Raw genomic sequence first — 115,343 nt, forward strand, 5'->3', positions numbered from 1 at the left:
TCGACGAAGGCTCCAACGGCAACGTCATCACTAGCAGCATGCTGCAAACGACCGACGTCGACCACACTAACAGCCAACTCGTTTATACCGTCACCGCAGTGCCCACCAACGGAACTTTGCGCCTTGACGGCTTGGCGAGAAACATTGGCGACACCTTCACCCAAGCCGACATCGACGCTGGCCTGGTCACTTACGACCATGACGATTCACAAACGGCGACCGACAGCTTCGACTTCACCGTCGACGATGGTAGCGGCGTGGCCTCATCGGGCACCTTCAACTTCACGATTACCAACGTCAATGACGCGCCGATTCTGGACAACACGGGCACGATGACGTTGACTGCGATCACCGAAGATGAGATCAATAATAGCGGCAACACGGTTGCCCAGATCATCGCCAGTGCAGGCGGCAATCGAATCACGGACGTTGACCCAGGTGCGTTACAAGGGATCGCCATCACGTCGCTCTCAAGTGGCAATGGCAACTGGCAGTATTCGCTCGATGGCGGTACCACGTGGATGGCAGTGGGAACCGTCGCCGATGACAATGCCCTGCTGTTGCGCGACACAGATCTCATTCGCTTCGTGCCCAACGGTGAAAACGGTACGACAGCCAGCTTTACGTTCCGCGCATGGGATCAGACCAGCGGCTCAGCGGGCGACAAAGCCGACGCGTCAGTCCATGGTGGCACGACGGCGTTTAGCACCGCGACGGAAGAGGCGTCGATCCAGGTCAATTTCGTGAACGATGCGCCGACCGTAGTTGCGACGATGTTCTCCATGGGTACCACCGATGAAGACACGACTTCGACTCCAGTGACCGCCAACTCGCTATTGACCAGTGCCAACTACAACGACGTCGATTTCGGCGCGGCGCCGGGTGTGGCAATCACAGCGGTGACCGGTGGCGGCACGTGGCAGTACTCGCTCGATGGAACGACCTGGACCAGTTTCGGAGCGGTCAGCGCGACCAATGCACTGCTGCTTGATGGCACCGACTTGATCCGCTATGTCCCTAACGGAGTTAACGGCGAAACAGCCACGTTGTCTTTCCGCGCCTGGGATCAGTTATCGGGTACAGCCTCCAACCCAGGCGCACCTCAGTATGCCGATCCGGGTGTCGGCGGCGGCACGACTTCGTTCAGCGTCGAGTCGGCGACAGTTCAGTTGACCGTCACCGATGTCAACGATGCTCCGATTGCGAATCCTGACGCGGCCATCGCCGTCGAAGCGGGCGGGATCGGCAATGGAAACGCAGGAACGAATCCGACAGGCAATGTCTTGACCAACGACACCGACGTCGACACCGGCGATACCAAGACTGTCATCGGTGTCGCCGTTGGGTCCCAACCTGACGCTTTGGGCTTTGTTGATGAGGCCCTCTCAGGTGCCTACGGTTCGATCACCATCGCCGCCGATGGAACCTACACCTACATCGTCGACAACAACAATGCGGACGTACAAGCGCTCCGGACCACGGCCAATACACTGTCCGACGTCTTTACCTACACGATGCGTGATACCGATGGGCTAACCAGCACCACTCAAATCACCATCACCATTCAAGGGGCCAACGATGCGCCGCACGATATCACTTCGGGTTCACTAACCGTCGAAGAGAATGCATCCAACGGAACCATCATTGGCTCGGTCGCGGGCGTTGACGTCGATGCAGGTGAGACATTCACGTACACCTTGGTCAGCAATCCCGACGATCGTTTTGCGATCGGAACATCGACTGGACAGATCACCGTGGCCGACGGTAGTTTACTGGACTACGAAGCGGCGACTGAGCATACGATTCGCGTACGAGTGACCGATGCGGGCGGGCTTTGGTATGAAAAAGATTTTGTTATTCAACTGATCGATGTGAACGAGTTCAGCGTCAGTACGCCAACCGACTTAAATCTATCCGACAATGAGATCGACGAGAACGTCGCGATCGGCACCGCTGTAGGCATCACCGCCAATGCATTCGATCTCGACGCGACCAACAACTCGATTACCTATAGTCTGACCAGTAATCCAGCCGGACTGTTCCAGATTGATCCGACCACCGGTGTTGTTACTACCGCAGCGGCTATCGATCGTGAAGCTCACGGCGCTACGCGCAGCATCACGGTTCAAGCGACTTCCAGCGACGGATCGACGGCAACACAAGTCTTCGAGATCACGATCAATGATCTCGATGAGTTTGATGTTGGACCCGTCACCGATACCAACTCCGGGGCTAACTCGGTAGCCGAAGACGCTGCCATCGGCACGGCGGTTGGCATCACTGCGTTCGCTCAAGATCTCGATGCTACCAACAACTCGATCACTTATACGCTCGACAACGACGCCGGCGGGCTCTTCGACATTCACGCCACCAGTGGTGTCGTTACCGTTGCCGCGGGACTCGACTATGAAACAGCAACTTCGCATCAAATCACGGTGCGAGCCACCAGTGCCGACGGATCGTTCTCGACGGAAGTCTTCACGATCTACGTTACCGACGTCAACGAATCCGCCGTCTCGCCAATCTCTGATAGCAATGTGGATGCGGACTTTGTGCTGGAGAACAGCGCGATTGGATCCGAAGTGGGCATTACGGCCTTCGCAACTGACGACGATGGAACCGACACCGTAAGCTACTCATTGGACCTCGATGCCGATGGACGATTCGCGATTGATCCAACAACCGGCGTGGTTACCGTTGCCGGAGCCATCGATCGCGAAGCGGCCGCTAGCTACAACATTACGGTTCGAGCGACTTCCACCGACGGATCGTTCACCACTCGTATCTTCACGATCGCGATTGGTGATGTCGATGAGTTCGATGTCTCGACGCCAACCGACACGGACATTGCGCCGAACCAAGTCGACGAGAACGTAGCGATCGGAACCGCCGTGGGCATCACCGCCAATGCGTTTGATCTCGACGCGACCAACAACACGATTACCTATAGTTTGACCAGTAATCCAGGCGGACTGTTCCAAATCCATCCGACCACCGGTGTTGTTACTACTGCTGCGGCAATCGATCGTGAAGCTCACGGTGCTACGCGCAGTATCACTGTCCAAGCGACCTCTAGCGACGGTTCCACTGCAACGCAAACATTCACCATCACGATCAATGACGTCAATGAGTTCGGTGTCACCGCGCCGGTCGACATCCATCCAACGCCTAATGCAGTACAAGAGAACGCCGCCAATGGGACATTCGTTGGGCTTACCGTGTCCGCAGTCGATGCAGATGCGACCAACAATAGCGTCACCTATTCGCTGGTCCAAAGTGCAAATGGACGATTCGCGATCGATAGCTTGACGGGTGTAGTAACCGTTGCCAATGGATCGCTCCTAGATTTTGAAACTGCAGCTTCGCACGAGATCATCGTGCAAGCGTCCAGCCAAGATGGATCGACGGCGACGCAAAGCTTTATAATCCAAGTGCTCGATGTCAACGAAGCTCCTACGGCAAGGGCCGAGTCCTTTGTGACCAATTCGATTACGCCGATCAATCTAGCGGCTCCAGGTCTGCTGGCTAACGATACCGATCCCGAGAATGATGCGTTGCAAGTGGTGCTTACACGGGGTCCATCGCGTGGCTCGTTGGTCATCAATAGCATTGGTGAAATGATTTATACGCCTGCGGCTGGTTTTGCAGGGACAGTCAGCTTTGATTACTACGTAACGGATGGCTTCTTGCAATCGGCGGTAGTTACCAGCACGATCCAGATTAATATCTTGGCCAACTCGGGATCGCCAACTTCAAGTTCATCGTCCAGTGGTTCCGGCACCAGCAGTTCTTCGTCGACCAGTTCGTCTGGAGCGAACTCAGGCAGTTCTTCGGGCACCAGCAACACAAGTTCGTCTAGTTCCAGCAGTCGAAGTGCGAGTGCGAAAGAGGCCGAGGGTAGTTCGGCTAGCGGGACGCCAAGCGGTGTTGATCCTGAAGCAGCCGCAAACGGCAACGGTACAGGTTCTGCCAATCGTGATACTGCTCGTCAAACGGTGGGAGCGAATGTGATGCAGGACGAGTCGAAGTTGCAAGCGGGCGAGATGCAAAAGCGATCCGATAGCGAACCAATTCGACTCTCCGGCAACGCCTCGCGGGAGTTCAGCCGATTAACCAACGTCGTTGGTAACTTTAACACCGACACGCTGCGGGTTTGGAAGCAAGATTCGTTCAACAGTTCTATTTCCGTGCGTAGCATCGAGCGATACTCAACGGATTTGCAACATGCAATTATGGCAACGCCAACCGAAGTGAAAGCATATTCGTTTGATATCGAGAACGTGATGTTAACGACGGTATTGAGTACGGGTGTGGTGATCTGGGTTGTGCAAGGAGCTCAGTTTGTTGCGACGGTGATGTCAACCGCTCCGATTTGGACGCAGTTGGACCCGCTGATTGTCATCTCGCAAGAACGAATGCGGGTAGGCAAGAATGAGGAAGAAGAGAAATCGATGGCGATGTTTGACGCCAATCGCAAAAGGACCTAGCGAACCTCGCAGGATTCTACATGCACGCCGGTCCACTAAGCAGTCATATCTAATGCACATTTGCATACCGTCGTTACATTCGTAATAGCCTCTGCAATTGGACTTCGTGTTGTCATCGTCCAAGTACAACCGCAATTGAGAATCTGTGTAAGCAGTCGACCTTGCCTAATCGCTAGACGTAACCGACCCTTCCACTGGGGAATAGGATTTCCAGTTGACGATCGAATCTATGAAACGTCTCACAAAAATAAGTGACCAGAAAGCTGAAAGCTGGAATGCGCGGATAAACCTGCTGCGTGGCTACATCCATCAATATATTTTTGGCACGAAGCGTCCAAACCAAGTCGACGCGGTGGTGATCGAACCACGAATTCTATTTAGTGGTACCCCATTTCCCATCGAGGATATGGCTTACGATCCTGCCCTGGAAGATTATGCAGCGGTGCAGCAAACGTTCAGTTTAGATGTCTCGGAATCGGAACTTCTCGCCAACACAAGTTATGCAGAGGAGTCGGTTGACGCTGACGTATACCATGAATTGCTTCCCCACGAACCGTTGCAGATTGACCCAGCGTTCGACCATCTGGACACGTTGGTTGCCCAGATCGAAGCAGAGGCGGAGCATGAAACAGGCGAGGTCCAAGACGCTAGCGTATTGACGACGCTGTGGCAGGACGACGGCCCTGCACTGGCGGATTTGAATCATCCAACCGTGGGGCTGACCGAGCCGATTGCGGTAGTGTTCATTGACTCGGGTTTAGAGAATTATGAACAAGTACTGTTTGATCTGCAGGACAAGAGCAATTCCGGACTGTGGCGGATTGTCGTCATTGATGCGCAGAGCGATGGGCTTACGCAAATCACAGCGGCTTTGGATGAGATTTCGACGCCCGTCAGTGCGATTCACTTCTTAAGTCACGGTACCGATCGCGCATTGAAATTGGGGAGTACTTGGATTGATTCCAGTGTTCTCGCTGCCCGACAATCGGAGATTGCGCAGTGGGGAGCAGTCTTGCAAGAAGATGCCGATTTGATGTTCTACGCGTGCGACCTTGCCAGCACATCTCAGGGCCAAGCTCTCTTGCAGACGATTTCGGATCTAACGGGAGCGGATGTCGCGGCGAGCATCGATTCGACGGGGCTTGCAGAGTTTGGCGGCAATTGGATCTTAGAGTATCAGATTGGTGAAGTCAGTTCGGAGATTGTCGTCAGCGCCAGCCTGCAGTCGGCTTGGCGTGGCCTGATGGCGACCTTTACTGTGACCAATACCAACGATAGCGGTGCAGGTTCATTGCGGCAAGCGATCCTGGATGCCAACGCGCTGGCCGGACACGATACGATCAATTTCAATATTACCGGTAGCGGTGTCCACTCCATCCTTGTGTCTAGCAGGTTGAATATTTCGGATACCGTCACCATCAACGCAACGACGGAATCAGATTTCGCTGGCATGCCTCTGATCGTGATCAGTGGTACTGACTCAGTTGCCAACGGTTTTACTCTTATTTTGGGTAGTTCTGGCAGCACGATTCGTGGATTCAACATAAGCGATTTCACCAGTGCAGGAATTGAAATCTATTCCAGCAATAACGCGATCGTCGGAAACTTCATCGGTACCGACCATGCGGGTAACGCAGATTGTGGCACTGGCAATCACCTTGGCATCAACATCTACAATGGTGCAAATGATGTCATTGGCGGTACAACAACACTAGATCGGAATATCATTTCCGGCAACGACAATATTAGAATGCGATCGAATGAAGTAGACGCTGCATGTATAGAACTAAGTATCCTCTCCAGTGGCACTCCATTACCCATCGAAGACGTAGGATATCAAGATGCAACTTTTGACTTTATGTATGAACTTGTTTCTCAAATCCATACTGAATCGAAACATGAAGAGGTCGATGGCACAATCCAAGCTGAATCATCGAGCCAATGGCTGGACCAGGGAGCAATTCATGATTCGCGAACGATTGCTGAATCGCATCGCACTGAAATCGTTTTTATAGACGCCGACCTAAATGACGTTGAGCAAATTATTGCCGATTTGCAAGGCCGGAATACCATTGGGGCATCGATACATATCGCATTCATCAACTCCGACCAAGACGGATTGGGCCAAATTGTGGACTACCTGTCGACGATTGGACAGCCGATCGATGCTATTCATATCTTTACGCACGGATCCAATGGTGCAATCCAGTTGGGGAATACATGGCTCACTAATGATATTCTTGACGATCATCATGCGACCTTTGCGAACATTGGGAACGCGCTGAGTGAGAACGGGGACATTTTAATTTATGGCTGCAACGTTGCATCGACTGACGCTGGCAAATCTCTTCTGCATTCTCTTTCCGAACTAACAGGAGCTGATATCGCGGCGAGTATTAATTTAACAGGGCATGCGCAGCAATCCGGCGACTGGGAGCTTGAGTATCAAATTGGATTGATTGACACCGCCGTGGTGTTTGGAAGCGATCTGCAAGCGAGTTGGCAACACGTTCTCGCGAATATAACCGTAACCACGACCAATGATGAGAACAACGGGACGACCTCCAGCATTGCAAACCTTCAATCCAACCCGGGCGGCAGTGGGATATCGTTACGGGAAGCGATTATTGCGGCTAATAACACTGCGGGATCGGACACGATCTACCTTGGCGCGGGCACATACAACTTAACCATTGCAAACGTCGCGGAAGATTTGGCCGCACAGGGGGACCTAGACATCCTCACGAATATTACCATCATCGGTTTGTCTCCGACTCAAACAATTATCAACGCTTCGTCGTTGGGAGATCGTGTATTTCACGTCTTTGCTGGAGGTACACTCACGTTAAGTTCGCTGACGATTACCGGAGGTAGCGGGGGAAATTATGCAGGCGGCGCTGTTTACAATGTTGGCACGCTTAATGTAACGGATGTGGTGTTTCACTCTAACACTGCAGCTAACACAGAAGGCGGCGCCATATATTCGAGCGGAACGACTTCGCTAAGCCGTGTAAGTTTCGTCAATAGTAGCGCCAATTCTGGCGGGGCGATTAATATTGCAGGTGGAACGACCACCATCGTGAATGCGACGTTTACCGGCAATACTTCGGCCTATGACGGTGGTGCAGTACGAATTACCGGAGGCACGGCGAATATTTCGTTCACAAGTATCGCTGACAATGATGCAACATCTGGAAACGGCGGTGGCATTTTCCGTTCGGCAGGAACGTTGAACCTCAGCAGTTCCATTATCGCGGACAATACCAGTCAATGGGGTGGGAAGGACGTCCACGGAGCCATTACCTCCAATGGTTATAATGTAATTGAGAACTATTCAGGATTTACATTAGCGGGTAACGACGTTTCGTTGAACGTGGATTATCCCACAGTGACCCTGGACACGGCGTCAGGTCAATATTACTACTCCATCTCCGTAGGTGGACTGGCGCAAAATAACGGTAATCCATTGGGGGCTCCTACAACGGATATACGTGGCATAGCACGCGACGGATCTCCTGACATCGGATCGTTCGAGTTGAGCAGCGCTCCAGTCTTAGACGCTTCGAAAAGTCCGACGTTAGTGTCACAGAACGAGGATTCAGGCGCGCCCTCCGGAGGGGTCGGGTCGCTGATTTCCAATTTGGTCGACCTCGCGACTCCAGCAGGACAACTTGACAATGTCACCTATTCGTCAAATTCGGCAATCGGAGTCGCGATAACTGCCGCTGACACGACAAATGGTATTTGGTGGTACAGTATCAATGGCGGGACGAATTGGTTTGCGCTCGGAGCTGTGAGCAATGCGAATGCTAGGCTTTTGTTCGCCGATGCAAACACAAGGCTATATTTTCAGCCCAACGCAAACTACAACGGTACGATTTCCAATGCGATCACATTTCGTGCATGGGATCGTACGTCGGGTAGCAATGGCGGTCTAGCAAACACAACCACAAACGGAGGCAATACGGCATTCTCAGCGGCCACAGACACTGCTAGTCTGGTGATTAATGCCGTAAACGACGCGCCGGTGAACACATTGCCCGCCTCGTGGACTGTCGCAGAAGACGGCACGCTGGTCCTAACCGGAATCAGTATCTCTGATGTTGATGGCGGCAGTGGAACATTCCTGATGACCATAAGGGTTGGCTCTGGAGTTCTTAACGCGGCGTCTGGCGGTGGTGTCACAGTAACAGGTTCTGGAACTAGGACAATTTTGCTTTCGGGCACGATGTCCAATCTCAACGCATACTTGGCTAGCGCTTCTACACCGACGTTTACACCTGAACCGGACAATAACGGAGCAGTCCAGTTAGAAGTGGTCACGTCCGATGGTGGCAACACTGGATCTGGCGGAGTGTTAACGGACACCGATTCTCGGAATATCTATATTACAGCGGCGACAGACGCATTCAATGACAGCGTCAGCACCAACGAAGACACTGCAACGACCATTACAGTGTTCAGTAACGATACATTTACTAGCTCTGGCAAGATCATAACCGCAGTAAACGGCAATGCTATAACGGCTGGCGGAGCAGCGGTGATTATAACCGGAGGTCAAGTCTCGCTAAATCATGCCGGTCAACTTCTGTTCACGCCAAATGCAAATTACAACGGTGCCCCTTCTTTTACTTATACGGTTCAAACCTTTGCAACGGGAGCACTAAACTATCAATTTTTTGATGGTGCACCTGCGGGAATGACGGTCGACAATATCCCAACTTCCGGTGGAACAGTCGGTGTTGACGCAAACTTCGAGGTCTCTGCAATCGCATTGGCGCTTACAGGCAGTGATGATACGTTTTCGTTGCGATACACTGGCGTCATAAAGATTGACACCGGCGGCACTTATACATTCTTTACCGGATCAGACGACGGCTCGGCGCTTTATATTAATGGCACCAAGATTGTCAACAACGATGGCACCCATGCGTTTGCAGAACAAAGCGGCGCGGTTGCTCTCGCCGCAGGTGAGCATACGATCGAAATCCGTTTTTTCGAGAACACAGGGTCCGAAAGTCTCACTGCGAGCTATAGTGGCCCTGATACTTCAATGGTCAAGACGTCGCTGATGCAGTCTGGGGCCGTGGGAAGATACGTCACAGAAACGGCAACTGTTACGGTAACGGTTCACGCAGTTAACGATGCACCGGTACTAACGCCCTACGGGCCGCAATATAACACCACCGAAGATGCAGCACCCTTTAGCGCTACCGTAGCTACGCTGATTTCATCCAGCGTAACGGATGTCGATGCTGGGGCTGTGCAAGGTATCGCAATTTACAGCATAACTGGCTCGGGAGGGGCACTGCAGTATAGCATCAATGGCGGCTCAACTTGGTTAAACGTTGGTGCCGTCGCAGGCAATAGCGCACTTTTGTTGCGGTCAACAGACTTAGTACGATTTGCGCCCGATGGCCAAAATGGGGGGACGCTGCTGATAACGTATCGCGCTTGGGATCAGACTAGCGGTACTTTTGGTACCAAGGTCGATGCCAGTGTGACAGGCGCGACCACCGCATTCAGCACAGCCAGCGACGTGGTCACAATTAACGTCACATCGATTAATGATGCGCCAGTGCTGGACAATTCGGGCACGATGACGCTGACGACGATCACTGAAGATCAAATCAATAACAATGGTCAATCGGTCGCATCCGTGATTGCATCCGCGGGCGGTGATCGCATTACGGACGTCGATAGTGGCGCCGTGAAAGGGATTGCCATTACATCAACATCGAATGGAAACGGTACGTGGCAATACTCTACCAATGGCGGCACGAATTGGACAAATGTGGGTGTCGTCTCCAACACGTCAGCTCTTCTGTTGCGAGCCACCGATTTGATTCGTTTCGTTCCGGACGGTGCCAACGCCACTACCGGCGAGATTACCTTTCGCGCTTGGGATCAGACTTCCGGAACTGTGGGGACCAAAGTCTCAACAGCCAGCAACGGTGGAACCACCGCGTTCAGTACTGCGACGGAAACCGCGTCCATCCTTGTCACCGATGTCAATGATGCCCCGGTCCTTGATCCTTCACGCACGCCAGTATTAGTATCGATCAACGAAGACGCGGGCTTGCCAGTTGGAGCAGTCGGAACACTGGTCTCATCACTGGTTGATTTCCAACTGCCCGGTGGACAAGTCGACAATGTGGCGGATGACGATATCGGTGCACTGCTAGGTATCGCCATTACCGGAACCAACTCGACCAATGGTACGTGGTACTATTCGACCGATAACGGAGCGAACTGGGAAGTAATGGGCAGCGTCAGCGATGCCAGCGCGCGACTGCTGGCTGCCGATGCGAATACACGTATCTACTTCGCACCTTCCGCAGACTACAACGGCACAATCAACGATGCGATTACGTTTCGCGCTTGGGATCAGACCAGCGGTAGTAACGGTGTTTTGGCAGACACGACAACCAATGGTGGTACAACAGCCTTCTCCATAGCTACCGATACGGCTGGACTTACGATCGTAGCGGTCAACGATGCGCCAATCGCAAATCCTGACACCGCCATCGCCGTTGAAGCGGGCGGAGTTGCAAATGGTACTGCAGGAAGCAACCCAACCGGTAATGTCCTGACGAATGATACGGATGTCGACACGGGCGACACCAAGGAAGTGATCGGTGTCGTCGCCGGAATCGAGACGAACGCAAACGGTTCAGTCAATGCGTCTGTATCGGGCACCTACGGTAGTATCACCATCGCCGCGGATGGAACCTACACCTACACCGTTGATAACACTAACCCGGCCGTTCAAGCACTCAACGTCGGTCAGACACTGAGCGATACCTTCACCTACACGATGCAAGATAGCGGCGGTCTGGCCAGCACCACGCAAATCACCATCACGATTGAAGGAGCTAACGACGAACAAGTAATCGCCACCAACACCGGCTCCACCGTCGACGAAGGTTCCGTCGGCAACGTGATCACTAGCAGCATGCTGCAAACGACCGACGTCGACAACACCAATAGCCAACTCGTTTACACCATCTCTGCACTGCCCACGAACGGAACTCTGCGTCTAAGCGGAGTGGCGTTATCCGCCGGTTCCACCTTCACCCAAGCCGACATCGACGCTGGTCTGGTCACTTACGACCATGACGACTCGCAAACGGCGACCGACAGCTTTGAATTCACCGTCGACGATGGCAGCGGCGTGGCCTCATCGGGCACCTTCAACTTCGCTATCACCAACGTCAATGACGCGCCGGTCGCTGCGAACATCGAATCCGCTCCGCTGAGCTACACCGAAAACGACGGGCCAGTCGCGATCACATCGACGATCAGCTTCAGTGACGTTGATGATACTCATATCGAATCGGCAACGGTCCAGTTCACTTCCGGATACAATGCCGACGAAGATACGTTGTCGTTCACCAACCAAAACGGTATCACAGGAAGCTACAACTCCACAACTGGCACCTGGACACTCACTGGTTCCGCCACGCTGGCTCAGTACGAAGCCGCCATTCGTAGCATTACGTACTCGAACTCGAGCGAGCATCCCGATACGACGACGCGCACGATCAGCTTCACTGTCAACGACGGCGAGGCCGACAGCAACATACTCACACGCGACATAATCATCACTCGCGTCAACGATGCGCCAATCGCAAATCCTGACACCGCCATCGCCGTTGAAGCGGGCGGAGTTGCAAATGGTACTGCAGGAAGCAACCCAACCGGTAACGTCCTGACGAATGATACGGATGTCGACACGGGCGACACCAAGGAAGTGATCGGTGTCGTCGCCGGAATCGAGACGAACGCAAACGGTTCAGTCAATGCGTCTGTATCGGGCACCTACGGTAGTATCACCATCGCCGCGGATGGAACCTACACCTACACCGTTGATAACACTAACCCGGCCGTTCAAGCACTCAACGTCGGTCAGACACTGAGCGATACCTTCACCTACACGATGCAAGATAGCGGCGGTCTGGCCAGCACCACGCAAATCACCATCACGATTGAAGGAGCTAACGACGAACAAGTAATCGCCACCAACACCGGCTCCACCGTCGACGAAGGTTCCGTCGGCAACGTGATCACTAGCAGCATGCTGCAAACGACCGACGTCGACAACACCAATAGCCAACTCGTTTACACCATCACTGCACTGCCCACGAACGGAACTCTGCGTCTAAGCGGAGTGGCGTTATCCGCCGGTTCCACCTTCACCCAAGCCGACATCGACGCTGGTCTGGTCACTTACGACCATGACGACTCGCAAACGGCGACCGACAGCTTCGAATTCACCGTCGACGATGGCAGCGGCGTGGCCTCATCGGGCACCTTCAACTTCACGATTACCAACGTCAATGACGCGCCGATTCTGGACAACACGGGCACGATGACGTTGACTGCGATCACCGAAGATGAGATCAATAATAGCGGCAACACGGTTGCCCAGATCATCGCCAGTGCAGGCGGCAATCGAATCACGGACGTTGACCCAGGTGCGTTACAAGGGATCGCCATCACGTCGCTCTCAAGTGGCAATGGCAACTGGCAGTATTCGCTCGATGGCGGTGCTACCTGGCTGGCCGTTGGAGTCGTCGCTGGGGACAACGCACTACTTCTGCGCGACACAGATCTCATTCGCTTCGTGCCCAACAGTGAAAACGGCACGACAGCTAGCTTTACGTTCCGCGCATGGGATCAGACCAGCGGCGCTGCGGGCGACAAAGCTGATGCGTCCGCCAACGGTGGCACAACCGCGTTTAGTACGGCTGTCGAAGAAGCATCGATCAGTGTTAGTTTCGTGAACGATGCGCCGACGATCACGGCCAACACGTTCTCGATAGGAGCCACCAATGAGGATACCGCTTCGACGCCCGTGACCGCCAGCTCGCTGCTTTCCAGTGCTAACTACAACGATGTTGATTTCGGTGCGGCACCCGGAGTGGCCATCACTGCGGTGACCGGCAATGGAACTTGGCAATACTCGCTCAATGGGACTACTTGGACCAACTTTGGCCCGGTTAGCGCGGCCAACGCACTGTTGCTCGATGGCACCGACTTGATTCGTTACCTTCCCAATGGAATCACAGGAGAGACCGCTTCGCTTTCGTTCCGTGCTTGGGACCAGCTAACGGGCGTTGCGTCGAGTTCTGGTGTGCCGCAGTATGCTAACCCCGGTGTTGGCGGCGGAACAAGTTCCTTCAGCGCCGATGTCGCAACAGCCCAGTTGACAGTCACCGATGTTAATGATGCACCGGTGTTAGACAACTCGAGTCCCTTCGTGATGAACAGCATCACCGAAGACGAAATCAATAATCCAGGTCAAACCGTCGCCTCGATCCTGGCCTCGCTAGGCAATGACCGATTGACTGATCCCGATGGTGCTGGTTCCTTAGAAGGTATCGCCATTCGTACCCTGAGCGGCAACGGAACTTGGCAATATTCGCTCAATGGCGGAAGCAGTTGGCTCAACGTCGGCGTGGTTTCCAATACACAAGCTCTCCTGCTGCGAGACACGGACCTCGTTCGCTTTGTCCCAGACGGGCAAAACGGAACATCCGCCAGCTTTACCTTCCGCGCTTGGGATCAAACGAGCGGAACAGTTGGGACGAAAGTCAATGTCAGCGGTGGCTTCAATGGCGGGACCACTGCGATAAGCAATGCGATTGGCACCGTCAACTTAACGGTCACCGATGTCAACGATGCTCCGATTGCGAATCCTGACGCGGCCATCGCCGTCGAAGCGGGCGGGATCGGCAATGGAAACTCGGGAACGAATCCGACAGGCAATGTCTTGACCAACGACACCGACGTCGACACCGGCGATACCAAGACGGTCATCGGTGTCGCCGTTGGGTCCCAACCTGACGCTTTGGGCTTTGTTGGTGAGGCCCTCTCAGGTGCCTACGGTTCGATCACCATCGCCGCCGATGGAACCTACACCTACATCGTCGACAACAACAATGCGGACGTACAAGCGCTCCGGACCACGGCCAATACACTGTCCGACGTCTTTACCTACACGATGCGTGATACCGATGGGCTAACCAGCACCACTCAAATCACCATCACCATTCAAGGGGCCAACGATGCGCCGCACGATATCACTTCGGGTTCACTAACCGTCGAAGAGAATGCATCCAACGGAACCATCATTGGCTCGGTCGCGGGCGTTGACGTCGATGCAGGTGAGACATTCACGTACACCTTGGTCAGCAATCCCGACGATCGTTTTGCGATCGGAACATCGACTGGACAGATCACCGTGGCCGACGGTAGTTTACTGGACTACGAAGCGGCGACTGAGCATACGATTCGCGTACGAGTGACCGATGCGGGCGGGCTTTGGTATGAAAAAGATTTTGTTATTCAACTGATCGATGTGAACGAGTTCAGTGTCAGTACGCCAACCGACTTAAATCTATCCGACAATGAGATCGACGAGAACGTGGCAATCGGCACCGCCGTTGGGATCACCGCCAATGCATTCGATCTCGACGCGACCAACAACACGATTACCTATAGTCTGACCAGTAATCCAGGCGGACTGTTCCAAATCAATCCGACCACGGGTGTTGTGACCACTGCCGCTGCGATTGATCGTGAAGTTCACGGTGCAACGCGCAGCATCACGGTCCAAGCGACCTCCAGTGATGGATCGACGGCAACACAAGTCTTCGAGATCACGATCAACGACGTCGATGAGTTTGATGTAAGCGTACCAACCGATGAGGATGCGTCGCCGAACCAAGTCGACGAGAACGTCGCGATCGGCACCGCCGTCGGCATCACCGCCAATGCATTCGATCTCGACGCGACCAACAATACGATCACCTACAGTTTGACCAGTAATCCAGGCGGACTGTTCCAGATTGATCCAACCACGGGTGTTGTGACCACTGCCGCTGCGATTGATCGTGAAGCTCACGGTGCAACACGCAGCATCACGGTTCAAGCGACTTCCAGCGACGGATCGACGGCAACACAAGTCTTCGAGATCACCATCAACGATCTCGATGAGTTTGACGTAAGCGTACCAACCGATGAGGATGCGGCACCTAACCAAGTCGACGAGAATGTGGCGATCGGCACCGTCGTCGGTATTACCGCCAATGCGTTTGATCTCGATGCGACGAACAACACGATCACTTATAGTCTGACAAGTAATCCAGGCGGACTGTTCCAAATCAATCCAACCACGGGTGTGGTTACTACCGCGGCGACGATTGATCGTGAAGCTCACGGTGCAACGCGCAGTATCACGGTCCAAGCGACTTCCAGTGATGGATCGACGGCAACACAAGTCTTCGAGATCACCATCAACGATCTCGATGAGTTTGATGTAAGCGTACCAACCGATGAGGATGCGGCACCGAACCAAGTCGACGAGAACGTAGCCATCGGAACCGCCGTTGGGATCACTGCGAATGCATTCGATCTCGACGCGACCAACAACACGATTACCTATAGTCTGACAAGTAATCCAGGCGGTTTGTTCCAAATCAATCCAACCACGGGTGTGGTCACAACCGCGGCTGCGATTGATCGTGAAGTTCACGGTGCAACGCGCAGCATCACGGTCCAAGCGACCTCCAGTGATGGATCGACGGCAACACAAGTCTTCGAGATCACGATCAACGATCTCGATGAGTTTGACGTTGGACCCGTCACCGATACCAACTCCGGGGCTAACTCGGTAGCCGAAGACGCTGCCATCGGCACGGCGGTTGGCATCACTGCGTTCGCGCAAGATCTCGATGCTACCAACAACTTGATCACTTATACGCTCGACAACGACGCCGGCGGGCTCTTCAACATTCACGCCACCAGTGGTGTCGTTACCGTTGCCGCAGAACTCGACTATGAAACAGCAACTTCGCATCAAATCACGGTGCGAGCCACCAGTGCCGACGGATCGTTCTCGACGGAAGTCTTCACGATCTACGTTACCGACGTCAACGAATCCGCCGTCTCGCCAATCTCTGATAGCAATGTGGATGCGGACTTTGTGCTGGAGAACAGCGCGATTGGATCCGAAGTGGGCATTACGGCCTTCGCAACTGACGACGATGGAACCGACACCGTAAGCTACTCATTGGACCTCGATGCCGATGGACGATTCGCGATTGATCCAACAACCGGCGTGGTTACCGTTGCCGGAGCCATCGATCGCGAAGCGGCCGCTAGCTACAACATTACGGTTCGAGCGACTTCCACCGACGGATCGTTCACCACTCGCATCTTCACGATCGCGATTGGTGACGTCGATGAGTTTGATGTCACGACTCCAACCGACGTGGACAATGCGCCGAACCAAGTCGACGAGAACGTCGCTATCGGAACCGCCGTTGGTATTACTGCGAATGCGTTTGATCTCGACGCGACCAACAACACGATTACCTATAGTTTGACCAGTAATCCAGGCGGACTGTTCCAAATCCATCCGACCACCGGTGTTGTTACTACTGCTGCGGCAATCGATCGTGAAGCTCACGGTGCTACGCGCAGCATCACGGTTCAAGCGACCTCCAGTGATGGATCGACAGCAACACAAGTCTTCGAGATCACGATCAACGATCTCGATGAGTTTGACGTAAGCGTACCAACCGATGAGGATGCGGCGCCGAACCAAGTCGACGAGAACGTAGCGATCGGCACCGCCGTTGGTATTACTGCGAATGCATTCGATCTCGACGCGACCAACAACACGATTACCTACAGTTTGACCAGTAATCCAGGCGGACTGTTCCAAATCAATCCGACCACCGGCGTTGTCACAACCGCGGCTGCGATTGATCGTGAAGTTCACGGTGCAACGCGCAGCATCACGGTTCAAGCGACTTCCAGCGACGGATCGACGGCAACACAAGTATTCGAGATCACCATCAACGATCTCGATGAGTTTGATGTAAGCGTACCAACCGATGAGGATGCGTCGCCGAACCAAGTCGACGAGAACGTGGCCATTGGAACCACCGTGGGCATCACTGCCAATGCATTTGATCTCGACGCGACCAACAACACGATCACCTACAGTCTGACCAGCAATCCAGGCAGCCTGTTCCAAATCAATCCAACAACGGGTGTGGTTACTACTGCTGCGGCTATCGATCGTGAAGCTCACGGTGCTACGCGCAGCATCACGGTCCAAGCGACTTCCAGTGACGGTTCCACCGCAACGCAGACATTCAACATCACGATCAATGATCTCGATGAGTTCGATGTCACGACGCCAACCGACTTTGACATTGCGCCGAACCAAGTCGACGAGAACGTAGCGATCGGAACCACCGTGGGCATCACTGCCAATGCATTTGATCTCGACGCGACCAACAACACGATCACTTATAGTCTGACCAGTAATCCAGAAGGCCTGTTCCAGATTGATCCTAACACCGGTGTTGTTACAACCGCGGCGGCTATCGATCGTGAAGCTCACGGTGCAACGCGCAGCATCACGGTTCAAGCGACCTCCAGCGATGGTTCCACCGCAACGCAGACATTCAACATCACGATCAATGATCTCGATGAGTTCGATGTCTCGACGCCAACCGACTTGGACAATGCGCCTAACCAAGTCGACGAGAACGTCGCTATCGGAACCGCCGTTGGTATTACTGCGAATGCGTTCGATCTCGACGCGACCAACAACACGATCACCTACAGTCTGACCAGCAATCCAGGCGGACTGTTCCAAATCAATCCGACCACCGGCGTTGTCACAACCGCGGCGGCTATCGATCGAGAAGCTCACGGTGCTACGCGCAGTATCACTGTCCAAGCGACCTCCAGTGACGGATCGACGACCTCGCAAACATTCACCATCACGATCAATGACGTCAATGAGTTCGGTGTCACCGCGCCGGTCGACATCCAACCAACGCCTAATGCAGTACAAGAGAACGCCGCCAATGGGACATTCGTTGGGCTTACCGTGTCCGCAGTCGATGCAGATGCGACCAACAATAGCGTCACCTATTCGCTGGTCCAAAGTGCAAATGGACGATTCGCGATCGATAGCTTGACGGGTGTGGTGACCGTTGCCAATGGATCGCTCCTAGATTTTGAAACTGCAGCTTCGCACGAGATCATCGTGCAAGCGTCCAGCCAAGATGGATCGACGGCGACGCAAAGCTTTATAATCCAAGTGCTCGATGTCAACGAAGCTCCTACGGCAAGGGCCGAGTCCTTTGTGACCAATTCGATTACGCCGATCAATCTAGCGGCTCCAGGTCTGCTGGCTAACGATACCGATCCCGAGAATGATGCGTTGCAAGTGGTGCTTACACGGGGTCCATCGCGTGGCTCGTTGGTCATCAATAACAATGGTGAAATGATTTATACGCCTGCGGCTGGTTTTGCAGGGACAGTCAGCTTTGATTACTACGTAACGGATGGCTTCTTGCAATCGGCGGTAGTTACCAGCACGATCCAGATCAATATCTTGGCCAACTCGGGATCGCCAACTTCAAGTTCATCGTCCAGTGGTTCCGGCACCAGCAGTTCTTCGTCGACCAGTTCGTCTGGAGCGAACTCTGGCAGTTCTTCGGGCACCAGCAACACAAGTTCGTCTAGTTCCAGCAGTCGAAGTGCGAGTGCGAAAGAGGCCGAGGGTAGTTCGGCTAGCGGGACGCCAAGCGGTGTTGATCCTGAAGCAGCCGCAAACGGCAACGGTACAGGTTCTGCCAATCGTGATACTGCTCGTCAAACGGTGGGAGCGAATGTGATGCAGGACGAGTCGAAGTTGCAAGCGGGCGAGATGCAAAAGCGATCCGATAGCGAACCAATTCGACTCTCCGGCAACGCCTCGCGGGAGTTCAGCCGATTAACCAACGTCGTTGGTAACTTTAACACCGACACGCTGCGGGTTTGGAAGCAAGATTCGTTCAACAGTTCTATTTCGGTGCGTACCGTTGAGCGATACTCGCCCGACACTGCAGAGCGGTATGAGTCGAGAGATTTAGAAGTTGACAAGAACGCATTCAATATCGAGAACGTGATGTTAACGACGGTGTTGAGTACGGGTGTGGTGATCTGGGTTGTGCAAGGGGCCCAGTTTGTGGCGACGGTAATGTCGACCGCTCCTGTTTGGACGCAATTGGACCCGCTGATTGTCATCTCGCAGGAACGTGCTAGAGTTGGTAAAAATGAAGAGGAAGAAAAGTCCTTGAGTATTTTCGACGTCGATCGAAAAAGAACGAATCCACAATGAGTGACGAAAGCGTCCCAAGCACAATGATTGTAGATGAATAGCACTGAAGTTTCGCCTGGAAAGCGATGGGCGGTCATAGGCGGTGGAATTCTGGGGCTAGCAGCAGCACTGGAGTTGCGGAAACGTGGCCAAGAGGTCACGATCTTTGAAGCGGCACCTGGGTTGGGCGGGCTAGCAAGTGCATGGCAAATCGACAACGCCACGTGGGATCGCTACTACCACGTGATTCTGCTCTCGGATTCCGTCTTGCGGGGGCTGCTGAATGAGTTGAAGCTGGACCAAGAGATTCAATGGGTACAGACGCGGACAGGTTTTTACGCTGACGGAAAGCTACACTCGTTGTCGACGTCGATCGATTTCCTGAAGTTTCGGGTACTGAATCTCTACCAAAAATTCCGGCTCGGCAGCACGATATTCTACGCTTCCAAGATCAAGAACTGGAAAGCGCTGGAGTCGATGACGGTCGAGCAGTGGCTGCGGCGTTGCAGTGGTAATTCGACGTTTGAAAAGGTATGGCTGCCGCTTCTGCGCGCCAAACTGGGAGACGCTTACCGTCGAACATCCGCGGCCTTTATTTGGGCTTATATCGACCGCATGTATAAAGCCCGACGCAGTGGCATGAAGCGTGAGATGTTTGGCTATGTTCCTGGCGGATATGCTCGCATCTTGGACGCGATGCAGCAGCGACTTCATGCCGCCGGTATAACCATCCAGTTGAACGCGCCGGTGCAGCGTGTAAGCTACGACGCCAACAGCCAACAGCTTCAGGTGCTTGGCGGCCATGATCAAGCGATGTCCGACAGCTTCGATCGCGTTTTAGTGACATCACCAACCAATGCCGCAGCGCGAATATGCGAAACGCTTACCGATTCCGAACGTAAACGCCTGGAACAAGTCGAATACCTCGGAGTGATCTGCACGTCTTTCTTATTGAAAGAGCCGCTGGGGGGCTATTACGTGACCAACATCCTGGATGATTGGGTGCCGTTGACGGGCATCATTGAAATGGGATCGATCTTACCACCCGAAAAGCTGGGCGGACACTATCTTGTTTACTTGCCGCAATACATGCTCAGTGATGATGCGCGATTTCATGAAGATGACTCCGTGATCCATGAACGCTGCTTGACGACTTTGGAGCGGATGTATCCAGCTTTCCATCGAGACCAAGTGACGGCGATTCAAACGGCTCGAGCAAGATCGGTGATGGCAATTCCGACTCTCAATTACTCGCAGAATCTGCCGCCGGTGTTAACAGAAACACCAGGGCTGTACCTTTTGAACTCTGCACGTATCGTTAAGGGCACGTTGAATGTCAACGAAACGCTGGAGCTCATGCATGAAGAGCTGGATGCAATCGTGTGGCCCCACCACAGGCAGTTGAAGTAAGCTTTGTTGTTAGGCTAGCGGCATTTAAAAGTCTGCCAGTATTATTTGTACCACGGGCTTCCAGCCCGTTGACCACGGTCCACGACGGACTGGAAGTCCCTCGTACGCACGCTTTAATGGGGTCCGGCCACAGGAAAACATAACAAATATCACTAACCATGCGACGCGATCAACTGACCACGAAGAATCGATAGGTGGATGTTTCTCGGAACGTTTCGCCTGGACGCAATAGGGACGAAGGAAACTCTGGCTTGTTGGGGCTATCGGGAAAATGCTGAGCTTCCAAACAGAATGCTTCATGGGACCGAAGTCCTGCCGTGCGGTCATTTCCGCCTAAATGGTTGCCGGTGTAGAGCTGAATGCCGGGCTGAGTCGTTTGGACCTCAAGACCTCGTTTCGATTGGGGATCGATTGCCGTCGCTGCAGGACGCAACGTGCCGATCTCGCCGTCGATGACTAAGCAATGATCGTAACCTCTTGTTGCCTTCATCTCATCGATGTGCAAGCCGATCGCTTTCGGTTTCGTGAAATCCAATGCAGTTCCTGCCACTGGCAAAATCTTGCCGGTGGGAATCAAGTGCTGGTCCACTTCCAAATAGTTGCTGCAGTGCAATTGCAATTCATGCTGAGTGATACTGCCACTGCCAATGCCACCAAGGTTCAAGTAGGCGTGGTTGGTTAAGTTCAAGTGGGTATCGCGGTCGGTCGTCGCTTCGAAGTGGATTGAGAGGCGACTGTCGTTGTCCCAAGCGTAGGTAACATAGACATGCAAGTTGCCGGGATAGCCTTCGTCGCCATCAGGGCTAAACAGTTCGAATCGAATCGCAGAAGCGTTTGCATCCTCGACCTCCGTCGCTCGCCATACCTTTTTGTCAAAGCCGATTTTGCCGCCATGGATATGATTGGGCCCGCTGTTGACCGCCAGCGAATACTCATCGTCGCCAATCGAGAATTTTCCTTTGGCAATACGGTTTGCGAATCGCCCAATGGTTGACCCGAACATGGGGTGGCCTTTGAGGTAATCTTCCAGATTGTCAAAACCGGCACTAACATTCGCCAGTTTGCCATCCGCATCGGGCACATTTACGGAAACGAGTATCGCGCCGTAATTGGTGAGCTGGATGCTGGCCCCACGATCATTCGTAAGTGTGAAGAGCGAAGTGGCGATGCCCTGTGTGGTTCGCCCGAAGTCTTTGCGATCGATAGTCATGAGGTTTTCTTGTGAGAGGTCGTTGGCGTTGTCTAGCTAGATTATCATGGATAGCGTCCATTGCTTCAAGCAGGCAAAGCATAATGATCCCGCTTACGCCTGCAGCAGACGGTTAGACGCAGATTGCGTTCAATGCTTGTTCGTAGTACCGGCTTCAGCCGGCCGCGAGCATGGGGAAAACTCAAACGAATTCCGCCTAAAGGCGGTACTACAAACAACCGTGCGCCGCGTACGCCTGCGGCTGACGGTTAAACGAAGATTGCGACTTTGTTCCGGCCTACGAAGCACCTACAAACGAAAAGAACCGCTCATGAGAGCGGTTCTTTAAATTGATAATGACCGTTGGCCAACACTTCAGCGAGGCCAAACGGATGGTCAAGCTGCCGTTATTCGGATGGTCCGATCAGCGGACCGTCGCTGCCCAATCCACCCTTGAGTTCGGTGGCCTTGTTGGCTTCCACCTTAGCGGCTTCCGCCTTGGCTGCAGCACCTTCTTGCTCTTCGGTCCAATCGACGCGGCGACGCGAAAGGCCAATCTTGCGTTCGTCACTATCCACTCGCAAGACTTTGACTTCGATCTCATCGCCAACCTTGACGATGGTCTCTGGGTTTTCAATCTTGTCGTCCGATAGTTCCGAAATGTGCAACAGCCCTTCCAAGCCATCTTCCAAACCGACGAAGACGCCGAAGTTCGTGATCTTGGTCACTTTGCCCTTCACAATTTGACCTTGAGCGTACTTCGCAGGGATGCTGGTATGCCATGGATCATCGTCCAATTGCTTGAGTCCCAGAGCAATACGACGTCGGCTTTGGTCCACACTTAAAATACGGCATTGCAACGTTTGGCCTTTTTCCAAAACTTCGCTTGGATGGCTGACCTTGCGAGTCCAAGACATGTCGGACACATGCAACAAGCCGTCGATGCCTTCTTCTAGTTCGATGAACGCACCGTAGTTGGTCAAGTTGCGGACCTTGCCAGACACCAGACTGTTCTCTGGGTACTTCGCGATAACTTCGTCCCATGGGTTGGCCAAAGTTTGCTTGATACCAAGTGACAATTGTTGACCTTGAGCGTCGACGCCCAAAATCTTGACATCGACCTTGTCGCCAATCTGAACCATATCGGTTGGATGATTGATACGTCGAGTCCAGGACATTTCGCTGATGTGGACCAAGCCTTCGATGCCTGGTTCCAGTTTGATGAACGCACCGTAGCTCATGACGTTGACAACTTCGCCATTGATGACCGTACCGACAGGGTACTTGGCTTCGATGTTTTCCCAAGGGTTCTTGAGCTTTTGCTTGAGTCCCAAAGCGATCTTTTGCTTCTCGCGATCGATCTGCAGAATCTTGACTTCGATTTCTTGATCGATGCTGACCATTTCGCTTGGATGACCGATGCGTTCCCAAGACATATCGGTGATGTGCAACAAGCCATCGATGCCGCCCAAGTCGACGAACGCGCCGAAATCGGCGATGTTTTTAACCACACCTTTGCGCAGTTGGCCAACTTCCAGTTCCGCCATCAAGTGTTCGCGATCTTCCTCGCGTTGGCGTTCGATCAAGCTGCGGCGGCTGACAACGATGTTACGTCGGATGTCGTCGATCTTAAGCACTTCGCATTGCACGAAACGACCGATGAAGTCACCGATATCGTTCGGGCGGCGAATGTCGACTTGGCTCGCTGGCAAGAAGACGTTGACGCCGATGTCGACCAACAAACCGCCTTTGATCTTGCGAACAACCGTACCGGTGACCACTTGGCCCTCGGCAACTTGGGACATCATGCGTTCCCATTCCAGAATCTTCTCAGCCTTGCGCTTGCTGAGGCTGATCATGTTGCGTTGATCTTCGGGCAATCCGAATTGGTCTTCGACTTCTTCAATCAAGACCTTGACTGTTTGGCCTGCGGCTGGCGGTGGCTCGTCCGGGTCCCATTCGTTGCGGTGAATCGCCCCTTCGCTCTTGAATCCGACGTCGACAACAACGAATTCGTCGTTGACTTCTACAATTTTTCCTTCGACGATCTGATTTACGTCAAACTGCTTGTTAGCATCTTCTAAACTTTCCAGCAGCAGTTCTTCACCGTCTGCATCCTCCATCATTTGGTCGAGCAGCGCGACTATGGAGTCATCTTCGAGAGAACGAATAAGATTACGATTTACCATGCGAGTAAAGGACTTTCAAACTCGGCAGCTTCCATGATCACATTTCCATCGACAACTACAGACAGTCCTTTCGGGAAACAGAGAGTGTTAAACCGGAGAGGCTGGGTAAAGCGAGAAGTCGAAACGGGGAAAACGAGGGTCTTCGCGTTGCGACGGATTTGTGGTTGGCACCGACGAGGGGTTAACGGTCTGCCGCTCAAACACCAAAGAACCTTTCAATTGGATACAATCTGAGCCTGCGGGCCGTGCAATTTACCAAGCATTTGATTTCGTATCAACGGACATTTGACAGGATTCCCCTGATTCATGCTATTAGAAACCTCAAAACGGCTGTTCGACCAACTGCTGCTAGCCAAAACTTCGATCGTCTTCTGCGAAAGCTGCACTGCGGGGCTGGCTGCCGCGTCGCTGGGCCGGTTTCCAGGGGTCTCCAAAGTGCTCGCTGGCTCGCTGGTCGTCTATCAGACCACGACCAAGCACGACTGGCTGCAGATTCCCAGCGACTTGCTAGACGATCCGCAATTGGGGCCGGTCAGCGAGCCCGTGACGCAAGCGCTGGCTGCGGCAACACTAGCACGGACTCCAAGTGCTGGTATCGCAGTGGCCATCACCGGTCATTTGGGCCCGACTGCTAGCATCGCGGACTACGATTCGCAGCGGTTGACCAAGCTGGCGGGATCAAGAAGCGATACGGAAAACCCGATCGGTGATGGGACGGTCTTTGTCGCAATCGCTCGGCGCGGCCATCAAGAAGTGGTCTGTCAGCGATTTGCATTGCAAGCTCCTTCGCCACGCTCGACCGACGATCACGACGCACGCGGCGTGCGACAGATCGAAGCGACCTTGCTAGCGTACAATATGGTGGCAGGCACTCTCCGAGTGCCGTAGCAGAACAATCTTGTTACGGCACACGGAGTGTGCCTACTACCTTGCTCCACGCCTTCTCAACTCTGACGCGTCAACAAAGGGAACGCTTCCTTCCACGATTCGGGGACCGGAGCGGTCAGCGTCATTTGCTTGGCTGACTTCGGATGCCGAAACGTAAGCTCTGCGGCATGCAGCCCAAACAATGTCGGCTGCAATGCGTCGTTGCCATCGGACTCAAATGACGAGCCACCGTACAACTTGTCGCCAACAATTGGAAAGCCACGCGCTGCTAGCTGCAACCGAATTTGGTGCATGCGGCCCGTTTCGAGCTGGATTTTCAACAACGATTGCTGACCGTTACTGGCCACTCGTTGCCAATGCAGGATCGCTTGCTTGGCATTTTCGGCTTCTGGTTCACAAAGCTCCGCTTGCGCTACCTCATCGATCTTTCGCATCCAATCCACAGCGGTTGATTGAGCGTCCGGAATGCCGTCTACGACTGCCAAATAAGTCTTGGAGGGTGTTCGCGCTCGGAACTGCTCATTCATTTGCCGGACCGCACTGGCCGTTCGACCGTACAACAGTACGCCGCTGGTGGGCCGGTCCAAGCGATGAATGATCCCGACAAACGGTTTGTCAGCGCCACCGTCGCGTGCCCACAGCCAGGCGATCAAGTCCTCTTGCAGATTGGGGACACCATAAGCCGCCTGAGTGAACCGACCACTAGGCTTATTGATCGCTATGATCCAACTGTCTTCATACAGAATCGATTTGTGAGTCAAAGTTTGCATGAAAATCAGCGCATAAAAAAACGAGAAGTCTCGGCCACGTGAAGCAAACGACTGAAGCAGCAGGTCGTAAAACTTCGAATAAGACTTCTCGTTTGCAATGTTCTATACTTGAGTCAAACTTGGTCAAGAGGGTTTTATACTGGAAGCAACTATTTTTGCAACATCACTAGGATGGTAATGAACTATGAACGAGAGCTTTGCACAGCGTTGTCAACACAAACACATTCTGTTTGTTACCGGCAAGCTTGCGCAATCTTCGGTGCGTGAAATCGTCGCCGACTTGGCAGCGCGTTACCAGTTCACTTACCAAATCGCGGTGCTGCCCATTACAGTTGCCGCTTTGATGACCGCCAAATGGTTGCGACGTCACTTGGAAGTGGAAAACAACTGCAACTTCGTGATCGTTCCTGGCTATTTGCAAGACGATCGTGCAGAACTTCAGTCTATGACTTCGGCGGAAGTGATCATCGGCCCCAAAGATGTTCGCGACCTGGGCACGCTGTTTGGACAAACGCCTAAGCATGCGGACTATGGCGATTACAGTATCGAAATCATTGCCGAAGTGAACTATGCGGGGCGTTTCGATTCAGATGCACTGGTCGACGAAGCGTTGCGTCTAAAGGCTTGCGGAGCGGACCTCATCGACCTGGGATGCGATCCCGGCAAACGTTGGAATGAGGTTGGTGCAGCGGTGAAAAAACTTCGCGAAAAAGATATCCGCTGTTCGATCGATTCGTTCGACACTTGGGAGGTCGATCAAGCAGTCGCAAACGGCGCCGAACTAGTACTCTCGGTCAACGAGACGAACTGCCAAGCGGCCAAGGATTGGAATGCTGAAGTGGTCGTCATTCCATCGCCGAACTCCGATTGGCTTTCTTCAATTTCTGCGACCATTAATGAGCTCCAGCGGTATGGCATTCGCTACCGGATTGATCCGATCCTCGATCCCATTGGATGTGGGTTTCTGAATTCGCTGGGCCGATATCAACAAGCTCGCAAGGAGTTTCCGCAAGCGAACATGATGATGGGCATCGGCAATATCACGGAACTGACGGATGTGGATTCGGCGGGCTTGAATGTGATGTTGCTGGCGATCTGCGAAGAGCTGCAAGTCAACTCCATTTTAACGACCCAGGTCATCAATTGGGCTCGGAGCAGCGTAGCCGAATGCGACGTCGCAAGGCGGCTAGTTCATTTTGCTCAGAAGAACTCTCTGCCACCCAAACGTGTCGATCCACGCTTGGTAATGTTGCGTGATCCTCGTTTAAAGTTCTTTTCCGAATCGAGTATTCAGGATCTTGCCAGCAGTATCAAAGACAACAACTATCGAATCATTGTTGATGCCACGCAGATTCATATCCTGGCGGCCAATGTGCATATTCGTGGCAGTGATCCTTTTTTGATGATGGATCAGTTGATGCAGTTACCAGAATCTCGCAATATTGATGCGTCACATGCGTTCTATCTGGGTTTCGAGTTATCCAAAGCGGCGACGGCGTTGCAGTTGGGCAAGCAGTATGATCAAGATGTTGAGCTGAAATGGGGGATGTTGACTCAGGAGGAGAAGGTTCATCGCTTGCGGCGAGGCAAGCGATCGTCGTGATGTGATTTGTGCTGGCCCTTCGGGCCAGAGGAGTTTTGCGCGGGCATTGAACCGGGGCGGAACCCGCCCCGGCAGTAATTGTATTAGCCCTTCGGGCCAGCAGACGCTGCCGCTATGCCAGATGTCACAAGTGACTTAGGCCTGAAAGGCCTCTACAATTAATGCCGGGGCCGTTAGGCCCCGGTTCGGAACATAACTAATCTTAAGGCCCGGAGGGCCGTAACAAACGCGACTAGAGGGCTCGTGCTGTGACCACACACCAACAACTTCTTTACCATATCGTCTTCAGTACCAAGAACCGTAAGCGTTATCTGGCCGACGGCTTTAGAGAGAAAGTATTTGCGTACATGGCGGGCACTTGTGCCAATCTCGATTGCAAGGCCTTGATTGTGGGAGGTTATCTTGATCACGTCCATCTGCTCATGCGAATTCCTACGAGGTTGGCTGTTGCAGATGTCATCGGGCAACTCAAATCAACGACAAGCGCTCACATTAATTCCACCAGCGGACTGCTGCTTAAGTTCGGCTGGCAGGACGGATATGGCGCATTCACCGTAAGCACGTCAGTACGCGACAATGTCTATCGGTATATCGCAAATCAAGTCCAACGACATAAGAAAATTTCGTTTGAGTCGGAATATGTTGATTTGCTGGACAAGCATGAAGTTGAATATGATTCCAAGTATGTATTCGACTGATTTGTGCTGGCCCTTCGGGCCAGAGGAGTTTTGCGCGGGCATTGAACCGGGGCGGAACCCGCCCCGGCAGTAATTGTATTAGCCCTTCGGGCCAGCAGACGCTGCCGCTATGCCAGATGTCACAAGTGGCTTGGGCCTGAAAGGCCTCTACAATTAATGCCGGAGCCGGTAGGCCCCGGTTCGCAGTACAACCACCATGGACCGGGGCGGAACCCGCCCCGGCAATAATTGTATTAGCCCTTCGGGCCAGTAGACGCTACCGCTATGCCAGATGTCACAAGTGGCATGGGCCTGAAGGGCACCTACAATTAATGCCGGCGCCGGTAGGTCCCGGTTCGGAGTACAACCAACAATCTTCGGCCTGAAAGGCCGCTAGGCGAGCGTGCCAGTTGAATCGCTGAAACGATCCGCCGGAATCCCCATCCGCTGAGCTATCGATAGTAACAAATTCGACATCGGCGGATGACTAACTGCATCGAACGCTCGATGCTGCCCATGCTGCAGTCCATAGCGTTGCCCCCCGGCAAGCAACAACGGCAAATTCTTCGGCGAATGCTCGCCTCCTTCGCCACTGTTCATGCCCGAACCATACATGACTAAAGTATGGTCCAGCATGTTGCTTTCGCCATCGCTGGTTCGCTTCAAGAAATCAAGAAATCGTCCCAGTCGTGACAGATGAAATCGATCGATGGCCGCCAGCTTCTTCAGCATGTCGGGATCTCCGCCGTGGTGCGACAGTTCATGATGATTCTCGCCGCCTCCGCCAAATCCGCCCGCCTCTCGTGACCATTCAAACGTGATGACGCGCGTCGTGTCGGTCAAAAACGCGAGATAACATAACTCCAGCATCACATCAATCCACATCGGTCGATCGTGCGCGTTGCCGGGCTGACTGCCAAGCTGCAAGAATTGCGAGTCTACGTTGGGTTTGGCGATGTCAATCCAAGACTCCAAACGTTCGACGCGAATCTCCGTCTCTCGCACACTGCCGAGGTATTGATCAAGCTTTTGCTGATCGCTGGAATTCAATCGGCCGCGCAGTCGATTGGCATCCGCCAGCACGCTATCGAGTACCGATTTCTTTTCCGCATACCTTTTTAAGGTAGCGGCCCGATCGCTGGCCGAATCTGGAACAAACAATCGTTCAAATAATCGTTGAGGCGAATTTTCTGCTGGCAGCGGCGTACCGCTTTGGTTGAACGACAGCGTGTGCGAGTGGCCAGCCGACCCCGTTCCACTTGCATCCGCTAATTGGATGGAAGGAAATCGTGTTGCCGTACCAAGTTGACCTGCAATCACTTGATCGATGGAAATGCTGTTGCTGTAGTCGCTGCCAGGGACCGCGGTCAGATCGGCACCGGTCAACCAAGTATCAGCTCCGCTGTGCCCGCCCTGAGAGGCCGGATGCCCCAAGCCTGTGAAGACTGTAAAATCATTTTGAAAACCAGCTAACGTTTCAAGCGTTGGTGAAAGTTGGTATTGCCCGCCCGCTTGGCTTGGCATCCACTGCATCATGTTGACGCCGTTGGGGACATAGCAGAAGATCGCTCGGGGCTGCACACCCACCGATCGCTCAAGAGGTTCGAATTTCGATGGAGCTGCCGATGCAGAACTGGTAACGCCGGGGAGCATCGCGTCGAGCAAAGGCAAACTCAGCGCGGTACCAAGCCCGCGTAGGATAGTGCGACGTGGGAGGTGGTTCATGGCTATCGCTTTGTAAATAGGTCACTGGTTACGATCGAATGAATGATAGTCCGCAACGATCTGTCCGACGTCTTCATCGACTGGACGGTTTCTCGCAACGTGGTTTGATCCGACAGAGCAAGTTCACGGCCTAAGGCATAACTGTATAGCTTGCCAGCCAAACAATTGAGAAAGAGATCTTCTTTGGCCAAAAGCACTCGCTGCAAACTTTCGACGCCATCGATCTGCGTACCATCTGGCAGTCGACTCGTCGCATCGATCACGGGATCATCGTCGTTGATCCGGCCTTTATAGCCGAAGCCCTCTTGTCGACGATACATGCCTGAAGCATCAAAGTTCTCCAGCGCAAATCCCAGCGGATCGATCTTGTCATGACAACGAGCGCATTGCGGCAGCTCGCGATGAATCTCCAACCGCTGACGTACGGTCGCTTTGTCGATGCCCGGTACCTTCGGAGCGATTTCGCCAGCGTTAGCAACGGGCAATCCTGGATCGGTGCCAAGGATGTTCTTCAGTATCCATGTACCTCGTTTGACGGGCGAAGTCCTTGTACCATTCGAAGTTATCGTCAACACCGATGCTTGCGTCATCACACCACCGCGTGCGACGTCAGCGGGCAGACTGACTTTTCGAAAATGATCGCCACGGACATCCGTCAGACCATAAAAGCGTGCGAGCCTTTCGTTGATCACGACAAAGTCGGAATCAATAAAGTTCATCACACTGAGTTCGCTGTGCAAAATCTCACGGAAGAACGCATGCGATTCAGCGACAATCGACGCTTCGAGATGGCGATCGTAGTGGCGATACAAGTCTTCCGCTGGCGGGTTCGCTCCGACTTGACGCAAGCCCAGCCATTGTCCAGCAAAGTTCTGCACCAGCGCATCACTGCGAGGATCTTTCAACATGCGATCGACCTGTTGGAGCAACGTTACGCGGTCTTGCAATCTTCGCTGAAACGCCAAACTCAACAATTCCTTATCGGGCATACTGCTCCACAAGAAGAATGACAAGCGGCTTGCCAATTCAAAATCATTCAAAGGCTCACCCACCGCCGAGGTCTCGGTCAAAAACAAAAAATGAGGTGATATCAAGATACTCTTCAGCGGCACTTGGATCGCTTCTTGGAAGGTGTGCGATTCCTTTGCCGCTTGTCGATACAAATCGAGCTTCTCTGCAACTTCGTCGTCGCTAACGTTTCGTCGATAAGCGTACTGCATGAAGTTGCGAATAATCTTGCGGGCATGTGGCTGGTCATCCAGATCATGAGGTTGGTCATCCAGCAAGACTTGTTGATGGCTGGCAGGCGGCCAGCTTTCGTAGATCGGTCCCTCTAATTCAATCCAGTCGATCCAGGCTTCAGGCCTAGCGAAATCATCGCCAGTTTGAAACCAAAAATTTTCGAGCTCTTTGGGAATGCTGTACGCATACTCAATAGTGATGCCCGCTTTCTGGGTGCTGAAGTACGTTGGAATGACGTAGTCTTGCAGGTTGCGAAAGTCCGCATCGATATCCAATTCCGCGATGACTTCCGGCTGACCGCCCAAGTCGCGTGTCACTTTAATGCGGGCTGGACCGTAGTCGTACATCCGATCGGTCTTGAAGTGTTCCAGCGTTCGCTCATAATCGCGCTGCGCATGCTGCGCTCGTTTTGGGTTCTTGGCGATTTCATCTTCCAATCGTCGCTTCAAGTATTGGTCCGCCGCTTGAACCACTTGCTCGCGAGTTGGCACTCGTGATCCAGCATGAATGCGGATCAAGTACTTGCCTGCGTCTTTCAAGCGAAAGTCACGAGCGTTGATCTTGCGATCCCAGTTCTCATGGTGCAGCACAACGCAGTGATCTTTGACTTCGTTTTTACCGCCATTGACGATAGGACGTTGGCCTAGAAAACTGACGCGGTTGCTGTCGCTGTTGCCGGACTCCGGTTCGATCCTCCAAAGGATTTTTTCTGGCTGAGGGCCTGTGACCAGAGCGTTATTCAAAATGGCAGATGCCGCATCGTAGTACAATTCCAACTGCATTGGTGACAGATTCAGCGCGCCGCCGTTGTTGTCGAATCCGCCAGCGGCTGGATCTTCTGGAAAGGCCCGGGTATCGAAATCGATGCCGACTAAATCACGGATAACGTTCCGATATTCTGATCGATTCAAGCGGCGCATCACGACCGTAGAATCGCGGCGATGCATTTCAGCCGCGGTCGCTTGAGCCACAATCCAATCGACCAGCCCAGCGGTCTGCGCCGGCGACGGTTGCGGTTGGTCGCGAGGTGGCATCTCATGGCTGTTGAGTACATTGACGACTTCGTTCCACTTGGATTTGGTAACGACACTCGTAAAGTTTGCGGACAAGTCGCGATCGATGCGAAATTCGCCTTGTTGGTCTTCGGGACCGTGGCATTGAATGCAGTACTGTTTGAGAAACGGCATAGCTTGGGTTTCGAAGCCCGCTTGGTCAGCAGCATAGGTATTTTCCGCAGCGCTGGTATTGCTGACCAATAGTCCAATGAGTAGGTGACCGAGAACTAGATCGCGAAAAACGTGCAGCATGGAGAGGATTCAGCTTGCGGAGGGTGGGGCGACGGGTGGGAATCGATCGAACGATGGTTGGTTTGCTGTAAAAGATTATAGCCGCAACAAGACCCGCCTTGAACGATATTTTCCGACGAAGTCCTCAAGCGGTTCGCCGAGCCGTGCATTTCATGAACCTAAGCTGCGGCCGTGGGTAGGTGTTCGTAGTCCGGCCTAAAGGCGGGACTACGAACAAAAGGCGGGGCGATTTTCTAGGGCGCGACCATGAAAAAAATTTCTAGAAATCGCTATTGACCCTGAGGTTTCCTTTATGCGATAAACCTCGGCCGTGTTAAGGATGACCCCTTGTGCAAATTCGCGAGTTCCCGCAGACCTCCGATTTTGGTCAAGGACTGGAATGACCCTCCAGAAATCAATGGCATAGTTTTCTGAATACGCTACATTGATCGAGCTGCCCTATTACTAAATTTGGGCCTATCGAAATAAGCGTTTAGGAACAACTGCCAGGAGTTGCCGTGGCTTTCGTCGTTGACAACGAGATCAAAGATCGCGTCCGATTATCTGTCGACATCGTTGACTTGATCGGCAGCTATATCTCATTGCGTCGTCAAGGTGCTAACTTTGTCGGCCTGTGCCCTTTTCACGAAGACCGTCGGCCATCAATGCAGGTCAACGTCGCGCGGCAGATCTGGAAATGCTGGGTTTGCGACGTCGGCGGTGATGTATTTAGCTTCTTGATGCAAAAAGAGCAATTGAGCTTTCCTGAAGCTCTGGCGATGCTGGCTGAACGAGCGGGCATTGAATTGCCCAAGCAGGGTTCAGGCAAAATTCTCTCGCCGGACAACAAACGCCAGTTGTTTGAGACGATGAATTGGGTCGCTCAGCAATACCAGCGTTGTTTAACCGAACCGATTGCCGAAGTCGCTCGAGGTTATCTGGCTGACCGAGGTTTGAACGAAGAAAGCATACAACGCTTCAAGATCGGTTTTGCGCCTGACCAGTGGAGCTATCTGTGCGATCGATTTACTGCGCTCGGAAAGCCGCTGACGTTGTTAGATCAGGTTGGCGTACTGAGCAAGAACGAGCGAGGTTCGCAGTACGATCGTTTTCGTGGCCGAGTGATCTTCCCTATCGCGGACGCTCAAGGTCGCCCGGTTTCGCTTGGTGGTCGCGTGTTGCCTGGCGCGGACGCGGGCCAAGCGAAATATGTTAACTGCAGCGAAACGCGGTTGTACCACAAGAATCAAACTTTATATGGCCTGGATGTCGCTCGCGATGCGATTTCGAAATCACGTACGGCCATCGTCATGGAAGGCTACACGGATGTGATCATGGCCAGCCAGTATGGTATCCCCAACGTGGTGGCCGTATGTGGTACCGCTTTGGGTGAAGGCCATCTCAGGATTTTGCAGCGCTACTGCGATCAAGTCGTGTTGCTGCTGGATGGTGATGAAGCGGGACGTCGACGGGCTGCTGAGATATTGGACTTGTTCCTAGGACATCCGATTGATTTGCGTGTCGTTACGCTGCCGGATGAATTGGACCCTTGCGACTATTTGATCAAGTCCGGTGCCGATGCGCTGCGCAACGAGATCAGCAATGCGGTGGATGCTTTAGAGTACATGATCGCTAGTTTGCTGGGGGACATTGATCCCTTTGTCGACACGCACCGAGCAAACGCTGCGTTGGAACAAACACTCGCTTTACTTGCGAAATCTGCAGGAAAATCATCACTTCCGGCCGATGCAGCTCGATTGCGTCAGGAGCAAATGTTGTTGCGAGTCTCACGCCGATTCGCGGTGGATTTGCAACAACTGCGATCGCGGATGAACACGATTCGCGAGCGTGACAGCCAGCGTCAAAAAGCGCGCGAAACGTTTCGCAAGCCGAACCAAGCTGGGCAGCAACCTGTCCGCACTGGCAATCCAATACGGCCTGAATTGAAGTCAACGCAGCCACGCTTGCCCAGCCAAAGCAACAAGCAGAAATCGACATCGGCCAACGATGCACTTAGCGATGCGTATTTCGAATCCGCATCGGCTGATGCCGGCAGTATGGACTTTGATTTTGGATTTGGTTCCCAGGCTAATGGTGACCAACAGGCAAGCGTCAACGACAACACTGCGAACTATGGTACAGCGCGTTCCGATGGCAGACTTTCGTTTCGTGAGCTAACGGCGCTAGAACGTGAATTGTTTGAAATCATTGTGCAGCGCGAGGATCTAGTTCCCCTCGCACTCGAACGCTTTGACGCCACCGTCTTGGAGAGTGCGACTGCGAAAGCGTTGCTGCAAGTCTATGTGGAATGTGACCTGCGTGGAATCGACTTGAATTTTGATTCGGTGATGGCAGCCGTGGAAGATTCTCAAATCAAGTCATTGCTGGTGAGCATTGAAACGGTCGCAACTGCAAAAAATGAGAAGTTGCCTATAGACGCCCGTGATAGATTACTTATGTTATGTGACTCACTGGCAAACGTAGATGCGGCTGCAGAACAAACGCGACGTTTGCAACGATTACAGTCTTCTGATTTGGATGATTCGCAGCAGTTAGAATTGCTGCAGGAAGTACTGCGATCGGCCCGTGAGAATCGAATCTTAAAAATTCCCGAGTTCTAATTCGTAACTTTTGTGCAAGGAGGCCCAAAACGTTGACCGCGACTGCGCACGGAAGTGTCGTAGTCTTCTTTCCAGAACAGTTGCCCATCACTTGATGCTAGCAAGTTCGACTTTGAAGATCAAAGTCACCCGCAAACTTGTTACATCGTTTTCCAAACTTTCGTACCTAAAGGAATTCGTACGTGGAACGCACAAAATTCGGACTGACCCAACTGATCGAATTGGCCAAAGAGCAAGGCTACCTAACCTTTCAACAAATTGACGGCTTTTTGCCCGACGAAGCTAACGATGCCGATCGCCTTGATCGAATCGTGACCGTGGTCGAGCAAATGCGAATCCCCATTATCGATGCCAGCGAAGCTGAACATCGTCAGCACAAGAAATCGGACATCATCAATTTTGATGAAGCCCTCGCTCAACACAAACAACTTGCCGAAGGCAGCACGCCCAGCGAACGCAGCCGCTTGACGAACGATCCAATTCGTTTGTACCTCTCGCAAATGTGCGAGATCCCTTTGCTGACTCGTCACGAAGAGATCTTGTTTGCCAAGAAAATTGAGATCACTCGCCGCCAATGGCGACGCGCCGTTCTTGGAAACGATTTCGCTCTGCGTAACACCGTCGAGATTCTCAAGAAGGTGCACCAAGGCGTCCTGCCCTTCGATCGCACGATCAAGGTTTCGTTGACCGAACGACTTACCAAAGAACAAATCACTGCTCGTATGCCTCACAACCTGCGAACCCTTGACCGTTTGATCGAAGAGAACCGAAAACTGTTCTGTCGCATCGTCTCCAAGACCACTGCCATCGGCGATAAAAATGCCGCCATGAAGCAGTATCAACGCCGACGTCTAAAGTGTATCAAGTTGGTGGAAGAGCTTTCGCTGCGTTCACGCCGCGTGGTTCCGATGATGAAGTTCTTGGAAGAAAAATGCCACCGCATGGAATGGCTGAACGGTCGCATCGAAATGCTCGAACGCACCGGCGGCTCGCGCCTAGAAATCAAACGCTTGAAAGACGAGTATCGCCAACTGGTACTGATGGTTCAGGAAGGACCCTCAGCACTGAAGCAACGAGTCGCTCGCTTCAAAGCAGCTTACAAGCAATACGAAGTGGTCAAACGCGAACTGTCCAGCGGAAACCTTCGCTTGGTCGTTTCGATTGCCAAGAAGTACCGCAATCGCGGTATGAGCTTTTTGGATCTAATCCAAGAAGGTAACACGGGCCTGATGCGAGCGGTTGACAAGTACGAATATCGTCGAGGCTTTAAGTTTTCAACCTATGCGACTTGGTGGATTCGCCAAGCGATTACGCGGGCGATTGCTGATCAAGCTCGCACGATCCGAATTCCAGTTCACATGATCGATGTGCTGAGCAAACTGCGCAATATCCAAAAACGATTGAATCAAGAGTTGGAACGCGAACCATCGATCGAGGAAATTGCAGCCGCAGCCGAAATTCCGGTTGAAGAAGCGCAACGTGTGATGGACATCGGCCGTCATCCAAGCTCGTTGGATCGTCCTGTCGGTGATGGGGAAGACAACGCATTTGGCGAGTTTATCGAAGGTCCTGAGAGCGAGAACCCAACCCGCACCGCAGCGAACTCGCTATTGCGAGATCGCATCGAGTCGTTGTTGAAATCGTTGACCTATCGCGAACGAGAAATTATTCGCTTGCGATATGGTTTAACCGACGGTTACTCGTATACGCTAGAGGAAGTCGGCCGCATTTTCAAAGTGACACGCGAACGTGTGCGTCAGATTGAAGCTAAAGCGGTTGCCAAGCTGCAAAGCCCAACACGCTCCGCTCGCCTAGAACCGTTCTTGAATGTCGCTTAACAAGCGAACGGTTGCGGAATGACATTAGCTTGCCCCTCGTTTTCGGGGGGCATTTGTCATTCTACGCTCTTTGTTCGTTGCCCGCCTTTGGGCGGAAGGGTTCTTTTACATTAGCGTCCGCCTGAAGGCGGGACTACGAACTAAGAGTTCCGCCTGAAGGCGGGACTACGAACTGGGGGTTCCGCTTTATTGGAAGGTAATGCGGTTAATCGATAATCGCTCTTCAACTTTCCATCATCGCAGCGATTTGTTCAATCTGCTGCTGACGGAACGGCACGGGCGCTTCTAGCAATCGATCGTCAAACCCAAGCTCGCTTAACATGCGATCAACCATCGTCTCGACACCATAGCGAGTGACCGCACTGATGTCGATCGCTACATTTGGCATCGGCAGCGAAGAAACAGCACCGCCAAGCAAGTCTGCTTTCGTTCTTACCAACATGGACTTGCTGGCATGATCCGCGTAGATGCTCTCGTGCATTGTAGTCCATCCCACCGTACCATCGATCAACAACAAGATCAAACTCGCGTCGTTGGCGATCATCCTCGCTCGCTCAATGCCCTCAAGCTCAATGTCGTCAATCGTTTGCCGAAGACCAGCGGTATCCAGCATGAACAGCGGCCAGCCATTTAAGCTAATCGATTCGCGTAGGATATCGCGAGTTGTACCCGGCGCTGCATCCACGATCGCACGGTCCCAGCCTAACAGACAATTCAGCAGCGTGCTCTTGCCGGCATTGGGCGGGCCTAAGATCGCAACCTGCGGCGGGGCCAGCAAACGAAGTCCCACTTGTCCGTTCTGCAACAAAACCTCGTACGCTCGACGCTTCGCTTCCTGCGAGCTCCAAGCAGTTGATTGCAGTTCCGCAACCGCGCCCGTCAGTGCGCCGTGCGCTTGATGCAGCAAGACTTGTAACGCTTTTGGAGTCGTCGCAAACTTGAGGTCCGACCATGCCTCGCGAGCATATTGGTCTTCGTTGCGTCGGTAAAGATATTCGTCCGGTGTGGCCATCGAAATGCCGTGCATCGCAAGATCGCTCAGGATACGAGCGGCCGGAATTGGACCGCCGTGGCATTGGATCTCGACAGCATCTTCATCCACGCGGCAAATGACGACATCTTCGCCGACGGCAACTTCATCGCTGTCGCTGCTAGTCACCCGTTTATGAACACCCAACCACACACCATAGTAGATCTGATCGCGTTTTAATTGATGACAGCCTGAAGCGGATTGCCAGTTAGCGAGGATAGCTTCCAGCGCGCTGGAGCCCCATACCACGACGACGGCCACAGCGGCTGGAGCGTTTGACGTTAGCTTGGTTGCAAACGTGCTGGATAGAGTGCCAGATTGCATGGATTACGACTGTTCAAGATCGACCAGGAATTGAGCGTTACGAAGTTGATCGTCCATGATCTCCAGTTGCAAGAGCCCTTGGCTGCGTAGCGTTTGGACCATCGCGCGATGCTCCGAAGCGATCCTTTCCGCCACCCTGGCTACACGTCGACGGCTCAGCAGTAGCGTCATCGTCAACATGCAATAAATCATGACAGGCAAGATCGACAAGACGACGGCGGTAAACATGACCGACGCCGAGGGGGCAGGAAAAACATGCATGACGGGCTCGTTGGTTGAGAGCGCTTTCCAACTGGCCACCAAATAATCGCGATAAATCCCAACGATCGGACCCGAGAACAGTGCCCAGAAAATCGCTGTCCCCAGCAAACCGCTGGCTATCGACGCCATCGACGAGATGCGGAAACTCTCCAGTACGCTTGAAAAGATTTCCGCCGAGCGAAACTGCAGTTGTTCAACGCCGCTCAACCGCATGCGTGTTGGCGAATCGTCAGTGGTCTCCGCTTGGATGCGTTGGCCGCTAGCGCTGATCGCTCGCAAGCTGTGTTGAAACTGTTCATGGATCGGGCGCAGCAGCAGTAAGACTTGCGATTCAATCCGCTCTTGCAAGCCTGCCTTCATTTCGGACTGAAACTGGCGATTGGTCGCCACGTTCCGAGATAGCGCAGCAAAACTTCCAAACAACGAAGGCAGCGAACCGCTCAAGGCCAACACGACGCGATCCCAAGCGCCATGCGTCAGAGCAAGCAGCGAGAGGACCGTCCGATAGGGAAAAAAGATCGCAGGTGTCTCTGCGACCCATTGCGAACGGAGTTGATTGCGAACCGCGACCAGCAACTGAGTACGGCTGCCCATGATCGCTTCGATCGCTTGTTCTGGAATGCGCTGTGCGTTTCGATGAAGTTCAACTACGGCACCGGCCAAGCTGGGCACTTGGCGGACAAGGACTTGGCCAATATCGTCTTTGAGTTGCTGAGCAATCGCATTGAGCCGGCGGTCCTGCGTCTTGGCGATCGCATGCAACTCGACGCCTTTGAGCCGACCTTTCAGCGCCGATTGAAATCGCTGCACCGTCTCCGCCTCGTTGCCAGACTCTTCGAAGTCTTCGAGATAGATCGGTTCCAGCCAAGTGCTACCAGCGGCCGCTTGTTGCATCGTCGCGAGCCAACGGCCAACTTGTGATTGCAGCGATGGCTTGGCGGTCAGTTCCGACGCGGGGTGTTCCTGATTCTTCGGCGCATCGGTTTGTTCTGCACCCACCGCTGTAATCACTGGGACGACGATGGAGCCTTCTGCTCGGTGGGCAAGCGTCGCAAGTGCCGCACTACTCATTTGGTCATAACGCGACACGAGCAGGACCAGCGGCGCGATCGACGTCGCGCTAGCGGCCAACGCAGCCGCTTTCTCGTCGGCGTCGGTCGATCCGGGTGTGTCTAACAAAACATACGGCAAGCCGATATCCACCAGATCGGTGGGGCCAGCATGCAGATAGATCTCGTGCTGGTTGTCCAAGCGACTGGGCGGCGTCGATCCGATCCAACAAAGCTTGGTCGTCGCTTCCCGAGAAAGCACGCCGCTGGGTATTCGAGCCCGTGTGTTGGCATCCAGCACGAGGCTGCGTGCACACCACGATTTGCCTTGGCCCTTGAGCCCCAAGATCGCGACTAACGGCAATTCAATGTTTCGTGCCGAGGCGGTATTATCGCTGCGTGCCGAAGCGTCATCGCACAGCGTCAGAATTTCATGCCGAGCGGTATGATCGCCCAGCAATTGGACCGACGCCTGCTGGATACGCTGGATAAGGGCTTCTAAGGACTGGCGTTCCAGTTGGTCGTATTTGAGCATTTCAATCAGCAAAGGGGGCGGCAAGCGGGCACTAATGGAGTCCGCTATATCTTACCACCAAATTTCTAACTTGCGATTCGCTGAGGATTCGGCGGAGCGATGAATTGATTCAATTGATCCGGAATCGTCCTGATATGCAGGTCGCGCTGTGGGAACGCCAGCTTGATATTCTGCTCAGAAAACCGTTGGTGAATTGCGCTCAACAGGTCATGCCGCGTCTGCAATCGAGCATCTAAGGATTGCAAAAAGAATCGCAGAGTCAGTTGCAAACTGGTTTCATTGATCGCTTCAAAGAATGCCGTGGATGGCGGATCGTTCAGTACGTTGGGATGCTCGCGGCACACATCCATCATGATATTGCATGCCTTTTGAGTATCTGAGCCGTATGCGATTCCGATATTCAGCACCATCCGAGTGGTCGAATCAGATAACGTCCAATTGAGCAAACGACCAGTGATCAAATCCTTGTTGGGAACGACTAACTCCTGACGGTCCCAGTTGGTAATCGTGGTTGCACGCATGCGAATCTTGGCGACCGCTCCACTGGTATCGCCAATCGTAATCACATCGCCGACACGGATCGGCTGTTCAAACAGCAGGATCAAACCAGAAATAAAGTTGGCGAAGATCTCTTGCAAACCAAAACCCAAGCCCACGCCCAACGCAGCCACCAACCACTGGATGCTGGACCAGCGTACCCCCATGTAGTTAAACGTCATGGCGATCCCGATCATTAGCAGGGCATACCGCGAGACCGTGGTGATCGCATAGCGTACAGCGTTTTCAATCGGCAGATGTTGCAGCAGCGCAATCTCCAAAAGCCCAGGAATATTCCGCGCGGCAAAGACTGTGAGCACACCGATCGGTATCGCAAATAACAGGTCAGACAAGGTAATCCAAACTTTCGGACGCAGTTCAGCGTTAGGTGCCGTCGTAGAACCACTCGACGTCAATGCTCCAACCAGCCCACCGGTCGAAGGAGGTGCATTCACTGCCGCTCCGCCTTCGATTTGCCACAGTTGAATGGAATCTAAAGCGTTGACGGCGGGCAATACATCGGACCAAATCCAAATGACCGAAACCAGCGCAGCCACGACAGCACACGCCGAAACCAAACTCATCGTTTGCGCGTTGATGGCCGCTAGATCGAGCGCTTTTTGCTCATTGCGAATTTCATTGCGAAACTCCGTGCTGCGAACGTCATTGGGTATACTGGAACCAGTGGCAGCGATGGCCGATTCACGCTGCGCTTCTTCCAAACGAGCTCGAGCCTGTACGATTGCCAAGCGACGGCGGCTAAGCAACAGCCAACGCGTAGCCAGTCCATACAATATGAAGATGCCGACCAGCGTCATCGCAGTTCGATAAACCAACAATGCCAACCGCACCGCGGTGTAGTGGTATCCAAACAGCGAAGCGACCGCCAGTAGAATCGGGATCGCGACTAAACTGGCAAACCAAACGTATCGCAGGCGTTCGACCCAACCACCCTGATGATGATTGATGTATTCCGACATGACACCTTTTTTCGGATGCAGCAAGCCGGTCACGGCCGTGGACACCAAAACCAGTAAGATTACAAACGCGAAGCGCCCCAGGCTGTTCTCCCATAATTCATCGCCGCCATCAAAGACCATAGCGACCACCGCTACTAGCGGCGTTGCAATATCCAAGAACCATCGCAGGTGACGGCGGAACTGAAAGTTCGCTCCGGCAGGCCAACGCAAATGTTGCTCGGCAAGCCCACCGCTGCGGCACACCTGACGTAGTAGTTCAATCGCAAAGAAGAATCGAGCGGCGTACGCTATCCCAAACCCAAACTGCTGCACAAAAGGTTGGACGCCCGTCTCGGCATACAACCGCAAACCAAAATAGGCCATCAAGGCAGGCCACGGTGCACTGACGAGAACTGTGAGCACGACAACTTTTGCTGTGGGCATATATCGCGTATTGTTTCCACGCTCAGCCTGCTCGCCTAACTCCTTAATCCTACGCCGGAATTTGCCCGAGTTGTAGACCAGAAAAATCCACACGCCAACCACCGCAATGGCTTCTGTTAAATGCAACTGCAACTCGCTCAGAAGTGCACTGGCAATCGATTTCCATGCATTCCAATTGAATAACCAGCGCAGCGCTGGCCATAACTGTTGGAAGTGCCCTTTATCAATGGGATCTGCCGAACGAATCCACAGCACGTGCTGGTCGACAAACGCGCGATACTCGTCGATCAGCATGATCATTCGCTGCTTGCGCTCCGAGATGTCGGTCAAGCTGTCGAAGTAGTTGCCGGCATCGAGGCGAAAATCATTGATCAGTTGCAGTTCCTTCTCGCGAACCTCAGTGATCTCTTCTGGTTCGTTGGTCAGAGCACTTGCGTTCCGCGATTTCCAGTCATCCAGTTCAAGCAGCAGGCTGCCGATCTGCTGCATGCGAGATTGATAGTCGCCTAACTCTTCACGTAACTTTCGAGTATTCGGCAACTCCAAACGCTGGCGCCGCAGCATCAGCCCAACCCAACTGTTAAGCCCACTGACGCCTCGTTCACCGCTGGCCTGGATGCGTGTGCGCATGTTGTTGTATCGCTCGTCCCACATTTTGCGACGGTTGAGCGATTTTTCTGATTCCGCTTGGACTTCGCGGTCCTTGCGAGCAATATCCAGCCACTCATTCGCTCGCTTGATCATGTTCTGTGCAATCAAGCGATCATCGCTAGAGGATGATTTCTCAAGTAACTTTGTGGCGTAATCACGGAAGCTTTCGATGTGCGTTTCACGACGACTCGTCAGTTCCGCATTGATCTCTTTAATCTGCGTGTGATAATTCTTTTCTTCGATCGCAAGCTGATCGCGTTGCAGCGGCAACAGTTCGGCTTCCGCTTCGTACAGTCGCAATTGTTGTTCCAGCATGCGGACGCGTTCTATACTTGCGGAGATTTTTGCGCGAGTGAGCAACGATCGAGCTTCGGTAATGCGTGCGTCCACGTCGGCGGCCGGTTTCGCCGTAAGCTCCTCATTGTGTTTGCCCTGCAATTCGCGTTGATCTGCAACAAGCTTAGGAAATTCCTTCTTCCAAGCTTCGCGTGTCTTGATGCGATCCTCGATTGAGTTTTTGGAATCAGAGACCGCTTGCAACGCAGACTGCTGTTGCTGCAATAACGACTGCAAGTTTTCCTGGCGCGAGTTCCGAAGTGTAAAGGGCGAAATAGCTTCGAACTTCGGAGGTGTTTCTTTGCGACGTTTTGCTTCCGCGATCGCCGCCGGAGCGACTTCGGCCTTCGCAGAACTCTCTTTGGCGACGCGTTCACTTTCCGCGCGATTCTTCAGCTCTGCTAAAATACTTTCATAGATTTTCACCAGCGAGTCGCGAATCGTCGCATCGATATCGCCGCTAGTGATCAGTTGCTGTTTGCGAGACTCTAAAACTTCCATCGAAAGTGGCGCATCCACACCGTTGCTAAGGGCTGCAGTGGGCGGAGCGGCGGCAGCAGTGGGCGGAGCGGGTGTCGAATTGGCGGGGGCTTGCGTTGCAGGTGCTTGCACGGGGGGGGCAGCAGCCGATGGACTGGACGGCAGTTGTTCCGGAGTAACTTCTGCGACGACGGTTGAGGAATCGTCAGCCACTGAGCCAGCCGCCGCATCATCTTGAATGCTGACGACATACGCAGAAGAGAACTTCGCTTCCAATTCTCCTTGCCCTGCAGCGACCGTTCGAACGGGAGCGTTATTGGCTGCGTCAGTGGTGGCCGGAGCCGTTCGCAGCGATGCGTGATCGATTCGCTGAGTCGGCGGGGCCTGAGGAGCACGTTGAGGCGTCGTAGGCCGAGCGGCTAAGTCTCGCAGCCATTGATCGCTGGAGGTCTCGAACGAGTTGAGCGCAACGGGCACAGCGGAATCCTGCGTGTTGGCATAAAAATCAAATCGCCAAGCGGTCGAAGCGGACGGGGCATTGTCTGAGTTGGACGATGAAGGAGTTTGGCTGGCGGATTCCGCAGACGAAGGAATTGGCAGCGAGTATTGCTGGCTCAAGCCTATGCTGTTGAGGCAGCAGCAGACGCTTAAGAATGCGAGCGTAACGGCTGCGCAGAATCGACGATCGAAATCGGCAAGCTTCTTCCAATGGGAGATCCAAGCGTCCATGCAGTCCAACAGTTATTCGCGTTCAACACGTCGATGATTCACTGTACTGTCTATAGTTAATCGAGCGATCGGTATCAAGCCCGCGCTGACTTCGATTACCCGCAATGTAGCAGGCACACTCCGTGGGCCGCCCGCATCGTAGCAGGCACACTCCGTGGGCCGTCCACCCTTGTAACGGCACAGCGGAGTGTGCCTACTACCTTTGTTACTCTTTCAGCAACCTGCCAATCAGACCGCCCATGGTTTGGTCTTGATGTTGGATCATCCGTAAGTTCGCTTCATAAAGGCGAGAGGCTTCAATCAATTCCATCATGGCCCCCGTCGGCTTTACTCCAGATTGCTCCAAGAAGCCGTTGCGAAGTTGTCTTTCATTTTGCGGCACATTCTGCAGCTCCGCCAAAGGCTTAAAAAAATTGTCACCAACACGAGCTAAATCGCCGGGCTGTTGAGGCCTCGCGAGCTGCAGAACTTGTGTGGCACCAGCTTGCATGATTCGCCCGTCCTCATGAACCGTATAGTCTTTCGTTGGATCGATTCGAATCGGATTGCCAGCGGTTGACATTACCGGATCACCGTTGGTTGTGGTCAATACACCTTGCGAATTGAACAGAAAATCGCCAGCTCGCGTCAGCAGCGTTTCTTGCCCGCGTTGTACCACAAAAAACGACTTGTCATCGTTGATCGCAAAGTCGGTCATGCGTTTCGTCTGCTGGATCGGCCCTTGGGAATGGACCGTTCGGACCTCCTCCATCGCGACACCGCCGCCGATATCGGCAAACGTCCCGCTGCCAGCGCTGATCTCGCCTCGCTCGATCGCCTCGGAATGCTGCGCTTGCAGAATGGCAAGCTGCGGCTTAAAGCCCGGCGTATTGACGTTGGCCAGGTTGTGGCTCAGCACTTCCAAGCGTTGATTTTGCGCGTTGGCTCCGGCCGCTGACAAGTACAATCCGTATGGCATAGTTGTTCGTCCAAAGGCAGTAAACTATTTCGCGCGAGCGGTCCAAATCGGTTTGTCCGTTGGATTCGAATCGAGATGGATCGGGAATTGATTCACCAGTTTGCGTCCATCCTCGTACTCCAATCGTACGAACACAGTCACTTCGCCCTTGACCGGTAAGACCGGCAGCGGGCCAAGCTCGAATCGATATCCTTGCGCCGATCCAATCGGATCGTAGAACTCATCCAATTGCTCGGGCGAAAATGTCCAACGCCCCAAACGCACCGGTGCATTCGGTTGTTCTGGGTGAATGGCGTAAGGGTCAACGACTACAATCGTGAGATGACCTTCCGCAGGCATGACTCGACCATTCGAAAGTTTTGGTTGCAGCACCAAACGCAAGCTCTCTTCGCCAGGTACTTCGTCGGCGTCGAAACCACGAGTAAAAGCGGGATGGAAAGTAAGCTCTACGATACTAGGGGCTTCATCTTCGCTTGCGCCAGCTAGATCGCCGCGCGGCGTTGCGTTCGCGGTGACTTGTAGGTGCGGCGAATAAGCTTGGGAGCGCTCGAGATCGCCGTCGACGTCAATGGGCAATTGGTTGTCCATCCAGTTCGGTTCGTCGGAATCTACAAGCTCATCATTTGGCACTTCGTCCATTGATTGGATGGCGACGGCTTGTTGGACCAACGCTGGTTCAAGCTGAGGTGGCTGGCTGAGATCGCGCAGGTTGCTGCTGAAGCCTTCGTTTCCTGAGGAACGGCTATCCAATGCACTTGGCGGCAAATTGAATTCGATCGAAGGCGGTTCCAGTGGAACGCTTTCAATCACGGCAGGTGGTTTCGCAGGCACCGTCGGCTCGCCGGGACCACTGCTGCTAGGCCCCGATTTAGTATCCGATTTTGCATCGGGAACGGGCGCGACTTTAGGGGTCGATGATCGCGAGGGGAGCTCTTCAAAGTTCAGCTCGGGTGAGCTCTGATTGGGCGTCGGCCGCAAGCGACTTTTCGGGCTAGTCATCAATTGTTCGCGGAGGCGATTATTTTCATGCTGCAGGGCATTGATTTCGAGTTCCAGCTCTCGATACGCCGAGTCGTATTCGTAGATTCGGTCTTCCAGGTGACGAGCTTCGCTGTTGAGTTGCTCGATATAGAGCTCGGTGTATGCCGCACGGCGACAGCCAAATTGCAGGACGATACAAAGCAAACTGCTGAGTAAGCAGATACTTTGCAAGCGAGTTCGGCGGCAGCGGCTGGGTGGGACCATGAATGCAAGCGTTGAAAATTCGTGCGGCTAGAAATCTTGTGAAAATTTCGATTTCTCTTCAAGATATAGCCGATAACGAAAATCCAGCGGCAAAGTCAAGGTGAGTCGGTGCGAAGAGTTTAGATAGCCAAACGTAGACACCGTAGGCCGGTAACAAGGTCGCGTTGTTATTGCCACGGCAAGGTAACGCTTGTCAAGCAATGCGAAAGCGAATGCTAAGTCCACACCAATTCAGCGACCGAAGTTCCGGCAGAATGATGGACACCGTAGGCCGGCAACAAGGTCGCGTTGTTATTGCCAGATCTGCGTAAAACTTGGCAGTCAACGCAAAATTAGAATGCGAGGTTCGCAGGGATCAAACGACTTGCGAGAAAATGAGGATCCAGACTGCTGTTGACTAGAATGCAAGGATTCGAATCGAGATGAACAAACTCATTCTAGTTTCAACCCCAACGTTGGTTTAGGTTTAGGTTTAGGCCCGGACGCTTACTGTTTTGCAGCGTCCAGGGAACTGAAGTTCCAGCCTACAATAACAACGGCTAACGAGCCACGGGGCGATTGACCGATGCCGGTCGCACGCGGCGATTGGCGGTCGCGGTCGTGTGATGGTCATCGTGAGCTGGTACGGCTGGCTGCACATGAACCGCTGCGGGTTTGCGAACAGCAGGCGTCGGCTGTTGGATGACTTGCGTACCATGATCGTGAGTCATGCTGGGTACGTGCGTCGACATTGCATGCGGACTGCTCATCATCTGCGACTGAGCACCCGCATTGCAAGTTGCACAGCCACTAGTGCCCACGGAGGAGCCAGCATAAGTCACCGGATGCGAGACCACATGACCGCCATCACATGAAGTACAACCAGGTGTCGCGCATTCGCAAGCTCCGATGTACGGCAAGCCCCAGCATTCACGCAGACGGCTCAGCAGCGGTCGACAAGCGGTCTCGCCGCACGGGTCAAGTACCGGTGGATGATTGATGCGTTCATCCCAGTAAACTTCACCACACCCGTCAGCACATGGGTTGACCATGCGATTCGCCGCTCGACTCGCCAATCGCATCGGCATCGCTCCCGCCAAATCGGGGCCACAGCATGGCCCGCTGCCACAAGAACCAGCGATCGGTCCGCAGCAGCAACCGGTAAAGTTGAGAACGGCAGTTGCCACAACACTTAAAGCTACCAATCGTATGAACATCGTGTTCAACGCTCCCCTGAATGAAACTCTTCGATAAGTCTACAAAGGGATTCATCGGCCCGTACAACCGGCAAAATCGACAAATTTTGACATTCTCGGCGAGTTTTACATGCGGGATTTCCGCAGATTCCTTATTCTTTTGGCTAAATCATGCAGTGGCCGCCAGTAAAACCCCCAATCGTTGCTATCCACATGCGAGATAAACTCGACTGACCGAGCTGGCGTTTTCGCTTACGATAAGAGAAGTCCGTTTAACGAGCTTTCGCGCGCTGCGGGATCGATTCCGGCGGGGCGAATTCAGCGGACCAAGTTCAGCTAACTTCATCAAGTGGATTTTGAGTGGGTTTTATGTCGCAAACGGATATTGGTTGGAAGTTTGACAACAGCTATGCGCGACTTCCTGGCAGCTTTGCCGTCGAAGTAGCGCCGACCAAGGTCCGCGCGCCGCAAGCAGTGCTCTTGAATTATGCGCTGGCTGAGCAGTTGGGCTTGGACTTGCATCGCGCTGAGATCGAGGACTTGGCGGAGGTTTTTGCCGGGAACGTGATTCCTGAGGGAGCTGCACCGATTGCTCAAGCGTACGCCGGTCATCAATACGGTGGCTTTACGATGTTGGGAGATGGCCGCGCGATTCTGTTGGGCGAACAACTGACCCCCGATGGATCACGATTTGATATTCAATTAAAGGGTTCTGGTCCAACACCATTTTCGCGCAGAGGCGATGGCCGTGCAGCTTTAGGTCCCATGCTGCGTGAGTTCATCATTAGTGAAGCGATGTATGGCTTGGGGATTCCAACCACACGCAGTTTGGCTGTGGTTGTTACAGGTGAGCCGGTTTATCGTGAGTCGGTGTTGCCTGGAGCAATCTTAACTCGAGTGGCTGAAAGCCATATTCGCGTTGGCACCTTTGAATACTTTGCCGCTCGACAAGACCGCGACGGATTGAAGATGCTGGCGGACTACACCATCGATCGGCACTTCCCCGAATTAATCACTGCGGCCAAACCCTATCTCGAACTGCTAGTCAAAGTCATGGAGCGCCAAGCGTCGTTGATAGCGAGCTGGCAGCATATCGGATTCATTCACGGTGTAATGAACACCGACAACGTCTCCATTTGCGGAGAGACGATCGACTACGGTCCTTGTGCATTCATGAACGCATACGATCCTGCAACGGTCTTCAGTTCCATCGATTCGCAAGGGCGTTACGCTTACGGCAATCAACCGACGATTGGCCATTGGAACATGGTTCGATTTGCCGAGTCATTATTGTTGCTGCTAGACATGAACCCAGAATTGGCTGTTGCATCGGCCAATGAAACGCTGGAGCAGTTTCCGAAACTGTATGAGGCCAGTTGGTTAGCTGGGATGTGTAAAAAAATCGGCTTGATGACTCAAGAGCTCGAAGACGCTGAACTGGTCGACTCTTTACTAGCATGGATGCAGCAATCCTCCGTCGACTTTACTGCCACCTTCCGGACGCTGTCCCGTGAAGACAGTGAACTGCCGGCAGAAATTCAAGATGAAGCGTTTCGCGCTTGGAAGGCTCGCTGGAAGCAGCGATTAAGTCGCAATGGTGTCCCTCTGCAGCAAGCATATGAATTGATGCGATCGGTCAATCCGGTCGTTATTCCTCGCAATCATGTAGTTGAAAGTGCTTTGCAAGCCGCAAATCAAAACGGAGATATTGGACCGACGGAAGAACTGCTAGCTGCATTGGCCAACCCGTATGACAATTCATCTCCGCGTGATGATCTCAGCCAAGGCCCATCCGAGCCCGACTCTTGCTATCGCACCTTTTGCGGAACGTGAAAGACAAGCTGAGAACATTCAGAATCCCACTGGCTTGTCCAGTGGATCGTTGGGCTTCTCGCTACAAAGAGGGAATCCGTCTCTGCATGAATCCCACTGGCTTGTCCAGTGGATTGTTCGGTTACTTGCTACAAGCACAACCTAGTTGAGATCGTCAAGCGCGGGGAAGGGGAAATCGACCGAAGGCGTGCGAACTTCTTTCATTAACCTTGCCATGCTCGCGACAAGATCCGGGTGCAAGGAAGCGACATCGTTCTGCTCGCTTGGGTCATCCTTTAGGTTGTAAAGCTCAATTTGCATGTTTCCTTTGAGCATGTTTTGCCGTATGGCTTTCCAGTCGCCAACTCGAATCGATTGCTGGCCTCCGTACCCTTGAAACTCGCGGTACAAATACTCACGTTCGCGCTGACGGTCGCCGAGAAGTGTCGCGGCTAGGCTGATGCCATCTATATCGCTTGGCAGAATATCTTCAGCCTTAATCATTTGGAGCAATGTCGGCATCCAATCCTCGAAACCGCTAACGCGATCACTTTGGCTGCCATCCGCAATCTTGCCAGGCCATCGAACGATGGCTGGGACGCGCACGCCGCCTTCATACAAAGAGCCCTTAATACCGCGCAGATCACCGACGCTTTTGAAAAACGAGGGTTCGCTTTCCCATCCACAAATCGCACCATTATCGCTGCTGAAGATCACAATCGTGTCATCCGCCAGCGATAGTTCATCTAACAAGCTTAGAATTGCGCCGACGTTGCGATCCAACTTACTAACCATCGCTGCATAGGCCGCGCGCGGCGTGAAGTGCGGCGTGTACTTCAACGATGTGGCGGGGTCGGTTGGAGGATCATCCCAACCCAGACTGGTATAGGGCAGCAGTTCTTCGTCGGGCACATGCAATGCCAAATGAGGAATTACCGATGGGTAGTACAGAAAGAAGGGCTTGGTCTGGTTGCTACGGACGAACTCGAGAGCCTGATGGATGATTCGATCAGGCGCATAGTCTTGACCTTTGAAACCATCGTAATTCTTCGGATCGTTTCGATCTGCATCTGGTGGCAGTTGCGCATGACCGTCGATTGCCGGAACGTTGTTCAGGAGGAAATGCTCCCGATCATTCCAAAGATAGGACGGATAATAACTGTGCGCGTGGCGTTGGCAGTTGTAACCAAAGAAACGACCGAATCCTTGTTGTAGCGGTTGCCCACTCGACTCCGGACCGCCTAATCCCCATTTGCCAAATGCGCCTGTCACATAACCCTTTCGCTGAAGAAGCTCAGCCAAAGTGACTTCACTATCCGGAATCGGATGCTGACCTTCCGGCTTTAGTTCACGATTGTTACGAATGAAAGCATGCCCTGGGTGTTTGCCCGTCATCAAAACGCAGCGAGATGGAGCGCATACCGCATTACCGCTGTAGTGCTGCGTCAGTCGCATGCCCTGGGCAGCTAATTGGTCTAGATGCGGTGTTTTGATTCGCTGTTGCCCATAACATCCAAGATCCCCATAGCCTAGATCATCTGCCAGAATCAAAACGATGTTCGGCGGATGCGTCTGTCCCACCGCAGGGATTGAGAGCAGCGAAATCGCTAGAACCAAAATCACAAAGCACGAAATCTTCATCTGAACACCAGTTAGGAGGGGGGGAATTCGCTGTTCGATAATTATAAACGGCATAGACTTGTCGATGGGCAGGGGATCAATGATTTTGCATGCTCAAAATTCCTTCAGCAAAGCGCCAAAACCAGATCAAAAGCGAATAATTCGAACGTGCAAATACATTATACTCGATAAGACTTTTGGACCAATTTTGGCTTTGAGGACCTTTTGTATGTGGACTGCCCATTTAACGCGCCTTTCTTTGACGATGTTCGCTTGTTGCTTTGCTGGTTTGCCAGCGACGCAGGCTGCTGAGCCCGAACGCGTCAGCATCAAGTCAACAATCACCAAAGTGCAACCGATGACGGGGATCGTCCTTTGGAACGTCAATGAAAACGCAGATACCGACGCGATTCAACTGGAATATCGTTACTGCGGTTATGACGAAGTGGTCAACGACAAAGGCGAATATGACTTCTCTAAGATTGATCGCGTGCTAGACGAAATCGCGTCCCGGAAGCATCAAGCCGTCTTGCGTTTCCACTACGTTTACGTTGGGAAGAAAACGACCGTCCCAGCCTTCATTAAACAACGCTCCGACTATAAAGAGACGATCGGTAAGAGCGAAGGCAAGACTACACATTTTTGCGATTGGAGCAATGAGGCTCTCAAAGAGTTCACGCTGGAATTCTACACCAAGCTTGCAGCTCGGTATGATCAGGATCCTCGCATTGCATTCTTGCAAACCGGGTTTGGATTATGGGCTGAATACCATATCTATGATGGCCCCAATGAACTAGGCAAGCAATTTCCAGACAAAGACTACCAAGCGAAATTCCTCAAGCATTTGAATTCGCAGTTCAAAGCCCTGCCCTGGATGATCAGCGTCGATGCGGCCGATAGCGACAACACACCGCTGGAAGATAACGATGAACTATTGGCGTTGAACTTCGGAGTGTTTGACGATTCGTTCCTGTGCAAGCAGCATCCCAAAGAGAACGCGATGAACTGGAAGACATTGAAGCTGGACCGATGGAAGCGAGCTCCGGGCGGCGGAGAATTCAGTTACTACAATGATCGTGATCAGAAGTTAGCATTAAGCGCCGCGGGCCCCAATGGCGTCAGTTTTGAGAACGCGGCTGCTCAATTCCACATCACCTTCATGATCGGCGATGGGCAGTTCAAATTCCAAAACAAAGATCGCATAGCTGAGGCGGGCATGGCGACCGGCTATCGATTTCGAATTGGCTCGGCAGTGCGAGATGGAAACAAAGTGCGATTAGAAGTGACCAATGAAGGCGTCGCTCCAATTTACCGCGATGCGTATTTTGCGAGTGGTGAAAAGCGGTCGGCTACGTCGCTGAAAGGGCTTCTGCCGGGCGAAAAACGCGTCGTCGAGATCGACGATCCCAACCGCACAATCCCAGGTGCACTTGCGATTGAAAGCGATTTCCTTGTCCCCGGTCAGATCATCCAGTTCGCCGCAGACTTGTAAGATTGCGCTAGGCAATTGTCATTCAATGCAGAATTTTGGAATTTCTTGTTAGATCCGATCGGTGACAAGCGTTTTGAATGGTAGCCGTTCACGGCGTTGCTTCGTCTGGCCTTAGGCGGCAATCGCCTTCGCGTCCTACTGAACCCGATTCCATCGTATGCGCATGACCGAATTGCCAATCACAGATCAGAAATTAATAGCTGCGATTGCAAATCAAAATCAGCAAGAGCAATGGCAAGATTTTGAACGAATCTACCGACCGGCGTTGTTGGCTTCTCTTCAAAAAATGGGGTTATCGCACGCCGACGCAGAGGATTGCTGTCAGCGTATTTTTTTGAAGTTGCTACGCGTGATTCCCAAGTTTTCTGACGACGGAAAACCGGCCGCTTTTCGACGTTGGCTGTACAGGATGGCGAAAAACGAAACCATCTCTTTTTGGCGGACGCATTCGAAGCTTCCGTCGGTCCTAGAGGGGTCAGGGTTCTATCGAAACGACGCGGTCGCAAAACAAGCGGAATCATTGAACGACACGATCGAACTTGAATATCAGCGTCATACATTCAAAGCGGTGGCGGCAGAAATCGAATCGCTTTCGGAACCGCGGCACTGGCAAGCCTTTTGGAAAACTGCCGTAGAAGGATTGCCGACACCACAAGTGGCCAAAGAACTGGGGATGAGTGTTGGGGCAGTGTACGTCACCAAAGGTAGAATCCTTAAGCAATTGCAAGCCGCCGTATTGGCGTTGGAGGAAGACTCATGAACCAGTTCAGATCCGCATGCAATGTATCGGTCATTGATGCTTTTGTTAACGACGATTTGGGCTCGGACCGACTGAAGCAGTTGGAAGTGCATTTAGACGTTTGCGAGCAGTGCCAAATTCGGTTCAATGAGAAACTAGAAACGCTGGCTGTCCACCAATCGCTGGCGCTTTTGAAAACCGTGGCGGAGCAAAGCAGTACTCAATCGCACGATCGCACTCCCAATGAAATGCTGATGAGCATTGCGACAAGATGCTTCCCTGCTTCTGACGATGATGTATTGCTAGGCAGGATCGATCAGTTTGAATTAGTCGAGCCTTTGGGGTCCGGCGGGATGGGGCTTGTTTACAAAGCGTTCGACCGTCCGCTACATCGCTATGTTGCTTTGAAAGTGTTATCGCCAGCGATGGCAGCTACCGCAACGGCCAGGCAGCGATTTATTCGCGAAGCACAAGCGTCTGCTGCAATCCATTCACCTTACGTTGTCCCCATCTATGCCGTGTCTGAGTTTGATGGCTTGCCATACATTGTAATGCGATTCGAATCAGGCAGGAACTTGCAAGAACACCTTGATCAATCCGGTCCGTTGAGCATAAGTTCGGCTCTCAAGATCGCCTCCCAGATTGCGCTGGGCTTAGTCGCCGCGCATGAGCAAGGTGTGATTCATCGGGATGTAAAGCCAGGCAATATCATGATCGAACCGTCGATCCTGAAAGCGTCGTTGACCGACTTTGGGTTGGCCCTTGTAGCTGACGATATCGGTCTGACTCACAGCGGTATGACGTTGGGCACGCCCAGCTACATGAGTCCCGAACAGGCGGCGGGCGGTCCAACGGACTATCGGACCGATTGGTACAGTCTAGGATGCGTGCTATACGCCATGCTCGTTGGATATCCGCCGTTTCGTGGGCGAAATGTCTATGAAGTACTAATGCGATTACAAGACGAACTGCCAAAGAAGCCCAGCGAACTGCGACGACAGGTTCCTCCATGGCTGGATCAATTGGTCATGCTTCTGCTAGTGAAGAACCCAGACAAGCGTCTGGCCGACGGCGAAAAGATTGTTCAACTTCTCAATGCCTGTACGATGCATATGGACAATCCGAGTAAACATAAACTACCGAAAACGCTCGAGACAACGCGTCAGGTTCGATGGGCCATCTGGATTGTACTTGTGCTGGCGATTTTCATTCGGATTGCGGCAGGCATCTACTTTGAATACCACACCCCTGCCTGGGTAGCGTCAGAACGCAACGCTGCACCGGAGCCAATCCCACCACCGGGCGTCATTCCGGCAACTGTGCAAGTTGCTTCTCCCTATGCACAAGTCAATGAATCTTACATGACACTTAAGGCGCGATTGAACGTCGAGCAATCGCGAATGCAGCATGAAAATGAATTACAGGCGATTCACGAACTGCGGCAGCAAATTGAAGAATTGGAACTGCAACCGTAAGACTCCTTTTAAACTCCCTTCATTCATTCCGAGGACTCAAGTATGCGAACGTTTTTCTCACGATGGTTGATGACCAGTCTTCTAGCCGGTTTGACAACGGCTTTGTCTTTAAACTGGATCTTTCTGCCAAATGCCTGCTTGGCTCAACAAGCTCCCCCCACTACGGAACCTTCATCAAAGTTCCCGGCGGTAGAGGGTTCAAATAGTGACTATCAAGGCAACAGTCCCTATGGTCCGCCACCAGCGAAGCAAGCTGTTGAACAGCCGCAAGCGAGTGAAATCGGTGGGCATCCTGATACTACGCCGCCACCACCAGTAGCCGCTTATGAAGTCGATCGTCGACAACCGAACTTTAACGGTATCTTGCGAGTAACATACCAAGTTAGCGTCGATGGAATCGTACTGCAATCAAAAAGTATGGCCGGATTGATTGTCACGCTTAGCCCTCTCACCATTGCGACTTGCGAGAGTATTACCGCGACCGACGACATGCCGATACACTATTTTGAGATTCCTCAGGATGCCGAGCGATCCTTTATGTTTGAACATCTTTTGATTCCGGTCCCTACAGCTCCGATAGCCCCTGGCGGCGATTATGCGGGTGGTGGTGCTTACGGAGCGAGTTATGGCAACAGTGGAATGGCTGGTGGCTCCGGCGGTCCTTATGGTACCGCTGCTGGATACATTGGTGCAGGTATCCCTGGATACGGAAGCGAGAATGCTGGCAACACGTCCAATGAAGGATATCCAATAAGGGCCGGTGGGGGTTATGGCAGTGGATGGGAATATGGATTGCCTACCATCAAAAAGGCGATTGTTGGCAAATCGGAGATCGCGGTTGCCGGTGGTCTGATCTTTATCACGGATCGTGCAGGGACGTTTTCCCCGACAGGTCTCTTCACACCAATCGATCTACGGCCGACTAATATGGAACCGGGCGGATCAGGCACTGTTTCGCATATTGTTCGTTTGACGAACAGTCGAACACCGGAACTGATCGACTTGAGTGCGTCAAAAAGAAACAACGATGCGTTAAAGAACGGCGATGTAACGATCAATGAGCGAGGTTTCAGCTGGCTATTTTGCGACAACAAGACTTTGCATTCTTCAAACGTTCTCAAGTTGTTTTTGCAAGCACGTGAATCATCGCGGTTAGGGAACGTGGCGAGCGATTCTACTATTTCGGGGCTTCCAGTGGTGGAACCTCCTGCGACAGGCCTTAGGCCAGCAGTGACCAGCGGGCAACGTGAAGCGATTCAAAAGCATCTTCAAACGACAGCTCTTCTGGAATCGGTTGTCCCCGCGATTGTGCGAGTCAAACAAGCCGCGACTGCCGAAGAAAAGGCCTCCGCTATTAAGGAACTGCGACTTGCTCTCGCGCTCGAGTTTGATGCGCAGCAAGCAGTGCGAGCAGCGGAGCTTGCCGCGCTGCGAACTAAGCTGGAACAACTGGAGAAAGATGCAAGCGATAATTTCTTGCGCAAGAATCAAGTCGTTGAGGAACGGCTTAAAATGTTGCTGGCTGACTAAGCGTACGGAAAATCGCGCGCTTCATACCCATTCGAGCGAAGGTCACTCAGGCTGGCAGGATGAAGAATTCGCCTCCAACGCCAAACATAAAGTCCGGTAGGGATTTCCACCATCCCCAACCGGGTTCGCTGAAGAAAACCATCCAGTGCCGTGAGGCCAACTGATAGCACGCAGGTGCCTATTACCGTTAGTTGCAGCAACTACCAGATTGTGTGCTGCAAGCCTGTGCTGAATTGGCATTTGCTGCAGTTGCCTTGACCTGATTCCAAGGCATCCGAGCGAGCAATGTTCCCATGGCGCAAGTGTTCGTTAAGCCTGAAAAGACTAAGCCTGAGCCGATCATTAGGGGAAGTGCCAGCCAGTAAAGATTGCCTGTGGCGAGCGCTGTGATGGTCCCAATCAAAACAAACGAGCCCGCGACGATCTGCACTTGGGAATTAAGTGGTATCGCTTTCTTGCCACGCACGACTTCCGCCCCCGCCGTCACGCAAGCCATCGTGCCACCTTCTACGTTGATCACATTGTGGACGCCTGCGGCAACGAACTTGTCGCACGCTTGTCTTCCTCGCGATCCAGATCTGCAAATGACATACAACGGCTCATGGGCCGACCCATTGCGGCTGGCTTGAATCGCTGCGGGATCCAACCGATCAAGCGGTTCGTTTCTCGCTACGGAGACATGAACCTCCCGAAATTCGACCGGTGTTCGCACATCGATCAGATCGACTTTTTTGCCAGAAGATAAAAGATTCGTAAAGTCGTTAGCGCTGATGCTGTTGGACATGTTTTACTCCGTATAAGTTAAAAAGTTGAAGTAACTGAACGTTGGTTCGAGATGATTTATTGTTTTAGAACGTGGCAAGTGCGAAGACCAAGCGGACAGTAGGCGGGACAAAATCCGATCAGCCCGGTCAGCAAAGGTACTATTCGTTATGTAAGCGTAGAACCGCCACCGCCCAAAAGGTTACAGCGTGTTGCTGTTTTTTTGTGGTTTACTGCGTTTTGCCAGTTAAACCATCCGTCCGGCGAACTATCGACTTCGCTGCGGTATCTAGTACACTGAGGTATTAATTGCACGTCGTCGAATTACATTGCACTACAAGGGCCTGCCCAACATTGAGTCATAAAGAACGAAGCAACGGATCTGCGGGAGAAATTTGCATTCTCGCTCGTTTAGTACAAACAGATATTCCTCAGTCCGTCGACCCGCTGGAGGAATTACGGGGGCTTGCCGAAACCGCAGGGGCGATCGTGGCCGGTGGAGTTGTCCAGCGACGCGAGAAACCGGATCAGACGACCTTCTTAGGAAAAGGCAAGGTCGATGAGCTGCGGTTACTGACCGAAGCCACTGACGCCGACATGGTGATCTTTGACAACGATTTGAACCCGGGCCAAACTCGAAATCTGGAGTTGGCTTTGAAGGTCAAAGTGCTCGATCGCTCGGAGTTGATTCTGGATATTTTCGCTACGCATGCTCAGACCTTTGAGTCACGCTTGGCCGTTGAGCTCGCTCAGTTAGAGTACTCACTGCCACGACTCAAACGTATGTGGACGCACTTGTCACGACAAACGATGGGTGTTGGGATGCGTGGTCCTGGTGAGAAGCAATTGGAAGTCGACCGTCGGCTGGCAGAGAAGCGTATCTACGACTTGAAACAAGAGCTTGCCAAGATTGAAAAGCGCAAGCAACGTGAAGTCGCTTCGCGCGATAGCATGTCCGTATCGTTGGTCGGATATACCAACGCGGGCAAGAGCACTTTGATGAACACACTGACTCATGCCGACGTGGAAGCGGTCGATAAACTCTTTGCCACACTCGATACTCGTACGCGGCGTTGGATGTTGCCTGGATGGGGGCCGATTCTCTTAAGCGACACGGTTGGGTTCATACGCGATCTGCCTCACCGGTTGATCGCTTCGTTCCGAGCAACACTAGAAGAAGCTCGTCAAGCCGATTTGCTGCTACATGTAGCCGACGCCAGTAACTCCCAAGTGCTCGATCAAATCTCGTCGGTCTATAAGGTGCTCAAAGAAATCGGCATCGAAGAAAAGGATACGTTGCTGGCCGTCAATAAAGTCGACGTTCCCGGCGCGAATGAACGATTGTCCGCGATCCAAAATCGCTATCCCAATATGATTCCTATCAGCGCCAAATCAGGATTTGGCATTACTACCTTAGGCTTGGCCGTATCCAATGCGTTGACGCACGGCTTTGTCGAACTGGATATACGCATACCAGCCAGCGATGGCAAGACACCGGCGATGCTGGTCAGTGTGGGCGAAGTTCTGTCCAAGCATTATGACGATGAGATTCTGACGATGCATGTTCGGATTTCTGCTCGGCATGCAGGACGATTGATCAATGCCGGGCATGATGTCCGCGTCATCTCAGGGACCGTACCGCAAATCAAGCGAGCCATTATTGAGCCCGATGTGGCGACCTTCAAAGCGGCTACGCTGGACGAATTAGCAGACCAGGAACTGTAGCCAAGTGTCCGTACGTAAAATCCCTGGTATGAAGGTCTTGGTTACCGGCGCTTCCAGCGGCATCGGTTATCACGTCGCTTTGCAGTTAGCATTGCAGGGCGCAAATGTGTTGGCTACGGCTCGCCGCCAGCACCGACTCACGGAACTTACAGACGCGTATGCAAACCGCCAATCAAATCCGCCTGGTAAAGATGGCCCATCATTTTTTGGTTCGTTATCGACGTTATCAGGCGATCTGACTTTAGCTGACCACCGCGAGCAACTGATACAGTGGGTGATTGACCACTGGGGGGGGGCACTGGACACGCTCGTCAACAACGCTGGCAGTGGAGCTATTGGTCGGTTTGATCAAGCCACGCCTTCTCGACTTCGCTCCATCATGGAGATCGACTTCTTTGCTCCCGTTGAACTGACCCGCTTGGCTTTGCCTCTGCTGCGCAGCGGCCGACAGTCGGCGGTTGTGAACGTGGGCAGCGTACTAGCATTTCGCGGTGTACCGCGTAAGAGCGAGTATTGTGCAGCGAAGTTTGCGCTGCGAGGCTGGTCGGAGGCGCTACGTATCGAACTGATGCGAGAGCGGATTGCGGTGTTGCAAGTGCACCCTAGTACGACCAAAAGTGAGTTCTTTGATTCATTGACGGAAACGTCTGCGAGCGAACGGTCGGTCAGTTTTGGCAGTATGGAGCCTGCGAAAGTGGCCAGTTGCATTGTGCGAAGCATTCGGCGAGGCACTCCGGAATCGATCCTTTCCAGCGGCGGTAAATTTTTGGTCTGGGCAGCGCATCGAGCGCCACGCCTGCTGGATCGGATATTGGCAAGGTCGTAGCGAGTAGGCCGGTAACAAGGTCGCGCTGGAATTGCCGGAACTGCGCAAAGCCAATTTTTCAATGTTCGCTTGAGTTAGTGACGTTCACAAATTTCAAGCGGCCGATGTTCCGGCAGAGTATGGCTTATTGGGTTTGCGTATCGATCGCGTATCGATCGACGACAGAGGTAGGCCGGTAACAAGGTCGCGCTGGAATTGCCGGAACTGCGCAAAGCTAATTTTCAATGTTCGCTTGAGTTAGTGACGTTTACAAATTTCAAGCGGCCGAAGTTCCGGCAGAGTGTTGCTTTACTTGTTACCGGCCTACGTGCTAAGGGCAACTGTTATTGCCGGAACTGCGCAAAGCCAATTTTTAATGTTCGCTTGAGTTAGTGACGTTTGCAAGTTTCAAGCGGCCGAAGTTCCGGCAGAGTATGGCTTTGCTGGTTGCCGGCCTACAATTTGTTCTGGCTTGCCACTAGCCGTGATACAATTTCAACGTTGCCTGTGGGACAAGGGTTGCCGCAACGGCGGGCATCTTTGGTAGGCGTGGTTCGACGGCTACAGCGGCGACGATCGCTTTGGCAATCGCTTCATCCGTGCAACTGATCTTTGCGCTGGGCGGCGTCCAAGCTTCGGTTCCCATGCCTGCAAGCACCACATGATCACCTGCTTCGGCTTCTCGGATCGCAAGCTCAATAGCTGCTTTGCGATTAGGAATGATTTCGATTTCCGCGGGAGACTCGCTGCCATCAACGACTTCCCAAGTCGCTCGTTGGCCCAGCATCAGCGAAGCTCGTGATTGCGTGAGAATGACGCGTGAAGCGGTTCGGCTCAGCACACGCCCAAAGGCCGCTCGCTGCTCAGGCGTCGCTGTATCGGGCACTTCTGCCACGACAATCGCACGTCGCCCGCTCGCTTGAACGCTATGCATGGTCGTTGCAAGTCGGTCGGCTTGGTCCGCTCGGTCGATCGTGATCAACGTTCCGCGTGGATCAGCGATGGCCTGCATGCGTCCGGGAATATTCGTCAAACGTTCGACACCAGTGATGACTTCGTTCAATTCAAGCCCAAACGAATAGCCTACGGCAACCGCCGCCAGCATGTGCCGCGCGACGTGATCTGCATCAGGGATTTGCATTGGCATCAGTGATCGACCGGCAGAGACCATGAACTGGTTCTCGCCATCGGAGTCGACGCGTTTCTTTGCAAAAACAGTGCTTTCTGCTTTCATGCCATAGCTTAAGGCGGGTAGATCATGTCGAGCGACCCAACGATTGGCTCGAGCGTCATCGGCGTTGTAGATCACCAAGCCATGTTCCTTGAGCTGGCAGCAGATCCGCAGGATGGCGCCTTCTAGGAATCGCGTGGTTTCGGTTTCATAGCGTTGATTCTCACGCATGCTGGGCATCAAGATCACGTCGAACTCAATCCCGCTGGCAGCTTTACTCTTAAGCATCGTATCGCTGATTTCGATGACTGCGACCGGGCAACCTTCATCGGCTACACGAGCCAGCCAACCGACCAAGCTTTGAGCGTTGGTTTCATCTTTCTTCGTTGGTCGATTGCCATGTTGAGTGGCACCCAGTGTGGTCCAGTACGCGACCCGTCCGCTTAAACGCTTCAGCATCGCGGCGGTGTAGAGGGCTGCGGTGGTCTTGCCGTGCGAGCCGACAACGCCAACCGTGAGGACTTTGGTCGACGGGCGATCTTTGATTTCATGAGCGATTACCGCGTGCGCTTCAGCAACGTCTTCCACGATGCATTGAGGAACAGCGATTGGCAGCAACCGATCGGTGAGAATCGCTGTTGCACCTTGGGCAACCGCTTGTTTTGCTTGAGAGCCCGCATCACAACCGGCGTCCGTGCCGGCTATAAAGAGGTGATGACCAATTTGATAATTGGACTTTGACGGGTGGATCCGACAGGAACAACTCTTGACCAGAATGTCATCGCTGGAGGCGATAACAGCCTGGGGAAATAATCGTTGTAACGATATAGTACAATTGCGGGATTTCCGTGAGTCGCTCATAGCTAGGCCTCCGTGCCGTTAACGCCGCTCTGTCGATTCCTGACCATTCTTTGCAACACGCAATCATTGCGGAGCTTGGAAGGCCACTGTTAAAACAATTGATCGAATAAGTCTTAAAGGGTCACTGCTTCGATCAACCGTTTGTCGCTGCCACTGCGTCTTGCGGTGACAGTTTTCACAAGATGTTCAAAAGTCGATTTCTCGTCAATACAGATTCTGCAATCGTAAACTGCATAAGCTAGGTCTGATAGGAAATTTGGTCCATCAGTCGTTGCAACAAGCTTTCGCGCTCAACAAAAACAAGGCTGCGAAATTTGCTAGCGAAAGCCACCTAGTGGATAAATTTTTTTTATGATTTTCGCTCATGTCGACTATGATTGCCACCTGTAAACCACGGTTTGCGGACTTACGAAATCAAGTCGCTGCAAACCCGCTGTACGCAGCAAGGCTTGGCCGCTTCAGAAGCCGTGTTCGCGATGTTCCAAACAGCGTCGCAAGCCCGCTCCTCGTCACTTTGTTGTGTTCACGCTACACTCTGCACAAAAGAGTAAGAATGTGGCTGTACAAAAGCGAGAAGCGACTCGCCGTATTGTCGCAGTCTGCCATTTCATCCACTTCAAGTGACCCATTGCATGCAACCCGTTACCATTCGCAACTTTCAAATCGGCGAAGCGAAACGTCCGACAATCATCAGCGGTCCGTGCGTTATCGAGAGCTATGACAACTGTGCGATCATCGCAGAGCAGTTGAAGAAAATTTCGGAGCGATTGAACTTCCATTTGATCTTTAAAGCGTCCTTTGACAAAGCGAACCGAACCAGCGGCCGTGCGTTTCGCGGCATGGGCTTGCACGATGGGCTGTTCATCTTGCAGCGAATCGGAGCCGCTTTCGATGTGCCGCTGACGACCGATATTCATGATCCCAGCCAAGCGGCTCCGGCCGCTCAAGTCGTCGATGTTTTGCAAATCCCAGCCTTCTTGGCTCGGCAAACCGATCTGCTAGTGGCCGCCGCGAAAACAGGTCGAGCGGTCAATGTGAAAAAGGGCCAGTTTATGGCTCCGCAAGATATGCAGCACGTGGTCAACAAGTTGCGCGAGAACGAGTGTCATGGAATTTGTCTGTGCGAACGTGGAACATTTTTCGGCTACGGTCGCTTGGTCAACGACATGCAATCGCTGCCGATCATGCGGGCGATGAATGTGCCCGTTATCTTTGACGCGACGCACAGCGTCCAGCAACCTGGAGGGTTAGGCGGTGCGACCGGCGGGAATCGTGAAATGGTGGAACCGCTGGCCCGCGCGGCGGCCGCCGTCGGCGTCGATGGCTTCTTTTTCGAAACCCACCCCGAACCAGACAAATCCCCCAGCGACGGCCCAAACATGATTCCATTAGGGAAATTCGAGGAAACCGTCGCCCGCGTGCTGCAGGTCTGGGAAACCGTGCAGAGCTTTGCGTCGTAGACTCAACGGAATCGCGGTTTGTTGGTAAGCTAACAGCCAGTGGTGCATCCCTCCCCCCAATTGCTTTGCCAAACCTATTCGATCCACGACCTTTCGCGTATGACTTCTCTCCGTAGCTTATTGCCCATATCGATTGCCCTTTCGGTTTTCTGCATCGCTTTCACAGGCTGCCAGGACAAGAAGCCTAAGACCCCCGTCGCTCGGCAGCTCAAGACGAACACGTCGGCCGAATCTCGGGTCGGAAACGTGGCTGATGCGATCAATTACCTGTCGCTGCTAATGCGACTGGATCGTTCGATGGCGGTCCGCGAAGTGACCTACCAATTGAACAGTTGGGCTCAAGCGTATCAGCCGGATGGCCAATGGCAGCCGACGGAGTTGCTGAAAACGATGCGGCCAATGAGCCAGGAAAGCCCGGTCATCCAAACGTTGGGGAATGTTCCTTTTGACGAAAGCGAATGCGAATATCTGCTGCAGTGCAAGATGATGAAGCAGGTCAACGATTGGGTTTTGCGCAACGATTACTTAGACATCTTGTTTGCCGATTGGGTCGCTGAGACCGGCAGCAAACTATCGGAAGACGACCGGCGCAAATTGGAAGACGCTACCAAGCTGTTCGATTGGACCATACGCAATGTCGCTTTGGATGGCGAAGCTCGCGATGCAGAAAGCCTGACGATCCAACCCAACTGGCCGTTAGACGATACCGAGATCGGCTATCGGCAGTTGCCGTGGCAAACCATGATCTTCGGAAGAGGAGACGCGTGGCAGCGAGCTCGTGTCTTCACACAGTTGCTACAACAAGCGAACATGACCGCCTGCGTTTTGGCTTTAGAGGATCCTGAGGGCCAACAACTGAAGCTCTGGTGTGTTGGAGTGCCTATTGGCGATGAAGTCTATTTGTTCGAGCCGCGGTGGGGACTGCCCATTCCCGGTCCCGGCGAACGAGGTATCGCGACGCTGCGTGAAACAAAAGAAGATCGCAATATTTTGCGACGTGCCAACTTGCCAGGTCAATTCAATTATCCTGTCAGTTTTGCGGACCTTAAGCAGTTAGTGGCATTAATTGATCTGGAGCCGTTCGCGTTCAGCCATTCCATGTATGCCGTTGAACCTATTTTGGCAGGCAAGAACCGCATGAACGTGTATGTCGATCCTAAGGCTATTCGCGATCAGTTGAGCGGTGTTTTAGAAGCGGACAAGATTCGATTGTGGGAGATGCCGCTGATGGCGGTGCACTACAACATGTCGGTACGCAGCCGCATCTTTGATCAGTCTCCCTTTTCGATGCAATACCTTGCAGTCTACGGCGCGTTCTTCACCGACACGCTAATGAATACCGCTCGGAAAGATCACTTTGAAGGACGATTTGAAAAGACCGCGGACCAACCAGGCGCTCTGCGAAATTACATGTCGATTCGTGTCGACGATGCAAGCTTAGAGAAGATGTCTTTCGATCCAGAGATTCAAGCTATGCTCAGTGTGCGACGAGGTAAAAGCGAAACGCGCGAAGCATTCCTTGCGCGAGTCGAACAAGTCAAAGCGTTTTATCGTGTTGCCAAATTCCACACGTCAACCTTCCTGGGGATCGCTCAAATGGAACTGGGAAACATTCCTGCGGCGATTGACTGGCTGGACAATCGAACGCTACAGATTGCCGATACGCAAGCTTGGCATGCGAACGCGGAATATTTATTGGCACGGTGTTATGAGCTACAGGGGCAATACGATCGAGCGCTGGAATACTTGAAGCGAGAGCGGAATCCACAAGAGGCTGGCAATCGCATCCGCGCTCGCTTACTGCAAGCTCGCCAAAACAACGCCCCCCCTTCCTAAGGCAAGTCATTTTTTGAATCCAGGTCAATCAGCCGTTGAGTGTTAGCTCACAGTTTCCAAGAGAACCGATGCTAACGCATTCCGGCTAATCGCGCAGACTGAAATACTGACTTGCCCTGCCCCCCTTCCTAACAGCCCTGCGTCGCACGCAGCCATCAGAACTTGCGCACGGCTTCGCTCCGTTAATTGAGCACTGATTTTGAGCCTGTCCCAAAACCCCAACGGGCTGGAAGCCCATTCTACGGTTCGGTTTTTGGGACGGGCTTTAGGTGACTTCGCGGCACAGGTGGCTTTCGACCAGTTTCAGCTCACCATATCCGTACGCATCGCCAAAATGAGCTTTCGCATCGCTGAGTTTTGCTTCAGGATGCGCAGAAAAGTACTGCTCAATCTCGCTCAGCTTTTCTTGCGTCACTAGCCGTAGGATATCAAGTTGGCCGAGGCTAACAAAATGTGCCAAGTGCCCTTGGATTGTCGCGACGCTCAACATACGTTGCTTCGCGATCTCTTCGACGCTGTTGCCAGCCTGAAACATGTCAAAGCTGGTCTGCTTGGTTTCAGAAATGAGTGCTTGAGCGCTCAAGGAGTTGTTGGCCGTGATCTGTTTCGCTTGGCAGTAACGCTGAATGATCTCTTCGATGTCTTTGCCATACAGCGACAGGCGTTTTCGTGCGATGCCACGGATCTTGCTGATGGCGTGCTGAGATGTCGGCAAGACCTTCACTAAAAGCATCAAGGATTCCGAGGTTAGAACAGAACGAGGCGATACGCCGTTCTTCTCCGACATTTTTTGACGGTACTTCAGCAGTTCGGCATACAGTTCGGGATGTGGTGCGTCGGCCGGTACGGTCTCCTCCGGCGCAGGTCTGGCGATCGACTTGGCGAAATCAAACTCCGCGTCGGACATTACTCGCTTATACAACCGCGTCGTAAAACCGCTGCTGCAGGCATGAAACAGCGCCCGTTTGGTAAAGAGCTCAAGCATTAGATTTTCAAGTTGCTTAAGGACCGATTGGCGTACCGCTTGGTTGTCCGTCTGAATTGGAATGGCACTTACTTCCTGCAGCAATCCGGCTAAATGTTCGTTGAAATAGCCGGCCGCTTTGCCAATCCGCGTTTGCAGCTCATCGTTCGCTTCCGGCAATCGGTCGTCATTCAGGTAGATGGCTAATTGAGGGCGAAACTTATCTGAAACGGAGGTTAATAGCTCATGAGCTTTTCGAGCAAGTGCGCTAACTTGTTGAAGCGCATCGGCAGCCAATGTATTTTGATGTTGGTTGTAAAGGCTGCGCAAACGATTGAAGCTAATCGCTATTGCTTCGAAACTGAATAGTTCTTCGAGCAACTGTTGCTGGTACAATCGTTTTGCTTGATGAATATCCTCGGCTCCCGGGGCTTTGCCTTCGGCCTCTTTCGAATACCCTTGGACAACAGGATCCGTTTTGACGCTTGAGTAATCGATCGGAGACAGAAGTACGATGCCATCGAACGTCTTGCAACGGCTTAGAGCAACGTACACTTGGCCGTGAGCGAAAGCAGCTTGAGCGTCAATGATTGCTCGCTCAAAGGTTAGGCCTTGGCTTTTGTGGATCGTAATTGCCCAAGCCAGCTTCAACGGATACTGGACGAACATGCCCAAAACCTGCTCCTCGATCTCTTTGGTTTGTTCGTTGAACGAGTACTTGATGTTTTTCCATTCGGCAGGGATAACCGCGATATCATTTGCTTCGCCTTCGCATTTTACGTAGATCACTTCTTCTTCGATCCTAGTGATGTGACCAAGCTTACCATTAAAGAATCGCTTTTCTGGCTGCTGGTCGTTCTTGATGAACATCACTTGAGCTCCGCATTTGAACTCCAGCGTTTGCTCGGTCGGATAAGAGCTGGCAGGAAAATCACCTACGATACTGGCGGCAAATTGCACTGGCTTTCCAGGCAGCATCGCCAGATTCTTGTGATTGATCTCATGGGCCACGGCATTCGTAGACGTCAGGGTAATGTACGCTTCATTTTGCGGCGGTCGAAAGCCACGGACATACCGACTATTCAAAGTCCTTAGAGACTGATCATCCAATCGATTGTCACGCACCTTATTTAGTAGTTCGATAAAGCTTGAGTCCGATTGGCGATAGATGTGCTTCAGTTCAATCGACACATACTTCGTTTGACGCAGGGCTTGGCTGCCAAAAAAGTAGGGCGTGTCGTAGTAGCGATGCAGCGTTTCCCAATCTTCCGGCTTGACGACCGGCGGCAGTTGATGCAAATCGCCGATCATCAACAATTGGACATTTCCGAACGGACGATCGTCAAATCGAAAACGCCGCAGTGCATCGTCGACGGCGTCCAACAGATCGGCTCGCACCATGCTAATTTCATCGATCACCAGCAATTCCATGCGGCGAATCATGTTCAACTTTTCTCGTGAGTAACGACGCGCTTCCTCGCGACGGTGACTGTCCGGGACGAACAGTCCCAGCGGCAATTGGAACAGAGAGTGAATTGTCATCCCCCCAGCGTTGATGGCCGCGACTCCGGTTGGAGCGACCACCACCATCCGCTTTCCAGCTTCCGCCTTAACTCGACTCAGGAAGGTCGTTTTTCCCGTGCCCGCCTTACCCGTTAAGAAAACACTTGTTGACGTTTCTCGGACATAGTCGAAGGCAAGTTCTAGCCACGGATTGGTTAGGAGGTTCATTCAGTCTTCTCGAACAGTCACGACATGAAGTGCATTGAAGCAAAGTGGAATCGCATTTTCGATATCTTATGGCGGACCATCGATGGATGGAATAGTTTGTGGCAGGGCAAGTCAGTTTTTCAGTCTGCGCGATTAGCCGGAATGCGTTAGCATCGATTCTCTTGGAAACCGTGAGCTAACGCTCAACGGCTGATGGACCTGGATTCAATAACTGAGTTGCCCTGTAGTTTGCGGTCGCTTCGAATGACTGATTTGTAGTTCGTCGTCCGCAGTGGTAGGCCGGAGAGCGCGATCTAGCCTTCGAACCGCTCAAGCCAGTCGCCCAGGCCCATGATGAGACTTGTCCCATCGGAGCCTTCGTTTCGCGGCTGGAATCTTTACCACCGTAATTATGTAAAAAATTTTTAAATATCGAGAAAGTAAATTGCCTTTCAATGCGTTCCGTTGGTGTCGAGGCCTAAACCGCCCCTGCAACTCAACCTACCCAATACCAGTGCAATGCCTGACGTACCTTCTCCCTCACTACTGCAGCAACTCAAATCTTCGGATCCGTTGGAAAGAAGTTGGGCCTGGAATCGCTTCGCGCACCTCTACACACCGTTCATCATGCATTGGGCGGCTAAACAGGATTTCCAAGCTGCCGACGCGGCCGACCTCGCGCAAGACGTATTAGTTCGACTGATGGCGCAATTGCCCAAGTACCAACCGCGGCCAGGCGTTTCATTCCATAGCTGGCTGATGATCGTTGTTCGCAATGTAGCGGCCGATTTTCGACGACGAAAAGCCTCCCGCAAGACCGAAAATGAGCTCAGTTCATCCATCTGGGCGAGCGACCCGTTACTTGAACTTGAAGTCGCAGAGTATAACGCTTGGCTTCTACGTCGAGGCTTGGATTTGATTCGCGATGATTTCTCGGAACAGACATGGCAAGTCTTTCAGGCGCTGGTGCGAGACGGTAAATCGGTCTCCGAACTAACAACTGAGTTCCGGCTGAGTCCCAATGCAATTTATCTTATCCGACACCGAGTACTAGCACGCTTGCGTGAAACACTTACCGGTCTTTTAAGCGATCTATAGAACCGAATTAAATATTTAAAAATTCTAACTATTGGTGACCAATGCGTCTGGGTAGATCTCGCATTTTCAATTTTGAAAAATAGTCAATTTTGTAAATTTTTTTTAAAGTGCGCGAAAGTTAGTTCGATCTCAGCACGTTTTTAGGATAGCCGTTCACGAACTAGCGACTTGCTATCGCAGGAGCGATGTCATGGTATGCACGGCCGTGTCATTAGGTTTCGGTTCATTTGATTCTTCCCAGAATGGTAATCCTATGCTGATTCAAAAACTAAAGTTCGTACCGTTGGTGATTGTGGCAATCGCTGCACTTCCTGCCGGATTCTTAGATGCAGAGACTGTCATTGTCAGTGGTCAAAATGGCTCCAATGGTTCTCCAGGTGTGGGCGGCATTGTCGCTGGTGCGGGCGGGCCCGGTCAACCCGCGACAGCCAATGCGATTAGCCCAACGGTATTGGGCGTCCCTCAAGAAAGCAATACGGCAGTCGCTATCGGTGGAAACGGCGGACAAGGAGGAGATGGGGGCGAGTTCAGCGGAGGGAACGGTGGTCGAGGTGGTAATGCGGAAGCGAACGCAGCAACCAATTTGATCGCTGCTGGAAACGTTGCTGGCGAAACTCAAGCTTCTGCACAAGCATCGGCCGGTAGCGGTGGTGCTGGCGGAAGCCGTGGTTTGATTGGCGGGATCACACCCACTGGTTCACCGGGGTTGGGAGGGGATGGTGGTAATGCATTTGCCGATGCGAACGCAACTTCCTTCGAAGGAAACAGCTTGGCTGCGGCCAGCGCCATTGGAGGCAGTGGCAATGGAGCGTTATCCTCTGTCAATGCACGTGGTGGCAGCGGTGGAGACGCTAGAGCGAACGCTAACTCACTTGCGAATGGATTTAGCCAAGCTAACGCAGTAGCGCTGGGCGGAGTTGGCGGGTCAGTATCAGGCAACGGATCGATTGGGGGCCAGGGTGGAAACGCTATTTCCGATTCGTTCGCCGTAGGCACAAACCAAGCTTCATCGTACTCTGCTAGCTACGGTGGCTTCGCAGGATTTTTGTTCGACGCAACCAACGTCCCCACTCAACCACTGGGGGGAGATGCGACTTCGAATAGTACTGCCATTGCAACTGATGTCGATTCGTCGGCAGGCGCGACTGCTTTAGCATGGGGTGGCAACGGACGACGTGATGCTGAAAATAATGCAGCTAGAGCGGGAAATGCTGTGTCCACGGCCGTCGCGACAGCCGACGCTTCGGCGTCAACGAGTGCTTCATCCAAGGGCAGCAATGCATTGGCGACCGGGATCTCCGAAAGCCGCACCGTTAACAACTCTGCCACTGTCGAAGCAGGATTAGGCTTTACAGAAGTGGTCAACTTCAACGTTGGGGCCAGGCCAACTGCGTCTCACTTTTATACCTTCAATGGCACAGCGCAAGAAAAGTCCGTGGAGGCATTCTTGTCAACCGACGGCATCGTTCGAGACATCGCCAACGCGTCTAGCCATGAACTGATCTCTTACGTCTCACTCAATCCAACCGACAGCTATACCAACTCGCTCTTGGCAGGAAATGCGAACGCTTCCACCTACTTCAACGATCTGGCTACTGTCTTGGCAGCAGGCGTCACGGAATTCGAAATTTCAAGCGACTTGACGCAACTGTTTGTTTTGCACGAATTCCGTTTCGATGCACAGCAACACGCTGGACAAAGGCTTGGATTCGCATTGCTAAACCCACTCTTTGGATCGACTGATTTTGGGATACTAACGCTGAGCATATTTCACCCAAGCAACGGTATTCAGATTGTCCAGGATTTTGCGACAGGCGCGGAGGCAGAAGCCTTTTTTGACGATCATTACTTTGATCTTGGGCTGATTGATCCGACCGACCCAAACAGCGGTGCTTTCTCGTTCTTGCTGCAGTCAGGTTCGTTTGGAAGTACGTTCCAGTCGGGCTTTAACTCGTTTGAGTTTGTCGCAGGGGTCACGGCAATTCCAGAGCCCAGCTCCGTGGCGTTGCTCGGCTTGGCCTTTGTTGGACTTCGATTGCGAAAGAAGTTCTATCGCTGCACCGATCATGGTGAAAAGCCAGGTTGCGAGATGTGATTATTGTCCCTAGAAAAAGCGAGTGCCATTCCGCGGTCTGTTTTTTCCTCCGCCGACACGGACCTCTAACGGAGTGGTCCGTGTGCAAATCAGGTGGCGATGTCTAGTCATATTGCCTGCAAAATTCCAATTGCAATTAGGTGCCTGGCACGAATGGCACTGTAATGTTGATCCTAAAGTCTTTTACTCAAATAGGTTATCGCCTTTGCGAAGCCGTCTTTGGAGTTCGTTTCTCGGTTGCGTCATAAGAGCATATTGATCGCGACGACGTTTCAACACGCGAGGTTCAAAGCGACCAGGACGATGAGCCACTTCGCAGCTTGCAATCTGTCTCAAGAGTTTTTGGCAATACACTTCCAACTTCACAGGCGAAGAAATCGATGTCACTTCCTGCCAGCTTGCAAGAATATACTGCGATGCGCTAACAAAACTGATTTGACGTGGTAGCCGATCATGCAGGCAGGCGGCTCGTGCAATCGTCGTTCGAATCAGATTGTATATTAGCAACGTGGTCCATAGTTCGATGCGCACCATCTTGGGCTTCTTACATCGCACGAAGTTGAGATTCATAAAAGTCTTGATGCTGCGAATATCAAGTTCCGCATTCCAGCGAAAGCCGAACAGTTCAGCAATGTCTTCATAGCTGATCGCAGATTCACCTTCATTCTCGACCAGAGTTGTGACGATCACAAACGGTCCAGAACGTCGCCCCGGCGCATCTATGCTATATCGCATCTCTCGTAAAGTCAGCATTAGCGGCATCGCGTCGTAGATCGCCTTAGTCATCCAGGCTGGTCGTGCCTTGGGACGGTGCCACTGGATGATATGATCGTTCTTGCCAAGACGTTTACCTTTGCGAAAATCAGTTGGGCGAGATGCCTTCTTGCGAAAACAGATATGGACATTAAGTTGCATGAACATCGCCACCAACCAATAACTACAGAAGAACCGATCCGCTACGACGACATCGCCTTTGGTAAAGCAATGCATCAGCTTTCGTAGCAAGCTTGTCTCTCCAGTCTCTTTGCCACTGTAGGGACCAACAGCAGCGTCCATCAAGCAACCAGTAGCCAGCGACATAACGGCCAAGACTCTCGCAATAGGAAATCCAAGCCCTGGCTTTTGAGCCGTATGCTGCGGATACTCGATTCGATTCTCTAGCGTATCGGGCATTTTGAATGTGAAGCCATCGATCAGCTTGGCATGCAACCCTTTCCAAAGCCAAACCGCTTTGGCTCTCTGCTGGGCATCTTGTGCGATGTTTTGACTAAGTTCACGCAAGGCCGCTTCAGGCAGCTTGGCTCGAGCACGGCAATAGTTGCCTGTGTCAGCATCAGGGAATCGCCGCGAGCGAGCAGCAAAATAAGCCACGATGCGAGCGACCGCCGACTGACAAGAAGCTTCCTTACCATCTCGCATGACTTGGGACATAAAAGCCCACAACACAATGGCCGTAGAATATAGACCGCCCATCGAGCAACCATGCTTGCGAAAGACGTCTCGGATGCGATCTTCGCTGAGTAACGACGAGAAAGGGAGTTCGCTTCTTAGCAAGAAGGCTTTGAGCGAATCGCGAAAACCGAAGTGTGCTTGGCCTCGTGTTATACTTGGCCGATGTGGTAGAGAGATCAAAACAAAACCCTCCTTGGCTTAATGTTTGAGCAACGTTACCAAGGAGGGCTTTACAAGATTAGCCAAGGCAACGGTTCTACTGCTAGATCATTCCCACGGCGATGCGATTTTAACAAAAAAACCGCATCTGCCGCTAGAGAAACTGCGCAAGAATCCAACATTACAGTGCCATTCGTGCCTGGCACCTATTGGAAATCTTTTTCGCAGCCTCACTTGACGAAAATCAAAAGCCGCTAATAATACTGAGACTTAATATCAACAAGACGATAGCAAGCCGAATTCGCAAGCGAAGTCCAACCAAGATTTCAAAAAGGATTTGGTTATGCGGATTTGCATCAGGCAAGCGTGGAAAGAGTACCTCTTCGGCAACCTGCGGCTGGCGGAAGCCCTGTGTTTGGCCAAACTTCAACAGGATCCAGAATCCGGCGCAGCTTGGGAATTGCTCGGATTAGTCTTTTTCGATCTAGCCCGCTACCCAGAAGCCACCGATGCTTTGGAGCGAGCGAGCCTGTTCGCTCCCATTCGTGATGAAGCGTCCGTGGCCTTAGCTGGCTCGTACGCCCAGTGTGGCAAGATCTCGCTTGCCATCGCTTGCTATGAACAACTGGCGGAAACTCGACGCCTCCCACTGCCTCTCATGCTGGAGATTGCCTCTGGACTGCATCGCTTAGGAGCCAACGCCCAAGCAACTCAAGCTTGCAGGTTGGCAATCGAGCGTTTTCCCAGCGCCGCGCAAGCTTACTACGATGCAGGCTTTTACTTGTCGCTCTCTTCTACCGATTCTCGTGCCGTCGAACAACTCTTGCGAACCTCGCTGCAACTGTCACCGAACTGTTCGCAGTACATTGTCGGGCTGGCCTCCCTGCTATACAGCCTTGGTCGTTTAGAAGAAGCGACCGCTTGCGCTCGACAACTAACGCCCCAACATGTTTTGAATTTGACTTGCCTGTGCTGTGTAAAGCGGATGTTGTTCCTCTTTCGGCATGCAGGTGACCTCCAACAAGCTCGACTGTTGAGTACCCAATTCGCGGCTCTGCAACGCGCGGTTCATGAGCGCGGTCCCGCTCGCTCAACCGCTCGGGAGAGTTGAACATGAGGATTGGCTTGGCAAACTATGCAGAGCTATCCATTATGCGATCATCAAACTGCAGCTTCCAAAACGTTTTAGGAGAAAGACTATGATTTCTAAATGGAGCACGTCGCAATTCATTCATCAACTCCAGGAATTCATCGCTTTTGGGCGATATCAAGCGGTACTGGACGCATGTCGAAAATCTCTTGCAAATGGCGAGGAGCTTGGGGCAGCATGGGAACCGTATGGGATCGCTCTTTTCCATGTCGGTGATATTGCGGAAGGCGTCCAGGCGCTGGAGCGCGCAACATTGCACTCGCCATTGCGAGATCGAACTCGGATCTTAATCGCGATTGTCTATTGGCGTTTAGGTCGCTGCGCACTGGCTAAAGATTTGCTTCTACAGTTGGTCACCTGCGGACGTCTTGGTTTTTGGGACTTATTACATGCTGCGAATGGATTGAATTGTATTGGCCAACCGCTACTGGCGATGCAGGCGTGTCGATTGGCCTACGGAATCAATCCTCAAGAAGCCCGAGTGTACTACGATATGGCGTTCTATTCCAAACGCTGTGAAAGGCCGCCACAAACAATCGAGGCGTTATTGAGGAGAGCGGTCGAGCTGTCTCCCTGCAATCTGTGCTATCGCGCAAGTCTTGTATTACAACTGAGCCAAATGGGGCTACACGTGGAAGCGTTACTATCGATTGATTCTCATCCACTCGACTTTGCTGGTCAGATCATTTGCCAAGCTTGTTACGAGCGTATTGTGGATTATCTTTCGCTGATGCAAGCCGGCGATCGGACTTCAAAATGGGTGCAAGCGATGCAGGCACAAGATTTACAACATGGTATGTCTAGCACTTGTTTGATAAGGAGGATCACTTAAGACCGACTCAATTGGCGACATGGTCAGCGCCCACTTTACTTTCTACTGTTACCGATGAACTAGCAAGCTCTCGCGCTCTTACGCACCGCCAGCCAAAATCGGATTCCTATTGGCGATCTCTTTGAGATCATTCGTTTTTCACATTGAATTAGAGAGCACTATGCGCATTCACCAATTTTTGTTTTTGAGCTTAACTTTGATTTGCCTTCCAAACGTTTCCTTCGGAGACATCTTTGTCAACGGAAATCCTGGAGGCTCGTCCAACAACAAGATCCCAACCGAGTCTGACACGACGCGATGGGGCTGGACACGCGGCGCACCCAACACGACCTTCAGTGGTTGGGGTAGTTTTACAGATGACAGCGACCCGCTGCTGATCGTAGACTCAACTCCCGATGGCACCTCGGGGTCACCTCCGTTTCAGATCCCATTCAATCCAGTTGGGCCCACGGCGACCATTACCGAAACCACTGGTACACCGTTTCTCACATCGGGGTTCAACATTTACTCGCCTGGAACCGTTACCGCGTTTCAAGTTTTCCAACCAGGGCTAAATCTTGGCTCTGGCTTTAACACATCGATCGTTGCGATGTGGCGTACATTGGGCAGCACGTTACAGTACACCGGTCCCAATGGAGTTCGATTATCAGGACTGGGATTTGAAAACCTTGCACCTAGCTATACCGAAACGTTGTTCAATGCCGTTAACCCTGGGTTTGGCGGCTTCCAAGTCGAGTACTTAGCTCGCTGGGATTTGGCAGGTAACTTCGGTGACTATACGCTGGACTTTCAGTCTGCGTCATCGTCCATGTCGCTTGATCAGTTCTCAATCGACACTGCCGTTACCGCAGTTCCTGAGCCCAGCTCGATGGCCCTGCTTGCAACGGCAGGCGTTGGATTGACTTTCTATCGTCGCTTAAAGAGCAAGCGTCGCTGCCAACCAGCGGACCTCGAGTCCTAATGGCCGCCTAGTTGCAACGCATGATAGACATTTGGAATTCGCAGTCTCGATACGCACTGGCACAACGATCGATGATCCAAACCATCATTATCGTCCGATGCAGCGAGGCTGTGAGTCTGTTTTGTATTGTGCTTGGAACAGCACGCAGATCCAGCGGACGGCTCGCGCCGCTTCCGCTAGGTCTGCGAGGGCAAACGGACAAGCCAATTGAGCTTCCGAGTGTGAATCCCAGCTACAGACTATCGCTTGGCATCGCTGCGAAGGTAGCCAACCAAGTCTGCGATCTGCTTCTGATCCAAAGTTGTCAGAAGGTTTTCTGGCATCATGGATTGCTCACTCTGCTTCATGCCTTCAATCTCCTCGGTATACAACGTGATCACCTCAGTGGTCGTTTGTAGGACGACTGAGTCTTTCGTCTTTTGACGCATCAGGCCAGTTAAAACGCGTCCGTCTTCGGTTTGCACAATCCAGGGTTGATACTCTTTTGCCATGACTGCGCTGGGCGTGACAATGTTGCTGAACAAGTAATCTAGATCGCGGCGATTAGAGCCTGTCAGCTCGGGGCCGATATTCGCACCCTCACCGAACAACTGATGGCATTGACCACAAGTCTTCGCGAACAAAGCTTTCCCTTCTGCCAAATCTACTTTGTCTCCATGCTGCTCAACAATAGATTTCAACTGAGCAATCTGTTTTTCTGCTTGCCCCACCGATTGCCGAGACTCGGCCCATTTTTCTTTGAAGCTAGCGAAGGCGTCAAAGCCCTTGATTTGCCCCAACTGCTCAATCATATCTGCAGAGATTTCGTTAACACCGATCCTTCTATCTTGAACTGCTTGCCATAGGACGCCAGCCGTGGAAGCTCGTCGTGTCAACGCATAGATCGCCAACCGTCGCTCTTCCAAGTTCCATCCTTTCATCGCGGCGATCAACTCTTGTGCAGACGGAGCATCCAAATCATCCGCCAAGACGTTCAAAGCTGTAGACCGCATGCCGGCGTCCGCCAAGACCGCTTTAGCCAATGAGCTTACGTTCGCATCGCGAATATCACGCAACGTCAAAAACGCATGAATGCGGTCGTCGGTCGATCGGTCAGCATCCACCGCCAACGCGTTAAGTTTAGAAATGGCCGCTTGATCGCGAAACTTGGCCGCCACGCTCATGGTCAAACGCACCACCTTGGCCGATGGATTGCTGGCCAGGGCATCGCGGACTGCCGGCCAGTTTTCGGGCATGGCGGGACTCTTTCGCGTGGATAAGCCAATGGACAGTTCCGCCAGCAATCGTTCGGCCAGTGAGTCTTGAGCCTTGCTTTGGAGCAACTTCATAGCGACGCTGCTTTGCGCTGGATTATCGCTGCTGGAAAGTTGCCGCATCAAGAATCCTGCGACTAGTGCAACCTGTGAATTTTGAGCAATCTGCCCAGCCAAATTGGGCTGCTCTCCCGCAATTCGACTGACGTTATACCAGTACATGAGCGGCAAATTATGGTCGCTTTGGTCCTTTTCATGCACCACTAGAGCACTCACAATGGCCGCAGCTTCTTGCACTGGCAACCGTAGACTGGCAGACGCCAGATTCAATCGGTCCACCTGCGTGGTTGCGCCCGACTGGGCCAGAGCGGTCAGCGCTGCGCTTGCTGCCGTCCTTTGCTCACCGGAAATCTTTTGCACTGCGAATTGGATCCCCCAACTGCGGACGTATTCATCGGCATTACTTAGTGCCCACTGCACATCCCCCAGTTCGACTTGGTCGCAAGCTCCGAGCGTCCACAGGTAATTCAACTGATCAACTGTGTCACTCGACGTCTGCATTAAGCCTCGAAGTTGTCTGGCAACCGATTCAAACTCCGGTGCAGTACTGCGTTCTTGCAGTAACCGCCGAGCGGTTCTTGCGTACCATTGGTTCTTGTGTGACAACGCTTCGACCAGTTGCTGGTTGGACCATTTCGCAAGGTCGACTTTCGCTGGCAATGTATTGTTGTAGGAAATGCGATAGATGCGTCCGTTGCCTCGATCATGGTCCTCTGGCCGTGTGGTATGGCATTGTTGAATATCGTACCAGTCAATCGCGTAGACTTGGCCATCGGGACCGTAGCGGAAGTATAGAATTTGGCTGCTGCGATCATTGGCAAACAAGAAGTCAGGAGCTCGATCGCCTTCGTAACCACTTCCGGAACGTATCAGTTGGTCTTGGTTTAATCGTGCGCCATGAATGTTGTTCATGAAGATTTGGTCATGGTATCTTTCAGGCCAGCTACCGCCTTGATAGATCATCGCCCCTGAGTGAGCGTGGCCACCGCCGGCTTCATCGCTGCGATTATTTCCTCCGTGCGGGTTGTCTCCCACCCAGTGACGATGTCGAGCGATCGTCTTGATGTCATCATAAGTGAAGGGATCGAAATGCTGTCCCGCTTGACGTTGATAACGAGCGCCGGGAATTACGTGATAAAGATGCGGGATCACGCAAGCCGTCAAGAAGCATTGACCACGCGAGTCAAAATCGACTCCCCACGGATTACTGGTGCCATGGGCAAATACCTCAAATGTCTTAGCGGTCGGGTGGTAACGCCAGATGCCCGCATTGATGCTTTGGCGTTGGGATTCGGGCGTGCCAGGGCGACCAACTTTGGAGTGTGTGAACACACCGTGGCACCCGTACAGCCAGCCATCCGGACCCCAGATGAATGAATTCAAGGTCTCATGCGTATCTTGATAACCCCATCCATCTAACTCGACGATCGGTTCGCTGTCAGGCACATCATCTCCATTGGCGTCAGGAATAAAGTACAGATAGGGAGCCGCTCCGACAAACACGCCACCAAATCCGACTTCGATTCCCGTGGCGAGGTTCAAGCCCTCGTAGAAAACCTTCCGCGAATCCAAGACGCCGTCTTTATTCGTATCTTCGAAAATCAAAATTCGATCGCGGCCTTTTTCTGCTTTGGATCGAATGGGGTACTCGTAAGTTTCTACGACCCAAATTCTTCCTCGCTGGTCGATCGTCATCGCGACCGGTTGTTGTACGTCGGGTTCTGCCGCAATCACTTGCACCGAAAAACCTTCAGGCAGTGTCATCGCCGCTGCAACTTGATCCGGCGACAGGCTGTCGAATTGTAGCACGTCCAATTTCGTCAAGCGATCGGCGGCAGCGACCTTGGGCTGAGCATCGTGCAGGCGAAAGTCATCAAAATTAAGGTGTCCCCAACCTTCAGCTCCTTTATCCGTCAAACGCACAAATACGTTTTTCCCTTGATGATTCGAGACATCGATGACCGCTCGCTTCATCGTTTCATTATCGGTGCCGACAGTCGTGACAAGCACTTCACCGCTGCCGTGGTCGACAATCTGTACAGTACTCTTGGGCGTACTGCCACCACCAATCAAGAAGCTGACCCAAGGTTTATCCAAATGGAAAGGACGGCTCTCCAGCGTCCCTTCCGCGATATCTTGGCAGACTTCATAAGTGCCAATCCAATATTCGCCTTGATGGTTACTTTTCATATCCTGGCGGCGGGCCGATACTAAATCGCCCTGCACCGGCTGTTTAAAGAAGGCTGCACCGCCGCCCCGCCAATCGCGCAAATCGCCCGTTTCGAAATCAAAGTTCAACGCCACACCGGCTTCGTCGGCAGGTCGAAAGCCTCCCAGTGAATCGCTGATACTAACAAACGCTTGCACCGGAGTTGCAAACTTTTGCGCCGTCCGCTCCGCCAGCTTTACGTTCCCTTTTGGATCGTCGTCATCGGTTTGGATGAACAAATGCACGCCGCGCTTACTGGCTGAGAACACGTCCAGTTTGCCGTCCTTGTTTACATCATAGACCGTGATCTGAGTTCCCACTCCGCTATCTTCATCAATAATATGTGGCATAAATCGAACGGAATTGCCTGGCGCTCGGACAGCTTCGAACCAAACCAGATAGGGCGTTTCGTTTTCGCCGGGGTCGTGGCCTTGGTGAGCCCAAAACCGTTTGCCGGTAATGATGTCCATCACACCGTCGTTATTGATATCAGCGATTTCTACGGCGTGCAGTTGGCTGATCGCTAAACCGGTTGGCGAGCTTTCCGCTTTATCCGTCATGATCGCTTGTGTATTCCATCCCCACTGGCCATCGGTCTGCCCTGGGACTTTGTCGAACATGTTCAAGCCATAGCCATGAGCTTGCAGCGAACTGATCACTTCGTTCTGCCCATCGCCGTCAAAATCTGCCGCGTACATCTGAGCAGAAGTCCCCGCGAACTTAAAAGCATGAAAGTCCCATGGCTTTGCATCCGCGGGGCTAGCTGGCTTGGTTCCCGGATTTTGCCACCAACCGTGAGCAGCCAACATATCTAAATGCCCGTCGTCGTTCACATCGCCCACTCCAATGCCGTGCGTAAAGCGTTGGTAACCGCCGTTCTCACTGACGGGGATGAACGTCCAGGGTTGAGTTGGATCGGCCGCGATTTCCGCGTAACCGAAACATCCGTTGTGGCAGCAGACGATCTCCGGTCTTCCATCGCCCGTGATATCCACGAACATCGGCGATTCGTTATCGGTCGTATCCAAAACCGCATGTTTGGGCCATTGGTCTACGCTACGCACGTCCTTGCCTGGGTTTTGCAAGTACCATGTTTGCACACCTGGGAAATCAAAGACGACGATATCTGGCCAGCTATCGCCGTTGACGTCAAAGGAATAAGCCAAAAAATTGTTAGAATAGCCGTTGATCGAGTACGGTTTGGGTTCGTACATCGTCGACTTGGTCTTAAAATCTGGGCCGTAGTAGACGTAGGGACCCGCGATCAAATCCACGTGGCCATCTTGATCGATGTCCGCGCAAGTGCCACCTTCACTGTAGAAGTCGCGGCTCAGTTCGTGTCGTATCCATTGTTCTGATTTTGCGGACTGCAGCAAGCAACCGTAGGCAGCAAAACAAATTACGAAGCGCATAACATGCTGCAAGCAACTGCGTCTAGCAATTATCATGGTCGGATGTTCCGGGAGGGTAGAGAGGGTGGCAAGGTGGGATTCATCAGCAGCCAATATCTTACACAAGCGACGATTGCATGAATATGAACCTAGCGGCTCCAACTTACAAAAAATCATCTACGATCGCCCGAGTGTTGGGCTTTGTGGTGTTGGTAGCAACGTATCCCGCACTGTCCACCGCATTTGCATACAGTTTTGACGATGGCTTAATTTTACAGAAAGCGATCGTGCGTTGGGTCTTCCCACTCGGAATTCTTTTCTTGGCCTGCACGTCAACGTTAGCCTATGGAATCGTCAGTCGCCAGCGGTTTGCAGCATGGCTGGGTCTGGTTGGTGCGCTGGTTTGCCTGAGTGCGACCGATCCTGCGACGCGTTGGATCGTAGGTAGTTTGGAAGATCGATATGCGGACCTTGCCAGCGAAGAACTTGAGCCTTTCGATAACGTGGTTGTACTGGGCGGTGGAACTGGTATCACGACTTCCGAGCGTCCGCAGGTCAATCAGGGTGGCGAGCGCATCTTGTTGGCCGCACGGTTGTACAACTTGAAGCTCGCTGGGCAACTGGTGATTACGGGAGACGCGTTGGTTGAAGCCGATACGCCTTACAATTCCCCGCGAACACAATCGATCTATCTATTGAGTGGCCTAGGAGTCGACGAAGCGGACATTCACACACTGCATGGCAGGAATACGCAGCAAGAGATTGAGTCGCTGAAGGCCGAACCGGAATTGTGGCAAGGCAAACGATGCGGTCTGCTGACTTCCGCCATCCATTTGCCACGCGCCATGAAGTTGGCTGAGCGAGCGGGTGTGGAAGTGATCCCCATCCCCGCAGATTTCCGTCAGCCCAATGAATGGAATCACCCGTTAGGCTTTATTCCTAGCGCGGATAATCTCGGTCATGTTACGCAAGCCGTTTATGAGTACCTCGGAATGGCTATCGGTCGGTAGAGCGTGAAACGTCAGTTCACCAAGCCTTGTTGCGAGCGATCCACACCGACTCGTTGACATGATGCAACAAGTATCGCGAGACACTGCCCAGAAAGAAGCGGCCAAAGGCGGACTTGCCAGAGTCACCTAAGAACAGCAGGTCGCCGTCATGCGACTTCACTTCATCTAAGATCGCACTGCCAACATGAGTTGATTCACGCACGGTTGTCGAAGGCTTCTGCAACGAAGGATAGGAATCGACAATATCGTTCATCTCCCGCTTCGCAATTTCAACCATCTGATCATCAAACACCATGTCCTCAGGCAACAGTTCAGGACGTTCAAGAATGCGACAAACATGCAACTTGGCTCGCTGGCTGTCCCAATCAAAACTCGCCAACTGCTTGAGCGCAATGTTGGATCGTTCCGAACCATCATAGGCCAGTACAACACTCAGCGGCCGTTCCGTCTCATGTTCGATTTGATGAGGCCTCGCAACCAACACAGAGCATTTTGCATGGTTAGCAACATAGTCCGCTGTGCTGCCCAACAAAATACGGAAAGCTGCCGAGTGGCCAATGGCCCCCATCGCAATCACATCGGCGCTATGTTGTGCGGCTTTCTCAAGAATCAATGTTTTAGGATGGCCGTATTCGACGGATCTGGTCAGATTCCAACCGTACACGTCCAACGTTTTGGTCGCGCGCTCCAAAACCTGATGAGCTTCCGATTGCAACTGCAGCACTAACGCATGGCGAAAATCTTCCGGCAGGGAATGGTGCCCGGCGTCGCTGTAGGCCGTCAAAAGATGCACGTTCGGGGTCTCGCGAAACGGCAGCTTGGGCAGCAGCTTCAGCGATTCAAACGACTCTTCCGATCCGTCCAAGGCCACTAAGACATTCATGTTTCCTCCGCCAAATTCATATTTCGAACAACTCACGTACTATAAAACTACCCTTGGTTTTATCGCAATGCACGCAGAGTGCCAATATGACGTAAGGCAATCATTTCCGTGCTGTATCGGTTACGGGCATCAACTCGTTTGCCTATTTGCCGCTCGCGGACGCGGGTCGTTCGTAGTTCCGCCTAAGGTTACAATCCAATAACAAGACCCGCACGTGCCGTATCGCTCAGGCTACGAGCGGAAATGGTTTGAGCTGTGCGAAACGACGCAGTTGACGTAACCTAAGCAGATTCGGCACACGCAATTAGGATTGCAGGTCGCTATTGATTTATTGGATCGAAGGATTTGCCGTCAACCGCTTTGCAAAAACAGTTCCATGCAACGAGATCAGATTTACGCTTTGCCTCGCGATCGCGTCGGAGACTTTCAGTTCGATGACGCGGTTGCAAATGTCTTTCCCGACATGATCGCACGATCGGTGCCGGGCTACGGCTCGGTGCTGTCGATGATCGAGCAACTGACGGCGCGGTACGCTCGACCTGACACCCATATCTACGATCTAGGCTGCTCGTTGGGAGCTGCAACGGTGCTGATCCAAAACCAAGCCCCAGCGACCTGTACCATCTACGCGATCGATAATTCGGATGCAATGATCCGCCGCCTTCGCGAGCGACTGGCTGGGATCACTCAAGCGTCGAATCGAAAAATTTGCCGCGTTGAACTGCTGCAGCAGGATATTAACCAAACGGAGTTCAAGAATGCTTCGTTTGTTGTTTTTAATTGGACACTGCAATTTATTGCGGCCGAGCAACGCGACGAATTGATGCAGCGGATCTTCGATGGCCTGCTGCCAGGCGGTGCGCTTCTGTTGTCAGAAAAGATTGCGTTTGACAATTCGGCCCAACAGCAGCTCTTGACCGAACTGCATCATGACTTCAAACGCGCCAACGGTTACAGCGATCTAGAGATCGCGCAAAAACGAACATCGCTTGAGAATCGTCTAGTGCCCGAGAGCCTCGATACTCACTTGCACCGTTTGCACCACGTAGGCTTCCAAGTTGCGACGGCTTGGTTCCAATGCTTCAATTTCGCTTCGATACTGGCTGTAAAATAATTGGATACGATTAGATTACTCGATCGCGAACCGCTGTACCAATGGCTCAAGAGCGAAGGGCTCGCGGCCTGGGTACCAGCTCTGCAACAATTATGCGATCAGCGTTACACCAAAGAGTATCACGGACTGTTTGACCAGTGGCATGCAGCTTGGCATGCATTGCCTGCTCGCGATCGATGTCAGTTAACTTCGGATCACGATAGGGTGCAAGTCCAGTGGCAACCGTCGCAGGACAGCGTCGCATCGAGTGCCAACTCACAACTAAGCCAACGAGATACCATCAAACAAACATTGATGCAGTTTCATCCGTGGCGCAAAGGGCCATTCCAATTCCTTGAGCACGCGATTGATACCGAGTGGCGGTCGGATTGGAAGTGGTCAAGGTTGCAAAACCACTTGGACCTTCGTAACAAAGCGGTTTTGGATGTCGGGTGCGGCAATGGCTATTATGGTTGGCGAATGCTGGCCGATGGAGCAAGATTTGTATTGGGTTGCGAGCCGCTGCAGCTTTACAACTTTCAATTTGAAGTCTTTCGCAAATATGCACCTGCCCCCGAGCGGCATTTTGTCGTCCCGCTGATGGATACCGACCTGCCCGAAGCGATGAGTGCGTTCGATGTTACATTTTCGATGGGCGTGTTGTACCATCGAACCAGCCCAATCGATCATCTGCGAACTTTGCTGGGAACGCTCAAGCCTCAGGGGCAATTGGTGCTTGAGACGCTGGTGTTGGAAAGCGACCAGGATACGGTGCTCGTCCCCAAGGACCGTTATGCCAAAATGCGCAATGTGTGGTTTATACCCTCCGTCACAATGTTGCAGTTGTGGCTGCAGCGCTGCGGTTTTCGTGAGGTGCAAGTGTTGGATGTCTCTGCAACGACCATTGACGAGCAACGCAAGACCGATTGGATGACCTACGAATCGTTAGCCACGTTTCTAGATCCCAGTGATCTAACCAAGACGTTTGAAGGTTATCCTAGCCCGGTTCGAGCCATCGTGACTGCGGAGCGACCGTGACATGCAAGCGTCCGTCGTGCTCTTGTACCTGGTCAAACGTTTGGCGATAGTACTTCCAGCCTTAGCGGCCGCCGCATTGCTGATGGTTGCATTGCGAGCCGAAGAAGCCAGCGGCTGGATACCGCGCGAGTCATCCCAAGTGGGGTCCATCATCTACTTCCATGTGGCTTCCTTTGGCATCTTGTGGTGCGCCCTGCGATACCCGTTTCGCTGGGAAAGGTTCGCTCTCGTAGCCCTCTGGTTGGTCGCTGACTTTGTGCTGTGGCTGCTTGTGTCTTCTTACGATGGCATTGCGTTTCAATCCGATTACTTGCGCAGCAACCTGCTGGCTACATTGATGCATCGCTATGTCTTTATTGGGACTGCGACCGTGCTGCTGGTAATCGCAGGACGATTGACAACCCATCGCATCGTTCGATCTAGCGAAATTTCACTAGCAGAGAAGGCGGCCGATCACCGCGCTGATCGATATTCGATTGGGATCGCTCAAGTGCTCATCATTACCACTTATTTGGCAATTGGGTTAGCGATCAGCCGTATTCCGGTCAATTATTTTCATCTCAGTTCGGGTTCTTCCAGTCCTGTCGCAGTTGATCTTTTGACCGTCAACCAAGCATTTTGGAGCGTGCTGCGGGGGCTAGCGATGTGGTTTTTGGCGTTGAATCTGTTTGGGCGAGGTCCGTTTCGGATGCATCGCATAATCATCGCGGCGATTTGCCTGCCAGTGATCAATATCGTGTTGCTTCAACTGCAATCGATGGCTACATTTCCCAATGACCGCTGGACGTTTTATACTCCATACTCCATGAACTCGCCGGTTGCCCAAGCGATGCCAATATTGCATCCTTTGGTCGCCAGCATGCTGACCTTTCTCAGCGTGCTGGTGGTTCGCTTCTTGGGTTATTCTTACAGGCCAGTGTTCTCAAGCGAACTGCGTTCGAAGCAGAGCACGTGGTGAAGGAGCTGTCGTGATCGATTCCGCTTTACACTGTCATTTGCTGGAAACCAAGCTGCAAGTCGCTTGGCCGCCTGCGAAATGGACTGGATTGACGGTGCTGGTCGCTTGTAGCGGTGGAGCGGATTCCACGGCGTTGCTGATCGCGCTGGCTCGCCTCGCCCCCCCCGCGACGACCTTGGTGGCAGCGCACTTCAATCATCAGTTGCGAGGCGAAGCGTCTGATGGCGACCAACGCTTTGTCGAGCAGCTTGCGCAGCAACTCAAGCTGCGATGCCTGACGGACAAGGCTGATAAGCTCAACGATTCATCGACTGCTAAATCTGCAAACCGAAGCGGTTCGGCGAGCGAAGAGCAACTGCGAGCGGTGCGATATGAATTTCTGGAACGCACGGCCAATGCAATCGGGGCTCGCTACATCGCCATGGCTCACACAGCGGACGATCAAGCCGAAACGGTAATCCACCGCTTGTGCCGCGGATCGGGATTGAGCGGCTTAAGTGGCATTCCCATGTTCCGTTCGCTGGGGCCTGAGTTGGTGATCGCCCGTCCGTTGCTAAGCGTTTGGCGGGAAGAAGTGATCAGCTATCTGCAATCGCTGCAGCAAGCCTATCGTGTTGACGCGTCAAATGCGGAAGCGATTTATACTCGCAACAAGATTCGCCACCATGTTCTGCCGATTTTAGAAGCCCAAGTTCACCCGACGGCCAAACAGAGTATTGTCGAGGCGGCTTCGTTGGCAGCCGAGTTAGTTGATTGGTTTCAGCAGCAGGCCGATTTGTTCTTGGATGAATATGCGCAATTTAAGGATGAGCAAGTGAGCATCCGCATTGGGCCGCTGCTTGCGATCGGTGCCACGTTGGGCAAAGAGGTCTTGCGACGAGCTTGGCGACGCAGCGGTTGGAATGACGGTGCGATGACGCGTACGCACTGGCAGCAGTTGTATGAAGGCGTTTGCGCGCCCGCAGTCCAAAGCGGCCAACCGCTGATGACAGATTTCCCTGGACAAATTCGTGTCCAGCGCTGTGAGGACATCGTCACGTTGACTTCACCGCGGCGCTTTTAGGCGAACTGCTGCGAAGTATGGACTTTGGCGGCCAAGCAGGGTTGTAACGGCGGGAGTTTGAATTACGCTCCGGTTAGGCAAGCTGCGTAACGGAGAACTGCTTGCCCGCAACGCGATGTTTACGGATGCCAGCTTGACGAAACAAGTCACAAATGGCACCATTCTGACTTCCTGTAGATTTGGGGAATTTTGCATTCCTCGTCCAGCTTCAGCAACCTTAACCAACCTACGATTATGAACAATGAAGGTATAGCGCCCAACGCCAAGCGATTGCTGTGGGCCGGATTCATGGCAATTTTAGCGACCGGCGTCGGATTCTCTGTCCGCGGCGGCATTCTAGGTCAGTGGGCCGAGCAGTTCGGCTTTACGATGACTGACCTTGGCAATATTACCGGCGGTGGGCTTACCGGCTTTGGCGTGATCATCATCATCACCAGTTTATTCGCTGACAAGGTTGGTTATGGCAAATTGATGGTCTTGGCTTTCTTGCTTCATTTGCTGTCGGCTGTTGTAACGCTCGCAACACCGCTTGCGTTCACTGCGGGGGGGAAAGGAGCTGCTTTTCAGTGCTTGTTCTGGGGCATGTTCATCTTTTCGTTGGGCAACGGGGTTTGCGAAGCGGTTGTCAATCCGTTGACGGCGACGCTGTTTCCGAAGAATAAGACGCACTATCTAAATATTCTGCATGCGGGGTGGCCTGCAGGTTTGGTCGTGGGTGGATTAGCATCCTACTTTATGGCGACACAAGTTGGAGCCGATGGCGAGATCATTCGTCGTGCTGTCGACTGGAAGATTCAAATGTCGCTTTTCCTGGTGCCCGTAATCATTTACGGTTTGATGCTATTGGGACAGAAGTTCCCTGAATCGGAAGTTTCCAAGGCTGGTATTTCGATCGGCGGAATGGTTCAAGCATTGATGGTTCCTATTTTCTTCGTATTGCTGCTCACTCATGCGTTGGTAGGTTACGTCGAACTGGGGACTGACTCGTGGATTTCCAAGATTACTGGAACGATTATGAATAGTCCTCAAAGTGGTTTGATGTTGTTTGTATACACGTCACTATTGATGTTCTGCTTGCGATTTGTCGCTGGGCCGATTGTGCACAAGGTCAGTCCGCTTGGCTTGTTGTTGATAAGCGCCGTACTTGGCGCGATTGGGTTAACGCTGCTTGGCAATGCTCAGGGCGTCATCATGTGCGTCCTTGCGGCTACTGTGTACGCATGCGGCAAGACTTTCCTGTGGCCTACGATGTTGGCAATCGCGTCGGAGCGATTTCCGCGAGCGGGCGCGGTTGCGATTGGCTTAATGGGAGGCGTCGGCATGCTGTCCGCCGGTTTGGTGGGCACGCCAGCAATTGGTTACAAGCAAGACTATTACGCTTCCAAGCAATTGGAACAGGAAGCACCCGAGACGTACGGCCGATACAGCGTTGATGAGCCAAGAGGACTCTTCGGTGGCATCCTGCCTGCAATTCGCGGTTTGGACGGAGCTAAGGTTGGCGTCTTGGAAGACCAAGGAAAAGAACTTGCAAACTTGCAAGCGACGCGAGCTGCAGAAAACAAAGTTGACAAGAATCTCGAAGCGTTAGCCGGATGGTGGGACAGTGCCAAGACAAACGTAGAAACCGACGCTGGTCCAGTCAAGGCCGCTGGTCTGTACGGCGGTCGCATGGCACTGAAAGTAACCGCCGCTGTGCCCGCCATCATGGCGGTGATCTATCTGCTGCTGATCATGTACTTCAAAGCCACCGGGGGTTACAAAGCCATCCATGTGGAAGAAGAAGAAATGACCGGCGGTATCAAAGGTCCGATGCAAGCGTAGGTGCTCACCGCACTTGAAAACGCGAGGCGATGCCCTCGCGAATGAATAAAAAACGCGGGGCGATGCCCTCGCGGTTAAACGAAGACGCGGGGTAACGCCCGCGTTATTTTTTGCCTAGCTGTCGCTGAGCAGCCGTTGCAACCAAGCGTTCAGAGCCTCGCGAGCTTCAGTGTAATTGTGATCCGCCCCCGCGACAACGTGCAGGGTATGCTGTGGCCTGTCGGCTAGTATCGCTTGCAGCTTGTGGTCGCAATCCGCAAAATTCATGCGCGTCCCTCGGACTTCTAATGCGCCGAAGATCCAATCCGCCGCTGGGATCTTGTCGGCCCACTGCAAATAGTCATAACGATCTTCCGTACCATACTTGTCCAAAAACGTTTCCGCAGCAATCACCAACGGTTGCGGAAACCGAATCCGCATCAACGTGTCGCCTTGGTCGGCCGCAACCAGTTGCGATGCCTGCTGCAGATCCGCTTGGTAGGATTCGCCATAGCGGGGATCGCTTCGCAGCGACTGATGATGCAGCCTAGGAGGCGAAATGAGAATTAAGCGATCAGGCAAACGCCCATGAGTCAACTGCTGAGCGACCTGCGAAACATAGAAAGCCGATTTGATGGCACCCAGGCTATGACCGATAACATTCAGCCTTTGATAGCCTAGCTGAGATGCGAACTGCAACCAACTGCGAAGGTCCTCGCAGGCGGCATGGATCTGTTCGGTCGCCGCACCGATCAAGTAAGGCCAACTGCCCGCAGCAAAGGCCAACTGGTCATGGCCTCTGGTGTTAATGCGCAGCGTCGCGTGACCCAATTGATGCAGGCTTGCGCACAACGATGCAAGAAGCGAGGACGCATAAAAGTTACCAGCGACGCCGTGAACAACTATCCACAGCGTTTTGTCGCCGCTTGACTGGCTGGGCTCTTGCAGAAACCCATGCAGGCGGATGCGATCTGCACATTGGACTTCGACCAGCGACCCAGGTCCGCCGATCATGCCTGACTTGACCGTCGCCATTAGTTTCGACCAAGTAGAGACCGGCTATAAAGTCCTTTGGTGGCCGGGCGCGGTACAAAGATCGGCTTTGGAATCGCATCGAAAGGAATCGAGTACTCTTTCACCTTCGCAAGCTTCTCTGCTTCTGTACCCTTGGTCAGCTCAGGAAACTTTTTGTAGTCAACGACATCCAGCAGCGTTTTGGCAACCGGTAGCGGACCATATTTGCTGGGCTGATAATCCTTGGTACCACCAAACGTTTGAACGATATCGAGGATCTCTCGCGAGTAGAGGAATTCGCCGTTCGCATCCATCGCCCCTAATTCTTCAAAGCTGCCAACACAAACGCTACTGCTGCTGCGTTCATGATATTCATAAGCGTCATAGCCAACACGCCGCAATAGCTCGGTCAGCTTGTGGGCTTGGCTGGCCGCTTGTTCCAGGACCGAGGTGGCAGGAGTGTTGGTGGTAGAATTGGAACCACCGATTACCATTTGCTGAGCACCGGTGAAGTGAGCGACGCGGACCGTAACGCGACCGCGGCAGTTCAAGATAGAATGCTCGACCGACTTGTTTAGCTTAACGACGAATTCATCCATTTCCGCTTGGAAGAATTCCTTGGGTAGCATCGGATTGCGAGTGATAAACGCGAGGTACATGGGGCCATCTTCGGTCAGCTCTTCCGCCGGCTTTTTGCTGGACCTGAGCCAAGAGCGATACGCCGAGGCCTTCTCGCCAGCAGTAATGTCGTCCGCTGATTTTGCGATCGATTCGCGTTGGAAGAACTCAGGTTTGATCGTCTTTACCAAACGCAATGTCTCTTTGATTTCCGGAAGTTCGGGAGAAGAGAAGTCGCCGATCAAAATGGAATAGCTTTCGACCACGCGGTCGTCTGCATATCGCATGCGTTTTTCGCGACCGGTAGAACTTATCCCAGCGCCAATCACCGTGTTCGAAAAATCGAACGATTTGGGCATGATGTAAGACTTCAAGCCGAATCGGTGTCTTAGTTCTGCGGCCAGCACAAGCGCCTGTTGCTTGGACTCTTCGCCTTCCAGCGTGAAGGCATAAATCAAAAACGGTCCGTGCTCTGCTTTCAAAGCGACATCTTGACCTTGTTCGCCTTTCACCGCTGGCTTGATAAAATTGAAGCCTTTAGGGCTTTGGCCGTGGGCGACATGGCAAGTAACGTATGCATGCAGGCTGACGGTCAATAGCCCTAACAGAAGTTGCCAACGTTTGATCATGTACGCTACTCCTTGCGTCAATTCAATAAGTGTTGCTGCGGCTTGATCCATCAAGCGGAGGATAGCGATACCAAATCAGGAGCGGTTTCTGCTAGTGCGTTTGGCCAATTCCGTCTGTTTTTTACACTCCCTTTACCCCGCTACGGCAGGATAGGAAGTATAGGCGATCTGGCAGTATTGAGATTTAGTTCTGGCTGAATCCGAATGGGGCGTTCATTTCTCGAGCTAACGGATTCTTGCAATATTGGCGGTAGCAAGCGCTGCACAAATCGTAACGTCGCCGCTGGTAGATTTCTTCGTCGAGTATTGCAGAAGCGTAATCGTCCGAGGACTCCAGCAACTGCGATAGCTCCGCCAAATGGTCCGATCCCGATTCATACTCTTCGAACTGCGGATCAACCGCCGCTTCGATTTCAATACGCACCACATACCGCATGTCGCTGTGTGGATCAATCATCTGTTTACATCGATCGCAAGTGTGATGGATCATGGCAGGGGTACTTTACTCTAGCGTTAAAGTTTGAGCTGTTATGCAGGGACGTTACTAGAACCATTGCTTCAGCCTTTATCGTAACGCTAGATTCACGTCAGCCGCAAGTGTTGAAATGGCAGAGCTCTTTGATTTAGCCAGATTCCATCTGGCGGTTCATACCGTGTTTCCATGGCAGGCGGCGGCGGTTGGCTCGCTCCGTCGTCTTGAATCCAAGCCGCTCCGATCAAGACGCTCATGATCGTCCCGCTGCAGACAACTTTGCCAAAGGTACCCAGCAGTCTGCCCCAGAAAGCCGCTTTGCCAATCGCGATCGCCGCGTTCCACTCTTGCCCCACCCAGCGTTCTCCAAGCACCGCCCCCCCAAAAGCTCCAACCCCGCCCAACAATAACGAGACGACGACACTCCCGATCACCGGCACCGGCGTTCCAACAAACAAGCCGACGATGGCGCCAATTATCGAGCCGCAGATGGCCAGAAATGCCGCACGACGCGAGCCGCCCAGCTTACTCACACCGGCCGCTCCGGCAATGAACTCCAGCACCTCTCCAAGCACTGCAATCGCCAAGATCACGACAAACGTCGAAACCTGCATGGCATAAACCCGCGATTGGTCAAAATAGAATGTCATGATGGCGGCGGTGGCGGCCATCAACCAGGCCCCGGGCAGCCCGATAATGCTCAAGCCAAGAAAGGCAATCGCCAACAGGCTGAGGGAAATACTTATCAAAATGTCCAACATAGACTGGCTTTCTGGATTGATCGGAATTCAACGGTTATACCGTCGATGATGTCTATCAATTCGCGTTCCGAAGTCCGCAATTGAGTTTTTTTCGGGCATTGCGCACTCCGAAAGCTATGTTTCCAGTGCCATACCGTTTCGTGCATTGCAGATTCGTCACTCATGACTGTTCTAACAGAAAATATTTCGCTGAACGAAGTCCTTGCTTCAACGCAGTTGCCGGCGTTACCAGCAAGCGCGGTGGAGATCTTGCGGATCGCTCAAGATCCTAACGCACGCCCCTCCGATTTCGCTCGGCCTATCGAAACCGATATTGGCCTTCTAGGGCAAGTTCTGCGTTTCGTAAACTCGTCCTACTTTGGTTTCTCTCGTGAAATAACGAGTGTTCAGCAAGCGATCACCCTGCTGGGCGTCAAACCAATTCAGAACTTTGCGCTTTGGAGCGCCGTCTTCAGTCTAGTGCCAAATCCAAAGTTTGGGTCATTCGATCTGAAACAACTCTGGCAAGATTCGCTGCGACGCGGTGTTTTATCTCGAGAGCTTGGCAAAGCAAGACAGCTTCACAATTGCGAAGAACTCTTTGCCGCATCGCTTTTGCAAGACGTCGCCATCCCCATTCTGCTCAAAGCACTCCCGCAAGCCTACGAGGAGTTGATGGCCGAGCGGAAGTCGCAAAAACGCCGCTTGTCAGAACTGGAACAATTGCGATTTGGTTGGGATCACGCCCAAGCGGCCGCGGCGCTGTGCCGAAACTGGCGTTTGCCGGAAACGTTCGCGGTCTTGATCGAACGCCATCCGCAGCCATTAGAACTATTGCAGGGCACCAAACCAGCTTATGACGCCGCGTGCGTCGCCGTCGCAGCCATGCTGCCAGCTTGCTGTGATTCCGAATGGCACGAACAACACCAGTTCTTTCAGTCGCTAGATGTGCTGATGCAGAGCTTGAATGTGGACTACGCCAGCATGTTTGCTAAGGTCGATCAGCAGTGCGCTGAATTCGCTCCACTGCTAAAACTCCCCGCACCCAAGATCACGCTTTCGCAATGGCTGATCGCCGCCGCTCGCAGCGTCTAATGCTGAGTCGCGGCAAATGTCTTAGGCACTAGACACTTCTTGGGTAGCACTCTCAGAAGGACTTTAGTCCAACGAATAGAGGCAGACCGACGAATAGAAAACAGACTTATTTCATTTATTAGGTGCCAGGCACTTTTCGCGCACAAAAATTCGTCGGTCTCTTTCGATTCGTTGGAAAAATGACTGTTCATTCAGTGCCAGACACTTTTTGAGCAGCACTCTCAGGAGGACTTTAGTCCAACGAATAGAGGCAGACCGACGAATAGAAAACAGACTTATTTCATTTATTAGGTGCCAGGCACTTTTCGCGCGCAAACATTCGTCGGTCTCTTTCGATTCGTTGGAAAAACGACTGTTCATTCAGTGCCAGACACTTTTTGAGCAGCACTCTCAGGAGGACTTTAGTCCAACGAATAGAGGCAGACCGACGAATAGAAAACAGACTTATTTCATTTATTAGGTGCCAGGCACTTTTCGCGCGCAAACATTCGTCGGTCTCTTTCGATTCGTTGGAAAAACGACTGCTAATTCTTTGCCATACACTTCTCGAGTAGCGATTCCAGGGCGACTTTGATTCAACGAATGAAGGGAGACGACCGTTATTCCTCAGGCGGTGGTAATCGCACCAAATTGTACTGCTCGACGCGGTTGTTCTTGTAGTGGACCAACATCGGCGCGGATTCCTGCGTCAAATTGAACAATCCCGTCTCGGCCACCACGTCAGGCGCTTCACTGAAACGGAACGCAACGCGCTGCGTCTCCTTGTCGACTTGTCCCTGGATGGATTGAGCGGTATCGGACTGGATATTAAACAGCGTGCCTGAAATGATTCCATTTCGATCGACGGCCAACTGCATAATCCGCGTTGGCTCGACATCATCTTCATTGGTCGACACAGCAAAGGTGCCCAATGGCAGCCACTCAGCTTCTGCCGCCTGCTCTTCCGACTCCGGCGGTTGAACCGTGGCTAACGCGGCAGCCGATTGCGCAAACTCATTGGCAGTAGCAACCTGTTGACCGTTGATGAATACATAGTTGTTCTCGTAATAAACATTTCCGCCTTGACCATAATCGTAGTAGATCGGCGTCGTCCAAACTTGAGTCGGAACTTGCCAAGTGAACCATGTACCGACGGTGGTCCAAGTCGGATAGGTCCACCAAAAACGCCATGGATAATAGTTGAAGCGATGATAGTAGTGCCAGTTGGTAAGACCATTGGAGTGGCTATACCACCAGTCGCCCGCAAACCATTGATTGTGATAGTTGTGCCAACGCCAATTGTGTCGCACGTTGTCGCCCCAAGTGTGCCAGTATTGGGCTCGAGCTGGGTGAAGGTTGGTCCAAGAGTGCAGGCCATTGATTTGGTTCTGCCATCGATTGTTAATGGCCACAACTTGATCACGATTGATGTTTGCCCAGGTTGGCCGATTGTAGTTAAAGCTGTTATCGACGTTGATCTGCCCGATGTTGATTGGGCGAGAATTGCCATTGGGACGCCCCGGAATATAGTTCGGCAATTGCCCAGGGAATGCGTAGTCGGGACGATTGCCAGGACGGGTCGTCGGATTTGGCTGCGATGGCCGCGTGACAGGACGCGATTGGTCCGGTCGGGTGATGTTGGACGGACGCGAAGGATTCGGAGCGGGTCTAGTTCTGGGTCTTAAGCCTCCATCGATCCCCAGGAAATCGCCGACATCCCCTGGAAGCGGTCGGACCGCCTGACCAGGATTGGGCCGAGTCGGCCGAGTACTTGGCAGGTTGCCCGGCAAAGTGCTGGGGCGACCGCTCGCTGTTCCGTCTGGTCGACTGCCCGGAGCGGTAACGCCCGGGCGAGTGCTGGGACGCGTACCGGGTCGATCACCAAGGTCAGGTATACTGGGTCGAACCATAGGGCGATCCTCGCCGATCTGGCCAGGCCGAGTTGCTGGACGGTTAGAGCCGCTGGGCAAACTAGGCTTCATCCCGCCATTGAATGATCCGTCGCCAACATTGGGTCGGTTATTGGGTAGATTCGGTAAGCTTGGCCGGGTCCCGCCCGGAGTGCTGCCAATGGAAGGTAAGTTCGGACGCGCCTGGGGCGTCGCTGGCCGAGTACTTGGACGAGAAGGAAGCGAGCTACCACCGCCGCCGCCACCACCCACGGAAGGGCGACTGATGTTCGGCATATTGCCAGGCATCGGTCGTTGCATGCCGCCCATGTTGCCGCCGCCAAAGTTGCCGCCGCCCATGTGAGGCATGCTGCTGGGCCGCCCGGCCGACATACCGCCGCCAGCCGGACGAGACATGCCGCCTCCGCCAGGACGCGACATACCGCCGCCACCGTTAAAGCCGCCTGCCCAAAGGTTGGTACCGCTGGCCATCAAGCACGCAGTGGCAATTGTTATAAAGTGTTTGCGATTCATCGTCCTTGGACCTTATTGGTTAATTTCCGGTGCAGCCGCTTGTTCTGCCAAAACTCGGTTTACTGTTACTGCATCGGTCGAGGGTTGTGGTTGGCCATCGATCTCGCGTCCAACCAGTTGAATGCTAAAGCTATTTCCGCTGACCTTCTTCATGATATAGGTGCCGGTCGCTTCACTGCCATTGACCAGGACTTGACTGGAGCCGATCAACCATCCGTCGCCTTGTTCGGCCCAGAGGCCTTCGCCGAATGAACCATCGGCATGGAATGTCCATGAACGGATTTGACCGATACGAGGGTCCCAGCCAATGATCTGCGTGCTGCGTTCTGCATCGCCTGCGTCGTTGACCGTTTCTGTCGTGCGTACCAAAAATGTTTCGCTGGTGGACCAGTTCACCGCGGACCTTACCGGCGGTTCGCTGGAGGCATCTTCCCAAGTTCCTATCAGCCAACTCAGCTTATTCAGCGCGGATTTGGCGTCTGCAGCTTGGATCGATGGCGATTCTTCCATCTTCTGGATGACCCATTGCCCCTTCTCTTTGATTAGCAGAGCGTTAAAGTGTCCGACGCTGGGAGCACTGACAGCGTTGCTAACGACTACTTGTCCGCTAATGGTGGCTACATCGTCGCGGACCATCATGACGTGCTCCAGCGAACCGGAGATGCGACTGCTGGAGTTCGCTTCAAAAGCAGCCTTCAAATCTTCTTCAATGGCTGCCCGACCTTCGGTTATTTGGTTCAACCCTAAATCGATGTGAACAGCTTTTTCAGCCCACATCGCGGACAACTTTTGAAGGTCTTGATTGTTGAAGGCGTCCACATAGGCAGCGATGGCGGCTTTGATTTCCTGCTCGTTGGCCTGGACGATCGAGGAACAAGCCACGCCGGCTAAAAACAACGTCACAAATAAATGTCGAATCATTCGAAGTGGTAGTTTCATGGTGAGGTAGTGTAAGTAATAAATGCCAATAACAAAGTTTGTTTCAATAAGGGGCTGGGTGCTATAGCAAAGTGGCACCAAGGGCTACCATGCACTTGTGGCCCCAGGCCTCTTTATTCGGGGACTAAAATCGCGTTTATGGCTGCTGGTCGGATGTCTTGCCCTCAGGTGATTCTTCCGCGATGCGTTCGACATAGCCAAACATATGGCCGCCCTTATCCCCGTGTTGCCAAGTTCCTGCGTAGCGATTGCCGTGAAAAAGGACTCGAGCCGAAAATGTCCCCAGGCCTGGAATAAAAAGTTCGTCTAATGTAATCATGGGCGTAGAACCTGCGAACTTAACAGCCACCGCAATCGGGACCGTCACGTCGTGATCGCCATACTTGATCCGCGTCGACATGCCCCACAGTTCGCCGTCATCTAATTTGGATACGCTGCGGATCTCATAGCGTTCAGGTTTGCTGTCGCTGGAAGGTCGCCCGTCGATGGTGAAATTACCAACGAGCGCAGAATTGTTGAGCAATTCGGAGAACGCCTTCTCGTACGCAGCTTGCTCTTTACCGGCCGCCGTTTCCACAGCCTGCGGCGTAGGACTAGCGTCAGTTTCCTGGGCCGGAATAGTTGATGTGGAAAAGCCAACGATCAAGGATCCTGCAAGCCCGAAGGCGACGCAGCGCCACGGACGAAATAGGCTTTGGAGTGATTGTCTGTTCATTTTTGCACGCAATGAGCGAGGGCTAAATGGTTAGTGTTGAGTGCGTTGACTGTTTCAACGCAACCGGAGGTATGCACTGCACTATACTTGTATTGTGACGTTTTGGGCGTTGTGAAACAACAACTAGCCGTCTAAAACATGAACTTTGTGGCGGTGTTTTGCACAATGGATTACCGCCGAATCTTACCCGTTTTTCTCTCTTTTAATCGACCGCACCGCTATGCCCAAGGATTTTTTGGCCGGAATCAAGGACTACTACGACTGTATCGTGATCGGCAGCGGATTGGCCGGCATGACGTCAGCCAACATTCTGGGGCGAGCCGGCCACCGCGTGTTGCTGCTGGAGCAGCACTACAAATTGGGCGGACTGGCCACATGGTTCCGGCGTCCAGGCGGCCACATCTTTGACATCTCGTTGCACGGTTTCCCGTTCGGAATGCTGAAAAGCTGCCGACGTTACTGGGGGGACGACATTTCCAGCCGCATCGTCCAGTTGCAAAACATCCGCTTTGACAACCCAATGTTTTCGCTGACGACGACTTTTAATCGCGAAGATTTTACTCGTTTGCTGACAACGCGATTTGGCGTCCAGGAAGCGACGGTACAAGCGTTTTTTGATCTGGCGCGCGGCATGAATTTTTATGACGACCAAAAGATGACCACCGGGGAATTGTTTGAGAAGTTCTTTCCCGGTCGCGAAGACATTGTCCGACTGCTGATGGAACCGATCACTTATGCAAACGGTTCTACGCTGGAAGATCCCGCGATCACCTACGGCATCGTCTTTTCGAACTTCATGGCCAAAGGTGTCTTTATTTACGAAGGTGGCACCGACGATTTGGTCACCCGTATGCATCGCGAACTGAAGTCCAACGGCGTGGATGTCTGCATCAACTCGCCAGCGTCGAAAATCGAAGTCAACGACGGCAGCGTGCAAGCGGTGTGGGTTGGGCAACGTCGGATTCCTTGCGGCGCGGTTGTCAGCAACGCCAACTTGCGATTGACGATTGAAAAACTGGTTGGCCCCGACGCGTTTGATCCTCAATTTGTTGCCGACGCGCGAGCCGTGCGGCTGAACAATTCCAGCACCCAAGTCTACATGGGGCTCAAAGAAGGCGAGACGGTCGATGAATCCACCGGCGACTTGTTGTTCTGTTCAACCGCTCACGCCTTCCGCACCGACTTGTTGCTTAGCCGCAATATCACATCGCGGACATTCAGCTTCTATTACCCACGAACTCGTCCGCATGGCAAGTCGCGATATGCGATCGTTAGCAGCACCAATGCGAACTGGGACGATTGGGCTCATTTGTCCGAGGAAGAGTATGCCGAGAGTAAGCGGGAGCTGATCGAAACAACGCTGGATGCTCTTGAAAAATATGTCCCCAATTGTCGCGACAAGATCGATCATGTGGAGGCCGCGACGCCCAAGACGTTTAATCATTACACCATGCATAATTTGGGCGCGAGTTTCGGAACGAAATTCGAAGGCTTGGCTGTATCGCGCGCACTACCCGATCAAGTCAAAGGGCTATACCATGCGGGCAGCGTTGGCATCATCATGTCAGGATGGTTGGGTGCGATCAATTACGGTGTCATCGTTTCCAATGAAGTAGACCAGTTGCTAACACGTCAGTCTCAAGCGATCTCCAGTTAGGGGCAACAGAGTAGCAGGCACTCTCCGTGTGCCGTCCGCAGAGCAGCAGGCACACTCCGTGTGCCGTCCGCAGACGCGTTACTTGTTACGGCCCAGCGGAGTGTGCCTACTACTGCCCGACGGTCACGCTGCTCGCAGATTCTACGCCCTGAGGACTCAAGGTGCTGCGGCCAAGTGCTCGCATGTTCCACTGGCCTGGCAGACGATGCGCAACATTCAAGTAATACTGAATCGTTTCGTTGGCTGCCATATAACGAATCGTCTCAAACGTCGCTGAACTGCCGTCCGAAGCGTACGTCACGGGGATACTTCGGCCATCGGTCGTCGTTACGCTCTGCAACTCCAAGCCCGCTTGCAATTGCAAAATCAACTGAACATTCTGATCTGCCGATGCGCGATTGTTTCTTAGTGTCAGTTGATAACGCGAGATTGCTCCAGTCGCTACTTGAGTTCGCACTGGTTGTAAATCGAGCGTCAATCCTGCTGGAACACCGCTGCTGCCCCCCCCTGGTGGCAACACGCTGCCACCGCCATTGCTTGGGGGCAGCGCTTTGGTCGGCGGTAATGCACTGCCGGGCGGCAGTACGTTATCAGGCGGCAAGATGCTTCCCCCCCCAGCAGCAGTCCCAGCGGGTCGTAAGTTCAATACGGCATCAGCGCGGACCTGCGGTGCACTAATAGCCGTTCCCGTCAATTGCGGACTTGGCTCTGTGCCGTTGTACACAAAGATCGCTTGAATGGTGGCCGATTCGCCAACTTCCAAAGCAGGTAGCTGCCAGCTTATCTGACGCAGCGATTCCTGCAAACTGTAGCCTTCCGAAGCGGAGGTTGGCTGCAACGAGTTTGAATAAGCGATTGTCGCTTGAATGTTGCGCAGCGGGATCTGGCCAGTGTTGGTCAACAGTAATCCAATCCGTGCGGGAGCGGACGCGTTGATGTCTTCGGTACCTGTTTCCGTTTTGAATTGCAGCGATAACCGAGGCTCCTTCGGCGCGGCCGCGATCACTTCAACCGACATCGATTGACGCGTCAATTCAGCTTCGTTGATCGTCGCGATCGCCGTGGCATTCAAACGACCAGTTTGCCTTGCGATGAAGGCGGGATTCAGCGTTCGGCTTTCGCCTGGCCCAAGATAGGAAACAATACGGCGAACTAAGTTTGCCTCTTGATTGATGCTTTGCAGGCCAGCATCCGATTCCACCGTGATCGCGATGTTATTGAGCGACGTGCGGCCTTCGTTGGTGACAATCAAGTCGGTTTGCAGCAGAGAACCCACTTCGATTTGTTCGGACCCTCGGGCGGGAGTGAATCGCAACGAAACGCGAGGGCTGGAAACCAGCGTCGCAACCGTCTGTTGCTGAGCGGCACCGGATGAACTGGTCGCATCGAACTGGATACGATAATCGCTTTCTGCGGTCGGTTGCAAATCAATGCTGATATCCAATCGCCGCTTGGCGGGCAATTGTCCGATATCCCAAGCGAGCGCGGCTGTCGTCTGCTGGCTTGGCGGCGGGTTCGCTCCGACAACTCGCATGCCACTGGGAATCGGCATGGATAGCCGAGTGTTTTCTGCCGCCAAATCTCCCAGGTTTGATAGGCTGGCGGTATAGCTGAGCACTTGATTGACGGCACCAGCCTGGGGACCTAAAGCTTGTAGCAACAGTTCTGCTTGCGTCCACGACACGACCGCTTGCCCAGTTCCCAACGTCAGTTTTGGCATATTCTCAGAGGCCTGAGCGGGCCGAATAATTTCGATGCCAATCAGAGCTGTTCCAGAACGGCCCGTGACATTGTTGACTTGCGTGGCCGCATTGCCATACTCGTCGACGGTGACTTCATCGACGGGCCCACCAGTCCGTGCAAAGAGCGCCAAATTCGGATCCAAGCTGGTGTAGCGAACAGTCCAACCTGAGGCCGGCGCGAATCCCTCCGAGCGTGTGACGCGCGTGATGAGTTGCACCGGAGCGTTGCCCACGTTGGATGCCGGAGGCGGGAACTGCCAGCGCGCGTCTACCCAATAGATGGTCGCCGTTTGACGTCGCTTGTCCCAAACTTCTGCATCCGGGGCCAAGGCGGTGATGCGAGTAATACCCTCGGTGGGACTGGTCAGCGAAATCCATGTTTGCCCTTTCTTGATCACCAAATCATCGGTCAACTTCTGAGAGCCGCGAGTGAGCACGCGTTCGTTCATGGCTGTGACGCCACGCGCAAAATCAATCCCCAACTTCTGCACAGAACTGACTGGCTTGGAGTGGCTGAAGAAACTGCGAGAGTTTGTTGAGCCGTCGTCGCCAACTTCCAAGATATGCCCGACGCTATCGGGTGCAATCATCCATTCGATCGTTTCACCGCCAACCAGATAACCGTCTTCGCCGCAAATCCCGCTCAACAGAACGACATCGCCGTTGACAGGTGCCACGATGCGAGTTGGCGAAAGTAGCAATTGACCACAGCGTCCGCGATCATCCAGCTTGTTATGATGGCCTGCTAGCAGTTTATGCCCAGCGGGGCGAGCCGTTGGAGCGATCGAAGGCCCGGCCAAACAAGCCGGAGGCGGAGGGGGCTCGCGGTAGCCAGGCGTTGGAATGATGCCGACGTTGGTCGGACTTGCGTGAATTCCCGGTAGCGTCAACTGAGTAGAACCGCCCGACAGGATGCAACTGCCCGTAGGATCAATGGCTGGTAAGCGACATGTCGAACAGCCGGTACTAGCAGCGATCACGGCAATTGCCAGCAGCAGCAGGCCAGTTGTGTTCGAGGGAAGCTTGGCCGACATCAACAACCGGCGCAGCAACCAACGTGTTGCAGAATGCAACGCGAAGCCATCCGCGGTCGAATTGACGTCATGCCGGCGAGCCATGTGAGCGATTGGCCCCTTTCAACTTCCCATTTGTCGAAGATATCCATTAGAGCAGCTCAGCAGTCCTTGCAGTGGGCGCACCACCGAGCTTTGAACCGTAGCTTATCGTTAAGCGACTTTGCGACCCGATCGCGAAAGAAATCGCTGGAATGGTTTGACGAAGTACCAATTGCAACGGTCTTGTCGCACGTAACGGTCGCACAATTCATTTCATGCTGAGTTCTGGCAGCGACATTGACCCAGGTCCATCATAAAAGTCGAATCCAAAAGGGAGACCACTGGTTTCCTCACATACGCAGCCGCCCCTTCGGAATTACTTTGGAACGCATGCTCGCCAATCACAATTTATCGACAACCGTCCATGCGGCTTTGCTGCTTGCTGCCACCGTCGGCTTGGGCAGCGGTTGTCGCGTCCAATTGCCTTCCAAAACGCACAGCAATTTGTGGGCACGCGCGATCGAGGACCGTGCCGATTGGCATCTCGCTCAGATGGGGCAGCCTGCAAATCCGGTCCACCGCGAAAAATGCATGAGCGATTGGGCCAAAGGCTACTATCGTGGCTATCAATGTGCAGCCACCTCGGTCAACCAGTTACCGCCGCCGAACTACCCCGCGGTCTGGGGTCCACAAAGGCATGATCTGCGGGCCGACGAAGCTCAGATCGTCGCCGGTTATCAAGCTGGCTATCAACAAGCCGTGCACGACGGTTTGATCAACGTCGTGCCGCTCAAGCGATAGTCAAAGTTCGTAGTACCGCCTTCAGGCCGCATGTTCGTAGTACCGCCTTCAGGCCGAATGTTTGTAGTACCGCCTTCAGGCGGAATTCATCTAAGTTTTTCGCAGTCGCTTCCGCCGAAAGGCGGGATTACGAACAGGGAACGCCCCTCCCGCGGGAGGGTGAAAAGAGCTGACGGCGCACGGAGTGTGCCTGCTACTCTGCTGTCGGCTCACGAGGCGGCGCGGAAAAATCTTCATGCCTTCTAAAATCATCCTTGACCCTACTGGACCACTAGCGTACTATCTACATAGAACACTAGTTCGGAGGGCAAGCATGTTTTTCTCAATTGATCCAAATAACGGCGTCGCGATCTATGACCAGATCGTGCGTCAAGTGAAATTTGCAGTGGCGGACGGGACGTTGCGCGCTGGACAATTGCTGCCCAGCGTGCGGGTGCTCAGCCAGCAATTGACGATCAACCCCAATACCATCGCGCGAGCTTATCAGCAACTTCAAGCCGACGGGATTGCGGAATCGCTGCGGGGCCGGGGGCTTGCAGTTACCGATACCGCTGTTGAGCATTGCAAGTCGGCCAGGCGCGACATCATCACGGACCGCCTGCGAGCAGTGCTCACCGAAGCCATCCACGCTGGGCTCAGCGAACGCGCGATCCGAACTCTGGTGAATGAACAACTGGCCGCTTTACTGCCTAGTGTAGCGACCGTTTCCTCTTCTCAAGATGGCCTTTAAGCGCAGGAGCTATCATGCACGATCAGATCTCTTCGGAAGTATCATTACGAGCCGACCATGTGATTGAAGTCAAGGATTTGACGGCCCGCTTTCGAGATTGCGAACCGCTCAGTGGTATCAATTTGACAATTCCAAAAGGTACCGTGTTTGCCCTTTTGGGTGAGAACGGTGCGGGCAAGACAACTTTGATTCGCTGCTTGATGGGATTCTTAGAACCGACGGCGGGGCAAACTCGAGTGCTTGGGCTAGATCCGCTCACGCAAGCGATTGATATTCGTCGACGCGTCGGATATGTCTCCGATGCGCCAGCGTTCTACGAGTGGATGAAGGTCGATGAAGTCGGTTGGTTTGCGGCTTCGTTCTATCCAGATGGTTTCCTAGAGCGTTATCGCGAATCGGTCGCTCGATTTGAATTGCCAGTGGCTCGAAAGATTAAACACTTGAGTAAAGGCCAACGTGCGAAGGTCTCGTTATCTCTTGCTTTGGCGCATGATCCTGAATTGCTGATCTTGGATGAACCGACCAGTGGGCTGGACCCGTTGGTGCGACGTGAATTTTTGGAAAGCATGCTGGATCGAGTCGCCGCTGGTCGCACGGTGTTTTTGTCAAGCCATCATATCTCGGAAATCGAACGTGTGGCCGATGAGATTGCGATTCTGCATGAAGGCAAGTTTCGTGTGCATGACAGTTTGTCCAACTTGCGAGATTCTGTCTTCGAGCTAACGGTGACGATGCATGACCCGCTGGCCGCGCTGCCGCCTCTGGAGCGTCCGACGGAAGTGCTCAGCGAGAAAGCGGACGGGCGTCAGCGGCAATTCATTCTTTACAATTTCGCAGAAGAGCAACGCCAAGCAATCAGCCAGATGAATGTGGTGAGTTCGGTACGCATGCGACCCGCAACGTTAGACGAATTGTTTGTGGCTTGTACGCGTGGTAAAGCGAGCGAGTGGAATTCGACGCCGCCAGAAGATGGCTCCAGAATGGAAGTTGCGTAGGAATGGCAGTCAAGCAACAGAATTGAAATCGGTGGCACTGAAAATCAGCAAATACAGGCAAGCACGCTATGAACTTCTCCCCTTCGATTCGACGTCTAGCATGGAAAGAGTTTCGCTTAATCGCGCCGTTGATTGTTTCGCTAGTCGGCTTGGTGCTGCTGTCGCTTCTTTTAATGCCCGGGGCTGACCGTGGATATGCAACTTTAATCTTTGTCGGTGTCCCCTTACTGTATGCGGTCGGTGTGGGCCCAATCTTGATTTCGATGGAAAAGGATCAGCGTACGTTACAATGGAATAGATCGATGCCAATTGCATCCCAAGAGCTTGTCAACACAAAGCTCGCGATTGCAGTTACAGGGTTGCTTGGGTCATGGTTAATCAGTGGTGTATTCATTGGTCCGGTGCTTGAGAGCCACGACGTTCAAATTCTTTTTGGCCAAGCCCCATTTGCTATGCAAGGCCGCGACTATTTGTTTGGGCAGCCACTTCTGTATTCCATTTTCCATTCTTGCTTTCTGTTGCTCGCGGGAATGGCACTTGCGTGGAGAATGCCGTCGGCATGGACGGCGATTCTGTCCTTACTCGCCGTTTCCTTGCTCCCTTCGCTGACGATCAATTGGATCGTCATGATGATTCGGTGGGCCGATCCTGCCCTGCCGAAGGACTACGCGCCGGTTTCTGTTTTGGTTTTAACGCAGATCGCATATATTGTTGCCGTTGCATGGTTCCTCCGTCGCCAATCAGTATTCGCATTGCAACCCGAAGTCGCCTCACGACGGAACGCGGAATTTTCTTTTGATGCAATCACAAGCCGGCTTGCAGGCCGCTTGCAGTTGCTCAGTCGAAAATCGGTGATGAGCCCAACGACGGCGTTAATATGGCTGCATATTCGACAAAACGGCTGGCTGATGGTTGTCGGTAGCGTCGTCTTGCTAGCGTACTTCATTAGTGGATTCAATGATTTTTTTGGGCCCTTTCAGTCACTGGAACGGTCTGATCATTTCATCGAGTTCTTTATTTCAGTTTCGCCGCTTGTCATCTTTTTCATCGGATTGCTTGGATGTTGGACGTTTCAGTCCGATTCCACCAAGCAGCGAATTCGATTTCTGTGTGAGCGTGGTGTATCAGCCGCCCAATATTATTCCACTCGGATTTTGATTCCAGTGATTACGGTCGTGCTGGTGTCGATCGTTGGATTAATCGCGATCTATGTGGCTGAAAGGCTGGGAAGAAGTAGCATTTCGCATTCAACCAGTTGGTTCTTACTTACCCTTCTGTTTTGCGGTGGTTGGTTGGGATTTGGAGCGGCGCAGTGGACTGGCAACCTCGTACGCTCACCGGTGTTAGCAACGCTTCTTTCGCTTTTCTTTGTGGCGTTCGCAGTCTTGTATGGGTTAACGGCTTACAAGTATGCCGCAGCTCCGGTCTGGTTATTGATTGCTGTCGGATTTCTGCCATTCATTGCAACTCGATGGACGCTGCAGCGTTGGATGGAACAACGCATCGGCATTCGGCAAATGCTAGTGCATGCGACCATTTTCGGCGTGTGGTTACTAGCTCCACTTACGCCTTTGTGGTGGTCCTATATGACACTGTTCCGTTTGGACCGTTCTACTCAGGCAGAATTGCAAAAAGTCGTTGATCAGTGGCCCAACTTGCATTTACATACAGGAAGCGCTGGTATCGTGAATCTCTCTTACAAGCCGTTTCCAATCTATGAACTCGATAAATCAAAATCCACTCGACCTAAATCATTAAGTGAGTTGATACAGCAAAATATTGATTACGTCGAAGGCACTTTGAAGAACTCGACTGGACCAGTATCCTGGAGTCATTGGAACAATCGCCATCTTTTAAGTTTAGCGACGATAAGCAGACTTCGCTGGCTGGACCTCAAGGCAGCCAATGATACGGTAGCCGCAGACGATGAAGCGGCTTCTTACAATCGCTTGATTGGATTGCAGTTGGATATACTTGCAAGACTCCGCTTGAACCCAACGATCAGTATGCAGGATTCAGCGGACCGGATTTCCGTGAGTCTCTTGGACGAAATGCATCAAGAAGGCAGGGTCGAGTTGTTGAACAGTGCGAACCGCCAAGCTGCTTATCGGGTATTCACCGATCATGAATATCGCGTTGAAGCCAGAAAGAAAGCGGTCGCGCTGAGCTGGCGAGAATATCGACGAGATCTCGCACGAGGATTTCGAGTGTACCTGGGCGGATACGACTTGGAACCGAACGACGACCAGCCAAAGCCCAAAGTTCCGTTTGGTCTGTACGTGAAGGAGTTGAGGATTCGGAATCGCGGTGATCGACTCACCAGCGAACTGTGGAAGGTCACTACCGAATCTCCGACGAATATAACTTTCGAAGACCGCCAACGCCTGCATGATGCGTTCGATCGACAATGGCCGATTTTATTCAAGTCCTACACTGACGCTTCCATCTCAGAGCTTAATTCGGCCAGTGAGGCAGATGCGCTTCCCAATTTACTGCTATGGAACGGCCACTGGGAACAACTTGCGGATCATTTTGCACGACGGGAGTTGAGTGATGACAAATCAAACTAATGACCAGAGAACGCGTGTTCGATGGCCAGCGCGACTGCTTTATGCGACCATCGGCGCTTTCGTGTTATTGGGCGTCGGGGTAGCTGTTCGCGAGTTTGCGGCTCATCGCCATGTGCAAAAACTGAAAGGCGATTTGAAGGCGCTGGGCTATCCTATGAGTCTGGAAGAACGATGGGGCTATCATCAGGCGAACTCGCAAGCGTTCGATTTAACCGAGGTATATCAGTTTGCTTCGATTGGCACAGATATCCGCGGCACGGAATCGCTGCGCGAACTGCGACCGCAATCCCAATCGTCGGAGGAGTATGAACTCCGTCAAGCAAGTAGCAAGCTTCGACACGACATTGAACTCGCGGAGATTCTTGAGCCAGTGTTGCGTCGGCTGCCATCATTGAAGCTACCGGAGTCGCCCGTTCGCTTAGACCAAGACGTTTTCCAAAAAGATGCGACTTGGCAATACGCTAGTTCTCGACGGCAGCTACTGCGACTCCTGCATCTGGCGTTTGATACCGCCGTTAGAGACCGGGACGCCAATCGCGCCATGGCGACGCTTACTCAGATCGATCGAGTCACCACTGCCTTTGACTGGCAATTGAATACGTTATGCACATCGATTTTTTTGAGTGAGCGTCAATGGCTGTACGACCATATCAAGCGTTCAATGAACGAGGATGTGTGGACCGAGGATCAACTTCACGATATCCGAGAGCGGTACCTAGTTGAGATTAACTATAGCGACAGACTGCAACGAGCGACACTTGGCGAACTGTACAGTGCGAGTGAATCAGGGAAGCAATGGGCTGACAGGATTCCATCGGTGCAGGCTGCTGGTTATCAACACCTCGCCGATATTCTGGAGATAGCGCAAGGCCCGCTTGGTGATGTTCAAAAGCGGGTCAGGAGTTGGCAGCGAGAACGCTTGGACCGAAGGATTTATGAGGAACCAAACTCTGTATCAAAATTAGCGTCACGGGCTGCGCAATTAATTGTCGAGTCGGCGATCGATCTTGAGTTGAATCGACGGTTAGTACTACTGGCAGTGGCGGCGAAACAATACCATCTGAAGTACCAACGATGGCCGCAGCAATTTACCGATCTTATCGACGTAGGGATCGAATCGAATATTTGGTCCGAAGAGTTGCACGCTCATTATCGGATTATCCCTAACGATAACGATGGATCGATTGATGTTGATTTCCAAAAAACGCAACTTGATAAGAGCTTCTACATGGAACGCCCAACGGCCGTTAAAGTCCAGGTCCGATGAGCTTCTTTGCATGCCGGACCATGGACGATACTTGGATATGTCTCCTGTGAGTAAGGGGGTGGGAATGTTTGTAGTACCGCCTTTAGGCCGCATGTTCGTAGTACCGCCTTTAGCGGAATTCATCTGAGTTTCTCGCAGGCGCTTCCGCCTAAAGGCGGGACTACGAACAGGGAACACCCCTCCCCGACTGCTCGCGGAACTCGCAGTCGCCCCCCCCCAATGGGAGGGTGAAGAAACGCGTACGCCTAGCGGCTGACGGTTAAACGAAAGCGATGCTCTTCGTAGGCCGGTAACAAGGTCGCTTCACTTGTTGCCGGAACTGCGCAAAGCCAATCAGTGAATGACCGATTGGTTTAGTGATGCTCAATAGGTACAAGCGACCGATGTTCCGGCGCGGGGGTGAGCTTTGCTTGTTCCGGCCTACGGTAGCGGCCGACCCCTCCCAATGGGAGGGTGAAGAAACGCGTACGCCTGGCGGCTGACGGTTAAACGAAAGCGATGCTCTTCGTAGGCCGGTAACAAGGTCGCTTCACTTGTTGCCGGAACTGCGCAAAGCCAATCAGTGAATGACCGATTGGTTTAGTGATGCTCAATAGGTACAAGCGACCGATGTTCCGGCGCGGGGGTGAGCTTTGCTTGTTCCGGCCTACGGTAGATCTATGAACGAAAAGCCATTACGTTGAAACCTCAAGCGATATTCAGTACTTCGTCCATCTCGCCCGCGATCACTTTCAACGCCGCCAAATCGCCGCCACTGACTTCTGCTGCACACCAGCCCACAAACTTGATCTCCGCCAGTGCAGCTCGGACGTCTGCCCAAGGCAGATCCCCTTTTGTGATTTCCGTGAACTTGTCGTCTGCTCGTGAAAAACCCTTAATGTCCAGCTTCACGACCCGCTTGCCCAAGGTGCGAATCCAATCGCCGGGATTACCGTACTTCCAATGGTTACCAATATCAAACTGCATCCCGACCCACGGCGATTGGAAGTGATCGACGTAATCGGCAAACTGTTGCGCTGTCTGGTCCGTGGGGCCATCGTGAACATACAAGTAGTGGTTCCAGACATTCTCGATCGCGATCACCACACCTAGTTCGGCCGCCAAAAGAACCGCTTTTTCAATGTTCGGAATCGATCGCTCATGCAATTCCTCCAACGAGCCATCTTTGCCATGACCGATCACCAATAAAGTTGTGTGTCCCCCAACTGCATGCGTTTGCTCGATGGCTGTCCGCAAGTCCTGCAGCGCTTGCTCGCGTACCTTGGGATCGGGATCGGTATGACGTACATTCCAGTGCGTCGAACAGACGCTGCCATCAACCGGCAAACCCGAGCTTTCAATCGCCGCGAGCACTTCTTTGGTGTCGTAGCCCGGCGAGTCGATCTCGATACCGTCAAATCCTGCTTGTTTGGCGATCGCGAACTTTTCCGCTAACGATTTACCGCTGCGGACCATACCGATCTTCAATGTCTTTTTAATTGGCAGTTTCGCTTCGGAGCTCTGAGCAGTCGACCATCGCGATGTGGCAGCGACGGCGGCAAGGACAGCGGAGCTTTGCAATAAATTGCGGCGGGAGAACGATTGCATTGTGGAACCTATCAGCGAAGACGAATCAAGTGGGTCGGCTCGATAGCTACCATAGCATCGAGCAATTGTAGGAAGGTCAGGGCGGCGGCTTGTAGCAGACTACGTTTGTTGCAAGTCGCCAAGATATTCTATCACAAATGCTTGGGGTGTTTCGACGTTGGAGCGCTTTTCACGGCCCTCCCTAGTTGACGCAGCTCGCTCAAACGAAAATGATTGCAGCTTCCCAACCTTTCCTCACAAGTGAGACCCACTCATGCAAGACCGACGCCAATTCCTCGCCTCCGCCGCAGCTCTTTCTGCTCTTGCCGCAACGCAGTCCCATCCTTCAGCCTTGGCCCACGACTCGGCGGCGGACAGTATCGCATCGAATGCCAAGAAGATCCGTTATTGCTTGAATGTCAGCACAATCAACAATAGCCAAGTCGATATTGTGGATCAGATCGCAACGGCAGCTCAAGCGGGTTATGACGGTATTGAGATCTGGCTGCGCGATGTAACGCGATACTTGGAGAGCGGGAAAAAGCTACCGGAGCTGCGAAAGCGAATTGTGGATTCGGGGCTGCGAGTCGAAAGTGCGATTGCGTTTGGGCAATGGGTTGTGGACGATGAAGAAACGCGTCGCAAGGGATTGGCAGAATGTGGTCGCGATATGGAGATCACGCGTGAATTGGGCGGTCGCTTGATCGCAGCTCCACCAACGGGTGCGACCAATGGCGCGAAGCTTGAGTTGAACGCGGTCGCTGATCGTTTCGCGGAGCTGATTGAGATTGGCCGCGCTCGCGATTGTTTTCCGCAACTTGAGGTCTGGGGGTTTTCCGTAAACTTTGCCAAACTAGCCGAGGTGCTGTATGTGCTGGCAGCAGTTCAAGATCCTAACGCCTGTATATTGCCTGACGTTTATCACTTGTACAAAGGTGGCTCTGATTTTGCGGAGATCGGTGCGTTAGCTGGAAGTGTGACCAAGGTGTTGCATATGAACGATTATCCCGATATCGTTCGCGACAAGATTGGCGATGCGGATCGTGTGTATCCCGGCGATGGGATAGCTCCGATTCCGATGATCCTCAGCACGATGTTGAGCAATGGATTCAAAGGCGTCTTGTCTTTGGAGTTATTCAATCGTGAGTACTGGAAGCAGGACCGCAACGAGGTAGCTCGCACTGGGCTGGATAAAATGAAAGCTAGCGTCGCCGCCGCCTTGGCGTATTAATGCGGACGGCACTCGGAGAGTACCTGCTACTTTTTGGCACGATACTCCGCGCGATTTTGGCTGTATTCTTCCTCGGTCCCAGGAAAGCAATCGCTGACCCAAGCGTCAACCTGGTCGACTTCCGGCAAATCCTCATGAGGAATCTCCGCTAACTGACGCAATGTCGGCCGACACCAACCACACCCTGTTCCCGCATTAAAGCAATTGCTCAGCTCGCTGGCCCGCTGCGGTTTGGTCCGACGAATAAAGTTGATCAGCTTACGAAAGCTAACGTGAAAGCACATACAGACTTCGTTGTCCGCCTTCATAAAGTCATTTCACTCACGTAATAACGGAGGACCGCTAAAAAGTCTGCTAAGAACTGATTCGCCAGAATAGGGAATTCAGGCTAAGATAGCGTGAATCGCACTTTTTAACCATCCACCGCTAGCACCGCCGGTAATGACTGTCAAACAGCATATTCTCGATCTCGATGCCCAACAATTACGGGCTTGGCTCAAAGACCAAGGCCAACCGGCCTTCCGTGCCCAGCAGATTCAAGCGGGGATTTTTCAACGCCGATGGACCGAATTTGAACAAATGTCCGACTTGCCAAAGGCTCTTCGGACCGCGCTCGCCGATCACTTTCAGATTCTCAGTTCCACCATCGTCGCTCACCAAACCGCCGACGATGGTACGGAAAAACTACTGCTGCAATTGCAAGATCAGAACCGAATCGAATGCGTTCTGCTGCGTGACGGTGACCGCAGATCGATTTGCATCAGTTCCCAAGTGGGCTGCGCGATGGGTTGCGTTTTTTGCGCTAGTGGATTGGACGGCGTTGAGCGCAATCTGACGGCGGGCGAAATTATCGAACAGATCGTGCATCTGCAAAAGCTGCTGCCTGCGGAAGAACGCATCAGTCACATCGTGATGATGGGCATGGGTGAACCACTAGCCAATATCGACCGCGTCATCGCCGCGCTGGAGATCGCTCGAGATCCCAAAGTCGGCTTCGGGATCAGCCCACGCCGGATCACGATCAGCACGGTGGGGATTCCTAAATCCATTCGTAAGCTAGCCGATGAACACCAACCATATCAGCTAGCGATCAGTCTGCACGCACCCAATGACGAACTGCGATGCAAGATCGTACCAGTGAATAAGAATATCGGTATCGAAGCCATCATGGAGTCCGCTCAGGAATATTTTGAGGTTACCGGCCGACGGTTAACGTTCGAATACGTCTTGTTAGCCGACATCAATGACTCTGAAGTGTGTGCCGACCAGTTAGTGCAATTGCTGCGTGGCCGTGTCGCGATGCTGAATGTGATCCCATATAATCCAGTGCCTGGTTTGCCGTACAAAACACCTTCGGCAAAAGCGATCCATCGTTTCCGAGAAGTTTTGCAAACCGGTGGCATTAACGTCATGTTCCGTCAACGAAAAGGGGACGCGATTCAGGCCGCTTGTGGGCAACTGCGTCGCAAGCCTGAGCTAGCGGTCGAAGTTTATCAGCCGACCTTTTGAATCGCGTTTCTAAGTACATCAACGCAGGATCCCCGCCATGCTTAAATCTCTCCAAGCTGTTTTCCTAAAAGCGTTGAGGTTGTTGGCAAACGTTCACGCCTCAATCATGGAAGCCACAAAAACACGAGCCACTGAGCCGCTGGGCGATAGCCCCGGTTGTCGGGTGCGAGGCTACAATAACCGGGGCTATTGCCCTGCGGCTGATCGAGGTGTAAACGGTTGCATTTTGTTGGCAACACTCGCAGCGCTCTTGGTCGCTGGTTTATCTTCTCCCGCGATTGGCCAAACCAGAACACAGGGTTTCGCTCAATGGGAGGAACTCGACACCGCGAAACGACTCGAACCCAGGAAGTACTATCTTGATCGACGTATTGCACCGACCATGAGTTATGCGGGCGGAGCCAGTTGGCTAGTGCGACCAGAACGCGAATCCGAAGAGAGTTCCCAAGAGTTGCTGGCCAATCTCGGCATTCGTCCTGGCATGGTGGTGGCTGATTTTGGTTGTGGAGTAGGATATCACGCGTTGCCGATTGCCAAACTGGTCGGACCCTCGGGCAAAGTTTTCGGCATCGACATTCAGGCACCTATGTTGCGAGCCTTGATGGCACGAGCCAAAGAGGAATCGATCACGAATGTAGAAGCGGTGCTGCCGCGTGGTAATGTGGCAGATATGCCCGAAGGCGTCTTTGATTTGCTGATCATGGTCGACGTTTATCACGAACTGGCGTTTCCGGCTGAGACGCTGCAGCAAATTCGCAAATCGCTCAAATCCGATGGGCTGGTAGGTCTGGTTGAATATCGCGGCGAAGACCCCGATGTCCCGATTCTGCCAGAGCACAAAATGACGAAAGCTCAGATTCTAAAAGAGTACCAAGCCAACGGATTCGAGTTGCATTCCACCTATGACAGCTTACCATGGCAACATTTAATGTTCTTCCAAGCAAAGAAAGATTAGTCGTTGGAATCCTCGCACAACAGTCCGTCACAACCAGGTTCATTGGACACTCAAGCGTTAGCTCAGCAACTGCAGACCGCCGCGGTCGCTTGTGGCATGACGGACATCGCTGACGATCGCTACGAATTGCTCGCTCGCTATTGCCAAGAGTTGTGGGGGTGGAACGAAAAGATCAATCTCACGCGGCACACGACCCCCGAGCTATTTGTGCATCGCGATTTGCTGGACACGTATCGATTGGTCAAGCACTTGGAGCCCAACGAGCGAGTGTTGGACTTTGGTAGCGGTTCTGGCGTGCCCGGTTTGACTTCGGTGATCTTGCGACCGGACTTGGATATGAAGCTGTGCGATTCGGTCTTGAAGAAAGCCAAAGTGTTGGAAGAGATTGCAGCGGCTTTGAAACTGCCTGTGGTTGTTTATGGTTTGAACGTGAAAGAAGTGTTGGAAGAACAGACATTCCACACGTTGACGGCGCGGGCTGTCGGATCGCTCAGCAAGATGGTCACGTGGTTGAAACCTTACTGGGGTCGCTTTGGTCGACTGTTGACGATCAAAGGACCTAGTTGGGTGGAAGAGCGTGGTGAAGCGCGTCACATGGGCATATTGCAAGACCAGCAGTTGCGGAAGCTGGACGAATACGAAGTCCCCGGTCATCACTCGGCCAGTGTTATTTTGCAGATCAACAAGAAGCAATCGCTGCGAGCCGAATAGCTCAGTAGACCAGCTACGCGTATTCTTCGTTTAACCGTCAGCCGCAGGCGTACGCGTTCTTCGTTTAACCGTCAGCCGCAGGCTTACGCGTTCTTCGTTTAACCGTCAGCCGCAGGCGTACGCGTTTCTTCACCCTCCCATTGGGAGGGTCGACTGCGAGTTCAGCGAGCGGTCGGGGAGGGGCTGTAGCGCGTTGCTAGTCTCGCCCGCAGGCGGAAGCTCCTGCGAAGAACTCAAGTGAATTCCGCCTAAAGGCAGTACTACAAACTCCCCCAGCTCCGGAACTTCGGTCGCTTGAAACTCGTTAACGTCACTACCCCGATCAGATAATGTTTGATTGGCTTTCCGCAGTTCCGACAAGAACGCAAGCAACTTCACAACCGGCCTACGCGCTGCGGTTGACCTTGCTAGTGTATCTCAGCACCAGCCAGCAGTTCTGCGAACGACTCGTCGTCAAGTTTCATATCGAGCACCTTGCGTACATCCATCTTTGGCGTTTGGTCGTTGATTGAATGCCACTTTAATTCTACGGTCCCTCGCTTGATCATGACCAAACCCTTTTCCCCGTTGGGATAGTTTCGTTTCTGACGAATCATCACCGAGATCTTTGTGGGCAGAGGAATGCCATTGCGATCTTCATGTTCAAAGCGATAGCTGGAGTGTGGCACACTTGTTCCATCCGGTAGTTGCGTTTGGAAATCCAGTCTTGTGAAAACGTGCAAAGTTGGATGGAAATCGGCAACACTTACGAACTTTGATTCTCGTTCATGTCTGATGTGGGTACATCGCACCGTGCCGTCAAGTTGTGCCACACAGGTGGCGTCCGCGTAATCGTCCAACAAGTTTCGAATATGCTGTTGGGCCAACTGTCCCCGCAGCATGTACGGAAAGCCTCCCATTGCCGATAGCTCGAAGCTTGGTATTTCCCTCTTCATCGCTTCGGAATAACTCTTTCGCTCCCCGGGAGTCCAGCTCTTGGAAATTGGTCCATTCAGTCCAGTGGGACCTCGGACTCGGAGCATCTGGTTTGTATACAAATACGCCTCCCGGACCGACAAACGTTTGTCGGGTACGTACCCGTGAATGGTTGCCAAACTGTTATCGGCATGACGCAGGTATGCAAATTCCTCCGCACTGCGATCCATCATCATCCGGTGTTTGGAAATTGAATTACCGCTCAGAATGAACTTGCGTTCTTCCTCTTTTTCGGCGGTCACGGTGTAGGTTTCAGTGACCGAGACGTCGAAGCGCTGAATTGCATCGCAGTTGGCATAGCCAGCCTCTAAATAGTTTTCGCCACCTGCATCGCTCGTAGGCTGTGCCGTTCCCACAAATAATAAATGAAACTTAGCTACGTTGTCGCCAACACCGGCCACATGAACAACTACTACTTGATTTTCGATATCGCGAGGACTGTCGAAAGCGAGCGTTGCCCGGAACAACTGGTTTGATAGCGATGACACCGCCGCTTTCTTAATCGTCAATGGCGGGACGTCGCTGGAACTGCTGCTTGAGCCAATCTCGAAACGAAAGTCGTTCTCCGATAATTCGAACGGAACCAAGCGATTGATGCGAATCAATACCGAAGCCGAATAATCGCCATCGTCGATTGCCACAACTTGTACCTTGCTCGGCAACGCCTCCACATCTGCG

69 protein-coding genes (2 of these 69 only partly in view) are annotated in these 115,343 nt (G+C 52.9%); 39 read left to right on the forward strand and 30 right to left on the reverse strand.

The features are described from left to right. From SH302x_RS17810 to SH302x_RS17820, 3 genes are all read left to right on the forward strand, one after another. Positions 1-4,487, forward strand: partial view of a cadherin-like domain-containing protein gene (locus SH302x_RS17810; protein ID WP_479363810.1) — the 3' portion only. The gene continues 18,250 nt to the left of window position 1, outside the view; 4,487 of the gene's 22,737 nt are visible here — the last part of the coding sequence; its start codon lies off the left edge, out of view; it ends in the stop codon at positions 4,485-4,487. Positions 4,488-4,716: 229 nt separating this feature from the next. Then, positions 4,717-19,680, forward strand: a complete 14,964-nt coding sequence (locus tag SH302x_RS17815; RefSeq protein WP_479363812.1) for a cadherin domain-containing protein — start codon at positions 4,717-4,719, stop codon at positions 19,678-19,680. Positions 19,681-19,713: 33 nt separating this feature from the next. Then, positions 19,714-21,069: an NAD(P)/FAD-dependent oxidoreductase gene (locus tag SH302x_RS17820; RefSeq protein ID WP_479363813.1), complete on the forward strand. Its 1,356-nt coding sequence runs from the start codon at positions 19,714-19,716 to the stop codon at positions 21,067-21,069. Between the two features lie 169 nt (positions 21,070-21,238). Here SH302x_RS17820 and SH302x_RS17825 read toward each other — a convergent pair whose 3' ends face one another. Beyond that, positions 21,239-22,279: an aldose epimerase family protein gene (locus tag SH302x_RS17825; protein ID WP_479363814.1), complete on the reverse strand. Its 1,041-nt coding sequence runs from the start codon at positions 22,277-22,279 to the stop codon at positions 21,239-21,241. Between the two features lie 386 nt (positions 22,280-22,665). Beyond that, positions 22,666-24,447, reverse strand: coding sequence for a 30S ribosomal protein S1 (locus SH302x_RS17830; protein WP_479363816.1), 1,782 nt, complete (start codon positions 24,445-24,447; stop codon positions 22,666-22,668). Between the two features lie 306 nt (positions 24,448-24,753). Here SH302x_RS17830 and SH302x_RS17835 point away from each other — a divergent pair, with 306 nt between their 5' ends. Then, a complete protein-coding gene (locus SH302x_RS17835) occupies positions 24,754-25,335 on the forward strand; it encodes a CinA family protein (protein ID WP_479363817.1) in 582 nt (193 codons plus the stop codon). A 56-nt stretch (positions 25,336-25,391) separates the two neighbouring features. Here the strand turns inward: SH302x_RS17835 and SH302x_RS17840 are convergent, their stop codons facing one another. Then, the gene (locus SH302x_RS17840) at positions 25,392-26,105 is read right to left on the reverse strand and encodes an RluA family pseudouridine synthase (protein ID WP_479363818.1); all 714 of its coding nucleotides are present in this window, start codon (positions 26,103-26,105) and stop codon (positions 25,392-25,394) included. 184 nt (positions 26,106-26,289) lie between these two features. On the opposite strand from SH302x_RS17840, the gene SH302x_RS17845 reads away from it, so the two are divergent. Both SH302x_RS17845 and tnpA read left to right on the forward strand, forming a co-directional pair. Then, a complete protein-coding gene (locus tag SH302x_RS17845) occupies positions 26,290-27,708 on the forward strand; it encodes a DUF6513 domain-containing protein (protein ID WP_479363819.1) in 1,419 nt (472 codons plus the stop codon). A gap of 248 nt (positions 27,709-27,956) precedes the next feature. Next, positions 27,957-28,406, forward strand: a complete 450-nt coding sequence (gene tnpA / locus SH302x_RS17850) for an IS200/IS605 family transposase (RefSeq protein ID WP_479363820.1) — start codon at positions 27,957-27,959, stop codon at positions 28,404-28,406. A 372-nt stretch (positions 28,407-28,778) separates the two neighbouring features. Here tnpA and SH302x_RS17855 read toward each other — a convergent pair whose 3' ends face one another. Next, positions 28,779-30,110, reverse strand: a complete 1,332-nt coding sequence (locus tag SH302x_RS17855) for a DUF1552 domain-containing protein (protein ID WP_479363822.1) — start codon at positions 30,108-30,110, stop codon at positions 28,779-28,781. Between the two features lie 2 nt (positions 30,111-30,112). Next, positions 30,113-32,659, reverse strand: a complete 2,547-nt coding sequence (locus tag SH302x_RS17860; protein WP_479363823.1) for a DUF1592 domain-containing protein — start codon at positions 32,657-32,659, stop codon at positions 30,113-30,115. 497 nt (positions 32,660-33,156) lie between these two features. Between SH302x_RS17860 and dnaG the strand changes: the two genes are divergently transcribed. Beyond that, a complete protein-coding gene (gene dnaG, locus SH302x_RS17865) occupies positions 33,157-35,259 on the forward strand; it encodes a DNA primase (protein WP_479363824.1) in 2,103 nt (700 codons plus the stop codon). A gap of 182 nt (positions 35,260-35,441) precedes the next feature. After that, a complete protein-coding gene (locus tag SH302x_RS17870) occupies positions 35,442-37,097 on the forward strand; it encodes a sigma-70 family RNA polymerase sigma factor (protein ID WP_479363825.1) in 1,656 nt (551 codons plus the stop codon). 223 nt (positions 37,098-37,320) lie between these two features. Here the strand turns inward: SH302x_RS17870 and SH302x_RS17875 are convergent, their stop codons facing one another. The 6 genes from SH302x_RS17875 to SH302x_RS17900 all read right to left on the reverse strand — a co-directional run bounded on the left by SH302x_RS17875 (position 37,321) and on the right by SH302x_RS17900 (position 47,831). Next, on the reverse strand, positions 37,321-38,451 hold the full coding sequence (locus SH302x_RS17875; protein WP_479363827.1) for a GTPase: 1,131 nt from the start codon (positions 38,449-38,451) through the stop codon (positions 37,321-37,323). Positions 38,452-38,454: 3 nt separating this feature from the next. After that, positions 38,455-40,296 carry a hypothetical protein gene (locus tag SH302x_RS17880; RefSeq protein ID WP_479363828.1) on the reverse strand — a complete coding sequence of 614 codons (1,842 nt, stop codon included), beginning with the start codon at positions 40,294-40,296 and terminating at the stop codon, positions 38,455-38,457. A gap of 65 nt (positions 40,297-40,361) precedes the next feature. Beyond that, on the reverse strand, positions 40,362-44,432 hold the full coding sequence (locus tag SH302x_RS17885; RefSeq protein WP_479363829.1) for a mechanosensitive ion channel domain-containing protein: 4,071 nt from the start codon (positions 44,430-44,432) through the stop codon (positions 40,362-40,364). A 205-nt stretch (positions 44,433-44,637) separates the two neighbouring features. Continuing rightward, positions 44,638-45,390: a flagellar hook-basal body protein gene (locus tag SH302x_RS17890; protein ID WP_479363830.1), complete on the reverse strand. Its 753-nt coding sequence runs from the start codon at positions 45,388-45,390 to the stop codon at positions 44,638-44,640. 24 nt (positions 45,391-45,414) lie between these two features. Next, positions 45,415-46,635, reverse strand: coding sequence for a hypothetical protein (locus SH302x_RS17895; protein WP_479363831.1), 1,221 nt, complete (start codon positions 46,633-46,635; stop codon positions 45,415-45,417). Positions 46,636-47,174: 539 nt separating this feature from the next. Continuing rightward, entirely contained in the window at positions 47,175-47,831 is a 657-nt protein-coding gene (locus SH302x_RS17900; RefSeq protein ID WP_479363832.1) for a hypothetical protein, read from the reverse strand. 348 nt (positions 47,832-48,179) lie between these two features. Between SH302x_RS17900 and SH302x_RS17905 the strand changes: the two genes are divergently transcribed. Next, positions 48,180-49,643 carry a protein adenylyltransferase SelO gene (locus SH302x_RS17905; RefSeq protein WP_479363834.1) on the forward strand — a complete coding sequence of 488 codons (1,464 nt, stop codon included), beginning with the start codon at positions 48,180-48,182 and terminating at the stop codon, positions 49,641-49,643. A gap of 141 nt (positions 49,644-49,784) precedes the next feature. Here SH302x_RS17905 and SH302x_RS17910 read toward each other — a convergent pair whose 3' ends face one another. Beyond that, positions 49,785-51,317, reverse strand: coding sequence for an arylsulfatase (locus SH302x_RS17910; RefSeq protein WP_479363836.1), 1,533 nt, complete (start codon positions 51,315-51,317; stop codon positions 49,785-49,787). Between the two features lie 154 nt (positions 51,318-51,471). On the opposite strand from SH302x_RS17910, the gene SH302x_RS17915 reads away from it, so the two are divergent. From SH302x_RS17915 to SH302x_RS17930, 4 genes are all read left to right on the forward strand, one after another. Continuing rightward, complete coding sequence (locus tag SH302x_RS17915; protein WP_479363837.1) at positions 51,472-52,734, forward strand: DUF4832 domain-containing protein; 1,263 nt, start codon at positions 51,472-51,474, stop codon at positions 52,732-52,734. A 163-nt stretch (positions 52,735-52,897) separates the two neighbouring features. Beyond that, positions 52,898-53,494, forward strand: coding sequence for an RNA polymerase sigma factor (locus SH302x_RS17920; protein WP_479363838.1), 597 nt, complete (start codon positions 52,898-52,900; stop codon positions 53,492-53,494). Next, positions 53,491-54,948: a serine/threonine-protein kinase gene (locus SH302x_RS17925; RefSeq protein ID WP_479363839.1), complete on the forward strand. Its 1,458-nt coding sequence runs from the start codon at positions 53,491-53,493 to the stop codon at positions 54,946-54,948. Before SH302x_RS17920 ends, SH302x_RS17925 begins: the two co-directional genes overlap by 4 nt. 69 nt (positions 54,949-55,017) lie before the next feature. Next, entirely contained in the window at positions 55,018-56,478 is a 1,461-nt protein-coding gene (locus tag SH302x_RS17930; protein WP_479363840.1) for a DUF4766 domain-containing protein, read from the forward strand. Positions 56,479-56,665: 187 nt separating this feature from the next. Here SH302x_RS17930 and SH302x_RS17935 read toward each other — a convergent pair whose 3' ends face one another. Together SH302x_RS17935 and SH302x_RS17940 are read right to left on the reverse strand one after the other, a co-directional pair. After that, the gene (locus tag SH302x_RS17935; protein ID WP_479363841.1) at positions 56,666-57,262 is read right to left on the reverse strand and encodes a rhodanese-like domain-containing protein; all 597 of its coding nucleotides are present in this window, start codon (positions 57,260-57,262) and stop codon (positions 56,666-56,668) included. 56 nt (positions 57,263-57,318) lie between these two features. Next, positions 57,319-57,396: a YgaP-like transmembrane domain gene (locus SH302x_RS17940; protein WP_479369284.1), complete on the reverse strand. Its 78-nt coding sequence runs from the start codon at positions 57,394-57,396 to the stop codon at positions 57,319-57,321. A gap of 198 nt (positions 57,397-57,594) precedes the next feature. On the opposite strand from SH302x_RS17940, the gene hflX reads away from it, so the two are divergent. Together hflX and SH302x_RS17950 are read left to right on the forward strand one after the other, a co-directional pair. Beyond that, positions 57,595-58,965, forward strand: a complete 1,371-nt coding sequence (gene hflX, locus SH302x_RS17945; RefSeq protein WP_479363842.1) for a GTPase HflX — start codon at positions 57,595-57,597, stop codon at positions 58,963-58,965. Between the two features lie 4 nt (positions 58,966-58,969). Beyond that, positions 58,970-59,791, forward strand: coding sequence for an SDR family NAD(P)-dependent oxidoreductase (locus SH302x_RS17950; RefSeq protein WP_479363844.1), 822 nt, complete (start codon positions 58,970-58,972; stop codon positions 59,789-59,791). Positions 59,792-60,248: 457 nt separating this feature from the next. Here SH302x_RS17950 and SH302x_RS17955 read toward each other — a convergent pair whose 3' ends face one another. Continuing rightward, complete coding sequence (locus SH302x_RS17955) at positions 60,249-61,802, reverse strand: Mur ligase family protein (RefSeq protein WP_479363846.1); 1,554 nt, start codon at positions 61,800-61,802, stop codon at positions 60,249-60,251. Positions 61,803-62,434: 632 nt separating this feature from the next. On the opposite strand from SH302x_RS17955, the gene kdsA reads away from it, so the two are divergent. Together kdsA and SH302x_RS17965 are read left to right on the forward strand one after the other, a co-directional pair. Then, complete coding sequence (gene kdsA / locus SH302x_RS17960) at positions 62,435-63,262, forward strand: 3-deoxy-8-phosphooctulonate synthase (RefSeq protein WP_479363847.1); 828 nt, start codon at positions 62,435-62,437, stop codon at positions 63,260-63,262. 99 nt (positions 63,263-63,361) lie between these two features. After that, complete coding sequence (locus SH302x_RS17965; RefSeq protein WP_479363849.1) at positions 63,362-65,098, forward strand: CDC27 family protein; 1,737 nt, start codon at positions 63,362-63,364, stop codon at positions 65,096-65,098. Positions 65,099-65,363: 265 nt separating this feature from the next. Here the strand turns inward: SH302x_RS17965 and SH302x_RS17970 are convergent, their stop codons facing one another. Further along, complete coding sequence (locus SH302x_RS17970; RefSeq protein ID WP_479363851.1) at positions 65,364-67,793, reverse strand: helix-turn-helix domain-containing protein; 2,430 nt, start codon at positions 67,791-67,793, stop codon at positions 65,364-65,366. A gap of 498 nt (positions 67,794-68,291) precedes the next feature. Here SH302x_RS17970 and SH302x_RS17975 point away from each other — a divergent pair, with 498 nt between their 5' ends. Together SH302x_RS17975 and SH302x_RS17980 are read left to right on the forward strand one after the other, a co-directional pair. Further along, positions 68,292-68,870 carry a sigma-70 family RNA polymerase sigma factor gene (locus SH302x_RS17975; RefSeq protein ID WP_479363852.1) on the forward strand — a complete coding sequence of 193 codons (579 nt, stop codon included), beginning with the start codon at positions 68,292-68,294 and terminating at the stop codon, positions 68,868-68,870. Between the two features lie 253 nt (positions 68,871-69,123). Continuing rightward, entirely contained in the window at positions 69,124-70,965 is a 1,842-nt protein-coding gene (locus tag SH302x_RS17980; protein WP_479363853.1) for a PEP-CTERM sorting domain-containing protein, read from the forward strand. 183 nt (positions 70,966-71,148) lie between these two features. Here SH302x_RS17980 and SH302x_RS17985 read toward each other — a convergent pair whose 3' ends face one another. Continuing rightward, positions 71,149-72,597 carry an IS4 family transposase gene (locus tag SH302x_RS17985; RefSeq protein ID WP_479363854.1) on the reverse strand — a complete coding sequence of 483 codons (1,449 nt, stop codon included), beginning with the start codon at positions 72,595-72,597 and terminating at the stop codon, positions 71,149-71,151. Positions 72,598-72,919: 322 nt separating this feature from the next. On the opposite strand from SH302x_RS17985, the gene SH302x_RS17990 reads away from it, so the two are divergent. The 3 genes from SH302x_RS17990 to SH302x_RS18000 all read left to right on the forward strand — a co-directional run bounded on the left by SH302x_RS17990 (position 72,920) and on the right by SH302x_RS18000 (position 75,519). Then, positions 72,920-73,687, forward strand: coding sequence for a tetratricopeptide repeat protein (locus SH302x_RS17990; RefSeq protein WP_479363855.1), 768 nt, complete (start codon positions 72,920-72,922; stop codon positions 73,685-73,687). Positions 73,688-73,775: 88 nt separating this feature from the next. Next, positions 73,776-74,558, forward strand: a complete 783-nt coding sequence (locus tag SH302x_RS17995) for a tetratricopeptide repeat protein (protein ID WP_479363856.1) — start codon at positions 73,776-73,778, stop codon at positions 74,556-74,558. 160 nt (positions 74,559-74,718) lie between these two features. Beyond that, positions 74,719-75,519 (forward strand): PEP-CTERM sorting domain-containing protein, encoded by an 801-nt coding sequence (locus SH302x_RS18000; protein ID WP_479363857.1) that lies wholly within the window; start codon positions 74,719-74,721, stop codon positions 75,517-75,519. A 239-nt stretch (positions 75,520-75,758) separates the two neighbouring features. On the opposite strand, the gene SH302x_RS18005 is transcribed toward SH302x_RS18000, so the two are convergent. Further along, entirely contained in the window at positions 75,759-80,453 is a 4,695-nt protein-coding gene (locus SH302x_RS18005) for a PVC-type heme-binding CxxCH protein (protein ID WP_479363858.1), read from the reverse strand. A gap of 116 nt (positions 80,454-80,569) precedes the next feature. Between SH302x_RS18005 and SH302x_RS18010 the strand changes: the two genes are divergently transcribed. Next, positions 80,570-81,442, forward strand: coding sequence for a YdcF family protein (locus SH302x_RS18010; RefSeq protein WP_479363860.1), 873 nt, complete (start codon positions 80,570-80,572; stop codon positions 81,440-81,442). A 16-nt stretch (positions 81,443-81,458) separates the two neighbouring features. Here the strand turns inward: SH302x_RS18010 and SH302x_RS18015 are convergent, their stop codons facing one another. Then, positions 81,459-82,325: a universal stress protein gene (locus SH302x_RS18015; protein WP_479363861.1), complete on the reverse strand. Its 867-nt coding sequence runs from the start codon at positions 82,323-82,325 to the stop codon at positions 81,459-81,461. Positions 82,326-82,701: 376 nt separating this feature from the next. Between SH302x_RS18015 and cmoA the strand changes: the two genes are divergently transcribed. The 5 genes from cmoA to SH302x_RS18040 all read left to right on the forward strand — a co-directional run bounded on the left by cmoA (position 82,702) and on the right by SH302x_RS18040 (position 88,298). Then, the gene (gene cmoA, locus SH302x_RS18020; protein ID WP_479363862.1) at positions 82,702-83,439 is read left to right on the forward strand and encodes a carboxy-S-adenosyl-L-methionine synthase CmoA; all 738 of its coding nucleotides are present in this window, start codon (positions 82,702-82,704) and stop codon (positions 83,437-83,439) included. Continuing rightward, entirely contained in the window at positions 83,440-84,456 is a 1,017-nt protein-coding gene (gene cmoB / locus SH302x_RS18025; protein WP_479363864.1) for a tRNA 5-methoxyuridine(34)/uridine 5-oxyacetic acid(34) synthase CmoB, read from the forward strand. 1 nt (position 84,457) lies between these two features. Beyond that, on the forward strand, positions 84,458-85,414 hold the full coding sequence (locus SH302x_RS18030; protein WP_479363866.1) for a hypothetical protein: 957 nt from the start codon (positions 84,458-84,460) through the stop codon (positions 85,412-85,414). A 10-nt stretch (positions 85,415-85,424) separates the two neighbouring features. After that, entirely contained in the window at positions 85,425-86,477 is a 1,053-nt protein-coding gene (tilS, locus tag SH302x_RS18035) for a tRNA lysidine(34) synthetase TilS (RefSeq protein WP_479363867.1), read from the forward strand. 234 nt (positions 86,478-86,711) lie between these two features. Further along, complete coding sequence (locus SH302x_RS18040) at positions 86,712-88,298, forward strand: MFS transporter (RefSeq protein WP_479363869.1); 1,587 nt, start codon at positions 86,712-86,714, stop codon at positions 88,296-88,298. 114 nt (positions 88,299-88,412) lie between these two features. Here the strand turns inward: SH302x_RS18040 and SH302x_RS18045 are convergent, their stop codons facing one another. The 4 genes from SH302x_RS18045 to SH302x_RS18060 form a co-directional block, all read right to left on the reverse strand. After that, the gene (locus SH302x_RS18045) at positions 88,413-89,312 is read right to left on the reverse strand and encodes an alpha/beta fold hydrolase (RefSeq protein ID WP_479363870.1); all 900 of its coding nucleotides are present in this window, start codon (positions 89,310-89,312) and stop codon (positions 88,413-88,415) included. Continuing rightward, the gene (locus SH302x_RS18050; protein WP_479363872.1) at positions 89,312-90,538 is read right to left on the reverse strand and encodes a hypothetical protein; all 1,227 of its coding nucleotides are present in this window, start codon (positions 90,536-90,538) and stop codon (positions 89,312-89,314) included. The genes SH302x_RS18045 and SH302x_RS18050 overlap by 1 nt, the downstream gene beginning before the upstream one ends. Positions 90,539-90,722: 184 nt before the next feature. Then, positions 90,723-91,028 carry a hypothetical protein gene (locus SH302x_RS18055; RefSeq protein ID WP_479363873.1) on the reverse strand — a complete coding sequence of 102 codons (306 nt, stop codon included), beginning with the start codon at positions 91,026-91,028 and terminating at the stop codon, positions 90,723-90,725. Positions 91,029-91,120: 92 nt separating this feature from the next. Next, the gene (locus SH302x_RS18060) at positions 91,121-91,771 is read right to left on the reverse strand and encodes a DUF456 domain-containing protein (protein ID WP_479363874.1); all 651 of its coding nucleotides are present in this window, start codon (positions 91,769-91,771) and stop codon (positions 91,121-91,123) included. Between the two features lie 162 nt (positions 91,772-91,933). Here SH302x_RS18060 and SH302x_RS18065 point away from each other — a divergent pair, with 162 nt between their 5' ends. Beyond that, on the forward strand, positions 91,934-92,845 hold the full coding sequence (locus SH302x_RS18065; protein ID WP_479363876.1) for an HDOD domain-containing protein: 912 nt from the start codon (positions 91,934-91,936) through the stop codon (positions 92,843-92,845). A 599-nt stretch (positions 92,846-93,444) separates the two neighbouring features. Here the strand turns inward: SH302x_RS18065 and SH302x_RS18070 are convergent. The 3 genes from SH302x_RS18070 to SH302x_RS18080 all read right to left on the reverse strand — a co-directional run bounded on the left by SH302x_RS18070 (position 93,445) and on the right by SH302x_RS18080 (position 96,901). Further along, entirely contained in the window at positions 93,445-95,247 is a 1,803-nt protein-coding gene (locus SH302x_RS18070; protein ID WP_479363878.1) for a mu-protocadherin- cell-suface protein, read from the reverse strand. A gap of 12 nt (positions 95,248-95,259) precedes the next feature. Continuing rightward, a complete protein-coding gene (locus SH302x_RS18075; RefSeq protein WP_479363879.1) occupies positions 95,260-96,186 on the reverse strand; it encodes a YybH family protein in 927 nt (308 codons plus the stop codon). A 136-nt stretch (positions 96,187-96,322) separates the two neighbouring features. Further along, positions 96,323-96,901, reverse strand: coding sequence for a hypothetical protein (locus SH302x_RS18080; RefSeq protein WP_479363880.1), 579 nt, complete (start codon positions 96,899-96,901; stop codon positions 96,323-96,325). Positions 96,902-97,121: 220 nt separating this feature from the next. Here SH302x_RS18080 and SH302x_RS18085 point away from each other — a divergent pair, with 220 nt between their 5' ends. Beyond that, the gene (locus tag SH302x_RS18085) at positions 97,122-98,558 is read left to right on the forward strand and encodes a phytoene desaturase family protein (RefSeq protein ID WP_479363881.1); all 1,437 of its coding nucleotides are present in this window, start codon (positions 97,122-97,124) and stop codon (positions 98,556-98,558) included. 109 nt (positions 98,559-98,667) lie between these two features. Here the strand turns inward: SH302x_RS18085 and SH302x_RS18090 are convergent, their stop codons facing one another. Further along, positions 98,668-101,418, reverse strand: a complete 2,751-nt coding sequence (locus SH302x_RS18090) for a COG1361 family protein (RefSeq protein WP_479363883.1) — start codon at positions 101,416-101,418, stop codon at positions 98,668-98,670. Positions 101,419-101,745: 327 nt separating this feature from the next. Between SH302x_RS18090 and SH302x_RS18095 the strand changes: the two genes are divergently transcribed. From SH302x_RS18095 to SH302x_RS18115, 5 genes are all read left to right on the forward strand, one after another. Then, positions 101,746-102,156 carry a hypothetical protein gene (locus SH302x_RS18095; RefSeq protein WP_479363884.1) on the forward strand — a complete coding sequence of 137 codons (411 nt, stop codon included), beginning with the start codon at positions 101,746-101,748 and terminating at the stop codon, positions 102,154-102,156. A 313-nt stretch (positions 102,157-102,469) separates the two neighbouring features. Then, positions 102,470-102,886 (forward strand): GntR family transcriptional regulator, encoded by a 417-nt coding sequence (locus tag SH302x_RS18100; protein WP_479363885.1) that lies wholly within the window; start codon positions 102,470-102,472, stop codon positions 102,884-102,886. A 14-nt stretch (positions 102,887-102,900) separates the two neighbouring features. Continuing rightward, positions 102,901-103,881: an ABC transporter ATP-binding protein gene (locus tag SH302x_RS18105; RefSeq protein ID WP_479363886.1), complete on the forward strand. Its 981-nt coding sequence runs from the start codon at positions 102,901-102,903 to the stop codon at positions 103,879-103,881. Positions 103,882-103,949: 68 nt separating this feature from the next. Beyond that, positions 103,950-106,451, forward strand: a complete 2,502-nt coding sequence (locus SH302x_RS18110) for an ABC transporter permease (protein WP_479363887.1) — start codon at positions 103,950-103,952, stop codon at positions 106,449-106,451. After that, positions 106,435-107,718 carry a hypothetical protein gene (locus SH302x_RS18115; protein WP_479363889.1) on the forward strand — a complete coding sequence of 428 codons (1,284 nt, stop codon included), beginning with the start codon at positions 106,435-106,437 and terminating at the stop codon, positions 107,716-107,718. Before SH302x_RS18110 ends, SH302x_RS18115 begins: the two co-directional genes overlap by 17 nt. Before the next feature lie 687 nt (positions 107,719-108,405). Here the strand turns inward: SH302x_RS18115 and SH302x_RS18120 are convergent. Next, positions 108,406-109,305: a sugar phosphate isomerase/epimerase family protein gene (locus SH302x_RS18120; protein WP_479363890.1), complete on the reverse strand. Its 900-nt coding sequence runs from the start codon at positions 109,303-109,305 to the stop codon at positions 108,406-108,408. A 253-nt stretch (positions 109,306-109,558) separates the two neighbouring features. Here SH302x_RS18120 and SH302x_RS18125 point away from each other — a divergent pair, with 253 nt between their 5' ends. Beyond that, positions 109,559-110,515, forward strand: a complete 957-nt coding sequence (locus SH302x_RS18125; protein WP_479363891.1) for a sugar phosphate isomerase/epimerase family protein — start codon at positions 109,559-109,561, stop codon at positions 110,513-110,515. A gap of 26 nt (positions 110,516-110,541) precedes the next feature. On the opposite strand, the gene SH302x_RS18130 is transcribed toward SH302x_RS18125, so the two are convergent. After that, positions 110,542-110,823, reverse strand: coding sequence for a (2Fe-2S)-binding protein (locus SH302x_RS18130; RefSeq protein WP_479363892.1), 282 nt, complete (start codon positions 110,821-110,823; stop codon positions 110,542-110,544). 133 nt (positions 110,824-110,956) lie between these two features. On the opposite strand from SH302x_RS18130, the gene rlmN reads away from it, so the two are divergent. Genes rlmN through rsmG form a run of 3 tightly spaced genes read left to right on the forward strand, consistent with a single transcriptional unit; the run spans position 110,957 to position 113,690 of the window. Further along, positions 110,957-112,024: a dual-specificity RNA methyltransferase RlmN gene (gene rlmN / locus SH302x_RS18135; protein ID WP_479363893.1), complete on the forward strand. Its 1,068-nt coding sequence runs from the start codon at positions 110,957-110,959 to the stop codon at positions 112,022-112,024. A gap of 37 nt (positions 112,025-112,061) precedes the next feature. Continuing rightward, entirely contained in the window at positions 112,062-112,979 is a 918-nt protein-coding gene (locus SH302x_RS18140; RefSeq protein ID WP_479363894.1) for a class I SAM-dependent methyltransferase, read from the forward strand. Between the two features lie 3 nt (positions 112,980-112,982). Next, positions 112,983-113,690, forward strand: coding sequence for a 16S rRNA (guanine(527)-N(7))-methyltransferase RsmG (gene rsmG, locus SH302x_RS18145; protein WP_479363895.1), 708 nt, complete (start codon positions 112,983-112,985; stop codon positions 113,688-113,690). Between the two features lie 407 nt (positions 113,691-114,097). On the opposite strand, the gene SH302x_RS18150 is transcribed toward rsmG, so the two are convergent. Continuing rightward, on the reverse strand, positions 114,098-115,343 hold the 3' portion of the coding sequence (locus SH302x_RS18150; RefSeq protein WP_479363896.1) for a hypothetical protein. 404 nt of this gene lie beyond the right edge of the window; the window shows 1,246 of its 1,650 coding nt (coding positions 405-1,650); the start codon falls outside the window, past its right edge; it ends in the stop codon at positions 114,098-114,100.

Source organism: Njordella calcicola (assembly GCF_056494125.1).

Bases quoted from the DNA above. Each gene is read 5' to 3' on its own strand.
- SH302x_RS18075 (WP_479363879.1), bottom strand. From the start codon at position 96,186: ATGAAACTACCACTTCGAATGATTCGACATTTATTTGTGACGTTGTTT.
- SH302x_RS17855 (WP_479363822.1), bottom strand. From the start codon at position 30,110: ATGAACCACCTCCCACGTCGCACTATCCTACGCGGGCTTGGTACCGCG.
- SH302x_RS17975 (WP_479363852.1), top strand. From the start codon at position 68,292: ATGCCTGACGTACCTTCTCCCTCACTACTGCAGCAACTCAAATCTTCG.
- SH302x_RS17860 (WP_479363823.1), bottom strand. From the start codon at position 32,659: ATGCTGCACGTTTTTCGCGATCTAGTTCTCGGTCACCTACTCATTGGA.
- SH302x_RS17890 (WP_479363830.1), bottom strand. From the start codon at position 45,390: ATGCCATACGGATTGTACTTGTCAGCGGCCGGAGCCAACGCGCAAAAT.
- SH302x_RS17980 (WP_479363853.1), top strand. From the start codon at position 69,124: ATGCTGATTCAAAAACTAAAGTTCGTACCGTTGGTGATTGTGGCAATC.
- SH302x_RS18045 (WP_479363870.1), bottom strand. From the start codon at position 89,312: ATGGCGACGGTCAAGTCAGGCATGATCGGCGGACCTGGGTCGCTGGTC.
- SH302x_RS17840 (WP_479363818.1), bottom strand. From the start codon at position 26,105: ATGCAAACTTTGACTCACAAATCGATTCTGTATGAAGACAGTTGGATC.
- SH302x_RS17900 (WP_479363832.1), bottom strand. From the start codon at position 47,831: ATGTTCATACGATTGGTAGCTTTAAGTGTTGTGGCAACTGCCGTTCTC.
- SH302x_RS18000 (WP_479363857.1), top strand. From the start codon at position 74,719: ATGCGCATTCACCAATTTTTGTTTTTGAGCTTAACTTTGATTTGCCTT.
- SH302x_RS18125 (WP_479363891.1), top strand. From the start codon at position 109,559: ATGCAAGACCGACGCCAATTCCTCGCCTCCGCCGCAGCTCTTTCTGCT.
- SH302x_RS18095 (WP_479363884.1), top strand. From the start codon at position 101,746: ATGCTCGCCAATCACAATTTATCGACAACCGTCCATGCGGCTTTGCTG.
- SH302x_RS17845 (WP_479363819.1), top strand. From the start codon at position 26,290: ATGAACGAGAGCTTTGCACAGCGTTGTCAACACAAACACATTCTGTTT.
- SH302x_RS18055 (WP_479363873.1), bottom strand. From the start codon at position 91,028: ATGATCCATCACACTTGCGATCGATGTAAACAGATGATTGATCCACAC.
- SH302x_RS18115 (WP_479363889.1), top strand. From the start codon at position 106,435: ATGACAAATCAAACTAATGACCAGAGAACGCGTGTTCGATGGCCAGCG.
- SH302x_RS17815 (WP_479363812.1), top strand. From the start codon at position 4,717: ATGAAACGTCTCACAAAAATAAGTGACCAGAAAGCTGAAAGCTGGAAT.
- SH302x_RS17990 (WP_479363855.1), top strand. From the start codon at position 72,920: ATGCGGATTTGCATCAGGCAAGCGTGGAAAGAGTACCTCTTCGGCAAC.
- SH302x_RS17910 (WP_479363836.1), bottom strand. From the start codon at position 51,317: ATGCCGTTTATAATTATCGAACAGCGAATTCCCCCCCTCCTAACTGGT.
- SH302x_RS18080 (WP_479363880.1), bottom strand. From the start codon at position 96,901: ATGAACAGACAATCACTCCAAAGCCTATTTCGTCCGTGGCGCTGCGTC.
- cmoA (WP_479363862.1), top strand. From the start codon at position 82,702: ATGCAACGAGATCAGATTTACGCTTTGCCTCGCGATCGCGTCGGAGAC.
- SH302x_RS18005 (WP_479363858.1), bottom strand. From the start codon at position 80,453: ATGCGCTTCGTAATTTGTTTTGCTGCCTACGGTTGCTTGCTGCAGTCC.
- SH302x_RS17835 (WP_479363817.1), top strand. From the start codon at position 24,754: ATGCTATTAGAAACCTCAAAACGGCTGTTCGACCAACTGCTGCTAGCC.
- SH302x_RS18040 (WP_479363869.1), top strand. From the start codon at position 86,712: ATGAACAATGAAGGTATAGCGCCCAACGCCAAGCGATTGCTGTGGGCC.
- SH302x_RS17920 (WP_479363838.1), top strand. From the start codon at position 52,898: ATGACCGAATTGCCAATCACAGATCAGAAATTAATAGCTGCGATTGCA.
- rlmN (WP_479363893.1), top strand. From the start codon at position 110,957: ATGACTGTCAAACAGCATATTCTCGATCTCGATGCCCAACAATTACGG.
- SH302x_RS17880 (WP_479363828.1), bottom strand. From the start codon at position 40,296: ATGCTCAAATACGACCAACTGGAACGCCAGTCCTTAGAAGCCCTTATC.
- SH302x_RS17905 (WP_479363834.1), top strand. From the start codon at position 48,180: ATGTCGCAAACGGATATTGGTTGGAAGTTTGACAACAGCTATGCGCGA.
- SH302x_RS18065 (WP_479363876.1), top strand. From the start codon at position 91,934: ATGACTGTTCTAACAGAAAATATTTCGCTGAACGAAGTCCTTGCTTCA.
- SH302x_RS18030 (WP_479363866.1), top strand. From the start codon at position 84,458: ATGCAAGCGTCCGTCGTGCTCTTGTACCTGGTCAAACGTTTGGCGATA.
- SH302x_RS18100 (WP_479363885.1), top strand. From the start codon at position 102,470: ATGTTTTTCTCAATTGATCCAAATAACGGCGTCGCGATCTATGACCAG.
- SH302x_RS17965 (WP_479363849.1), top strand. From the start codon at position 63,362: ATGACTTCTCTCCGTAGCTTATTGCCCATATCGATTGCCCTTTCGGTT.
- SH302x_RS17820 (WP_479363813.1), top strand. From the start codon at position 19,714: ATGAATAGCACTGAAGTTTCGCCTGGAAAGCGATGGGCGGTCATAGGC.
- SH302x_RS17970 (WP_479363851.1), bottom strand. From the start codon at position 67,793: ATGAACCTCCTAACCAATCCGTGGCTAGAACTTGCCTTCGACTATGTC.
- SH302x_RS17885 (WP_479363829.1), bottom strand. From the start codon at position 44,432: ATGGACGCTTGGATCTCCCATTGGAAGAAGCTTGCCGATTTCGATCGT.
- SH302x_RS17955 (WP_479363846.1), bottom strand. From the start codon at position 61,802: ATGAGCGACTCACGGAAATCCCGCAATTGTACTATATCGTTACAACGA.
- SH302x_RS17930 (WP_479363840.1), top strand. From the start codon at position 55,018: ATGACCAGTCTTCTAGCCGGTTTGACAACGGCTTTGTCTTTAAACTGG.
- SH302x_RS18140 (WP_479363894.1), top strand. From the start codon at position 112,062: ATGCTTAAATCTCTCCAAGCTGTTTTCCTAAAAGCGTTGAGGTTGTTG.
- SH302x_RS18060 (WP_479363874.1), bottom strand. From the start codon at position 91,771: ATGTTGGACATTTTGATAAGTATTTCCCTCAGCCTGTTGGCGATTGCC.
- SH302x_RS18105 (WP_479363886.1), top strand. From the start codon at position 102,901: ATGCACGATCAGATCTCTTCGGAAGTATCATTACGAGCCGACCATGTG.
- kdsA (WP_479363847.1), top strand. From the start codon at position 62,435: ATGCAACCCGTTACCATTCGCAACTTTCAAATCGGCGAAGCGAAACGT.
- SH302x_RS18120 (WP_479363890.1), bottom strand. From the start codon at position 109,305: ATGCAATCGTTCTCCCGCCGCAATTTATTGCAAAGCTCCGCTGTCCTT.
- SH302x_RS18010 (WP_479363860.1), top strand. From the start codon at position 80,570: ATGAATATGAACCTAGCGGCTCCAACTTACAAAAAATCATCTACGATC.
- SH302x_RS18050 (WP_479363872.1), bottom strand. From the start codon at position 90,538: ATGATCAAACGTTGGCAACTTCTGTTAGGGCTATTGACCGTCAGCCTG.
- SH302x_RS18085 (WP_479363881.1), top strand. From the start codon at position 97,122: ATGCCCAAGGATTTTTTGGCCGGAATCAAGGACTACTACGACTGTATC.
- SH302x_RS17830 (WP_479363816.1), bottom strand. From the start codon at position 24,447: ATGGTAAATCGTAATCTTATTCGTTCTCTCGAAGATGACTCCATAGTC.
- SH302x_RS17875 (WP_479363827.1), bottom strand. From the start codon at position 38,451: ATGCAATCTGGCACTCTATCCAGCACGTTTGCAACCAAGCTAACGTCA.
- SH302x_RS17995 (WP_479363856.1), top strand. From the start codon at position 73,776: ATGATTTCTAAATGGAGCACGTCGCAATTCATTCATCAACTCCAGGAA.
- SH302x_RS17935 (WP_479363841.1), bottom strand. From the start codon at position 57,262: ATGTCCAACAGCATCAGCGCTAACGACTTTACGAATCTTTTATCTTCT.
- SH302x_RS18070 (WP_479363878.1), bottom strand. From the start codon at position 95,247: ATGAATCGCAAACACTTTATAACAATTGCCACTGCGTGCTTGATGGCC.
- SH302x_RS18090 (WP_479363883.1), bottom strand. From the start codon at position 101,418: ATGGCTCGCCGGCATGACGTCAATTCGACCGCGGATGGCTTCGCGTTG.
- SH302x_RS17915 (WP_479363837.1), top strand. From the start codon at position 51,472: ATGTGGACTGCCCATTTAACGCGCCTTTCTTTGACGATGTTCGCTTGT.
- SH302x_RS18130 (WP_479363892.1), bottom strand. From the start codon at position 110,823: ATGAAGGCGGACAACGAAGTCTGTATGTGCTTTCACGTTAGCTTTCGT.
- SH302x_RS18110 (WP_479363887.1), top strand. From the start codon at position 103,950: ATGAACTTCTCCCCTTCGATTCGACGTCTAGCATGGAAAGAGTTTCGC.
- SH302x_RS17925 (WP_479363839.1), top strand. From the start codon at position 53,491: ATGAACCAGTTCAGATCCGCATGCAATGTATCGGTCATTGATGCTTTT.
- SH302x_RS18015 (WP_479363861.1), bottom strand. From the start codon at position 82,325: ATGAATGTCTTAGTGGCCTTGGACGGATCGGAAGAGTCGTTTGAATCG.
- SH302x_RS17825 (WP_479363814.1), bottom strand. From the start codon at position 22,279: ATGACTATCGATCGCAAAGACTTCGGGCGAACCACACAGGGCATCGCC.
- SH302x_RS17895 (WP_479363831.1), bottom strand. From the start codon at position 46,635: ATGGTCCCACCCAGCCGCTGCCGCCGAACTCGCTTGCAAAGTATCTGC.